120 protein-coding genes, 1 pseudogene, 2 riboswitches and 1 other annotated feature (1 of these 124 running past the window's edge) are annotated in these 115,343 nt (G+C 41.1%); of the genes and pseudogenes, 93 read left to right on the top strand and 28 right to left on the bottom strand.

What is annotated here, in order from left to right; genetic code table 11:
• The 4 genes from FKZ59_RS00575 to FKZ59_RS00560 form a co-directional block, all read left to right on the top strand.
• Nucleotides 1–449, top strand: the 3' end of a protein-coding gene (locus FKZ59_RS00575) for a SpoIVB peptidase S55 domain-containing protein (protein WP_141600788.1). The gene continues 502 nt to the left of window position 1, outside the view; only the last 449 of its 951 coding nucleotides appear in the window; its start codon lies off the left edge, out of view; the stop codon is at nt 447–449.
• 236 nt (nt 450–685) lie between these two features.
• Nucleotides 686–1,477, top strand: coding sequence for a sporulation transcription factor Spo0A (gene spo0A / locus FKZ59_RS00570; RefSeq protein ID WP_141600787.1), 792 nt, complete (start codon nt 686–688; stop codon nt 1,475–1,477).
• 347 nt (nt 1,478–1,824) lie between these two features.
• Nucleotides 1,825–2,232: a DUF3908 family protein gene (locus FKZ59_RS00565; RefSeq protein ID WP_141600786.1), complete on the top strand. Its 408-nt coding sequence runs from the start codon at nt 1,825–1,827 to the stop codon at nt 2,230–2,232.
• 188 nt (nt 2,233–2,420) lie between these two features.
• Complete coding sequence (locus FKZ59_RS00560; protein WP_141600785.1) at nt 2,421–3,986, top strand: DUF342 domain-containing protein; 1,566 nt, start codon at nt 2,421–2,423, stop codon at nt 3,984–3,986.
• A gap of 44 nt (nt 3,987–4,030) precedes the next feature.
• Here the strand turns inward: FKZ59_RS00560 and FKZ59_RS00555 are convergent, their stop codons facing one another.
• Nucleotides 4,031–4,294, bottom strand: a complete 264-nt coding sequence (locus FKZ59_RS00555) for a DUF2627 domain-containing protein (protein WP_141600784.1) — start codon at nt 4,292–4,294, stop codon at nt 4,031–4,033.
• 280 nt (nt 4,295–4,574) lie between these two features.
• On the opposite strand from FKZ59_RS00555, the gene FKZ59_RS00550 reads away from it, so the two are divergent.
• From FKZ59_RS00550 to FKZ59_RS00510, 9 genes are all read left to right on the top strand, one after another.
• On the top strand, nt 4,575–5,681 hold the full coding sequence (locus FKZ59_RS00550) for a Glu/Leu/Phe/Val dehydrogenase dimerization domain-containing protein (RefSeq protein WP_141600783.1): 1,107 nt from the start codon (nt 4,575–4,577) through the stop codon (nt 5,679–5,681).
• Nucleotides 5,682–5,714: 33 nt separating this feature from the next.
• Nucleotides 5,715–7,142, top strand: a complete 1,428-nt coding sequence (gene lpdA / locus FKZ59_RS00545; protein ID WP_141600782.1) for a dihydrolipoyl dehydrogenase — start codon at nt 5,715–5,717, stop codon at nt 7,140–7,142.
• Between the two features lie 30 nt (nt 7,143–7,172).
• A complete protein-coding gene (locus tag FKZ59_RS00540) occupies nt 7,173–8,168 on the top strand; it encodes a thiamine pyrophosphate-dependent dehydrogenase E1 component subunit alpha (protein ID WP_141600781.1) in 996 nt (331 codons plus the stop codon).
• 1 nt (nt 8,169) lies between these two features.
• Nucleotides 8,170–9,153, top strand: a complete 984-nt coding sequence (locus tag FKZ59_RS00535; RefSeq protein WP_141600780.1) for an alpha-ketoacid dehydrogenase subunit beta — start codon at nt 8,170–8,172, stop codon at nt 9,151–9,153.
• 11 nt (nt 9,154–9,164) lie between these two features.
• Complete coding sequence (locus FKZ59_RS00530) at nt 9,165–10,448, top strand: dihydrolipoamide acetyltransferase family protein (protein ID WP_141600779.1); 1,284 nt, start codon at nt 9,165–9,167, stop codon at nt 10,446–10,448.
• Between the two features lie 128 nt (nt 10,449–10,576).
• Nucleotides 10,577–12,268, top strand: a complete 1,692-nt coding sequence (locus FKZ59_RS00525) for a methylmalonyl-CoA mutase family protein (protein ID WP_141600778.1) — start codon at nt 10,577–10,579, stop codon at nt 12,266–12,268.
• Nucleotides 12,265–14,412, top strand: a complete 2,148-nt coding sequence (gene scpA / locus FKZ59_RS00520; RefSeq protein ID WP_141600777.1) for a methylmalonyl-CoA mutase — start codon at nt 12,265–12,267, stop codon at nt 14,410–14,412. The genes FKZ59_RS00525 and scpA overlap by 4 nt, the downstream gene beginning before the upstream one ends.
• Entirely contained in the window at nt 14,409–15,500 is a 1,092-nt protein-coding gene (gene meaB, locus FKZ59_RS00515) for a methylmalonyl Co-A mutase-associated GTPase MeaB (protein WP_141600776.1), read from the top strand. Before scpA ends, meaB begins: the two co-directional genes overlap by 4 nt.
• 195 nt (nt 15,501–15,695) lie before the next feature.
• Nucleotides 15,696–16,133: a BrxA/BrxB family bacilliredoxin gene (locus tag FKZ59_RS00510; RefSeq protein ID WP_141600775.1), complete on the top strand. Its 438-nt coding sequence runs from the start codon at nt 15,696–15,698 to the stop codon at nt 16,131–16,133.
• A 224-nt stretch (nt 16,134–16,357) separates the two neighbouring features.
• On the opposite strand, the gene prli42 is transcribed toward FKZ59_RS00510, so the two are convergent.
• Nucleotides 16,358–16,450, bottom strand: a complete 93-nt coding sequence (gene prli42 / locus FKZ59_RS14575; RefSeq protein ID WP_181733116.1) for a stressosome-associated protein Prli42 — start codon at nt 16,448–16,450, stop codon at nt 16,358–16,360.
• Between the two features lie 125 nt (nt 16,451–16,575).
• On the opposite strand from prli42, the gene mce reads away from it, so the two are divergent.
• The 23 genes from mce (at nt 16,576) to FKZ59_RS00395 (ending at nt 38,097) form a co-directional block, all read left to right on the top strand.
• The gene (gene mce, locus FKZ59_RS00505) at nt 16,576–16,992 is read left to right on the top strand and encodes a methylmalonyl-CoA epimerase (RefSeq protein WP_141600774.1); all 417 of its coding nucleotides are present in this window, start codon (nt 16,576–16,578) and stop codon (nt 16,990–16,992) included.
• Nucleotides 16,992–18,539, top strand: coding sequence for an acyl-CoA carboxylase subunit beta (locus FKZ59_RS00500; protein ID WP_141600773.1), 1,548 nt, complete (start codon nt 16,992–16,994; stop codon nt 18,537–18,539). Before mce ends, FKZ59_RS00500 begins: the two co-directional genes overlap by 1 nt.
• Nucleotides 18,540–18,686: 147 nt before the next feature.
• A riboswitch (cobalamin riboswitch) is annotated at nt 18,687–18,866 on the top strand.
• A gap of 129 nt (nt 18,867–18,995) precedes the next feature.
• Nucleotides 18,996–19,745, top strand: a complete 750-nt coding sequence (locus FKZ59_RS00495) for an energy-coupling factor ABC transporter permease (RefSeq protein WP_141600772.1) — start codon at nt 18,996–18,998, stop codon at nt 19,743–19,745.
• On the top strand, nt 19,746–20,039 hold the full coding sequence (locus FKZ59_RS00490; protein ID WP_141600771.1) for an energy-coupling factor ABC transporter substrate-binding protein: 294 nt from the start codon (nt 19,746–19,748) through the stop codon (nt 20,037–20,039).
• On the top strand, nt 20,036–20,818 hold the full coding sequence (gene cbiQ / locus FKZ59_RS00485) for a cobalt ECF transporter T component CbiQ (RefSeq protein ID WP_141600770.1): 783 nt from the start codon (nt 20,036–20,038) through the stop codon (nt 20,816–20,818). The genes FKZ59_RS00490 and cbiQ overlap by 4 nt, the downstream gene beginning before the upstream one ends.
• The gene (locus FKZ59_RS00480) at nt 20,819–21,673 is read left to right on the top strand and encodes an energy-coupling factor ABC transporter ATP-binding protein (RefSeq protein ID WP_141600769.1); all 855 of its coding nucleotides are present in this window, start codon (nt 20,819–20,821) and stop codon (nt 21,671–21,673) included. It abuts the gene before it with no gap.
• Between the two features lie 8 nt (nt 21,674–21,681).
• Complete coding sequence (cobJ, locus tag FKZ59_RS00475) at nt 21,682–23,277, top strand: precorrin-3B C(17)-methyltransferase (protein ID WP_141600768.1); 1,596 nt, start codon at nt 21,682–21,684, stop codon at nt 23,275–23,277.
• A gap of 9 nt (nt 23,278–23,286) precedes the next feature.
• Nucleotides 23,287–24,219, top strand: a complete 933-nt coding sequence (locus tag FKZ59_RS00470) for a sirohydrochlorin chelatase (RefSeq protein WP_141600767.1) — start codon at nt 23,287–23,289, stop codon at nt 24,217–24,219.
• The gene (cobK, locus tag FKZ59_RS00465; RefSeq protein ID WP_141600766.1) at nt 24,216–24,992 is read left to right on the top strand and encodes a precorrin-6A reductase; all 777 of its coding nucleotides are present in this window, start codon (nt 24,216–24,218) and stop codon (nt 24,990–24,992) included. Before FKZ59_RS00470 ends, cobK begins: the two co-directional genes overlap by 4 nt.
• Nucleotides 24,989–25,627, top strand: a complete 639-nt coding sequence (locus FKZ59_RS00460) for a precorrin-8X methylmutase (RefSeq protein WP_141600765.1) — start codon at nt 24,989–24,991, stop codon at nt 25,625–25,627. The genes cobK and FKZ59_RS00460 overlap by 4 nt, the downstream gene beginning before the upstream one ends.
• Before the next feature lie 5 nt (nt 25,628–25,632).
• Nucleotides 25,633–26,742, top strand: a complete 1,110-nt coding sequence (locus tag FKZ59_RS00455) for a cobalt-precorrin-5B (C(1))-methyltransferase (protein WP_141600764.1) — start codon at nt 25,633–25,635, stop codon at nt 26,740–26,742.
• Nucleotides 26,732–27,940, top strand: a complete 1,209-nt coding sequence (gene cbiE / locus FKZ59_RS00450; RefSeq protein WP_141600763.1) for a precorrin-6y C5,15-methyltransferase (decarboxylating) subunit CbiE — start codon at nt 26,732–26,734, stop codon at nt 27,938–27,940. Before FKZ59_RS00455 ends, cbiE begins: the two co-directional genes overlap by 11 nt.
• Nucleotides 27,933–28,637 carry a precorrin-2 C(20)-methyltransferase gene (gene cobI / locus FKZ59_RS00445; protein ID WP_141600762.1) on the top strand — a complete coding sequence of 235 codons (705 nt, stop codon included), beginning with the start codon at nt 27,933–27,935 and terminating at the stop codon, nt 28,635–28,637. Before cbiE ends, cobI begins: the two co-directional genes overlap by 8 nt.
• Nucleotides 28,634–29,413, top strand: coding sequence for a precorrin-4 C(11)-methyltransferase (cobM, locus tag FKZ59_RS00440; RefSeq protein ID WP_141600761.1), 780 nt, complete (start codon nt 28,634–28,636; stop codon nt 29,411–29,413). Before cobI ends, cobM begins: the two co-directional genes overlap by 4 nt.
• Nucleotides 29,410–30,558: a cobalt-precorrin 5A hydrolase gene (locus FKZ59_RS00435; protein ID WP_141600760.1), complete on the top strand. Its 1,149-nt coding sequence runs from the start codon at nt 29,410–29,412 to the stop codon at nt 30,556–30,558. Before cobM ends, FKZ59_RS00435 begins: the two co-directional genes overlap by 4 nt.
• Nucleotides 30,558–31,919, top strand: a complete 1,362-nt coding sequence (locus FKZ59_RS00430; RefSeq protein WP_141601060.1) for a cobyrinate a,c-diamide synthase — start codon at nt 30,558–30,560, stop codon at nt 31,917–31,919. Before FKZ59_RS00435 ends, FKZ59_RS00430 begins: the two co-directional genes overlap by 1 nt.
• 68 nt (nt 31,920–31,987) lie before the next feature.
• Complete coding sequence (gene cobA / locus FKZ59_RS00425) at nt 31,988–32,770, top strand: uroporphyrinogen-III C-methyltransferase (RefSeq protein WP_141600759.1); 783 nt, start codon at nt 31,988–31,990, stop codon at nt 32,768–32,770.
• Nucleotides 32,771–32,789: 19 nt separating this feature from the next.
• A complete protein-coding gene (locus tag FKZ59_RS00420) occupies nt 32,790–33,386 on the top strand; it encodes a cob(I)yrinic acid a,c-diamide adenosyltransferase (RefSeq protein WP_141600758.1) in 597 nt (198 codons plus the stop codon).
• Between the two features lie 14 nt (nt 33,387–33,400).
• Nucleotides 33,401–34,924: a cobyric acid synthase gene (locus FKZ59_RS00415; protein WP_141600757.1), complete on the top strand. Its 1,524-nt coding sequence runs from the start codon at nt 33,401–33,403 to the stop codon at nt 34,922–34,924.
• Nucleotides 34,925–35,204: 280 nt separating this feature from the next.
• The gene (locus FKZ59_RS00410; protein ID WP_141600756.1) at nt 35,205–36,323 is read left to right on the top strand and encodes a M20/M25/M40 family metallo-hydrolase; all 1,119 of its coding nucleotides are present in this window, start codon (nt 35,205–35,207) and stop codon (nt 36,321–36,323) included.
• A gap of 21 nt (nt 36,324–36,344) precedes the next feature.
• Nucleotides 36,345–36,827 (top strand): chemotaxis protein CheW, encoded by a 483-nt coding sequence (locus tag FKZ59_RS00405; RefSeq protein ID WP_141600755.1) that lies wholly within the window; start codon nt 36,345–36,347, stop codon nt 36,825–36,827.
• A 65-nt stretch (nt 36,828–36,892) separates the two neighbouring features.
• The gene (locus FKZ59_RS00400) at nt 36,893–37,396 is read left to right on the top strand and encodes a DUF1648 domain-containing protein (RefSeq protein ID WP_141600754.1); all 504 of its coding nucleotides are present in this window, start codon (nt 36,893–36,895) and stop codon (nt 37,394–37,396) included.
• Between the two features lie 17 nt (nt 37,397–37,413).
• Nucleotides 37,414–38,097, top strand: a complete 684-nt coding sequence (locus tag FKZ59_RS00395; protein WP_141600753.1) for a DNA alkylation repair protein — start codon at nt 37,414–37,416, stop codon at nt 38,095–38,097.
• On the opposite strand, the gene FKZ59_RS00390 is transcribed toward FKZ59_RS00395, so the two are convergent.
• Nucleotides 38,094–38,606 carry a methylated-DNA--[protein]-cysteine S-methyltransferase gene (locus FKZ59_RS00390; RefSeq protein WP_141600752.1) on the bottom strand — a complete coding sequence of 171 codons (513 nt, stop codon included), beginning with the start codon at nt 38,604–38,606 and terminating at the stop codon, nt 38,094–38,096. The genes FKZ59_RS00395 and FKZ59_RS00390 overlap by 4 nt on opposite strands.
• A gap of 258 nt (nt 38,607–38,864) precedes the next feature.
• On the opposite strand from FKZ59_RS00390, the gene FKZ59_RS00385 reads away from it, so the two are divergent.
• The 10 genes from FKZ59_RS00385 to FKZ59_RS00345 all read left to right on the top strand — a co-directional run bounded on the left by FKZ59_RS00385 (nt 38,865) and on the right by FKZ59_RS00345 (nt 46,175).
• Nucleotides 38,865–39,635: an ABC transporter ATP-binding protein gene (locus tag FKZ59_RS00385; RefSeq protein WP_141600751.1), complete on the top strand. Its 771-nt coding sequence runs from the start codon at nt 38,865–38,867 to the stop codon at nt 39,633–39,635.
• Nucleotides 39,636–39,659: 24 nt separating this feature from the next.
• Nucleotides 39,660–40,220: a signal peptidase I gene (gene lepB / locus FKZ59_RS00380; RefSeq protein WP_141600750.1), complete on the top strand. Its 561-nt coding sequence runs from the start codon at nt 39,660–39,662 to the stop codon at nt 40,218–40,220.
• Between the two features lie 114 nt (nt 40,221–40,334).
• The gene (locus FKZ59_RS00375) at nt 40,335–40,964 is read left to right on the top strand and encodes a precorrin-2 dehydrogenase/sirohydrochlorin ferrochelatase family protein (RefSeq protein ID WP_181733115.1); all 630 of its coding nucleotides are present in this window, start codon (nt 40,335–40,337) and stop codon (nt 40,962–40,964) included.
• Between the two features lie 147 nt (nt 40,965–41,111).
• A complete protein-coding gene (locus FKZ59_RS00370) occupies nt 41,112–41,327 on the top strand; it encodes a hypothetical protein (RefSeq protein WP_141600748.1) in 216 nt (71 codons plus the stop codon).
• A gap of 234 nt (nt 41,328–41,561) precedes the next feature.
• Complete coding sequence (locus FKZ59_RS00365) at nt 41,562–42,338, top strand: 3D domain-containing protein (RefSeq protein WP_141600747.1); 777 nt, start codon at nt 41,562–41,564, stop codon at nt 42,336–42,338.
• Nucleotides 42,339–42,641: 303 nt separating this feature from the next.
• Nucleotides 42,642–43,385 (top strand): GTP cyclohydrolase II, encoded by a 744-nt coding sequence (locus FKZ59_RS00360; protein ID WP_141600746.1) that lies wholly within the window; start codon nt 42,642–42,644, stop codon nt 43,383–43,385.
• A gap of 11 nt (nt 43,386–43,396) precedes the next feature.
• Entirely contained in the window at nt 43,397–44,506 is a 1,110-nt protein-coding gene (ribD, locus tag FKZ59_RS00355; protein ID WP_141600745.1) for a bifunctional diaminohydroxyphosphoribosylaminopyrimidine deaminase/5-amino-6-(5-phosphoribosylamino)uracil reductase RibD, read from the top strand.
• A complete protein-coding gene (locus tag FKZ59_RS15165; RefSeq protein WP_328219696.1) occupies nt 44,499–44,726 on the top strand; it encodes an FAD-dependent oxidoreductase in 228 nt (75 codons plus the stop codon). Before ribD ends, FKZ59_RS15165 begins: the two co-directional genes overlap by 8 nt.
• On the top strand, nt 44,713–45,579 hold the full coding sequence (locus FKZ59_RS00350) for an FAD-dependent monooxygenase (protein WP_342777673.1): 867 nt from the start codon (nt 44,713–44,715) through the stop codon (nt 45,577–45,579). Before FKZ59_RS15165 ends, FKZ59_RS00350 begins: the two co-directional genes overlap by 14 nt.
• 20 nt (nt 45,580–45,599) lie before the next feature.
• Complete coding sequence (locus FKZ59_RS00345; RefSeq protein WP_141600744.1) at nt 45,600–46,175, top strand: 5' nucleotidase, NT5C type; 576 nt, start codon at nt 45,600–45,602, stop codon at nt 46,173–46,175.
• A 72-nt stretch (nt 46,176–46,247) separates the two neighbouring features.
• On the opposite strand, the gene FKZ59_RS00340 is transcribed toward FKZ59_RS00345, so the two are convergent.
• Nucleotides 46,248–46,799: a biotin transporter BioY gene (locus FKZ59_RS00340; protein WP_141600743.1), complete on the bottom strand. Its 552-nt coding sequence runs from the start codon at nt 46,797–46,799 to the stop codon at nt 46,248–46,250.
• 163 nt (nt 46,800–46,962) lie between these two features.
• Between FKZ59_RS00340 and FKZ59_RS00335 the strand changes: the two genes are divergently transcribed.
• Complete coding sequence (locus FKZ59_RS00335) at nt 46,963–48,213, top strand: DNA polymerase IV (protein WP_141600742.1); 1,251 nt, start codon at nt 46,963–46,965, stop codon at nt 48,211–48,213.
• Between the two features lie 15 nt (nt 48,214–48,228).
• On the top strand, nt 48,229–49,188 hold the full coding sequence (gene rnz, locus FKZ59_RS00330) for a ribonuclease Z (protein WP_141600741.1): 960 nt from the start codon (nt 48,229–48,231) through the stop codon (nt 49,186–49,188).
• Nucleotides 49,189–49,553: 365 nt separating this feature from the next.
• Here rnz and proC read toward each other — a convergent pair whose 3' ends face one another.
• A complete protein-coding gene (gene proC, locus FKZ59_RS00325; protein ID WP_141600740.1) occupies nt 49,554–50,360 on the bottom strand; it encodes a pyrroline-5-carboxylate reductase in 807 nt (268 codons plus the stop codon).
• A 62-nt stretch (nt 50,361–50,422) separates the two neighbouring features.
• Nucleotides 50,423–50,639: a binding site (T-box leader), on the bottom strand.
• 142 nt (nt 50,640–50,781) lie between these two features.
• Here proC and FKZ59_RS00320 point away from each other — a divergent pair.
• Nucleotides 50,782–51,723: an MBL fold metallo-hydrolase gene (locus tag FKZ59_RS00320; protein WP_141600739.1), complete on the top strand. Its 942-nt coding sequence runs from the start codon at nt 50,782–50,784 to the stop codon at nt 51,721–51,723.
• 322 nt (nt 51,724–52,045) lie between these two features.
• On the opposite strand, the gene FKZ59_RS00315 is transcribed toward FKZ59_RS00320, so the two are convergent.
• Nucleotides 52,046–52,264 carry a hypothetical protein gene (locus tag FKZ59_RS00315; protein ID WP_141600738.1) on the bottom strand — a complete coding sequence of 73 codons (219 nt, stop codon included), beginning with the start codon at nt 52,262–52,264 and terminating at the stop codon, nt 52,046–52,048.
• 51 nt (nt 52,265–52,315) lie between these two features.
• Complete coding sequence (gene hmpA, locus FKZ59_RS00310; RefSeq protein WP_141600737.1) at nt 52,316–53,473, bottom strand: NO-inducible flavohemoprotein; 1,158 nt, start codon at nt 53,471–53,473, stop codon at nt 52,316–52,318.
• Nucleotides 53,474–53,676: 203 nt separating this feature from the next.
• On the opposite strand from hmpA, the gene FKZ59_RS00305 reads away from it, so the two are divergent.
• From FKZ59_RS00305 to FKZ59_RS00285, 5 genes are all read left to right on the top strand, one after another.
• Nucleotides 53,677–54,114: an RrF2 family transcriptional regulator gene (locus FKZ59_RS00305; RefSeq protein WP_141600736.1), complete on the top strand. Its 438-nt coding sequence runs from the start codon at nt 53,677–53,679 to the stop codon at nt 54,112–54,114.
• Between the two features lie 96 nt (nt 54,115–54,210).
• Entirely contained in the window at nt 54,211–54,954 is a 744-nt protein-coding gene (locus FKZ59_RS00300) for an SDR family NAD(P)-dependent oxidoreductase (protein WP_141600735.1), read from the top strand.
• A gap of 161 nt (nt 54,955–55,115) precedes the next feature.
• Complete coding sequence (locus FKZ59_RS00295) at nt 55,116–56,324, top strand: argininosuccinate synthase (protein WP_141600734.1); 1,209 nt, start codon at nt 55,116–55,118, stop codon at nt 56,322–56,324.
• 169 nt (nt 56,325–56,493) lie between these two features.
• Entirely contained in the window at nt 56,494–57,867 is a 1,374-nt protein-coding gene (argH, locus tag FKZ59_RS00290; protein ID WP_141600733.1) for an argininosuccinate lyase, read from the top strand.
• Between the two features lie 185 nt (nt 57,868–58,052).
• The gene (locus tag FKZ59_RS00285) at nt 58,053–58,328 is read left to right on the top strand and encodes a DUF3889 domain-containing protein (protein ID WP_408057415.1); all 276 of its coding nucleotides are present in this window, start codon (nt 58,053–58,055) and stop codon (nt 58,326–58,328) included.
• A 67-nt stretch (nt 58,329–58,395) separates the two neighbouring features.
• Here FKZ59_RS00285 and FKZ59_RS00280 read toward each other — a convergent pair whose 3' ends face one another.
• Nucleotides 58,396–59,661, bottom strand: coding sequence for a glutamate-5-semialdehyde dehydrogenase (locus FKZ59_RS00280; RefSeq protein WP_141600731.1), 1,266 nt, complete (start codon nt 59,659–59,661; stop codon nt 58,396–58,398).
• A gap of 23 nt (nt 59,662–59,684) precedes the next feature.
• A complete protein-coding gene (gene proB, locus FKZ59_RS00275; RefSeq protein WP_141600730.1) occupies nt 59,685–60,770 on the bottom strand; it encodes a glutamate 5-kinase in 1,086 nt (361 codons plus the stop codon).
• A 431-nt stretch (nt 60,771–61,201) separates the two neighbouring features.
• Between proB and FKZ59_RS00270 the strand changes: the two genes are divergently transcribed.
• Nucleotides 61,202–61,987, top strand: a complete 786-nt coding sequence (locus FKZ59_RS00270) for a metallophosphoesterase (RefSeq protein WP_141600729.1) — start codon at nt 61,202–61,204, stop codon at nt 61,985–61,987.
• Between the two features lie 79 nt (nt 61,988–62,066).
• Here FKZ59_RS00270 and FKZ59_RS00265 read toward each other — a convergent pair whose 3' ends face one another.
• The 6 genes from FKZ59_RS00265 to FKZ59_RS00255 form a co-directional block, all read right to left on the bottom strand.
• Complete coding sequence (locus FKZ59_RS00265) at nt 62,067–62,231, bottom strand: aspartyl-phosphate phosphatase Spo0E family protein (RefSeq protein ID WP_141600728.1); 165 nt, start codon at nt 62,229–62,231, stop codon at nt 62,067–62,069.
• A 353-nt stretch (nt 62,232–62,584) separates the two neighbouring features.
• Nucleotides 62,585–62,707, bottom strand: a complete 123-nt coding sequence (locus FKZ59_RS15060; RefSeq protein ID WP_281279172.1) for a hypothetical protein — start codon at nt 62,705–62,707, stop codon at nt 62,585–62,587.
• A gap of 450 nt (nt 62,708–63,157) precedes the next feature.
• Nucleotides 63,158–63,772 carry a hypothetical protein gene (locus FKZ59_RS00260; RefSeq protein WP_141600727.1) on the bottom strand — a complete coding sequence of 205 codons (615 nt, stop codon included), beginning with the start codon at nt 63,770–63,772 and terminating at the stop codon, nt 63,158–63,160.
• 163 nt (nt 63,773–63,935) lie between these two features.
• On the bottom strand, nt 63,936–64,073 hold the full coding sequence (locus FKZ59_RS14570; protein ID WP_181733114.1) for a hypothetical protein: 138 nt from the start codon (nt 64,071–64,073) through the stop codon (nt 63,936–63,938).
• A 187-nt stretch (nt 64,074–64,260) separates the two neighbouring features.
• A complete protein-coding gene (locus FKZ59_RS14565; RefSeq protein ID WP_181733113.1) occupies nt 64,261–64,410 on the bottom strand; it encodes a hypothetical protein in 150 nt (49 codons plus the stop codon).
• 26 nt (nt 64,411–64,436) lie between these two features.
• Nucleotides 64,437–64,643, bottom strand: coding sequence for a hypothetical protein (locus FKZ59_RS00255; protein ID WP_141600726.1), 207 nt, complete (start codon nt 64,641–64,643; stop codon nt 64,437–64,439).
• A gap of 297 nt (nt 64,644–64,940) precedes the next feature.
• On the opposite strand from FKZ59_RS00255, the gene FKZ59_RS00250 reads away from it, so the two are divergent.
• The 3 genes from FKZ59_RS00250 to FKZ59_RS00240 all read left to right on the top strand — a co-directional run bounded on the left by FKZ59_RS00250 (nt 64,941) and on the right by FKZ59_RS00240 (nt 68,211).
• Nucleotides 64,941–66,557 (top strand): DEAD/DEAH box helicase, encoded by a 1,617-nt coding sequence (locus FKZ59_RS00250; RefSeq protein ID WP_141600725.1) that lies wholly within the window; start codon nt 64,941–64,943, stop codon nt 66,555–66,557.
• Between the two features lie 28 nt (nt 66,558–66,585).
• A complete protein-coding gene (locus FKZ59_RS00245) occupies nt 66,586–67,350 on the top strand; it encodes a YqhG family protein (protein WP_141600724.1) in 765 nt (254 codons plus the stop codon).
• A 93-nt stretch (nt 67,351–67,443) separates the two neighbouring features.
• Entirely contained in the window at nt 67,444–68,211 is a 768-nt protein-coding gene (locus FKZ59_RS00240) for a carbonic anhydrase (RefSeq protein ID WP_181733112.1), read from the top strand.
• Nucleotides 68,212–68,254: 43 nt separating this feature from the next.
• Here the strand turns inward: FKZ59_RS00240 and FKZ59_RS00235 are convergent, their stop codons facing one another.
• From FKZ59_RS00235 to FKZ59_RS00225, 3 genes are all read right to left on the bottom strand, one after another.
• Entirely contained in the window at nt 68,255–68,485 is a 231-nt protein-coding gene (locus FKZ59_RS00235; RefSeq protein ID WP_141600722.1) for a hypothetical protein, read from the bottom strand.
• Nucleotides 68,486–68,579: 94 nt separating this feature from the next.
• On the bottom strand, nt 68,580–70,190 hold the full coding sequence (locus tag FKZ59_RS00230) for a polysaccharide deacetylase family protein (protein WP_141600721.1): 1,611 nt from the start codon (nt 70,188–70,190) through the stop codon (nt 68,580–68,582).
• 39 nt (nt 70,191–70,229) lie between these two features.
• Nucleotides 70,230–70,970: a hypothetical protein gene (locus FKZ59_RS00225; protein ID WP_141600720.1), complete on the bottom strand. Its 741-nt coding sequence runs from the start codon at nt 70,968–70,970 to the stop codon at nt 70,230–70,232.
• A 220-nt stretch (nt 70,971–71,190) separates the two neighbouring features.
• On the opposite strand from FKZ59_RS00225, the gene FKZ59_RS00220 reads away from it, so the two are divergent.
• From FKZ59_RS00220 to FKZ59_RS00200, 5 genes are all read left to right on the top strand, one after another.
• Nucleotides 71,191–71,844 carry a reverse transcriptase-like protein gene (locus FKZ59_RS00220; RefSeq protein ID WP_141600719.1) on the top strand — a complete coding sequence of 218 codons (654 nt, stop codon included), beginning with the start codon at nt 71,191–71,193 and terminating at the stop codon, nt 71,842–71,844.
• A gap of 112 nt (nt 71,845–71,956) precedes the next feature.
• Nucleotides 71,957–72,060: riboswitch (TPP riboswitch) on the top strand.
• A gap of 91 nt (nt 72,061–72,151) precedes the next feature.
• Nucleotides 72,152–72,898, top strand: a complete 747-nt coding sequence (gene thiM / locus FKZ59_RS00215) for a hydroxyethylthiazole kinase (protein ID WP_141600718.1) — start codon at nt 72,152–72,154, stop codon at nt 72,896–72,898.
• Between the two features lie 2 nt (nt 72,899–72,900).
• Nucleotides 72,901–73,716, top strand: a complete 816-nt coding sequence (thiD, locus tag FKZ59_RS00210; RefSeq protein ID WP_141600717.1) for a bifunctional hydroxymethylpyrimidine kinase/phosphomethylpyrimidine kinase — start codon at nt 72,901–72,903, stop codon at nt 73,714–73,716.
• Nucleotides 73,709–74,338, top strand: a complete 630-nt coding sequence (gene thiE / locus FKZ59_RS00205; RefSeq protein WP_181733111.1) for a thiamine phosphate synthase — start codon at nt 73,709–73,711, stop codon at nt 74,336–74,338. Before thiD ends, thiE begins: the two co-directional genes overlap by 8 nt.
• Before the next feature lie 156 nt (nt 74,339–74,494).
• Nucleotides 74,495–75,655, top strand: a complete 1,161-nt coding sequence (locus FKZ59_RS00200; protein WP_141600716.1) for a cation:proton antiporter — start codon at nt 74,495–74,497, stop codon at nt 75,653–75,655.
• A gap of 32 nt (nt 75,656–75,687) precedes the next feature.
• On the opposite strand, the gene FKZ59_RS00195 is transcribed toward FKZ59_RS00200, so the two are convergent.
• Nucleotides 75,688–76,452: a methyl-accepting chemotaxis protein gene (locus FKZ59_RS00195; protein ID WP_141600715.1), complete on the bottom strand. Its 765-nt coding sequence runs from the start codon at nt 76,450–76,452 to the stop codon at nt 75,688–75,690.
• Nucleotides 76,453–76,505: 53 nt separating this feature from the next.
• On the bottom strand, nt 76,506–76,724 hold the full coding sequence (locus FKZ59_RS00190; protein WP_141600714.1) for a hypothetical protein: 219 nt from the start codon (nt 76,722–76,724) through the stop codon (nt 76,506–76,508).
• 505 nt (nt 76,725–77,229) lie between these two features.
• Between FKZ59_RS00190 and proS the strand changes: the two genes are divergently transcribed.
• Nucleotides 77,230–78,666, top strand: coding sequence for a proline--tRNA ligase (gene proS, locus FKZ59_RS00185; protein ID WP_141600713.1), 1,437 nt, complete (start codon nt 77,230–77,232; stop codon nt 78,664–78,666).
• A gap of 212 nt (nt 78,667–78,878) precedes the next feature.
• Nucleotides 78,879–79,247 carry a helix-turn-helix domain-containing protein gene (locus FKZ59_RS00180; RefSeq protein ID WP_141600712.1) on the top strand — a complete coding sequence of 123 codons (369 nt, stop codon included), beginning with the start codon at nt 78,879–78,881 and terminating at the stop codon, nt 79,245–79,247.
• Between the two features lie 121 nt (nt 79,248–79,368).
• Here FKZ59_RS00180 and serC read toward each other — a convergent pair whose 3' ends face one another.
• Nucleotides 79,369–80,463, bottom strand: coding sequence for a 3-phosphoserine/phosphohydroxythreonine transaminase (gene serC, locus FKZ59_RS00175; protein ID WP_141600711.1), 1,095 nt, complete (start codon nt 80,461–80,463; stop codon nt 79,369–79,371).
• A gap of 199 nt (nt 80,464–80,662) precedes the next feature.
• On the opposite strand from serC, the gene FKZ59_RS00170 reads away from it, so the two are divergent.
• The 6 genes from FKZ59_RS00170 to FKZ59_RS00150 all read left to right on the top strand — a co-directional run bounded on the left by FKZ59_RS00170 (nt 80,663) and on the right by FKZ59_RS00150 (nt 84,942).
• Nucleotides 80,663–81,262, top strand: coding sequence for a carboxymuconolactone decarboxylase family protein (locus FKZ59_RS00170; protein ID WP_181733110.1), 600 nt, complete (start codon nt 80,663–80,665; stop codon nt 81,260–81,262).
• Between the two features lie 258 nt (nt 81,263–81,520).
• Nucleotides 81,521–81,661, top strand: a complete 141-nt coding sequence (locus FKZ59_RS14560; RefSeq protein ID WP_181733109.1) for a hypothetical protein — start codon at nt 81,521–81,523, stop codon at nt 81,659–81,661.
• Nucleotides 81,662–81,754: 93 nt separating this feature from the next.
• A complete protein-coding gene (locus tag FKZ59_RS00165; protein ID WP_141600709.1) occupies nt 81,755–82,522 on the top strand; it encodes an NRDE family protein in 768 nt (255 codons plus the stop codon).
• Between the two features lie 99 nt (nt 82,523–82,621).
• On the top strand, nt 82,622–82,744 hold the full coding sequence (locus FKZ59_RS00160) for a YjcZ family sporulation protein (protein WP_141600708.1): 123 nt from the start codon (nt 82,622–82,624) through the stop codon (nt 82,742–82,744).
• Between the two features lie 149 nt (nt 82,745–82,893).
• Entirely contained in the window at nt 82,894–83,673 is a 780-nt protein-coding gene (locus tag FKZ59_RS00155; protein ID WP_141600707.1) for an SDR family NAD(P)-dependent oxidoreductase, read from the top strand.
• Nucleotides 83,674–83,799: 126 nt separating this feature from the next.
• Nucleotides 83,800–84,942, top strand: a complete 1,143-nt coding sequence (locus tag FKZ59_RS00150; RefSeq protein WP_141600706.1) for a toxic anion resistance protein — start codon at nt 83,800–83,802, stop codon at nt 84,940–84,942.
• Nucleotides 84,943–84,984: 42 nt separating this feature from the next.
• On the opposite strand, the gene FKZ59_RS00145 is transcribed toward FKZ59_RS00150, so the two are convergent.
• Nucleotides 84,985–85,293 carry a CotD family spore coat protein gene (locus FKZ59_RS00145; protein WP_141600705.1) on the bottom strand — a complete coding sequence of 103 codons (309 nt, stop codon included), beginning with the start codon at nt 85,291–85,293 and terminating at the stop codon, nt 84,985–84,987.
• A gap of 328 nt (nt 85,294–85,621) precedes the next feature.
• Between FKZ59_RS00145 and FKZ59_RS00140 the strand changes: the two genes are divergently transcribed.
• From FKZ59_RS00140 to FKZ59_RS00115, 6 genes are all read left to right on the top strand, one after another.
• A complete protein-coding gene (locus FKZ59_RS00140) occupies nt 85,622–86,578 on the top strand; it encodes an alpha/beta hydrolase (protein WP_141600704.1) in 957 nt (318 codons plus the stop codon).
• Nucleotides 86,579–86,767: 189 nt separating this feature from the next.
• Nucleotides 86,768–87,601, top strand: coding sequence for an N-acetylmuramoyl-L-alanine amidase (locus tag FKZ59_RS00135; protein ID WP_141600703.1), 834 nt, complete (start codon nt 86,768–86,770; stop codon nt 87,599–87,601).
• 184 nt (nt 87,602–87,785) lie between these two features.
• Complete coding sequence (rarD, locus tag FKZ59_RS00130) at nt 87,786–88,667, top strand: EamA family transporter RarD (RefSeq protein WP_141600702.1); 882 nt, start codon at nt 87,786–87,788, stop codon at nt 88,665–88,667.
• A 115-nt stretch (nt 88,668–88,782) separates the two neighbouring features.
• Complete coding sequence (locus FKZ59_RS00125; RefSeq protein WP_141600701.1) at nt 88,783–89,409, top strand: GIY-YIG nuclease family protein; 627 nt, start codon at nt 88,783–88,785, stop codon at nt 89,407–89,409.
• A 109-nt stretch (nt 89,410–89,518) separates the two neighbouring features.
• A complete protein-coding gene (locus FKZ59_RS00120) occupies nt 89,519–90,235 on the top strand; it encodes a cytochrome c biogenesis CcdA family protein (protein ID WP_141600700.1) in 717 nt (238 codons plus the stop codon).
• 169 nt (nt 90,236–90,404) lie between these two features.
• Nucleotides 90,405–90,905, top strand: a complete 501-nt coding sequence (locus tag FKZ59_RS00115; protein ID WP_141600699.1) for a CcdC family protein — start codon at nt 90,405–90,407, stop codon at nt 90,903–90,905.
• 62 nt (nt 90,906–90,967) lie between these two features.
• On the opposite strand, the gene FKZ59_RS00110 is transcribed toward FKZ59_RS00115, so the two are convergent.
• A complete protein-coding gene (locus tag FKZ59_RS00110) occupies nt 90,968–91,390 on the bottom strand; it encodes a DUF2621 domain-containing protein (protein WP_141601058.1) in 423 nt (140 codons plus the stop codon).
• Nucleotides 91,391–91,523: 133 nt separating this feature from the next.
• Between FKZ59_RS00110 and FKZ59_RS00105 the strand changes: the two genes are divergently transcribed.
• The 4 genes from FKZ59_RS00105 (at nt 91,524) to FKZ59_RS00090 (ending at nt 92,954) form a co-directional block, all read left to right on the top strand.
• A complete protein-coding gene (locus FKZ59_RS00105; protein ID WP_141600698.1) occupies nt 91,524–91,742 on the top strand; it encodes a DUF1659 domain-containing protein in 219 nt (72 codons plus the stop codon).
• Between the two features lie 21 nt (nt 91,743–91,763).
• Nucleotides 91,764–91,976: a DUF2922 domain-containing protein gene (locus FKZ59_RS00100; RefSeq protein WP_141600697.1), complete on the top strand. Its 213-nt coding sequence runs from the start codon at nt 91,764–91,766 to the stop codon at nt 91,974–91,976.
• A gap of 81 nt (nt 91,977–92,057) precedes the next feature.
• Entirely contained in the window at nt 92,058–92,204 is a 147-nt protein-coding gene (locus FKZ59_RS00095; protein WP_141600696.1) for a YvrJ family protein, read from the top strand.
• A 120-nt stretch (nt 92,205–92,324) separates the two neighbouring features.
• Entirely contained in the window at nt 92,325–92,954 is a 630-nt protein-coding gene (locus tag FKZ59_RS00090; RefSeq protein WP_141600695.1) for an SCO family protein, read from the top strand.
• A gap of 31 nt (nt 92,955–92,985) precedes the next feature.
• On the opposite strand, the gene FKZ59_RS00085 is transcribed toward FKZ59_RS00090, so the two are convergent.
• Nucleotides 92,986–94,089, bottom strand: coding sequence for a methionine biosynthesis PLP-dependent protein (locus tag FKZ59_RS00085; RefSeq protein WP_141600694.1), 1,104 nt, complete (start codon nt 94,087–94,089; stop codon nt 92,986–92,988).
• A 234-nt stretch (nt 94,090–94,323) separates the two neighbouring features.
• Between FKZ59_RS00085 and FKZ59_RS00080 the strand changes: the two genes are divergently transcribed.
• Nucleotides 94,324–94,995 carry a lytic transglycosylase domain-containing protein gene (locus tag FKZ59_RS00080; protein WP_141600693.1) on the top strand — a complete coding sequence of 224 codons (672 nt, stop codon included), beginning with the start codon at nt 94,324–94,326 and terminating at the stop codon, nt 94,993–94,995.
• An 85-nt stretch (nt 94,996–95,080) separates the two neighbouring features.
• Here the strand turns inward: FKZ59_RS00080 and FKZ59_RS00075 are convergent, their stop codons facing one another.
• On the bottom strand, nt 95,081–95,338 hold the full coding sequence (locus tag FKZ59_RS00075) for a GlsB/YeaQ/YmgE family stress response membrane protein (protein ID WP_141600692.1): 258 nt from the start codon (nt 95,336–95,338) through the stop codon (nt 95,081–95,083).
• Between the two features lie 719 nt (nt 95,339–96,057).
• Here FKZ59_RS00075 and ilvD point away from each other — a divergent pair.
• The 8 genes from ilvD to leuD all read left to right on the top strand — a co-directional run bounded on the left by ilvD (nt 96,058) and on the right by leuD (nt 106,354).
• Entirely contained in the window at nt 96,058–97,728 is a 1,671-nt protein-coding gene (gene ilvD, locus FKZ59_RS00070; RefSeq protein WP_141600691.1) for a dihydroxy-acid dehydratase, read from the top strand.
• Between the two features lie 421 nt (nt 97,729–98,149).
• The gene (gene ilvB / locus FKZ59_RS00065; RefSeq protein WP_141600690.1) at nt 98,150–99,907 is read left to right on the top strand and encodes a biosynthetic-type acetolactate synthase large subunit; all 1,758 of its coding nucleotides are present in this window, start codon (nt 98,150–98,152) and stop codon (nt 99,905–99,907) included.
• Nucleotides 99,904–100,425, top strand: a complete 522-nt coding sequence (gene ilvN / locus FKZ59_RS00060) for an acetolactate synthase small subunit (RefSeq protein ID WP_141600689.1) — start codon at nt 99,904–99,906, stop codon at nt 100,423–100,425. The genes ilvB and ilvN overlap by 4 nt, the downstream gene beginning before the upstream one ends.
• A gap of 120 nt (nt 100,426–100,545) precedes the next feature.
• Nucleotides 100,546–101,559: a ketol-acid reductoisomerase gene (gene ilvC, locus FKZ59_RS00055; RefSeq protein WP_141600688.1), complete on the top strand. Its 1,014-nt coding sequence runs from the start codon at nt 100,546–100,548 to the stop codon at nt 101,557–101,559.
• Entirely contained in the window at nt 101,559–103,103 is a 1,545-nt protein-coding gene (locus FKZ59_RS00050) for a 2-isopropylmalate synthase (RefSeq protein WP_141600687.1), read from the top strand. The genes ilvC and FKZ59_RS00050 overlap by 1 nt, the downstream gene beginning before the upstream one ends.
• A 114-nt stretch (nt 103,104–103,217) precedes the next feature.
• The gene (leuB, locus tag FKZ59_RS00045) at nt 103,218–104,315 is read left to right on the top strand and encodes a 3-isopropylmalate dehydrogenase (protein WP_141600686.1); all 1,098 of its coding nucleotides are present in this window, start codon (nt 103,218–103,220) and stop codon (nt 104,313–104,315) included.
• 15 nt (nt 104,316–104,330) lie between these two features.
• A complete protein-coding gene (gene leuC, locus FKZ59_RS00040; RefSeq protein ID WP_141600685.1) occupies nt 104,331–105,743 on the top strand; it encodes a 3-isopropylmalate dehydratase large subunit in 1,413 nt (470 codons plus the stop codon).
• Between the two features lie 17 nt (nt 105,744–105,760).
• The gene (leuD, locus tag FKZ59_RS00035) at nt 105,761–106,354 is read left to right on the top strand and encodes a 3-isopropylmalate dehydratase small subunit (protein WP_141600684.1); all 594 of its coding nucleotides are present in this window, start codon (nt 105,761–105,763) and stop codon (nt 106,352–106,354) included.
• A gap of 102 nt (nt 106,355–106,456) precedes the next feature.
• Here the strand turns inward: leuD and FKZ59_RS00030 are convergent, their stop codons facing one another.
• From FKZ59_RS00030 to FKZ59_RS00020, 3 genes are all read right to left on the bottom strand, one after another.
• Nucleotides 106,457–107,473 (bottom strand): C39 family peptidase, encoded by a 1,017-nt coding sequence (locus FKZ59_RS00030; protein WP_141600683.1) that lies wholly within the window; start codon nt 107,471–107,473, stop codon nt 106,457–106,459.
• A 486-nt stretch (nt 107,474–107,959) separates the two neighbouring features.
• Entirely contained in the window at nt 107,960–109,075 is a 1,116-nt protein-coding gene (yfkAB, locus tag FKZ59_RS00025; protein WP_141600682.1) for a radical SAM/CxCxxxxC motif protein YfkAB, read from the bottom strand.
• Nucleotides 109,076–109,202: 127 nt separating this feature from the next.
• Nucleotides 109,203–111,116, bottom strand: coding sequence for a right-handed parallel beta-helix repeat-containing protein (locus FKZ59_RS00020; protein ID WP_181733108.1), 1,914 nt, complete (start codon nt 111,114–111,116; stop codon nt 109,203–109,205).
• Nucleotides 111,117–111,393: 277 nt separating this feature from the next.
• Here FKZ59_RS00020 and FKZ59_RS00015 point away from each other — a divergent pair, with 277 nt between their 5' ends.
• The 3 genes and pseudogenes from FKZ59_RS00015 to FKZ59_RS00005 form a co-directional block, all read left to right on the top strand.
• The gene (locus FKZ59_RS00015) at nt 111,394–111,948 is read left to right on the top strand and encodes a hypothetical protein (protein ID WP_141600680.1); all 555 of its coding nucleotides are present in this window, start codon (nt 111,394–111,396) and stop codon (nt 111,946–111,948) included.
• 304 nt (nt 111,949–112,252) lie between these two features.
• A complete protein-coding gene (acnA, locus tag FKZ59_RS00010; protein WP_141600679.1) occupies nt 112,253–114,964 on the top strand; it encodes an aconitate hydratase AcnA in 2,712 nt (903 codons plus the stop codon).
• 234 nt (nt 114,965–115,198) lie between these two features.
• Nucleotides 115,199–115,343: pseudogene (locus FKZ59_RS00005) on the top strand (IS5/IS1182 family transposase); the annotation flags it as partial.

Raw genomic sequence — 115,343 nt, 5'->3', positions numbered from 1 at the left:
TTAAAAAATCCAGTCCCGGGAACCCTGGTTATAAAATTTCTGTGATCAATTCGGATGATATCCGTTTGGGGAATATTTCCTCCAATGATATTTACGGCATTTTTGGGAATTGGGAATCTGACATAAATCAGATTATGCGTAAACCGATTGAGATTATGCATGATGATGAAATACAATTGGGCAAGGCAGAGCTTTTGACAGCCATCGAAGGTTCAAAAGTCGAAAGTTTTATCATCGAAATCGTGAAAATTGAAGATAATTTTTTACAATTCGAAATAACAGATAAAAAATTGTTATCCAAAACCGGCGGCATTTTACAAGGAATGAGCGGAAGCCCTATTTTGCAAAACGGGAAATTTGTCGGAGCAGTCACCCATATGTTTGTCGAACAACCTGCCCGTGGTGCGGCCATAACCCTATCGGAAATGCTAAAAAAGAAACCGGATTAATACAAAAAGACTACATCGAGCATTCGGTGTGGTCTTTTTTTGATAATTGAATTAAAAAATTGTATTAAAATAATTTTTTGCAAAACAAATTTTGTCAAATAATACAGAAACTTTCCGACTACATTCTTATTTTTAAAATTAGAAAGGTATTTCTAAAAAAATGTCGAAAACTATATTGTCAAGTAAACCGAAACTATGACATATTTATGAGGGAGAAGGTTAAAGGGGGAATTGATGTGACGAAAATCAAAGTTGCAATTGCTGACGATAATCGGGATTTAGTGAAAACAATGGAACAATATTTCGAAAATCATCCGGACATCGAAATAGTCGCTACGGCTTCCAACGGGAAATTGTGTCTAAATATGCTTGAAGAATATAAACCGGATATTTTGTTATTGGATATCATCATGCCTCATTTGGATGGGATGGGCGTTCTTCAGGAGATCTATAACGATGAACGTTTCCGTGATATTCAGGTAATCATGTTGACCGCTTTTGGACAAGAGGATGTAATGAAACAGGCCGTTACATACGGGGCTTCCTATTTTATGTTAAAGCCGTTCGAGTTCGATCAGCTTGTTCAGAAAATTATGCATTGTGCAGGACAAAAACGGGAAACATTTAAACGTAACAGTATCCTGCAGCCTGAATCGACAGGAAAAGTGAACCAGAGACAACTTGATACAACGATAACATCCATTATCAAAGAAATCGGCGTACCTGCCCATATCAAAGGCTACGCTTATTTGAGAGAAGCGATCCTAATGGTTTACCATGATATTGATTTACTGGGTTCCGTAACGAAAATATTGTATCCGGAAATCGCGAAAAAATTTGGTACAACTCCTTCCCGTGTCGAACGCGCGATCCGTCACGCCATCGAAGTCGCATGGAATCGAGGCAATTACGAATCCATTTCCCAAATGTTCGGTTACACAGTACATCATCTGAAATCAAAGCCTACAAACTCCGAATTCATCGCCATGATCGCGGACAAAATCCGCTTAGAACTGGTTGCTTCATAATAAAATGAAATCTGGATGTATCATGGACTTTCTGCATTTGTAAATATTTTGTATTTGGAAGCATTGGTTTTCCAAATGGATGATGCGCACCATTTATTGGGTCGGTCCTGATAAATGGGTGCGCTTTTTTGCGTTCAGCAAGGATGTAAGTGGGAAAAAGATGCTCATGGAATATGGAAATAATGAAGCGGAACAAGGAAAATCTGTTCCCAACCAAACGGTTTCATTGTAGCTGCAGAAAAGCGGCAGGCTTTGTACATAAGTTTGTAAATTTCATGCGGAAAAACCTCATTCTCCTGACTTTAGCACCATTGTATAATGATGGTAGATAGGAGGGAGATGTGTGTATGGACCAACTGCAATTCGAGGACTTATTATTTAAAAAATCGTATCCATATGTCTTTAAAGAAGCACATCAGACCATCAAGGAGTTCTATACAGATTTTAAAGGCTTTTATGCCAAGAATTTCTTTAATAATAAAGAAACGGAGCTGTATTATTTTTTAGCGGATTCGGTTGTCAAAGTGGAATTTAACTATGATCCGAAACTAGAAACTTATAAATTCCCATACAAGATCAGACAATATAAAAGCAAGATCAATAGAAAAGATTTGACATATGCTGATTCAGAGGTTGAATTAACGTTGGAATTGGAAGACAATACAATCTTTTATTTCAACAGCAAAGATGACAGCAATGAAAAATGGCAAGAAAGCTATGCTGAAAATATTATTTCAATATTCAAAGTTATTTAATGTTCCAAACCACATCGGCATGATGTGGTTTTTCTTTTCCTTTGATTGAAACATGAAGTGGATGTTCCCAAGGGAAATAAGTTGGATATTTTTTCTCGCATATCAAATTTTTTTCTTTTTTTATTAAACAAAAAACGAAAAATTTATATTATACTCATCTTATCTGATAGATAAAGAGGTGAGACCGGGTGCGCATTTTTGGAAATGAATTTTTTGAGATTGTGGAAGAAAACGGAAAAGTTTTCATCAACACTTTCAAAAAAGGATTTTCAATCAGGCAGATGGATGACATTTTTCGGAAGTTTCCCCGGATCAAAGTGACAAATTTTTTAAATTTAAAAATTGCTTTGCAGGAAGCAGCAGGACAGCCGGAAGAAATTGGATATTGGCTGCCGCCGATGAAAATTGAAGTATCCAAAGACCGGATGACGGCCCAACTATTTGTATATGAGCCGAACGTGCTGGAAGATGAGAAGGCATTTCGGGAAGCTCTGGAAGATTTATTAGAACAAGAGAAGATTATTTTTGGAATAAAAGAAATTGATGTTCATTCAATTATGATTGCCAAACCCGTCGTCGTCGCCGAGGGAACCAAACCGGTTAAAGGCGAGGATGCCAAAATTACCTATCTGAAAATTCCGGAAAGAAAACCGGTTATAAGGGAAGACGGCAAAGCGGATTATTTTGATATGAACTTCATTTTTGAAATTAATCAGAATGATTGGTTGGGGGAAAAAATTCCACCGAAACCGGGAATCAATGGGAAAAATGTCTTTGGAGAAGAGATTCCAGCTCCTCCCGGTAAAGACAAGCCGCTGAAATACGACCGGAAGTCCGCTTATGAATCGGTAGAAGACGGGAAAATCGTGCTTCGCGCTTTGACAAAAGGTGTCGTGGAGGAACGGCATGGTTTTTTGACGGTGAGCCGACATTTGCCAATTAATGGCGATGTAGGGGTTGAGACAGGGAACATCGATTTTGATGGGTCCATCACCATCCGGGGAACGGTGCAGAAAGGTTTCAGCGTCATTGCGACCGGGGATATTTCCATTGAAGGATTGGAAGGCGTCACAGGAGCAAAAACCATCGAATCCAGGGAAGGGGACATCTACATAAAAGGCGGGGTGTTCGGATTAGGCCAAACGGACATAAAGGCGGGCGGCAGCATTTATGTAAAACACGTGAATGAAGCGAATTTATTTGCAAAGAAAAATATTGTCGTCGGCTTCTACTCTTTCAACTCTTTCCTGCAAGCGGATTCCATACTGTTGGACGAAGAAAATGGGAAAATCATCGGGGGAAAGGCGATTGCGAAAAATACAATCGTCACGGCTGTTTCGGGAAACCGCATGGAAAGACGGACGGACTTGATCATTCGATCCTTAGATCGCCAAGAAGGATATCAAATCATTCAAAGAAAAGCGGCGTTATTAAAATCCCTGCAGGAAGAAATTTTGCGATTAAACAATAATATTGAAAAGTTATCGTCATTCAAAGAAAATCTGCGCCAGGCGCAGTTGAAGACGTTAAAGCAAATGCAGGAAATGCTGGAAAACAAAAAGCAGCAGATGCTCCAATTGGATTTTGAAATCCAGGAATTGATGAGAGACATAAAATCGGCAGGGCAAGGCGAAATCATCGTCAAAAAAGAAGCTTATCCGGGAACATTGATTCAAATCGGAAATAAAGGGTCTTTGTTATCGAGTTTGACGAAAGGAAGATTTTCGAGGGAACTTGGGGAATTAAATGCATAAAAATGCGTTCAATGAAAGGGCAACTCCTTCATTGAACGCATTTTTTATTTTATTTTCATTTCTCTTGTTTCATCTTTCTTTTGAAATCTTGGCGCTACCCGTCCCCTTTTGCGGTCTCTGTGCAATAAGTAGCCGGCAAAAAAGCCGATTCCGGCAACTGCAAAGATCAGGCCCACAAGAAATTGCAGCCATAACCAAGGAAATGGGGAAATTAAAATGCCATATAGCGTGTCTCTCATAAATTTGATTCCAGCCCCGGCGATCAGAGCGGGAATTAATAAGACGATAAATGCAATCAAACGGGCCATGAAATAACCTCCTTTACAATTACTTCAATTTTACATTGTAGAAAAGCGGTGTCAAGATTCGACAAATAAATGCCAATATTTTATAAGGAATCTTCATATAAATTATACCAGTAATATAATACACGAAAAGAGCGAATAATCTGAAAATTAGGAAAAGAAGGATTTCCGGTGTTTCTAGTTGATTATTGGGTAAATAAAAAGTATTGTAAAGTAAAAAATGTTATGAAATAGAAAATTTATAAATTAAATAGCGGATTCATTCATTTCTTAACAGGAGGGAATAACATTGGAAATCTTTAAGTATATGGAGAAATATGATTATGAACAATTGATTTTTTGCCATGACCAAAATTCCGGATTAAAGGCGATTATCGCCATTCACGATACAACCCTTGGACCTGCCTTGGGCGGGGCCCGCATGTGGCCGTACAAGTCGGAAGAGGAAGCCATAGAGGATGCATTGAGGCTTGCCCGGGGCATGACTTATAAAAACGCCATCAGCGGCTTAAATCTGGGAGGAGGAAAAACGGTCATTATCGGCGATCCGTCGAAAGATAAAAATGAAGAAATGTTCCGGGCGTTGGGACGGTATATCCAAAGTTTAAACGGGCGTTATATTACGGCGGAAGACGTCGGTACAACAGAGGAAGACATGAACCTTATTTATGAAGAAACGGATTATGTAACAGGGGTATCGCCGAGTTTCGGTTCATCCGGAAACCCTTCTCCTGTAACTGCTTACGGCGTATATTTGGGCATGAAGGCGAGCGCCAAGGAAGCTTTTGGGGATGACAGTCTGAAAGGAAAGCGGATTGCCGTTCAAGGATTGGGCAATGTTGCGTATCATTTGTGCAAATATTTGCATGAAGAAGGAGCCCAACTGATTGTGGCGGATATCAATGAAGCCAAAGTGAAAAAGGCGGTGAAAGAATTCGGGGCAGAAGCGGTAGAACCGAATGACATTTATAGGCAGGAAGCGGATATTTTCTCTCCATGTGCGCTTGGTGCCATCATCAACGACGAAACGATTCCGCAATTGAGAGCGAAAGTCATTGCCGGTTCGGCAAACAACCAGCTAAAAGAATCACGGCATGGCCAAATACTCCATGAAATGGGAATCATCTATGCTCCGGATTATGTCATCAATGCCGGCGGAGTAATCAACGTAGCCGACGAGTTATACGGTTACAACAGAGAACGGGCAATGAAGCGGGTTGAAACGATTTACGATACGTTAACAAAAATCTTTAAAACATCAAAAGAAGAAAACATACCGACCTATTTGGCCGCCAACCGGCTGGCTGAAGAGCGGATCAACAGCGTTTTAAAATCTAGGAAGCAATTCTTGCGGAAAGAGAAAAATATTTTAAGCAGAAAACTATTATAGTTGATATTTGAATTTTATTCGGGAGGGATGGCTTTGGCTCGTGAATATGATGTAGTTGTGATTGGCGGAGGTACCGGAGGATATGTCGCAGCAATCCGTGCCGCACAGCTTGGCATGAAAACAGCCGTTGTTGAAAAAGAACATTTGGGAGGGACTTGCCTTCACAAAGGCTGCATCCCGACAAAAACATTTTTAAGGAGCGCAGAAATTTACCGCGATGCAAAAAAAGCGAAACATTTTGGCGTGCAAATTTCAAAGATCGGTTTGAATTTGCCGCAATTGCAGCAGCGGAAACAGAACGTGATAGAACAATTGCATCAGGGTATCCGGGGATTAATGAAGAAAGGAAAAATTGACTGCTATTACGGAACAGGAAGGCTATTAGGACCATCCATTTTTTCTCCAATGGCCGGTGGGACGGTTTCCGTTGAAATGAATGATGGCTCAGAGAATGTAATGCTGCTTCCGAAACACGTCATACTTGCAACAGGAGCCAAGCCACGTCCTTTAAAAGGTATTGAATTTGATGGCAAAACGGTTTTAAATTCCGACCATTTGCTGGAATTAAAGGAGCTTCCAAAATCGATCATCATTGTTGGAGGCGGCGTCATCGGAATTGAATGGGCCTCTTGTTTAAACGATTTTGGTGTCCAAGTGACCGTATTGGAATACGGGGAACGGATTTTGCCTCAAGAAGATGCTTCCATCTCAAAGGAAATGGAAAAACAATTAATAAAACGAGGAATCGAAATCGTAACGAATGCGGAAGTGTCCCCCGAGGCGATCGAAAAAAGCGAAAATGCCGTAACTTTGAACGTTAAAGTAAAGGGCGACGACAAACAATTTATTGCAGAGAAAATGTTGATTTCAATCGGCCGGATTGGAAATGTTGAAAATATAGGCCTTGAAAACACGGAAATCGAAACCGAATCGTCTTTCATCAAAGTCAATGATGTTTACCAAACAAAAGAAAAACATATTTACGCCATCGGGGACTGCATCGGCGGGGCCCAACTGGCACACGTTGCCGCAAGCGAAGCGATTGCGGCGGTGGAACATATCGCTTCGGGAAAAAGAAAAACGGTGAATTACCGCCAAATTCCCCGCTGTGTTTATTCGTTTCCGGAGGTTGCAAGCATCGGGCTGACCGAAGAAGAGGCAAAATCGTTGAACTATGATGTAAAAATCGGTTCCTTTCCATTTAAGGGCGTTGGAAAAGCGGTAGTTCAGGGGGATGCGGAAGGGTTTGTAAAAATTATTGCGGACAAAGCAACCGATGATCTGCTGGGAGTGCACATGATTGGCCCCCATGTGACGAATTTGATCTCGGAAGCCTCCTTGGCGCTTCTCTTAGATGCCACACCTTGGGAGATTGGAGAAGCGATTCATCCTCATCCGTCATTGAGCGAGGTTTTTTACGAAGCAGCGTTGGCGGTGGACGGGAAAGCGATTCATTTTTAATTTCGTGTTCCGCGAAAGGGGAGTATGTGAATGACCAATTTACATCATGTTGAGTTGGGTTTGACTGACCAAGACGTGTTAAAAATGTACGAAACCATGCTTTTGGCCCGAAGATTGGACGAACGGATGTGGCTGTTAAACCGGGCCGGAAAAATTCCATTTGTCATTTCCTGCCAGGGGCATGAAGCAGCCCAGGTCGGAGCCGCCTTCGCCCTGGACCCAGGAAGGGATTATATCGCCCCTTATTACCGGGATATGGGCGTTGTGCTGCATTTCGGGATGACACCTCGGGAGTTAATGTTATCGGCATTTGCAAAAGCGGAAGATCCAAATTCGGGAGGAAGGCAAATGCCGGGGCATTTCGGATATAAAAAGAAACGGATTTTGACCGGATCATCGCCTGTGGCAACACAAGTTCCCCATGCCGTCGGGGTAGCGTTGGCAGGAAAAATGCAAAATAAGGATTATGTTTCTTTCGTTACACTGGGGGAGGGTTCGACCAACCAAGGCGATTTCCACGAAGGTGCCAATTTTGCGGGAGTGCATAAACTGCCTGTCATTATAATGGTAGAAAATAATCAGTACGCGATTTCGGTGCCGGTTGATAAACAGTTGGGAGGAAGAGTGGCCGACAGGGCGCTTGGATACGGAATGCATGGGGTCTCCGTTGACGGGAAAAATCCTTTGGCCGTTTATCAAGTGATGAAAGAAGCGGTGGAACGTGCCCGTCGCGGCGAAGGACCGAGCTTGATTGAAGCGGTCACTTACCGCTTGACAAGCCATTCTTCCGATGATGACGACAAGTATCGTTCATTGGAGGAAATAGCGAAAGAAAAAGCGAACGATCCGTTGCTGCTGTTTGAAAAATATTTAATGGATGCGAATGTGGCGACAAAAGAATACCTCGAGGAAATGAATGATAAAATCATGGAAATCGTTGATGATGCAACGGATTATGCTGAAAAAGCTCCTTATGCTCCCCCTGAACATGCGTTGAAATTTGTCTATTGGGAAGGGGATGAATAAGATGGCGGTTCTATCTTTTATTGAAGCGATTCATTTGGCAATGAAAGAGGAAATGGAAAGGGACGAAAAAGTATTCATTTTAGGGGAGGATGTCGGTAAAAAAGGGGGGGTTTTTAAAGCTACCCAGGGCCTGTATGAACAATTTGGGGAATGGCGAGTGTTGGATACCCCTCTTTCTGAAAGCGCCATTGCAGGTGTGGCGATCGGAGCTGCAATGGTAGGGATGCGCCCCATAGCGGAAATGCAATTTGCCGATTTCATTTTGCCCGCTGTCAATCAAATTGTATCGGAAGCTGCCAAAATCCGTTACCGTTCAAACAATGATTGGAATTGTCCGATTGTCATCCGGGCGCCGTATGGAGGCGGAATCCATGGTGCGTTGTATCATTCTCAGTCGGTCGAGGCACTGTTTGCGAACACGCCGGGACTGAAAATTGTCATCCCTTCGAATCCTTATGATGCAAAAGGGTTGTTAAAAGCGAGCATCCGCGATGAAGATCCCGTTCTATTTTTCGAACATAAAAAAGCTTATCGGTTAATCAAAGGGGAAGTGCCTTCGGATGATTATGTGATTCCAATAGGAAAAGCGGATGTGAAACGGGAAGGGAATGATCTCACCGTGATTACCTACGGCCTATGCGTCCATTATGCCCTCCAAGCGGCGGATCGCCTTGCCGAGGATGGAATCGATGTGCATATATTGGATTTGCGGACAGTCTATCCTCTGGATAAAGAGGCCATCATTGAAGCGGCCAGCCGGACCGGAAAGGTGCTGCTTGTGACGGAGGATAACAAGGAAGGCAGCGTGATGAGCGAGGTTGCGGCAATCATTGCGGAATACTGCTTGTTCGAATTGGATGCACCAATCATGAGATTGGCGGGGCCGGATGTTCCGGCAATGCCTTATGCGCCGACAATGGAAAGATTTTTCATGATCAGTCCTGAAAAAATTGAACGGGCAATACGGGAATTGGCTGCCTTTTAAGGGGGATGTGTATGACAATAGAAAAAGTGATTATGCCTCAACTGGGAGAAAGCGTGACAGAAGGAACAATAGAAAAATGGCTTGTGAAACCCGGGGACTTTGTCAAAAAATACGATCCTATCGCGGAGATCATTTCGGATAAAGTGAATGCGGAAGTCCCTTCTTCGCATACAGGCATCGTAAAAGAAATCATCGGAAAAGAAGGGGAAACCTATCCTGTCGGCACGGTCATTTGTACGATTGAAATCTCCGAAGAAAAGGAATCCAATATAAGCGAAGCGATCCGGAATGCGACAAAATCCGATTTGAAAGTAAAAATCAATGAACCGGACTACGGTCAGTTGATTCCAAAACAAAAAAGCCGATATTCTCCGGCGGTATTGAAACTTGCCAGTGAACACAAAATTGATTTGGAGAAAATAACAGGAACCGGATTGAATGGCCGCATTACAAGAAAAGATGTGCTGCAATACATTGAATCGCAAAAAGACATGAGCCCGGTTTCCGCTGGGACAACTTCAAAAGAGATTGTCCAAACTCAAAAAGAAATCGTATCGTCCCAGCCGTCAACGCCGATTCAGATTGAAAAAAGCGCGGGAGATGCGGAAATCCCAATCACTGCCATTCGACGCGCCATAGCGAATAATATGGTGAGAAGCAAGCAGGAAATTCCGCATGCCTGGATGATGATGGAAGTGGATGTGACCAACTTGGTCGCATATCGGGATTCCATTAAGAAACAATTCAAGGAACAGGAAGGGTTCAACATCACGTATTTTGCATTTTTTGTCAAGGCGGTTGCCCAGGCATTAAAAGAATTCCCGATGTTGAATTCCGTTTGGGCAGGGGACAAAATCATACAAAAAAAGGATATCAATATATCCATTGCAGTAGCCACAGATGATGCCCTGTATGTGCCGGTAATCAAGCATGCGGATGAAAAATCCGTTAAAGGCATAGCAAGGGAAATTCATGAACTTTCCCAAAGAGTCCGAAATGGAACGTTGAAGAGCGAACATACCCAGGGCGGAACTTTCACCGTGAACAATACCGGAACATTCGGTTCGGTACAATCGATGGGCATTATTAATTATCCGCAAGCTGCCATTTTACAAGTGGAAGCAATTGTAAAACGTCCTGTCATCATCGATAACATGATTGCCATCAGGGATATGGTGAATTTATGTTTGTCCATAGATCATCGGATTTTAGACGGATTCATTTGCGGAAAATTTCTTAAAAGAGTAAAAGATATTCTCGAAAATACGAATTATTATGAAAAAACGGTTTATTAATAAATCCAGAAAGCCTTGTAATTCAAGGCTTTCTTTAATTTTTAGACTTTATTGCATTGGTTTTCTAATGTATTATAAGAATTATGAAAATTATAATAACAAAAGGGGGAAGCTGTATAGCGACAACTATGTCAATCAACATGAATGAAATTGATTTTCCTGCGGTTAGTTATGAACAGTGGAAAGAAGCAGCAATCAAGTCATTAAAGGGGAAGCCGTTTGAATCGCTTTTCACGAAAACGATTGAAGGCGTTACTTTACAACCGTTATATACTCAAGAAATGTTAATTGAAAAATTAGGGGATCAATTAGAAAAACAAGTTTCGACTATACGTGCATTGCAATACTCCAATTCTGTACAAGCTGCCCAAATCATTTACGGGGATAATGAACAAGAATTCTTTGAACGGTTAAAAGACAGCGTTGAAAGAGGAAACGGCATTATCAGCATCGACAGCCGGGTTCTTGAATGGAACGACAATAATTTAACGGAATTGGCAACATACTTGGTGAAATATCCGTTTAAATTGTACGTCTACGATAAAAGCATTTTAGATGTATTTGACAAAATTCCGGAATCCGATCGCGCCAATGTAAAAGGATATATTGTTTCAAATGAACCGGTTGAACTTCAAGATTATCCGAATGTCCGCACAAATGGCGCAAATACCGTTCCATATCACAATGAAGGCGCACATGTTGTGCAAGAATTGGCTCTTACACTGGCTTTGGCCGCAAAATATGCGGAGAAGTCTGAATCCTTCGAATCCTTTGCCAATAAATTTTTCGTAAATTTTGCGATTGATACACATTTCTTCCAAGAAATTTCAAAATTAAGAGCATTTAAAGTGTTATGGAAAGCTTTTGCAAAAGCTTACGATGCCAAAGCCGTTCCGGTTCCTGTGCTTGCCGAAACATCCTTGCGCAGTTTCTCTAAATATGATATCTATGTCAACTTATTGCGCGCAGGAAATGAAGCGTTTTCAGCATTGATTGGCGGAGCAGATGCTATTACTGTATACCCATATGATGTGCTGACTAAACCTACGGATCAATCAATCCGTATTGCACGCAATGTCGTATTGGTATTAAAAGAAGAATCCTTTGTGGATGATGTGCTTGATCCTGCAGGCGGATCTTACTTCATCGAAACATTGACGAGAGAATATGTGGAAAAAGCCTGGAAACTATTCCTTAAAATTCAAGAAGCTGGTGGTATTGACGAATACGAAAATTCCGGAAAACTGAAAGCGGCGTTGGAAGAAGTATACAATGAGCGCATCAAACAAGTGGAAACACGGAAACATTCATTGATTGGAACAAACATTTACGCAAATCCGGCGGACGAATTACAAACAGAAACAAATCCGCTTTATGCAGATATCAAACGTTTGGCGATTCCGTTTGAAAAACTTCGCGAACAATATGGCCAGGCAAAACCAAAAGTCAGCATCTTGACTTACGGTAAATTAAAAGAATTCAAACCTCGCGCCGATTTTGTGAAAGGTTTCTTTGCAACAGCCGGAATCGTGCCTGAACAATCCGGAGAAATCGAATCCATCGAAGAAGCAAAAAATTGGTTGGCGCAGACAGATGCTGATTATGTGGTGATTGCAGCAACAAATGAACAAACAAAAGAAATCGTTCCTGCATTATTGGAAGCGAAAAAAGAAAATGTCATTTTGGACGTGGCAGGCAAATACCCAGAAGAAGAGGCAGAATGGCTGTCCAAAGGAGTAAACGGTTTCATTTATCTCGGTCAAAACATCGTGGAAAAGCTCACTGGACTTCTTGAAAGCTTGAAGGAGGTACAACGATGAAAGGGAACTTTCAATCAGTAAACATACAAGAAATATTGGACAACGAACAAATCCAGCCTTCTCATACATTTACAACAAATGAAGGAATTGAAGTAAAAGAATTTTATTCGGATGAAGACATCAAAGATGCCAAACATTTAAAAGACTATCCTGGTATCGCTCCGAACACTCGCGGACCATATCCAACAATGTATGTGGGACGGCCATGGACAATCCGCCAATATGCCGGATTCTCGACAGCGGAAGAATCCAACGCTTTCTACCGCAGAAATTTGGCAATGGGGCAAAAAGGGTTGTCCGTCGCTTTTGACTTGCCTACACACCGCGGATATGACTCCGACCATCCTCGCGTAAAAGGGGACGTAGGGAAAGCCGGCGTTGCGATTGACTCTGTAGAAGATATGAAAATTTTGTTTGACGGCATTCCTCTTGATCAAATGTCCGTTTCCATGACGATGAACGGTGCCGTTATTCCGATCATGGCCTTTTACATCATTGCGGCAGAAGAGCAGGGCGTAACACCGGAAAAACTTTCAGGTACAATCCAAAACGACATTTTGAAAGAGTATATGGTGCGGAATACGTACATATACCCTCCTGAAATGTCGATGAAAATCATTGCGGATATTTTTGAGTACACAAGTAAAAATATGCCGAAATTCAACTCCATATCCATCTCCGGTTATCATATCCAAGAAGCCGGCGCTACAGCCGATATTGAGCTTGCCTACACATTGGCGGACGGCTTGGAATATGTGCGGACAGGATTAAAAGCTGGCATTGATATCGATTCTTTCGCTCCTAGATTATCCTTCTTCTGGGGCATCGGTATGAACTACTTCATGGAAGTAGCGAAAATGCGCGCTGCCCGCAGAATCTGGGCACAAATGATGAGCACGTTCAATCCGAAAAATCCAAAAAGTTTGGCATTGCGTACTCACTCCCAAACATCCGGATGGTCTCTGACAGAACAAGATCCTTTCAACAACGTAACACGTACATTGATCGAAGCAAACGCTGCGGCAATGGGTCATACGCAAAGTTTGCACACAAACTCCTTGGACGAAGCGATTGCGCTGCCAACGGACTTCTCAGCCCGCATTGCGCGTAATACTCAGCTATTCTTGCAAGAAGAAACGTTGATGACGAAAGTCATCGATCCTTGGGGCGGTTCGTACTATGTTGAAAAATTGACGGACGAATTGACAAAACGCGCCTGGGAATTGATTAAAGAAATCGAAGAGCTTGGCGGAATGGCAAAAGCCATCGAAACAGGTCTTCCAAAAATGAAGGTTGAAGAATCCGCGGCAAGACGCCAAGCTAAAATCGACTCCAAAGTTGAGACAATTGTCGGCGTAAACAAATATACATTAGACCATGAAGAACCAATCGATATTTTGGATATTGACAATACGCTTGTACGTCAAAAACAAATCGAACGAATCAACAAAATTAAGGCAGAACGCAATGAAGAAGAGGTGCAAAAACATCTTGAACGTTTGACGAAAGCGGCTGCCACTGGAGAAGAAAATATGCTTGCGGTTGCAGTTGATGCAGCGCGCGCCCGCGCAACGCTTGGAGAAATTTCTGACGCCATCGAAAAAGTTTGCGGACGCCATCAAGCAGTGATCCGTTCTATTTCCGGCGTATACTCATCCAACTTCTCCGATAATGAATTGATTGAAGAAGTAAAACAAATGACGGAAGAATTCTTGGAAAACGAAGGCCGTCGTCCACGTATTTTGATTGCCAAAATGGGACAAGACGGACATGACCGCGGTGCGAAAGTGGTTGCCACAGGATATGCCGACCTCGGCTTTGATGTGGATATTTCGCCATTGTTCCTGACTCCGCAAGAAGCAGCTCAAATGGCGGTTGAAAACGATGTTCACTGCGTGGGAGTTTCTTCATTGGCGGCAGGCCATAAAACATTGGTGCCTGAACTCATCGAAGAATTGAAAAAATTAGGAAGAGAAGATATTGTGGTTGTTGTTGGAGGAGTAATCCCGCCACAAGATTATCAATTCTTATACGACAAAGGAGTGGCCGCCATCTTCGGTCCTGGTACGGTCATCCCTGTAGCTGCCATCAAGATCATCGAAGAAATTTATCGTCGACTTGGCTATGAGGAAGTGACGGTATGATGGAGGAAAAGAGCTCTGAAGAAACAGCTTTGAATGTCATGAAAGGCATTGAAAGCAAACATGATGGAATGACGTATGTCGCTCCAAAAAAATTCCGCAAAAAACAAAAACAACAAATTGATATACGCCAATTGGCAAGTGAAGTGCGCGAAGGAAAGCGCACTTCACTTTCAAAAGCCATTACATTGATTGAAAGCTCCAATGCCGAACATAAAGTGTTGGCCCAAAACCTATTGCAAGAATTGTTGCCATACACCGGAAACAGCGTCCGGATCGGAATTACGGGCGTTCCAGGCGCCGGAAAAAGTACCTTTATTGAGGCTTTTGGCACAATGTTGTGCAATATGGGGAAGAAAGTTGCAGTACTGGCAATCGACCCTAGCTCAACCATTTCCGGAGGCAGCGTTTTGGGCGATAAAACGCGGATGGAAAACTTGAGCAGGCATGAAAACGCCTTTGTCCGTCCTTCTCCAAGCGCAGGTACTCTGGGGGGCGTGCACAAGAAAACAAGGGAAACGATGCTTCTTTGTGAGGCGGCAGGATATGAAGTCATCCTGATCGAAACGGTAGGTGTAGGCCAAAGCGAAACATATGTGCGGGGAATGGTCGACTTTTTCCTACTCCTCGTTTTGACGGGGGCAGGAGATGAGCTGCAAGGAATGAAAAAAGGCATAATGGAGCTTGCGGATGGCATTGTTGTCCATAAAGCCGACGGAGATAACGTCGAAAAGGCAAAGAATACGGTCCGGGAATACCAGAAAATATTGCATTTCTTGCAGCCTTCCACTCCTGGATGGCAATCGAAGGCCCTGGCGGTATCGTCCTATGAAAAAACCGGCTTGGAAGATGTATGGGAAATGATTTGTTCCTTTGAAAAGCAAATGAAAGATTCCGGTTATTGGTATACGAGAAGACAAGAACAAACGAGCGATTGGTTCCATTCCATGATTTACGACCATTTGATCGATTCATTCTTCGGCAAGAAAGAGAACAAAGACCTGGTGAAACAATTGGAAGAGAAAATATTGCAGGGCAAATTAACCGTAACGCAAGGAATTCAGGAATTGTTCAAGGATTATGATTCCTAAAGATCATCAGTTTCGTTGAAAGTCGGACTTAAAATATTCTTTGACAATCGTATAACGAATTCCTAAAGATCATCAGTTTCGTTGAAAGGGTGTAATCCATAGAAATTTCATTTCATTTCTTCCTTTTACCGCATTTGCAATTAACTTTTCAATCCACTATGCTAAAATTAATAATTGAAAGGAGTTTGAAATGAAATGATGGATTACGATTTATTTATGCAAGAAATTATCAGAACAGCCCGTGCCGAAATGGAGAATGCGGGATACGAGCAGCTGAGAACGCCTGAAGAGGTGGAAAAGGCCTTTGCACGTCCCGGAACAACCCTTGTCATGATCAATTCTGTTTGCGGTTGCGCCGGCGGAATTGCGCGCCCTGCGGCTGCAAATGCAATCCATTATGATAAGCGGCCAGATCATTTGGTAACGGTTTTTGCCGGACAGGATAAAGAAGCGACTGCGGCTGCCCGTGCACACTTCGGCGAAGATCATATTCCTTCATCTCCGGCATTTGTCTTATTGAAAGACGGCAAAGTGGTTGCCGACATTGGACGCCATGAGATTGAAGGGCATGATGTGATGTCTGTTATTACGAATTTACAAGCGTATTTTGAGGAATATTGTGATGAAGTTTGATTAAAAATGATGAGAATCCGCATACGGAGTGGTACAGAAGTATTGCGGATTCTACATTATTTTTTCAGTGCAACTTGTATTTTCAAAAATCAGGAAATTTTATTTTTATAATGAAAATTGCCAATTGTATCTGTTGTGATACAGAAAATAACGAGAAAAGTTTTTTGAAAAAACTTTTGTGGAAATAAAAATAGCGATTACTGAAAAGTAACCGCCAGTCCATTTTAGAAAAACGACAATCCAAAAGCCAATGTCGATAGCACCATAATTGCAATCATGGCATATACGACAACTTTTTGAAATTTTTTGTTGCTCATTTTCTCGCTCTCTCCTTTTTTTCATAAGTTTAGTTTATCAAATTTGAAAAATTTCTCAAGTACGTAGCGCAATTTTCGTAAATTCGTTACAATAGGATATGTACTATAACAGAAGGGGTGTCATCATGGAAAAAATCGATCACATTGGGATCGCGGTAAAAAACCTGGATGAAACAGTAAAATACTACACAGAAGTTTTAGGTTTAAAATTAGAGAGAATCGAAGAGGTTCCAACTCAAAATGTGCGTGTCGCATTTATCGATGCCGGCAATGTGCACATTGAATTGCTAGAACCTTTAAGCGAAGAAGGAGCAATTTACAATCATATTCAAAAACGCGGGGAAGGAATCCAGCACGTTTGCTTCAGCGTCGACAATATTCGGGAAACAATGGCGGAATTAAAAGAAAAAGGAGTCCGTCTTCTTTCCGATGAGCCGATTCCTGCCGCTGGTGGTGCACAAGCTTGCTTTATTCATCCAAAAAATAGTTTTGGAGTTTTATATGAACTATATGAAAAAAGTGGAAAAGGGGTTAATGAATAATGGACATGCTAGATAAAATCAATGAGATGTATGACAGAAAGAGAGAAATTTATTTAGGCGGTGGGGACAAACGTATCGCAAAACAGCACGAAAAAGGAAAACTCACTGCCCGCGAACGCATCGATCTGCTATTGGATGAAGGCACTTTCGTAGAAATTAACCCATTCATCAAACACCGTGTAACCGATTTCGGCATGGGCGAACAAAAGGGCCCTGGTGATGGTGTAGTAACAGGATACGGTAAAGTCAATGGCCGTCCTGTTTACTTGTTTGCTCAGGACTTCACAGTGTTCGGTGGAGCTTTGGGTGAAATGCATGCGAAAAAAATCGCGGCGGTAATGGATTTGGCTGCGAAAAACGGCGCTCCGTTCATCGGAATTAACGATTCCGGCGGTGCCCGCATTCAGGAAGGGGTACTATCATTAGACGGCTATGGCCACATCTTCTACCGCAACTCCATCTATTCCGGAGTAATTCCTCAAATCTCTGTGATCATGGGTCCATGCGCCGGTGGGGCAGTATATTCCCCTGCAATCACGGACTTTATTTTAATGGTTGATAAAACATCTCAAATGTTCATTACTGGTCCAAAAGTAATCGAAGTGGTAACAGGAGAAAAAATTTCTTCCGAAGACTTGGGTGGTTCCAAAGTTCATAACTCCATCAGCGGGAACGCACACTTCCGCGCGCCAAACGAGGAAGAAGCGATTAAACAAATCCGAAGACTATTAAGCTATTTGCCGCAAAGCTACAAAGAAAAACCGCCACGCATGCCTCGTCCGGAAGGAGACGATTGGCGTCCGGAATTGATTGACGTTGTGCCAATCGAGCCAACACGTCCATACGATGTTCGAAAAGTGATTGAACAAGTGGTGGACGAAGGTTCCTTCATGGAAGTGCATTCTGAATTTGCGAAAAACATCGTGGTCGGATTTGCACGCATCGCCGGACAATCTGTCGGACTTGTATGTAACCAGCCAAAAGCTTTAGCGGGCGGTCTCGATATCGACTCATCCGATAAAGCATCAAGATTTATCCGCACATGTGATGCATTCAATATTCCGATCATCACATTCGAAGACGTATCCGGATTCTTCCCGGGCGTTAAACAGGAGCACGGGGGCATCATCCGTCACGGTGCGAAAATCTTGTATGCTTATTCTGAAGCGACAGTGCCAAAAATTACAGTCATCCTGCGTAAAGCATACGGTGGCGCATACGTGGCATTGAACTCCAAATCCATCGGCGCCGACCTTGTATTCGCATGGCCAAACGCAGAAATCGCCGTAATGGGTGCAGCTGGTGCCGCGAACATCATCTTTGCGAATGAAATCGCAAACTCTCCGGATCCGGAAAAAACTCGTCAAGAAAAAATTGAAGAATATAAAGAAAAATTCGCAAATCCATATGTTGCTGCTTCCCTTGGAATGGTGGACGATGTCATCGATCCGAGAGAAACGCGCATTAAATTGATCCAGGCATTGGAAATGCTTGAAAATAAAGAGGAATCAAGACCTAGCAAAAAACACGGAAATATCCCTCTATAATTTTCAAAATAGTAGTACAAGCCAGAATTTGGTTTGTACTACTTTTTATTATGACAATTATTTGGAAATTAGAACGAAAAAGTTTTTATTTTTTAGAATGATATAGAAATTTTAAAAACATTGTGTTAAAATGCAAATTACTTACAACAAATGAATAGTCTATACGGTGCTAATGGACATTAGCTTAAAAGGGAAACTAGTGAGAATCTAGTGCGGTCCCGCCACTGTGATGAGGAGCTCAAAATCACAAAGGCCACTGTGAAAACGGGAAGGCGATTTTGAGCGATGACTCTAAGCCAGGAGACCTGCCGTATAGAGCGGATGGTAGTGTCCTACGAGGATAGGTACACGAATAGGCATCATACTAGCATTATGCGTATCGTTATGCCTTATTGTGGGACACTGCTATTTTAGCAGTGTTTTTTTATTATTCATATATTTTTTAGGAGGGTTTTTATGAACATTTCGTTTAAAAAGCCAATTTATTTTTTAGCATTATTGTTGTTGGTTCCTAAGCCTGCCTTTGCTATGCACATCATGGAAGGTTTTTTGCCGGCAGAATGGGCTGTCTTTTGGTGGCTCGTAACATTACCTTTTCTAATAATAGGGTTAAAGAATATAAGCAATCTTATAAAGGTTCATTCTGAGACAAAATTATTGCTGGGTTTATCCGGAGCATTTGCATTCGTTTTATCCGCTTTAAAAATTCCTTCCGTTACAGGGAGTTGTTCTCATCCTACCGGGGTGGGTTTAGGAACGATTTTATTTGGACCTTTTGTAATGAGTGTTCTAGGTAGTATTGTTTTGCTTTTTCAATCATTGCTATTGGCGCATGGGGGGTTAACGACGCTTGGTGCCAATGCATTTTCTATGGCTGTTGCCGGTCCTTTTATTGCATATGGAGTATTTAAGGGGGCGCAAAAGATCGGTCTAACGTTTACATTTGCAGTCTTTTTGGCTGCCTCATTAGCTGATTTAGGCACTTACGTTATTACATCTATTCAACTTGCACTTGCTTTTCCCTCTGAAGTGGGTGGTATATTTGCTTCATTTGTCAAATTCGCTAGCGTCTTTGCGATTACTCAAATTCCTTTAGCGATTGTAGAAGGGTTGCTTTCAGTCATGGTGATGAATTTCTTGGTGAAATATAACGTAAATGAATTAAAGTTGCTTCAAGTGTTAAACAAAACTCAGGAGGCGAAATAGATGTTAAAAAATAACGCATTTATCTTATTTATTACGATCGCTTTGATTTGTATTCCGCTGATTTTCAATGGAAATGCAGAATACGGCGGTGCAGACGGGGAAGCGGAAGAATTGATCACAGAGCTGAACGAATCCTATAAACCTTGGTTTTCTAGTATATGGGAACCTCCTAGTGGTGAAATCGAAAGTTTATTATTCGTCTTGCAAGGAGCTGCCGGTGCTGGGTTTATCGGTTATTTTATAGGATATATGAGAGGCCGGAATAGGGGCGGAAATGCTGAGATACCGAAATGAGAATGCTGGAATTTTACGCTTATCATTCACCATTAAGAAACATACATCCGATTGAAAAAATCGTATTTGCATTGATTCCTTTAATACTTAATATCCTGTTTCAAAATATATACACGTCTTTATTCATATTTTTCATCATGGTTGTGATTACCATAATTTTTGGCAAAATTCCTGTTCGTATATATTGGAAGTTATTGTTAATTCCGGTCACTTTTTTATTATCAAGTGTACTGGTCATTTTACTCAGCTTTACCGAAAGCCCTTTAGAAGGAGCAATTTTTCAATCCATCATTGGTCCCGTTGTTATTTCAATCATGAAGGAAAGTATTGAAAAGGCCTTGACTCTATTTTCTGTTTCCTTATCGAGTATCAGTTGCTTGTACTTCTTAATCTTAACGACAACCATTCAGGATGTTCTGTTTGGTTTACAGTGCTTGAAAGTTCCGCAGGTTTTGTTGGATTTAATCGCATTAATCTATCGATTTATATTTTTATTTCTGGATTCAAGCAGGACAATATTTCTTGCACAAAAAGCAAGGTTGGGACATGGTTCATCTATCAAAACGATCAAGTCGATTGGACTTATTATTAGTGCTTTATTTGTTAAGGTATTCCATGAAATGAAAGATTTAAACAACGCAGTCAATGCAAGAAGTTTAAATGGTTATATAGCTGTAATTGCAAGAACAATTCGATTTTCAAGAAGCCGTTGGATATTCATTATGTTAATCAGTATATTGATTATCGCTTTTAATTTCACCGTTGGGAGAGCTGGTTGAATGAGTACTACTATTTTCGAACTGAGCGAAGTGTACTACCGTTATGAAGATGGGACTGAGGCTTTAAAAAATATCAATCTACGAATTGAACGAGGAAAAAAAATTGCTCTTTTAGGCAGCAATGGTGCAGGAAAGTCCACATTATTATTGCATTTAAATGGGTTGTTAAAACCAACATCCGGTACAATTTGCATCGATGGACAACCATTAACCTATTCGAGGAAAGAGTTGATCAATTTAAGACGTCGGGTAGGAATCGTTTTTCAAAATCCTGAAACCCAGTTGTTTAATGGGACGGTTCGAGATGACATATGTTATGGACCATATAATTTAAAGTTGCCGGAACGGGAACGAAAGACGTTAATTGAGAAAGCAATTATTCTGACAGACGTAGGTGAGTTGTTAGATAAACCGATTCATTTTTTAAGCGGTGGACAAAAAAAGCGGGTTTCCATCGCAGGTGTGCTTGCTATGGATCCTGAAGTCATCCTTTTTGATGAACCAACTGCATCTTTGGATATTTATTACACAAAGAAAATAAGGAAACTATTAGATGAACTTCATCGTGATGGGAGAACACTTATTCTTTCTACTCACGATATTGATTTTGCCTATGAATGGGCTGACGAAGTAATTGTGATGCATCAAAGTGAAGTGTTATTTCAAGGTAATTTCTCTCAACTGTTTGAAGAACACAAAGATATTATTACTAAAGCGAATCTGGAAACATCAATAATATTCGAAATAGCGCAAATATTGAAAAATGGAGGGGTGAATTTAAATACAATTGATTACCGTTCAAAAGAACAATTATTGGAAATTCTTAAAGATTATTTATTGAAGGTAACAATATAAATGGGGTGATGTCTTTGAGAGGAAAGCTATACATTGTCGGTTTTGGTCCAGGGGACGCCAATCACATTACATATCGGGCAGTGGAAGCGATAAAAGCAAGTGATTATATCATTGGATACAAAACTTATGTGGAATTAATAAAAAATTTATTAAACGTCAAACAAAAAATTATAAGTACTGGGATGACGGAAGAAGTTTCACGTGCACAGGCTGCGGTAAAACTTGCGGAAGAAGGGCACCAGGTAGCGGTCATTTCTAGTGGAGATTCCGGTGTATATGGCATGGCCGGTCTCATTTATGAAGTACTCGTTGAACAAGGTTGGCATAAAGAGTCAGGGGTTGAAGTGGAAGTCATTCCTGGAATTTCTGCCATCAATTCTTGTAGTTCCCTACTCGGTGCCCCGATTATGCATGATTCATGCACAATCAGCTTAAGTGATCATTTAACACCATGGACAATTATCGAAAAAAGGCTTGAAGCAGCGGCAGCAGCTGATTTTGTGATTGCTCTATACAATCCGAAAAGCGGAAGAAGAACAAAACAAATCGTGGAAGCAAGACGGATATTACTAAAATATCGGTCACCGAATACACCGGTTGGACTTGTAAAAAGTGCTTATCGCGAAAGACAATCGATTGTGATTACGACGTTGGATAATATGCTGGAACACGAGATTGGTATGCTCACAACAGTGATTATTGGAAACACCTCCACATTTGTATATGATGACTTAATGATTACGCCGAGGGGGTATCAACGAAAATATACGCTTGATCGCGAGGTACAACCATTGAAACCTCATGAACGATTGAAAAAAGAAGCAGAACCTTGGTCTTTGGAAAATTTGGAATCGAAGAAAAGAGAGTCAAAAAAAACCCCTTTTCAACTAGCATGCGAAGCAATTGCAATGCTGGACCGAAAGCCAAATTTCGTTGTTGAAAAAACAGACTATAAACCAGTTTTTGAGTTTGCCATAAGTCCTGGGGTGGCAAATAAACGATTCACCCCTGAGCAATTTAAGCTATTGGCTGAAGTTGTTGGTCATGAGGGAAGGATGGACTATTCAAGGGATCATCAGTTGCGGATAAGTATTCCAACTAATCATCCAGAACAAATTGTAGAACAATTATCAAATGTTGGTTTGCTGGTGATGCCTGTAGGAGATGTCATTACGGTGAAGGCTTGTGATTTTTGTGATGGTGAAAAAAAGGATTCGATACCGTACGCTGAAAAGCTGCAACAGAGATTTGGAGGAAAAGCTGTGCCGAAAGAATTAAAAATCGGCATTAATGGATGTGGGATGGCATGTTACAACGCCGTTATGGAAGATATCGGAATCGTATATCGAAAAGGAAAATTTGATGTGTTTTTAGGTGCAAAACCGGTAGGACGCACCGCACATCCGGGTCAATTGATTGAAGAGGGGTTGGAAGCTGAAAAATTAGTCGAATTAATCGAAAAACTGATTGTTGAATATAAAGAAAATGCTCATCCAAATGAACGATTATTTAAATATTTTAAACGGAAAAAAGTGCTGGCTGGGTACAAATATCAAGATAATGAGCCAAAGCTCAATTTGCAGCCAATCCCTTGTGCAGATTAGGAGGATAACATGACGAAAGCTATTTTATTTGTAGGACATGGAAGTAAGCTTGAAGCAGGAAATGAAGAAGTAAGAGAATTTGTAAAGCAAACAAGAGAATTAATTGATTCAAGTCTACTAGTAGAAACATGTTTTTTAGAATTTGCTGAACCAACGATTTCTCAAGGTATTAAGATTTGCATCGAAAAAGGTGCCAGTGAAATCTATGTAATGCCAATCATCTTGCTCCATGCAGGACATTCTAAAATTCATATTCCCGCAGAAATTGTAGAGGCGCAAGAAAAATATCCCCATGTGAAATTCACTTATGGTGAAGTTGTGGGAATTCATGAAGATATTTTTCAAATTTTACTGGAACGTCTACAAGAAATCGGTTTTGATACCCAGGCAAAACATGAAGATACAGCCATTTTATTAATTGCCCGGGGAGGAAGCGATGAATATGCCAATGGTGATTTTTTCAAGATTACAAGACTGTTATGGGAGAAGTTAAATGTTCAAGTAGTGGAAGGAGCTTTTATGGGAGTGACAAAACCATTGGTTGAAGAAGGGATTGAACGATGTATAAAGCTTGGTGCTAAAAAAATCATCATGCTTCCATATTTTCTATTTACGGGCATATTAATGGAGCGGATGAAATCCTATTGTGAACGCTTCAAAGAACAATATCCCGAAATAAACATTGAAATTGCCCATTATTTTGGATACCATCCCCGATTAAAATCTGTCATTATTGAACGAATGGTACAAGCATTATCCGGGCATTCGAACGGTGATAAAGATATACAAAATGTTCAAAAGTTAATGGAAAAGGGGCTCATTTCCCACCATCACCATCACCATGAGCATGAACATGAACATCACCATGGTCATAAACATCATCATCATGATTACAAAGGTTGTAACGTCCAACTTGATGAAAAAATGGAAGTGAAACCATGATTTTATTTCTTGCTGGGACAAGTGATGCACGTGAATTGGCTGTTTTGTTAAAAAAGGAAGGCTTCCCCCTAATGGCTACCGTAGTAACAGAATCTGCAGCCAAAAGTCTTGTTGATAAAGGCATAGAAGTAAAAGTTGGTAGATTAAATTATGAAAAAATGTACGAATTTTCAAGGGAAATCGGGGTGACAATGATTGTAGATGCCAGTCATCCCTTTGCCGAAGAAGCACATAAAACGGCAAAATGGGTTGCCGAACAATTAAATATCCCCTATATCCGCTATGAGAGGGAAAAATTGCAGCTTGAACAGGATTTTATCAAATTTGTTTCATCCTATGAAGAGGCAGCGGAACTTGCAGCAAAGAAAAAAGGAGTTGTCATGCTCACAACAGGCAGTAAAACGCTGGAAATCTTCGCAAATAAATTATTGCCGCTGAATGATGTTCGCGTGATTTGCAGAATGCTTCCCCGAATCGATAATATGCAAAAATGCGAGCAGCTCGGCTTCCCCCAAAAAAATATAGTGGCAATGCAAGGCCCTTTTTCAAAAGAGTTGAATATTGCCTTATTTAAGCATTTCGGTGTGACACTCATGATTACAAAAGAAAGCGGCAAAATTGGTGCGGTCGATGAAAAAATAGAAGCTGCAAAGGAACTTGGGATTGAAACGATTGTCATTAAAAGACCAATTATAGAATTTGGTCATGTATTTAGTGAAATGGAGGAAATTGTAAATTGGATAAAAAATCAAAGAAATGAGGGTGCATTATGAATTTTAAACCGATTACGGTAGATCCGGATAAGATTTATGATTATAGTTTTGCCATTATCGAAGAAGAAATGGGAGAACATCACTTTTCAGACATGGAATGGCAAGTTGTTCGCCGAATCATCCATGCTTCGGCTGACTTTGAATTAGGAAGAAGTGTTGTATTTTCACATGGTGCTGTTGAAGCGGGCATTAAAGCAATCCGGGAAGGAAAACATGTAATTGCCGATGTCCAAATGATTGTCAGCGGCTCAGGACGGAAACGATTCCAAAAATATGGCGGAGATCTGCATTGTTATATCAGTGATGAAGATGTGTCACAAGAAGCGAAAGAAGAGGGAGTTACTCGGGCTATTATGTCAATGAGAAAAGCCGCTCGTGAACATGAAGGAGGTATATATGCAATAGGCAATGCACCGACTGCATTGTTGGAATTAATTCGTCTTGTTAAGGAAGGCATTGCAAAACCTGACTTAATCATCGGGATGCCTGTTGGCTTTGTTTCAGCAGCTGAGTCGAAGGAGGAGCTGTTGAAACTCGAAGGGATTCCATATATTACGAATATCGGCCGTAAAGGCGGCAGCACTGTAACCGTAGCTGCTTTAAATGCTATTTCAATATTAGCTGATCAGGTGTAAGGGAAATGCAGAAAACAAAGAGAAAGAGTACATCTGAACTACGGGAAGGTTATACAACGGGTTCTTGTGCAACAGCTTGTGCAAAAGCGGCACTAATCGCTTTAATCACAAAACAAGTACAAAAGAGGGTAACGATACATCTGCCAATTGGAAAAGATGTTGAATTTCTAATAGAAGATTGCAACATGGGAGACTTTGAAGTGACGTGTTCAACAATTAAAGACGGCGGGGACGATCCTGATGCAACCCATGGCGCTATTATTCAAGCAACAGTTTCTTGGAGAGAGGACGGGGAAATTTTTATCGATGGCGGCAAAGGAGTAGGCAGGGTCACAAAACCCGGATTGCCGATTGAAGTGGGACTTGCAGCCATTAATCCCGTTCCACGGAAAATGATTCAAACGGAAATTGAAAACGTATTAAAACATTTTGAGATTGAAAAAGGGGTAAATATTATCATTTCTGTTCCCGATGGTGAAGAAATTGCCAAAAAAACATTAAATAGCCGTCTCGGAATCATTGGAGGAATTTCAATATTGGGAACAAGAGGAACAGTTGTTCCTTTTTCTAATGCTGCTTATATGGCAAGTATTGTACAAGCTATATCAGTGGCCAAAGCATCCGGTTGTGAGCATCTTGTTTTTACAACAGGTGGACGAAGCGAAAAATTTGCTATGAGCATGTTTTCCGATCTTCCTGAAGTTGCTTTTATTGAAATGGGCGATTTTGTGGGTTTTGCAATGAAACATTGCAAAAAAATCGGCATTCCAAAAGTTTCTTTGGTTGGAATGATGGGAAAATTTTCAAAACTTGCCCGAGGTTCGATGATGCTCCACTCAAAAGGTTCTCAAGTAAGTTTTGAATTTCTTGCTTCCATTGCTAAAGAATGTGGAGCTGCAAATGAAAGCATCGTAAAAATTCTTCAAGCGAACACAGCGAATGAAGTTGGGGAAATCATGAGAGAACTAGGATGCAAGACCTTTTTTGACAAAATATCGGAACATTGCTGTAAAGAAGTAATTAAACATGTGGAAGGCGGATTGATTGTTTCGACTGCGATTTATTCAATGAATGGAGAATTATTAGGAAAGGCGGAAAATATTGATGCCTATTAAATTGATTGGAATTGGAGACAACGGTGTACATGGACTTCATCCCCAATTAATTGAGTGGATTGAAAATGCGGAAGTTCTTGTTGGAGGAGAAAGACTCTTATCATTTTTCCCAAATTTTAAAGGTGAAAAAATCGTATTAAAAACAAAAATAATGAGGATAGTTGAACAACTTGGAAAAAGGAATCAGAACATTGTGATTCTAGCTTCCGGAGATCCCTTGTTTTATGGTATAGGCGGACTTTTATCAAAAAAAATCCCGGTTGAAATCTATCCCTATATCAGTTCAATACAACTTGCAGCGGCAAAATTTGGAATCAGTTGGCAAGATGCCTATTTTGTCAGCATACATGGACGCCCAATAAAAGGCCTTGCTCAAAAAATCGATGGAAAAAAGAAAGTGTTTATATTAACAGATGAAAATAATTCCCCAAATACTCTAGCAAAATATTTGCTAGAGTTTGGTATGACTGAGTATGAAGCTTATATTGCTGAAAACTTGCAAGGGGAAGAGGAGCGTTGCAGAAAAATGACGTTGGAAGAAATGGAGAAATCCAGTTTCTCTCCATTAAATGTTGTGATTTTAGTTCAAACTCAAGAAGCAAAAAAATGGCCGCTTGGCATTGAAGATGAAGAGTTTTATCAACGAAAGCCGGAAAAAGGATTAATAACGAAAAAGGAAGTTCGTGTATTATCCATTAGCGCTTTGAATATAAACGCACAAAGCGTTGTGTGGGATATCGGGACATGCACCGGTTCTGTCGCGATTGAAGCTGGGAAAATTGCAAAAGAAGGAAAGATATATGCCATTGAAAAAAATGAAGAAGACATCGCAAACTGTCTCCGTAATCAAAAAAAATTTCGGGTGGATTTCACGGTAGTACACGGAAAAGCGCCGGGAGGCCTTGATGAGTTTCCCGATCCGGATGCCATTTTCATTGGTGGTACAGGCGGCAACATGGAGGAATTATTAACTGTATGTTGTCAAAGGTTGAAAAATGATGGACGCATCGTGTTAAATCTAGCAACAATCGAAAACTTATATGAATCAATCAAGATATTGAACAGATTAGGATTCCATACAGAAGTTACCCAAGTACAAATCGCAAGAAGTAAACCGATCTTATCATTGACCCGGTTAGCTCCATTAAATCCCGTGTTTATTGTAAGTGCAAAACGAAAGGAAGATGGAAATGAATAAAGGGACTCTATACGGAATAGGTGTTGGACCTGGAGATCCTGAATTAATTACTTTAAAAGCTTTTCGCACACTTCAAGAATGTCCAGTCATTGCTTATCCAAAAAAAATGCGAGGTTCAAAAAGTTATGCATACAAAATTGCAGAAGTTTTTATACGGCCTGAAGAAAAGGAAATGTTGGGCCTAATATTTCCAATGACGAAAGATGAAGAAGTATTAAAAAGGGAATGGAATAAAGCCGTTGATGAAATCTATGGGAAAATTGCCAATGGAAAAGATGTGGCGTTTGTTACGGAAGGGGATCCGCTATTATATAGCACTTTTATTCATTTAATGAAGTTAATGAGCGAAAAATATCCAGATGTCAAAATTCAAGCAGTTCCTGGCATTTCCTCTATTAACGGTGCAGCTTCCTGTCTAAACATTCCTCTGGCTGATGGTGATGAACAAGTCGCGATTATACCTGCAAATGATGATGTCGATAAAATGAGAAAAGCGATTGAAACCCATGATGCTGTTGTATTTATTAAAGTTGCAAAGGTCATAGATTTGATGCTGGAAATTCTTCGGGATTTGGGCTTGGAAAACAAAGCACACGTAGTGACAAAAGTAACATCTGAAGAAGAAATAATCTGGAGCATCGATGAATTGGACGGTGCGGATTTAAATTATTTAACGTTAATGGTGGTGCGAAAATGAAAAAAATATGGATTATTGGAGCTGGTCCGGGCGATCCCGATTTAATCACGGTGAAGGGTTTACATATTTTGCAACAATCAGATTGTATTCTCTATACAGACTCTCTTGTGAATGAAGAGTTAATTGCCAAAGCAAAGAAAGAAGCAGAAATAATAAAAACGAGCGGAATGAATTTGGAAGAAATTGTATCAATCATTGTAGATCGGGTGGACCGTGGGAAAAAAGTTGCACGTGTTCATACCGGTGATCCATCGTTGTATGGTGCTATTGCAGAACAAATCGCATTACTAAAAAAAGAAGGCATTGAAGTTGAAATCATTCCGGGTGTGAGTTCAGTTTTTGCTTCAGCAGCAGCAGTACAAGCAGAACTGACAATTCCCGAATTAACTCAAACTCTGATTTTAACCCGAGCAGAAGGACGAACGCCTGTACCGGAAAAAGAAAAATTAAAAGATTTGGCAAGCCATCATTGTACAATCGCTCTTTTCCTCAGTGCCACTTTAACGAAAAAAATCATGAAGGAATTGAAAGAAGCAGGCTGGCAAGATGATACGCCTGTAGCTGTTATTCAAAAAGCTACTTGGCCAGATCAAAAAATCGTTCGAACGACACTTGCTCAACTTGATGAAGCAATGAAAGAAAATGGGATTCGCAAACATGCCATGATATTGGCTGGATGGGCACTTGATCCAAACATTTATGAAAAGAATTCTTATCGTTCGAAACTTTACGATGCCGAGTTTACCCACGGCTATAGGAAAGGAGTTTCAAAGTGATTCAACTAGCGGAGGAGGAAATTCCGAAAATCAATCAAAAAAATGATTATGCGATTGTAGCGATTACAAAACATAGCGCAGAAATTGCGAGAAAATTAAGAGGACTTTTTCCAAATGGCGACTTGTATTATCCGCATAAGTTTGCCAAAGGTGATGAAGAGGGTCTGGGAATTCAGTTATATGATGGCAATGTTCGGATTCTGCTTTCAGCCATTTTTTATAAATATAAAGGTCTCATTTTGTTTATTTCTCTTGGTGCAGTTGTTCGCATGATTGCACCACTATTAAAAGATAAAAAAATCGATCCGGCAGTCGTTGTCATCGATGATCGGGGTAAAAATGTAATCAGTGTGCTTTCAGGCCATTTAGGAGGTGCGAATGAATTAACGAGAGAAATCGCCGCATTGCTTCACGCAAATCCCGTTATTACCACAGCATCTGATGTTCAACAAACCATCGCCGTAGATTTATTTGGCTCCAGATTCGGATGGGTTTGGGATTCCGAAGAGCATTTGACCAAGGTAAGTGCGGCTGTCGTCAACGAAGAACCAGTTGCCATAGTGCAGGAAAGCGGAGAGCGTTCTTGGTGGTTATATGATCATCCATTACCGAAAAATATCATGTTATATCCGACAATTTTGGACGCAATCGATGCGAAGCCAAGCGGTGCTTTAATAATCACGCATCGCTTACTTGCCCCGGAAGAAAAATCAATATTGCAATGCGGTATTATTTTTAGACCAAAAGTGATCGTAATAGGCATCGGTTGTAATCGCGGAACAAGCGGGGAGGAGATTCAGTCAGTCATTGAAGAGACGTTGCTTGAGTTGGGATTTTCTTCAAAAAGTATAAAAGCGATATGCACCATTGACTTAAAGAAAGATGAAGAAGGTTTATTAAAAGTGGTGGAAGAACGAAAAGTGGAATTTTGTACGTATACCGCCAAGGAACTTAATGAAATGCATATCGAAGAACCATCAGAAACGGTTTATAAATATACAGGGGCATATTCCGTGAGTGAAGCAGCAGCGAAACGGTATTTACAATCGGATTCCCTTGTCCTTGTCAAAAAGAAAAGCGGCAATGTAACGATTTCTGTAGGGGTTCTAGAACATAAGGAGGATTATCCGTGGCAAAAAGAGTAATGATTGCAGGTACATCGAGCGGTGTTGGAAAAACAACTTTAACAATCGGAATTATGGCTGCACTGAAAAAGAGAAATTTAGTCGTCCAAGGCTTTAAATGCGGTCCTGATTATATCGATCCATCTTATCATACTGCCGTTACAAAACGAATTTCTCGAAATATCGATAGCTGGATGTTAAGCCGCGAAGTAATCCGTGATATTGTAGAACGGTCTGGCCGCGATGCAGATATTTCAATTATCGAAGGGGTGATGGGGTATTTTGATGGCAAAAGTCCATTGGAAAATACCGGATCCGCTGCTGAAATCGCTGTCATTACTGAAAGTCCAGTTCTGCTGGTGGTGGATTGCTCAAGCATGGCAAGAAGTGCAGCAGCAATTGTCAAAGGTTTTCAAACTCTGCATGAACCATCGCGAATCGTTGGTGTAATTGCCAACAGAGTTGGAAGCGAGGGCCATTTTAACATTGTAAAAACAGCCATTGAACAAGAATGTAAAATTCCGGTAATCGGCTATATGAAGAAAAACAATGATCTCCATTTGCCAAGCAGGCATCTCGGATTAATTCCGGCTATTGAAAGGGGAGAATTGGATTCTTATTTTGATTCGCTGGCACAAGAAGTAGAAAAAACCATTGATCTCAACCGGCTATTAAGCATTTCTGAAACGAACAATTTACAAGAAGTTGAAAATTCTATTTTTCACGAAGATCCAAAGGTAAATGTAATAATCGCCGTTGCAAAGGATGCGGCCTTTAATTTTTATTACGAAGAAAATATTCAATTACTTAAATCGCGCGGGGCTGAAATTCAATATTTTTCCCCATTAGCGAACGAACCGGTACCTGAAGATGCAGATGGATTATATATTGGCGGGGGCTTTCCGGAAGAATTCGCAGAACAGCTTGCAAATAATGAAGTTTCAAAACAATCCATTAAAGAACTGATTGAAAATGGGCTTCCAACAGTGGCTGAATGTGGAGGGTTCATGTACTTGACAAAATCCATCCAGTCAACTGAAGGTATAAGCTATCCAATGGTTGGGATCATTGATGGAAACGTTATGATGCAACCTAAACTTGCAGCTCTTGGTTACCGGGAAATTGTTGGAGTAAACAACAATTTCCTCATGGGAGAAGGAGAGACGGCAAAAGGCCATGAATTCCATTATTCCACTTTTATACCAAATACAGAGCAGGTGCCGGCTTATGCATTGAAAAGTCGATTTGGACAAAAACAGGATGGTTGTGTTGTCCATTCATTAATTGCAGGATATGTCCATTTCCATTTCGCATCCAATCCGAAGCTAATCGATAACTGGTTGAATGCTTGTTTAAAATATCAACAACAGAAACGGAAATAAAACTATTATACTATTAAATAATTTTCAATTCAGTAAACAACAATGCAACTTTCTTCCGGGAGGGAAATATGAGCAAAGGAAAAGTATATTTAGTAGGAGCTGGACCTGGAGATGAAAAATTGATCACAGTCAAGGGGCTCGAATGCATACAGCAATCAGACTGCATTGTGTATGATCGGCTTATAAATCCATCATTGCTAGAGTATGCTCCCAAAAATGCAGAACGCATTTATTGCGGTAAATTGCCTGGAAAACATATGCTCATTCAAGAGGAAATTCATGAAATTCTTGTACAAAAAGCATTGGAAGGAAAGATTGTTACGAGATTAAAGGGAGGGGATCCCGGTATTTTTGGAAGAGTAGGAGAAGAAGCCAGTGTCCTCAAGCAGCATGGGATTCCCTTTGAAATTGTGCCTGGCGTTACTGCAAGTGTTGCAGCAGCCGAGTATGCCGGGATTCCATTAACCCATCGCGAATATGCATCCAGTGTTGCCCTTGTTACAGGACACGGATGTAAAGAAAATGGTTCTGATTATTTAAATTGGAGAGCACTCTCTGGAATCGATACGATTGCTTTTTATATGGGAGTTGGGAATTTACAGAATATTTGCCGTCAATTAATGCAAAATGGCAAAGCCCCCGGTACTCCGGTCGCGATTATCGAAAATGGTACGACGAAGGTACAACGAACCATTTCTGGAACATTAGATACGATTTCCCAATTGGCTGCGAGCGAAAAGATTACAAATCCTGCCATGATTATTGTGGGTGAAGTTGTAAAGGTAAGAGAACAAGCAATGTGGTTTGAAGATACCTTATATAAAACAAAAAACAATACCAATACACAATAATGGAAGGAGGAGAATGACAATGAAACATAAAGGACTCACTTTAATATATACTGGTGATGGTAAAGGGAAAACGACTGCAGCGTTGGGACTGACATTGCGTGCAATTGGCCGTGGAATGAATGTCTGTTTTTTACAGTTCATTAAATCGAAACAACGTATTTACGGTGAAGCCATTGCCTTAAAAAAATTAGGAGTTGCAATGGAACAATTAGGCCTCGGTTGCATTAGCCAAGGCGAAGAAGGGAAAGGCTCCGTTAAGGTTGAACAATTAGGAATCGGATTTACATGGACGAAGACACCGGAAGAGCATCGGGAAGCTTTGAAAAAAGGGTGGGAAATTGCAAAACAAGCCCTCCAAGATCCAACCATTGATTTATTAGTGTTGGATGAACTAAACAATGCTCTCAGTATTACAAACTTTCCGGTTGATGACGTAATTCCTCTTGATGAAGTGATCACAGCACTTCAAAATCGTCCAACACATATGAATGTCGTGATTACAGGCCGTAATGCGAAACAAGAATTGATCGACATTGCAGATTTGGTTTCGACTATCGATTGTACGAAACATTATTATAATGAAGGAATTTCGGCGGTAAAAGGCCTGGAATTTTAAAGGAGAGAAAATATTTGCGTGCAAGTTCAATTATGATACAAGGAACGTCTTCTGATGTGGGGAAAAGTGTTCTTTGTACGGCACTTTGCCGCATCTTCTCCAATGCAGGATACAAAGTTGCCCCTTTTAAGTCTCAAAATATGGCATTGAATTCCTATGTTACCCAGAATGGGGAAGAAATCGGCCGAGCTCAAGGGGTGCAGGCAGAAGCTGCCAGGATAATCCCTAATTCAAAAATGAATCCGATTTTGCTCAAACCGAAACAAGATATGGTTTCGGAAGTCATCGTTCATGGGAAGCATTTTATGGATATGGGTGCAACAAATTATCGAGAGAACTTTACGCTGCAAGCAATACCAATTGTGGAAAAAGCCATCCATGACTTGGAACAATCCTACGATATTATTGTGGCAGAAGGTGCCGGCAGCCCTGCGGAGATTAATTTAAAAGATCGCGACATTGCGAATATGCGGGTAGCAAAAATGCTGGATGCCGATGTGTTCCTCGTTGCAGACATCGACCGGGGCGGAGTTTTTGCTTCAATTGTCGGCACGCTTGCATTGTTGGATGAAGAAGAACGGAAACTTGTAAAAGGTATCATCATTAATAAATTTAGAGGGATGATTGAATTACTTCAGGATGGCATACAATGGCTTGAAAACTATACCGGAATTCCCGTTATTGGGGTTATCCCTTATTTAGACTGCCAGATTGAAGCTGAAGATTCTTTAGCCCTCGATACTTTAAAACTAAAAAACCCTAAAAAGAAATGCCCTATTGATGTGGCTTGTATTCAATTGCCGAGAATATCTAATTTTACAGACTTCGATCCGTTGTTTGAGGAGCCTGACGTAGGGGTACGCTTAGTTAGAGATGTGAAGGAGTTAGGAAATCCAGATTGCATCATCATACCTGGTACAAAAAATACAACGGGCGACTTAATGTGGTTAAAAGAAACGAAATTATTTGAAGCTATTCAACAATGTTATTCAAAGGGCAGCAGAGTTTTCGGAATTTGTGGCGGTTATCAAATATTAGGCGAGAAACTTCTCGATCCTGATGGTGTAGAAGGAAATTTGAAGGAAGTCTCAGGCCTTTCTCTACTGCCGATACAAACGATCTTTGAAAAAAATAAAAGAACGACCCAAACAAAAGGCAAAATTCATCCAACGCTTTTCCAAAAAGAAATTGAAGTGGAAGGATACGAGATTCATTTAGGCCAAACAAAGGTAAAGGAAAATGCATTGCCTTTTTTACAATTAAATGATGGAACAACGGATGGTATTATTGTCCATAATGGGAAAGCCATTGGCACATATTTACATGGCATCTTCCAAAATCGCTATTTTACAAGGGCGTATTTTAATGAAATAAGAAAAAGTAAGGGGTTGAATCCATTACCAATGGAAGTACAAACGGATAAAGAACGCCGTGAACAGGCATATGAAATACTGGCAGAACAAGTGCAAAGCTGTTTAAATATGGAATATATATATGCTTTATTAGAAAAACAAAAATTAATGAAAAATGGGAAGTAAATGTCGAATTACAAATAGCCTTCAATCCAAAGTATTTTTCGGATTGGGGGCAATTTTGCATTGCTTAGGATCCACCAATTTATGCTAGACTCCGCACTTATTTTCCTATCTGTGCTATAGAAACATCCCCTAACGCCATAATCAACAACACCCTTTCTGCTGGAAAATTAATAAGTTGAAAAGAAGAATTAACCTTTCAAACAATAAAACCTTTGTAATTGTATTCTGAAACAGTAAAGCGTAGAATGAGGATGAATAGTGGAAAAAAGGGGTTTTGAACATGGAAAATAGTCGTTTAGTGAATGAATTTATCGAGTTAGTCCAAATTGATTCAGAAACAAAACATGAGGAAAAAATAGCACCAATTCTTGTAAATAAATTGGAAGATTTAGGTTTTTCCGTTTATCAAGATGATGCTCATACACGCAATGGTCATGCGGCGGGAAATATTATCGCCACTTTGGAAGGATCATTGGATGTTGAACCGATTTATTTTACCGTACATATGGATACGGTTGTTCCTGGGAAGGGCATTAAACCACAAATAAAAGAAGATGGCTATATATATTCTGACGGCACAACCATTTTAGGCGCCGATGATAAAGCTGGAATTGCTGCACTTTTGGAAATGGTTCGCCGTCTTAAAGAACAGTCCATTGAACACGGTACAATACAATTCATTATTACAGCAGGCGAAGAAGATGGTCTTGCCGGCTCTAAGGAGTTGGATCGGGATAAAATTATTGCCAAGTACGGCTATGCGGTTGACAGCGATGGAAAAGTGGGAGGAATCGTTGTTGCGGCTCCTTATCAAGCAAAATTAAATGTAAAAATCTTTGGAAAAACAGCCCATGCAGGAGTGGAACCGGAAAAAGGGATTTCTGCTATTACATTGGCAGCGAAAGCCATTGCGGAAATGAAATTAGGGCGCATCGACCATGAAACAACAGCGAATATTGGGCGTTTTGAAGGCGGCAAAGCGACAAATATCGTTTGTGATGAAGTATTCATCCTAGCAGAAGCCCGCTCCATCCAAAAAGAGAAATTAGATAAGCAAACAGCTCATATGAAAGAAACTTTTGAAAAAGTGGCTGAAAAATTTGGAGGCCGCGCTGAAGTGGATGTACAGTTGATGTATCCGGGATTTTCAGTAGGTGAAACGGATAAAGTAGTACAAGTGGCAGTGGAAGCAGTAAAAAATGTTGGCAGAACACCTCAAATTGGGGTCTCTGGTGGGGGAAGCGACGCCAATGTCATTTCAAGTTTTGGCATTCCCACAGTCAACTTGTCGGTAGGCTATGAAAATATCCATACAACGAAAGAACGGATGCCTATTGAAGAACTGGAGAAATTGGCCGATTTATTAGTAGAAATCGTAAAATGCTCCGGCAAGAAATAGTTCAATTTGAGGTGATTTTATATGAAATCCATTGTCTTTCGGTGCGGCAAAGAAGAGTATGCGATTTCCATCGACCAGGTGGTTTCCATTGAAAGGATTGAAAATATTGCGCCCATTCCTCATTTGCCCGGCTATTTAATCGGGTTTGCAAAGGTCCGTGGCGAGCTGATTCCGGTGCTTGATTTTAATATCATTCTATACAATCAGCCTACCCCTGAATCTTCGGGCAGAATGATTGTATTGAATATGGATATTGTGCGTTTTGGTTTGGCAGTATCCGAAGCGAAAGAAATCATGGATATAAGCGAAGAGGATATACAACAGGTCGGTCTTGTGAACTACACCCATACAAAATACTTTACAGCAGTCGCCAACCTGGAAGACCGGATCATGACCATTGTAAATCCGAAAGTACTGGTGAATTCGTTGGAAGGAATCCGCGAAATTATTGATTATCTGCATCAATTGGTGAGGGAAGAGAAAAATGAAACCGCAACAGAATAATAAATGGCTGGAGGAGGGCTTTTATACCTTCTCTGGATTTTTTTCACGAAAAGTGAGGTGGCCATGTGAAATATCCTTATCGCCCCATTTTAAAAATTCCCAAGACGAGAAATGAAATCATTTTTGATATCATCGGGATCGGATTTTTCGTTATTTCCATTTTATATATCATCGTCCAATGGAAACATCTCCCCGATCAAATCCCGGGGCATTTTAATGCAAAAGGGGAAGTGGATCGGTGGGGTTCGAAATATGAATTATTGATAGTGCCCATTATCGGTTTATTTATTTTTTTGTTGTCGACCCTTTTCGAAAAAGCTCCCCATATGCACAATTACCCGAACCGCCTCAATGAATCAAATGCAGAGCAGTTTTATTTGAACAGCCGGAAAATGCTCAATGCAACGAAAAATGTATGCATGCTGTTTTTTGCAGTGTTGAATTTTCAAATGGTCCGGATCGGATTGGATAAACAGGATTCCCTGGGAGGTTGGTTTTTGCCCGTTCTCATAATTTCCTTCTTCATTCCGTTGGCGGTTGGCATCTATAAACAAACCAAAATCAAGTAGTGTTTGGGGTTGATTCTATGGAGATCCGAAATAAACTGCTCGAATTGTCGGAGGAAAAATACCGGCTTTTTCAAAAATCCCTCATCCCCAATCAGGAAAATATTCTCGGAGTGCGTCTCCCGAAGTTAAGGGCAATGGCCAAAGAGATTGCAATGGGAGACTGGGAAGGTTTTTTAATGGATGGGAAAGAGGAGTATTTTGAGGAAATCATGTTAAAAGGGATGGTCATCGGCCAGGCGAAAATGTCTCTTGAGGAGAGGTTGAGATGGATCCGATGGTTTGTGCCGAAAATTGACAATTGGTCTGTATGCGACAGTTTTTGCGCGGGCCTGAAATTTGCAAAAAAGCATCAAGATGAAGTGTGGAGATGGATTCAGCCTTATTTCCGGTCGAAAGAAGAATTTGAAGTCCGATTTGCCGTTGTCATGCTGCTGACTTATTTTTTGGAAGAAGCCTATCTGCAGGCTATTTTTTCCATATTGGACGGTATCCGTCATGACGGCTATTATGCCAAAATGGCCGTCGCATGGGCAATTTCTTTCGCATATTTGAAGTTTCCGGAAGAAACATCCAAATTTTTGCAATCCAATTCTTTGGATATTTTCACTTATAATAAAGCCCTTCAAAAAATAATGGAGTCGAACCGGATCGGCAAAGAAGAGAAAGAACGAATGCGAAAAATGAAAAAATCACCGGTTTAATAAGGGATGCCTTCCAATTCCAGCAACTTTTTTTTCACATCCAATCCTCCGCTGTATCCGGTGAGGCTGCCGTCTTTTCCGATGACGCGATGGCACGGGATTATAATGGATAAGGGATTCTTTCCGACCGCTCCTCCCACAGCCCGGACAGCTTTTGGCTTTTTGATGCGCTCAGCCACCTCCGAATAGGTCATCGTTTTTCCATAAGGAATGTCGCATAATACCTTCCAAACTTCCCGTTGGAAAGGGGTGCCCTGGATGTCAAAGGGCAGGGTGAATTCTTTGCGGCGGCCATCCAAATATTCAATGAATTGGGATATATATGGATCCTTGAATTGTCCATCTTCATAAATTTCGCATTGGGGAAATTGTTTATGGCATTCCCCCATCATTTCTTGCAAAGTAGCATGATCTGTCCCGACAAAGACAAGCCCTCTGTCAGATGCCGCTATTATTAGTTTCATATACGGATGGTTAAGTTGTGAATAGTAAATCATTTTCTTCTCCATCACTGTCGCCCCATTGTTTCCGGATCTTTCATATTGCATATAGCCATAAAAGAAACGGCTGGTTTTGCAAAAATACTAGCATATTTTTCATTTCATTACCATAAACAGCCGTCAACGAAGGGATATCATGATTTCCAAATTTTCTTGAAAACGTATCCGCCTATCATGGGATGATCATCTGATTGTGTAAATATTAACATCATAATAGTATAATATTAATTAAATTGTTAGAATACATGCACAGATGGGGGAAGAACATTGATCAGATTCGAAAATGTCACCGTGATACGGAACGGAAAAACCATTTTGAAAGAAATCGACTGGAATGTCAATAAAAATGAACATTGGGCGATTCTCGGTCTGAACGGATCGGGCAAAACTTCGCTATTAAACGTCATTTGCGGCTACCTATACCCTACTTCGGGAAAAGTGCAAGTATTGGGACAGGAGTTTGGAAAAACCAATATTCCGGAATTGAGAAAAGACATCGGATTTATCAGCTCTTCGTTAAAGGGGCAATTAAAAAATTTTGATACGGTGTTAAGCATCGTCCTCAGCGGCAAATTCGCATCGATCGGGCTTTATGAAGCGGTTGAGAAAAAGGATGTGCAGGAAGCGCGGCGATTAATGGAACAATTGGGCATAGAACATTTAGAAGATTCTGCATATGGGGTATTATCGGAAGGGGAGAAGCAGCGGGTATTGATTGCCAGAGCGCTGATGGCCCACCCGAAAATTTTGATTTTGGACGAGCCTTGCAATGGTTTGGACGTCATTGCCCGTGAAGAATTTTTGGAGTTCATCGAAAAGCTTGCCCAACAGGAATTTTGTCCGACATTGATTTATGTCACTCATCATGTGGAAGAGGTTTTGCCTTGTTTTTCCCATACGTTGTTATTAAAAGACGGTGAAGTGTACGCACAAGGATTTTCGCGTGAGTTATTGAAGGAAAATACCTTATCCGAATTTTTTGGCAGGGAAGTTACGGTTCAAGAGCAGCAAAATCGTACATGGATCGCAATCAAATAATTTAATAATAGGGAGCCTGGATGAATGAAAGGGAAAAATACTCAAAAAAATGAATTGTTATCATGGATTGTCGTTCTTTTTTTAGGTTTGATGATCGCTTTCATCTGCAAGGAATATGTCTTTTCGCCTGTCGTAGTGAACGGGGCGTCAATGTCTCCTACCTATGAAGATGAAGATGTTATTATTGTAAGCAAAATAAGCAAAATCCAACGCTTTGATCATATTGTTTTTCGTGCTCCAGACGAAGAAGACAATTACATCAAGAGGGTCATCGGTTTACCTGGGGATACGATTGAAATGAAGGATGACGTGTTAATCGTCAACGGAAAAAAATATGATGAGCCATATGTCAAACGGGATTCCGATTCAGAAAAGCGCGTAACAGAAAACTTCACGTTGGAGCAATTGACGGGAGAAAAAACGGTTCCGGATGGGTATGTTTTTGTAATGGGGGATAACCGGCTGAAAAGCTACGACAGCCGCCATTTCGGCTTTATTCCGATTGATGATATCTACGGAGAATCGAAAGTGCGAATATATCCGTTAAACAGCATAAAAATCATTTTGAATCCATATGAACAATAAACTTTCCCCGCAAATTGGAAGCACCATTTTTCGCCCGGGAAAAATGGTGTATTTCTTTTATTTGGAACGTTTTTGATGGAAAATATTCAAAATACAAAGAAAGGTGTATTCTCCATGTATTATCCAATGATGCTCAATATAGAAGGCAAAAATGTCGCATTCATTGGCGGAGGCCGTGTTGCTTATCAAAAACTGAAAGGGCTGGAAAATACAAAAGCAAATATCACGATCATCAGCCCAAGCATTATTCCGGAAATTGAAGAATGGATGAAGCGGCACCGTGCAAAATGGATTCAAAAAGAGTTTGAGCCTTCCGACATCGAACAGGCGCATATCATATTTGCCGCGACAAGTCATGCGGAAGTGAACCGCGAAGTCAAATTGCACAAAAAAGAACATCAATTGCTGCTTCTTTCTGATAACCCGAAGGAAAGCGATTTTTTGACCCCTGCAGTTGTCCGGCGCGGGAAGCTTGCATTGGCAATTTCCACAAACGGGGCAAGCCCCGCTTTGGCAAAAAAAATAAAGCGGGATTTGGAGCAGCAATTTGCGGAAAATTTCGGCGATTATGTTCAATTTTTGGAAGAGGCAAGAAAAATGGTTATCAATAAAATCGATGATGCCGAAAAGAAAAAGGGAATATTGGTCCGATTATTGGATCCGATTTTTTGCGAGCTGACGATTAATGGGAATATTGAAAAAAGAGATCAGTTATTTATGAAGTTATTTGCAGAATTAAGATGATTTATCAACTATAAAATTATTATGTCAACTAAAAACGCGGTTTTCGGGAAGCAAACGAATACTTGCCATGGGTTTTGCCTGTTTGTTGCCCACACAGCCAATTAGACGCACCGGTGCATAGAATGCAGTAAGGAAGGGGGCAACTTTATGTATGAAAAGATCAAATACTTGATCGGCAAGCCCATAGGTGTTTATTTAAAAAACGGTCTAAGTGTTTCCGGCGTTTTATGCGATGCTAATGATCATGAAATTCTCATCATGGAATATTTATATCAGGAAAAATTTATCCAGCGTCAATACGATTTTCGGATGATTCAAGGAATCTACATGTTTCCGAGCTGTTCGGACGAATATTTGAACTGAGTCCTCTAGATATAATTCTAGAGGATTTATTTTTTGCCTGATCAGCGTTCATTTGGTTCGTACTACTTGCTGAAAGACAGCGGCGCGCAAGGCGTCGCTATTATTTTTCAACTCTAGTTTGGAAGTTGAATTAATAAATTTTATTAAAATATGAATAATTATTTAACTAATTGGACAATACTTATTACGATTTGACAAAATGCTTGCAAGTTTGCTTGTTAAGGAGGTCTTAGTATGATCAGGAACATTTTGTGTTTAGTATTATTTTTGACATTGTTCGCTCCATCGTTAACATATGCGAAAGAATTGGCTCCTGAAGAAGAAAACGACTTTGTCGTGAAAGTATTGGGAAGAGAAGTGGTTGAAGACGCGATTACCCGCAGATTGGCTTTTGAAAAAGCTCCTTCTGTTACCACTTACACTGTGAAAGAAGGGGACAACTTATTCAGAATTGCAGTCAACCATAGTGTACCGGTCCATTTGTTAATGGAATGGAACGGCTTGGAGAATACTTTAATCCATCCTGGAAAAGAATTGATCATTTATAATGATGAAAAGTACAAAAAAGTGTACAAACCGATTTCGGTCGTAGCGGACGTAAGCGGACAGGCGCTTCCGAAGACAGAAAAGAACGAAACAAAGATCGCAAATAGCAACAATATTGACGAATCAGCCCGGGCGGTTTCCGCCGCAAGCAATGACGAACCCCCTTCATCAGCCAAAGAATTGGTTGTTACTGCAACGGCTTATACGGCTTATTGCGAAGGATGTTCCGGGACGACGGCATATGGGATCAACTTACGGGCAAATCCCCATTTAAAAGTCATCGCTGTTGATCCGAATGTGATTCCGCTTGGCACGAAAGTTTGGGTGGAAGGATATGGATACGCTATTGCCGGCGATACTGGCGGGGCAATCAAAGGAAACAAAATTGATGTGTTCATCCCTTCTTATGATGAAGCAATGAAATGGGGAGTAAAGAAAGTAAAAGTCAAAATTTTGGATGAATAATAGTCGGCTTGGATGAAGAAAAATACACTTCACTTTCAACATAGAAAATGAAGTGTATTTTTTATTTTGGAAAAATATTATATAATCAATAGTGAAATACTTGGAATTTTTCCTGCTTTGAACCGGGCCAAGAGGTTGAATGCTCGAAATATAATACAAATTTATTAATTATTAACCAATCCTTTGGAAAACACTTCTTTTGATTTTTCCACCTATTTCAGCTATATTTAATTAAGCAAACATTAATTCCTAGAAAAAACATAGGAATTTTTCCGATAGATTTAGTTGATATAGGTGATGCTAATGAAGAATTTATTGATTAATAAAAATGAAGTGTTGTTGAAAAAAATGCAATTAATTCCATATAGAGAAAATGAGCAAATCTGCCTTGTCGGCCCAGTTAAACTTCCCGTCAAACGCAGTGATTTTGAGGCGACATTCCAATGGTATACATGGTTGAGGCTGGAGGAACCGATTAACTCGAAAGAAGCGGTTCTTGATTATATTTTAAGCGCCAACCTGCAAGAAACCCAGCAGTCTTCCGTATTGGTATACGGTGATTTTCAAAACGGAGACGAAGCCCTTATCCGCATGCACAGCATCTGCCATACAGGGGACATTTTCGGCAGCCAGCGCTGCGATTGCGGATATCAATTGCATCAATCCATGAAAATGATTGTTGAACATGGATGCGGAGCCATTTTTTATATTGCAAACCATGAAGGGCGGGGGATTGGTTTATTTTCAAAATCTCTTGCTTATCTGTTGCAGGAAGAAGGGTATGATACAGTGGAAGCCAATCATGCCCTCGGGTTTGAAGACGACTCGAGATCCTATGAAGAAGCAATTAGAGTTTTAGAAACCCTTCGCAAAAAACCTGTCACATTGATTACAAATAACCCGAAAAAATTGGAAGCATTAAAAAAACATGGCTTGCTGGCGGACAAGCATATACCGATATGGGGAGGATTAACGGAAACGAACCGAAGATATTTGGAAACTAAAATTAAGAAAGCAGGACATATACCGGAAAATCAAGTGATTTAGGAGGGGGAAACGTGTACACAGATCGCGAATACATGGAGTTGGCCTTGAATCTGGCCAAAACTGCAAAGGGCAAAACCAATCCCAATCCTCTTGTCGGCGCGGTTTTAGTAAAAGACGGGGTGATCGTCGGGACGGGTTTGCATCGCAAAGCCGGTGAACCCCATGCGGAAGTCCATGCTTTTAATATGGCAGGAGACTATGCAAAAGGAGCGACATTATATGTAACCCTTGAGCCATGTTCCCATTACGGGAAAACCCCTCCTTGCGTGGATTTGGTAAAAAATTCTGGTGTAGAAAGGGTAGTGGTGGCAACCCTCGACCCTAATCCAAAGGTTTCCGGACGGGGTGTCCAAATCCTCAGAGACGCCGGAATTGAAGTGGAAGTGGGATTGTTGGAAAAAGAAGCTCGCAAGTTGAATGAGCGTTTTTTTCACAATATGCTCACCAATCGCCCTTTTGTGACTTTAAAATATGCCATGACATTGGACGGGAAAATTGCCACTTATACCGGCCATTCGAAATGGATTTCCGGAGAGAATTCGCGCCTTCAAGTCCATCAGCTTCGCGATGAAATGGACGCCATATTAGTAGGTATTGGCACTGTATTAAAAGATAATCCGTTTTTGACGACAAGACTTCCGGACCGGCAAGGGAAAAACCCGGTGCGCGTCATTTTGGACAGCCGTTTGCAAATTCCGCTGGATGCCAATGTTTTGAATGATGAAGCGAAAACCATCATCGTCACGACAACGGAAGCTGATCCAAAAAAGATTGTCGAATTGGAAAAGAATAATGTTACTTTAATTTACTGTTCAAAAAATGAACAGGGAATCTGTCTGGAGGAAATGCTTGATCAATTATATAAATTCGGCATTACAGACATTTTGGTGGAAGGCGGAGGAGAGGTCAACGCCTCCTTTATCCGGGCAGGGCTTGTAAATAAATTCATTATTTACATTGCACCGAAATTATTGGGCGGACGCCGCTCAATCTCGCCGGTTGCCGGAGAAGATCTGGAAACAATGGATTTGGCCGCGAAAGTGGAATTTGATTCATTTGAAAGAATCGGAGAAGATCTATGTATTATCGCTTATCCAAAGCAAGGTGAACATCATGGTTAACACCGATATTGTCATCGTAGGGGCAGGCCCTGCAGGCGCATTATTGGGCTTGCTATTGGCAAAAAAAGGATTTCGTGTGGCCCTTGTTGAACAACATAGCGATGTTGCCAGGGAATTCCGGGGGGAACACTTGAATGAAGAGGGAGAAAAAGTTCTAAAAAAAACATCATCTTTTTTCAAAAATCGAAAAGCTTGGGCTTTTAAAGATGGAAGTCATTGAATATTGGAAAGACGGTAAATTATTCAAATCGATTCAACCCGAAAAGGAGAATGGTCATCTCGGCATCCATGTCCCTCAGGCCCATCTTTTGTCGGTGATCATCGAAGAAGCGAAGAAATACGACAACTTTTCCCTGTTAACAAGCACAAAAGTTGTGGATCTGTTGGAAGACGAAAATGGACAGTTCATCGGAATCAAAGGCAAAAAGCATGGAAAAGAGATTGTGATTTATAGCTCATACATTATCGGGGCCGATGGAAGATATTCGATCGTCCGCAAAAAAGCGGGCATTGAAACGTCAATACGGAAGCACGGTTATGATTTGCTTTGGGCGAAAGTTCCGGCACCCGAAGGCTGGCAGCCCTCCATCAAAATGGCTGATGTGGACGGCTATCAATTGGCTCTTTTTACACAGACAAATGGCTATGTCCAAATCGGTTGGAACATTGAACAAGGTTCTTTTTCAAAAATACGGAAATCGCCTTTCCAAATCTTCGTGCAAAAATTGGTTCAAGCTTTTCCGGAATTGGAAGAGACAGTAAAAAAACATATCACTTCCTGGGACGATTTCGTGTTGCTTGATGTACATAGCAATTTTACAGAAGTTTGGAAAAAGAATAATGTATTATTGATCGGCGATGCCTGCCATACGATGACGCCTACGGGGGCATTCGGTTTAAACAGCGCCCTTGTTGACGCGGACCGGCTAGCTGAGTGTTTTGAACAAGGCGATATTAATGAATTGAAGTTAATACAATGCGAACAGAAAAGAAAGGAAGAAGTGAAAAAACTTCTCCGTTTGCAAATCGAGAAGGAAAAAAACTTCTCTGAACAGTTTATTATACTAAACTAGGCAAGAAAGCGGGATGAAAGTTGAAATTTGGGTTTGATATTGATGATACGTTAATTAATTTAAGAGAACACGCTTTCCATTTGTATAACCGGAAACTGGGGAAACAGGTGGATATTGCGCTTTTCAGGGAATTGAAAAGGCTTGAAATCCATGAACTGTTCGGCCTGACCGATGAACAGGGCCATCAGCTGTGGAATTCTTTGATGGAGGAAATTTATTTCACTGATTGTCCCGCTTTTGAAGGGGCGGTTGATTTTGTCAATCAGTTGGCAAAAGATGGACATTCCATTTTCTATATAACATCCAGACCGAAGCAATATTGCCTCAAAACGAGATGGTGGCTAAAGGAACGGGGTTTTCCGGTCATCGATCATCAATTCTATTGCGGAATGAAGGACCGGGAGAAAGCGGAAATCATACGGAAACTGGAATTGGACGTTTATTTTGATGACAAGCCCGCCGTTTTGGAAACCCTTAAAGGCGCAAATACAAAAGTCTACATGAAAGATCAGTCGTACAACAAACAGCTCCATTTTCCCCGTGTCTATAATTGGAAAGCATTTCAATTGGAAAAATGGAATCTTCAACAAAACTAAAAAACGAATGGCCGAAAAACAGCCATTCGTTTTTTTATATTGAAAGGGAGGATCTATTTGTTTAAAGTACAATTAAAATACCTGCTTTAGTACATTGGCGTCCATCAGGCGGTTTCTGACAAGAATGCCGACCCAAGCCGCGATGCATCCTTTCACCGCTTCCAATAAAATGAATGGAGCGGCTCCTGCCATAAATGCGGCAAGGAAGGACATATCGGCAACAAATTTCAGCCAGATGGTTCCAAAGGCAAGGGTCAACATCATGCCAAGGACGTTTGCGATGAGACCATGAACATAAGTATAACCGAATTTATTCAAATACCAGCTCATGAACAAAGCGGTCGGAATAAAACCGATGATATATCCGCCTGTTGGTCCCACAAGGGTGGAAAGTCCGCCGGAAAAACCGGTAAATACCGGCAAACCGATCGCGCCAAGCAAACAGTAAACAAGCACGCTAAGGGTACCGTATTTGAATCCCAGAATGGTTACGATCAGACCGATGGCCAATGTTTGTCCCGTAATCGGAACGAGAGGAAGAGGAATGGTAATTTGCGCTAAAACAGAAATGATTGCTGCACCAAATGCTGTCAGCACTAGTCCATATGTTTTTGCAGATTTCACGAATCGTCTCCCCTTTGTTAACCTATAAAAATAGAAAGTTTACAAAAAGGATAACGAAAATTTTTTCGAATGTCAATCTCATTTTTAAAATGATGCAACGGATGACAAAAGTGGAATTCTTCAATTTATGATAAAATAATGCATGAAGAGGCAAGCGAGGTGAATGAAAGTGTCCAGGGTTATTTTTCATGTCGATATGAACAGCTTTTATGCTTCCGTTGAACAAGCCCATCATCCGGAACTTAAAGGAAAGCCGATTGCCATTGCGGGAAATCCGAAAGAGCGGCGCGGCATCATCGTGACAAGCTCCTATGAGGCGAGGGCGAAAGGCATTTATACAACGATGAACGTGACGGAAGCATTGAAAATCTGCCCTGAGTTGATCCTCCTGCCTCCCGATTTTCCAAAATACCGGGAAGCTTCCAAAGCCATGTTTACCATTTTAAGGAGTTATACTCACCTTGTTGAACCGGTTTCAATTGATGAAGGATATATGGATGTGACGGAAATCGCAAAAGAATGCCATCCGTTGGAACTTGCCAAGGAAATTCAGCTGAGAATTTATAACGAACTTGATTTACCTTGTTCCATCGGCATCGCACCCAACAAATTTTTGGCCAAGACCGCATCGGATATGAAAAAACCGATGGGCATTACCGTTTTGAGAAAGAGGGAAGTGCCTGAAAAATTGTGGCCTTTGAATGTGGAAAAAATGTACGGAGTCGGTCAAAGCATGGCAAAGAAATTGAAATCTTTGAACATGTATACGATCGGTGATTTGGCCAATGCCGATGAAGGTTTATTAAAAGAACATTTCGGAAAAATCGGGGTACGGTTAAAAAGAAGGGCCAATGGCATCGATGACAGGGAAGTGGATCCCGAATCCATTTACGAAACAAAAAGCGTAGGAAATTCCACCACTCTCCCGGTGGATATTACGGAAATGGAAGATATCGAAAAAACCTTCCGGCACCTTTCCTCAAAAGTCGCTGAAAGGCTGGAAGCAAAAAATTTATGCGGGTTTACGATTACAATCCAAATCCGGGATTGCCATTGGCATAACCATACGAAAAGCAAAACCCTTCAAAACCCCATTTATTTGAAAACGGATATTTATCAAGAAGCCATGCAATTGTTTCCGAAAGCATGGGACGGAACGCCGATCCGGCTTCTCGGCGTGACCGTGTCCAACGTCATCGACAAAAAGCGTTCGGCAGAACAGCTGTCCATCTTCAACTATGAACAATTTGCCAAAGAAGAGCCGATCTATGAAATCATTCATGAAATGGAAAAGAAATTTGGGAAAGGCATTATCCAAAAGGGAATTGATGTGAAGAAAAAAAGCTACGCATCAAAAACAAGTTTCAGCAAAGACTTTTTAGAGGATTTGAAAGATTTCATCGATGAATATTAAGATTGGAGATACGACATGGAATTGCAGTTTTTAGGTACAGGGGCAGGAATGCCTTCGAAAGAGAGGAATACGAGTTCCCTGGCATTGAAGTTATATGAGGAAAGGGGAACGTTATGGCTGTTTGATTGCGGGGAAGCAACCCAGCATCAAATTTTGCATACAACCATTAAACCGAGAAAAATTGAAAAACTGTTCATTACCCATTTGCATGGGGACCATATCTTTGGACTGCCGGGCCTGCTCAGTTCCCGCTCTTTTTTGGGCGGGGAGGAGCCTGCTCCGCTGACCCTTTACGGACCAAAGGGATTGATGAAGTGGATTCAATTTACGTTGGAATTGACCAAAACCCATTTAAATTATCCAATCCATTTTGTAGAAATTGAAGAAGGCGTAATTTTCGAGGATGAACATTTCATCGTCACGGCGAAAGAACTTGAACATGTCATCCCTTGCTTCGGTTTTCGGATTGAACAAAAACCTCTTCCCGGGGAACTTTATATCGATAAAGCGCTGGAACTTGGTATTCCAAAAGGGCCGTTATTAGGAAAATTGAAAAGCGGGGAAGATGTGGAACTGGAAGATGGTACAATCGTCCGCAGCAAAGACGTCACCGGGCCTCCAAAAAAAGGATTTGTCGTGGCAATTTTAGGGGACACCATCTATTGCAAACAGTCCGTCGAATTAAGCAGGGACGCGGACATTGTCGTTCATGAGGCGACTTTTGACCATGCGACCGCAAAGCTTGCAAAAGATTATGGCCATTCAACAAATGTGGATGCTGCAAAGGTTGCGAAAGAGGCAAATGCAAAATATTTAATCCTGAACCATATCAGCTCCAGATTCTTGCCCCGCGATTTGGAAAATTTGTTGAAGGAAGCAAAAAAAGTTTTCCCTCACGTATTTGTTGCAAAGGATTTTTCCAGTTATCAATGGAAAAATGGTCAATTAATTGATCTTTCCGCCAAGAACCTTTGAATAATCCTGAATAAATGGCGTTTTTGGATGCTGCCGGGGACGTATTTCCGGCAGCTTTTTTATTGCCTTATTTCCCGTTTTGTTTCGGGCAATAAACTTGCAAAAGACGAACAAAAAAAGAAAAAGAGAAAAAAAGACTACATATTTCGGAATGAATGGTCAAAAAATCCGATTTTCGACAACAAAATATAGCAAAAAATTACATTTCCTAGGAAATAATTGAAATAATGATTATTTCAAATTTTCGGACAAAAGATGGAACGCCGTTTTATGGAGCAAAAGAAATAGAATGGTATTCTTTTGTACCAATCAGCCAGAAATTGATAATAATCCTTTCAGAAAAAATGAAAGGGGGCTTGCCGAGTTCATTCTCCTTTGGCAAGCTCCCGGGATCTTGCTTCCGCGCTTTTAATGCAAGCAAAAATGGCTTCGGTGAAATGATAATTTTCCAATGCTTTAATTCCGGCTTCCGTTGTTCCGCCCGGACTTGTGACTTTTTTCCGGAGCACTTCAGGCTCTTCTTTGATTTGCTGAAGCATCATCGCGGAACCGGCAATGGTTTGCACCATTAATTTTCTTACCACTTCTTTCGATAAGCCAAATTCCGTCCCAATTTTTTCCCATGCTTCAAGCAGATAATACAGATATGCAGGACCGCTTCCGGAAAGCGCCGTAATGGCATGAAGCTGATCTTCTTCCACCTCGATGACAATGCCGATCGCTTCTAACAATTGCAAAAACATCGCCTTCTGGCTTTCTGAAACATGTTCATTGAAAGAAATGCCGCTTGCCGCCATGCCGATGGCCGCCGAAGTATTCGGCATCACTCTTGCAATTGGGCGGGCACCTAAAAATGTTTCAATCGTGTCCATGCTGATGCCGGCCAAAACGGAAAGAATTGCCGTGTTTTCGGAAAGATAAGGGGCTATCGTTTTGAATGCTTCTTTCGCATCTTTCGGTTTCATTGCCAAAATGACTAAATCCGCATCTCTCAAATCTTCTAAAGTTTCTAAAATATGAACGCCGAAACGTTCATTCAATTCTTGCAATCTTTGAATATTGGAACGGTTTTTCACGTAAATATGGTCTGCAGGAACAACTTCATTTTTGATCCATCCATGAATCAAAGCTTCTGCCATGGAACCTGCTCCGATAAAGACTAGTTTTTTCATCCTTTTCCCTCCATTTATATAAATACATGAATCGTCAATAAAAAATGCGTTTCCATCCTTATCAAAAGGACGAAAACGCATTGTTTCCGCGGTACCACCTTCATTTGCTTACAAAAGTAAGCACGGCTCTGGCCCTTATTATCGCTAAGGGGAACGGTCATGTTTGCATGACTGCTCGGAAGTAGGTTCAATGAATTGAGAGGACTATGCTGCTCCCACCGAAATGCAGCACTCTCTGAAGTCATCAATTCATCTACTTGGCTTCGTCATCGCTTTTTGTCATGTTCAATTATTACAGAAATTATATTCATTTCAGAAAAATATGTCAACTCAGAGACGTGACGAATGGCCAAAAAAACAGTAAAATAAAATGAATGAGTATTCACTAGGCGCAGATACAGAAAACAAGGGGGAACGAAATATGGAAATCACCAAAATAGTGATCCCTACACCTTATGATGTGGGAGATGTCAATGCGTTTTTAGTAAAAGGGGATGCGCTGTCCATTGTTGATGCCGGTCCGAAGACGCAAGAGGCTTACGAGGCCCTCGAATATGGCATTAAAAACGCAGGGTACCGTTTTGATGATATTGAGCAAGTGATTTTGACCCACCATCATCCGGATCATGCGGGATGGGTGGATGCCTTCCCAAGGGCGGAAATTCTCGGGCATGAGTATATCGATCATTGGATGAAGAAGAACGAAGAATTTTTGCGTTACCGGGAAGCGTTTTATGAAATGTATTTGAGAAAACAGGCCGTTCCTGAAGAAAATATCCAGGAGATTCTCAGCATCCGAAGAAATTTGGAGTTATATGGAAACACTCCGCTGACGAAATATATCCAAGATGGCGACGAAGTGCCGGGTCATCCCGGATTGATCGCCTATTATACTCCCGGTCATGCGCAAAGCCATTTGATTTTTCATGATCAAAAAACAAAGGAAGTCATAGGAGGCGATTTGCTGTTGGAGAAAATCGCCTCGAACCCGCTCATTGAACCGCCGGTGGATTTGTCCTTCGATCGTCCGAGAAGCCTTGTTCAATATCAAGCGTCATTGCGTTTTTTGGCGACGTTGGATGTGGCCAAATTGTATGCGGGGCATGGGAATGAAATTGTGGATGTAAAGGGATTGGTAAAGGAAAGACTTCAAAAAGATGCCCACCGGACAAATCAAGTTTATGAAATCTTATCAGAACCTAAAACGGTATATGAAGTGACGAAAGCGTTATATCCGGCCGTTTATGAAAGCCAATTGGGCTTGACATTATCCAAAACCCAAGGGTATTTGGACGTATTGGTGAAAGAAGAGCGGGTCCGATGCGAACAAATGGGGGACCAAGAATTCTATTCAAGAATTTGACAAGGTCTGCCGGGGAAATGGGAGAAGTGGAATTGATCTGTTCAATTTCGCCTCTCCCATTTGTACTAGTTGCAAAAATAACTGATTTAATTGGTGTTGGGAGAAATTAGAAGCATTGATTGTATTAAGCTATGATTAAATATTTGGTCCAATTTCTCCTCCTGTAAATACAGCCTTTTCAACCCTTGCATCAGTTACGCTAGGATCTTGACCCACAATACGTGCAGTCAAATAATAAGTGTTTGGACCTGGATCCGGTGAAGTGTCTACAAAATTAATTGTAGTTATATTTCTATTAACAAATCCACTATTTACAATAGTATCAAAAAAGGTAAACAAAGGCGTAGTAAAACCAGGATCGTTTATAAATGCTCAGCGCTATTTGGACGAATGCTGGTCCAGAAAATGTACCTACAATCGATTCTACTGTTGCGGTCAACCATACGCGATTGCTTACATCATCAATGTTCAACGTAATCGTTAAGAATAAATGCCTAGCATGATGATAAATGACGAAATGCGAAGATATAAAAACCCGCATTTCAGGAATTCCCCCTGAGCTGCGGGTTGGTTTTTATAAAGAATGCATATGTTAAGCTTTGAATGAAAGTCCCGGTCCGAAAAATTCAAAATGGATGCGTTCATCCGGAACGCCGAGCTCTCTCATCATCGGAATCAGGGCTTCCATAAATTTTTCAGGGCCGCAAATATACACTTCCGAATGATCTTTGATGAATCGGTCCAAATCCTCTTTTGTGATATAGCCGTCTGTATCCGAATATTTCACAAAATATGTTCCGCCCAATTCATTAAGTTTGTTTTGAATCCGTTCTTGGAATACGGCCAATTTTTCATTGCGGACGGATTGGACAAAGGAAACGTCGCGCCCTTTTTCCATGGAATCCAGCATGGCGTATTGCGGTGTCACACCAATTCCCCCCGCTACAAACAATACCGGGTTGCCGTTTTCCGTTAAAGTGAAGAGGCCTGCAGGAGCGCTGATTTCCAGCGTGTCTCCTTCCTGTACATGATCATGCAAGTAATTGGATACGACGCCTTTTGGATGGTTTTCCGCCTCGCGTTTCACTGTAATCCGATAAACATTTCCGTTTGGCGCCTGGGATACCGTGTAGTGACGAAGCGCCGTATATTCTTCCCCGGGAGCTTTCACTTTGACCGTGATATATTGGCCGGGCCGGTATGGAGGAAGCGCTTTCCCGTCTTCCGGCGTCAAATAGAAGGAAGCGATCAAATCATTTTCCTGTTCCTTTTTCACCACTTTGAACGGCTTGAATAGGCGCCATCCTCCATTGGCTTCCGCCTGTTGATACAGCTCTTCTTCCACTTGGATAAAGACATCCGCAATCACGCCGTATGCTTCTGCCCAAGCTTCGATTATTTCATCCGTCGCCGCATCGCCCAATACTTCTTTAATGGCGGCGAGCAGATTCTCTCCAACGATTGGGTAATGTTCAGGCAATATACCGAGCGCCCGATGTTTATGGGCGATTAAATGCACAACCGGCAAAATGGATTCCAAATTGTCGATATTCGCTGCCGCGGCATAGACGGAAGCCGCCAGAGCCTGCGGTTGTCTTCCTTCTCTTTGGTTGGATTGGTTGAATACATTTTTTAGCTCAGGATGGTTCGTAAACATTCTTTTATAGAAATGTTTTGTAATATCCACCCCATGTTTTTCAAGGACCGGTGCGGTCGATTTCACGATGTCGATTGTCTTTTGTGATAGCATTGTTGTGTCACGTCCTTTCTAAAACACTATAAACCGGCGGAAAATTAAAAGCAATATTCCATATACATCTTTAACATTTTTGCCACAATTGATGTATCAAAAATACTGCTTTAAATTGAAATTTTTGTGTAAAAATCTACTTGCATTTTGAAAAATGGTATAATGAATGCAGATTATATAAATTGAAGCGTGGTGGATTTGTTTTGCGTTTAACATTATATACAGACTATTCCTTGCGGGTTTTAATATATTTGGGACTGAAAGGCGACCAGTTGTCGACGATCCAGGAAATCGCAGACCGATATCATATATCCAAAAATCATTTGATGAAGGTGACCTATGATTTGGCGCAAATCGGTCTAATTGAAACGGTACGCGGACGGGGCGGGGGAATACGCCTCAAAGTTGAACCGAAAGATATCAATATTGGCAAGCTGGTAAGACATACAGAGGAAGATTTCCACGTTGTGGAGTGTTTTGAGCGGGAAAATAATCACTGCATCATTTCTCCGGCCTGCCAGCTGAAGCATGCATTGAATGAAGCTTTAAAGGCGTTCCTGCATGAACTGGATCAATACACTTTGGCGGATTTCCTCCAATCAAAGGAGGAATTATCCGATTTGCTTAAAAAGGAAACCTAGACTTAGGGATGGTCCTGCAAAGGATATCCCTTTTTCTTTTGGACTACATATGTAAAAATCTATAAAAATAAAAGATTTGGAAAGGATTAATGGAGGATGAAAAAAATATTTATTACCGGATCCACAAGCGGACTTGGAAAAATCATTGCAGAACGATGTTTGAAAATGAAGTATGAAGTCTATGCGACCGGAAGGAATAGAGAAGCGCTTGATTTTCTTTCCAATCTCGGAGCCAATGTAATCCAGGGAGATTTATGCAGCAAAGAAGATATTCATCGAATATGCAATGAACTGCCCGATATCGATGTGGCCGTCATCAACGCGGGCGTCGGCTTCTTTGAAAACGCCTATGATTTATCTGATGAAGAGATTGATTTGATGGTGGACGTGAATATCAGGGCCCCGATTTATTTGGCCAGAAACCTGGCGAAAAAAATGATTCCAAGGCACTCCGGCCATTTCATCTTTATCGGCTCACAGGCGGGGAAAGTGGCGACGAAAAAGGCCAGTGTCTATGCCGCCTCGAAGCATGCAATCACCGGCTTCGCAAACGGCTTGAGGCTGGAACTGGCTCCATTCAACATCAAAGTGTCTGCCGTGTTTCCGGGACCCATCGATACCCCATTTTTGGACAAAGCGGATTCGACATCCACTTATCGGAGTTCTGTCAAAGGTGTTTTATTGAATCCTCAAACGGTTGCCAAAGAGGTCGTCAATTTAATTGAACATCCTGCCAGGGAAATTAATTTGCCCCGCATCATGGGCCTGACGAGCAAGCTATATGCGGTTGCCCCCGGAATTGTCGAAAAAGTGGGGAAACGTTTTTTTACAATAAAATAATGGAAGTGCATAAGAAAACATTATTTTGCTCTCTTAAAAAAATCTTTCGTCTACTTACAAACATACACTTGTATTTATTTTTATAATCTGTTAAGATTCATGTATAAACTTTTAATAGATTGTATAAAAATACATCTCAGGAGTCGAAGGAGTACAGGTTTATGGCAAACAAAAAAGTAGTTCTAGCTTATTCAGGCGGTCTTGATACATCTGTTGCTATTCCTTGGCTAAAAGAACAAGGGTATGATGTAGTGGCAGTTTGTTTGGACGTCGGTGAAGGAAAAGATCATGAATTTATTCAAAAGAAAGCTCTTCAAGTGGGAGCTGTTGAATCATATATCATTGATGCGAAAGATGAATTTGCGGAAGAATATGCGCTGGTGGCTCTTCAGGCGCATACATGGTATGAGCAGAAATATCCGTTGGTTTCCGCGTTATCGCGTCCATTGATTGCGAAAAAATTGGTGGAAATCGCGAACAAGACAAATGCGGATGCAGTGGCGCACGGATGCACAGGTAAAGGAAACGACCAAGTTCGTTTCGAAGTTTCTATCAAAGCGCTTAATCCGGAGCTTGAAGTATTGGCGCCTGTACGCGAATGGGCTTGGAGCCGCGACGAAGAGATCGAATATGCGAAAAAACATAATGTTCCGGTTCCCGCAACAATCGATTCCCCGTTCTCGATCGACCAAAACCTTTGGGGACGCGCCAATGAAGCGGGTGTCATGGAAGATCCGTGGGCGGCTCCTCCAGAAGAAGCTTACGGATTGACTGTATCCATTGAAAATGCGCCGGATACGCCGGAATATGTAGAGATTGAATTTGTGGAAGGAAAACCGGTGGCATTAAACGGCAAGGAGATGAAATTGGCCGATTTGATTCTTGAATTAAATAAAATTGCCGGCCGCCACGGTGTAGGACGCATCGACCACGTGGAAAACCGCCTTGTCGGCATCAAATCCCGCGAAGTATATGAAATTCCGGGAGCAAAAGTTCTTTTAACTGCCCACAAAGAACTTGAAGACATTACGCTTGTGAAAGAATTGGCGCACTTCAAGCCAATCGTTGAACAAAAACTGTCCGAAGTGATTTATGACGGTTTATGGTTCAACCCTATTCGCGAAGCGCTTTATGCCTTCATTAAAGAAACACAAAAATATGTAAACGGAACAGTTCGCGTTAAATTGTTCAAAGGCCATGCCATCGTAGAAGGACGCAAATCTCCAAATTCTTTATATAGCGAAAAATTGGCCACTTACTCCAAAGAAGATGCGTTCAACCATCAATCAGCGGTCGGATTCATCGAACTATGGGGTCTTCCGACAGTAGTGGCTTCACAAGTCAACAATAAAACATTAAAAACGAAATAATGAATTTTTGCGCGAAGAGGTCTAGGGGAAATTATTTTAAGACAGGCCGGGGAGGAAAATGCTTGTCCTTAAAATAATGAGCCTGGGAAGGGGAGTTTCCCGGGCACTTAGGCTGCTTCGCTATTCTTATGCATGGAAAACAAATTTGGATAAGGACAGGTGGAAACAAATGACAAAACTTTGGGGAGGGCGTTTCCAAAAATCAGCGGAGAGCTGGGTGGATGAATTTGGAGCGTCCATCGGTTTCGACCAGCAATTGGTAATGGAAGATATCGAAGGCAGCCTTGCCCATGTCACGATGCTTGGGGCACAAGGCATTTTGCCTCAAGAAGATGTGGAAAAAATCAAATGGGGGCTCAATGAATTAAGAAAGAAAGCCGAAAAAGGCGAACTGGAATACAAGGTTGAAAATGAAGATATTCATTTAAACATCGAGAAAATGCTCATCGATTTGATCGGCCCGGTCGGCGGAAAATTGCATACGGGGCGCAGCCGCAACGACCAAGTGGCGACAGACATGCATTTGTTTTTGAAGAAACGGGTCAAAGAAGTTGTCGAATTGATCGAAGCTTTCCAAAAAACGATTTTGGAGAAAGCTGAACAGCACATCGAAACAATCGCTCCCGGTTATACACACATGCAAAGGGCGCAGCCGATCAGTTTCGCTCATCATTTGATGGCCTATTTTTGGATGCTTGAACGGGACAAAGAACGTTTCAATCAGTCCTTGGAACGCATTGATATTTCGCCATTGGGTGCCGGGGCCATGGCCGGCACGACATTCCCGATCGATCGGGAAATGACTGCCGGATTGTTGGGATTTTCCAAGATTTATGAAAATTCCATGGACGCTGTGAGCGATCGGGACTTTATTGTGGAATTTTTGGCAAATTCCGCTTTACTTATGACCCATTTATCACGGTTTGCAGAAGAAATCATTATTTGGTCCACGGACGAATTTAAATTCATTGAGCTTGACGATTCCTTCTCGACGGGTTCATCCATCATGCCGCAAAAGAAAAATCCGGATATGGCGGAATTGATTCGCGGCAAAACCGGGCGGGTTTATGGCAATCTGATCGGTTTGCTGACTGTTTTGAAGGGGACGCCGCTTACCTATAATAAAGACATGCAGGAAGACAAGGAAGGCATGTTCGACACCCTTCAAACAATCTTAGGCTCCCTCAAGATTTTTGAAGGGATGGTCCGGACGATGACAGTCAATACAAAGCGTTTGAATGAGGCGGTTCACAGTGATTTCTCCAACGCAACCGAGCTGGCGGACTATTTGGCAACAAAAGGAATGCCATTCCGGAAAGCCCATGAAGTGACGGGGAAATTGGTGTTCAAATGCATTCAAAAAGGAATTTACCTGAAAGATCTGACATTGGAAGAAATGAAAGAAGAAAGTGAATTGATTGATGAAGATGTTTACGAAGTGCTGAAACCTGAAGCGGCGGTCGCCCGGCGTCTGTCCCAAGGCGGAACGGGATTTGAACAAGTGCGGAAACAAATTGAAAAAGCGAAAGAATGTTTAAAATAATCCTTTTGGTGCCGGTTTTACCGGCACCATTTTTATTTGGGAGAGAAGCGGTACCGGCAATTGATTTTGCGGATGAATAGCCTCCCTCGAATAGTAGAAAATAAGGTAAAGGAGAGGAGGTTGGCGCTTTGAGATTACTGATATCACTTGTATTGGTTGCTTCAACGATTTTGATCGGAAATATCATGTCCGACCCTTCGGAAACACGGACCCAGCAAACATCCCCCGCTTATGCGAAATGGGGAAGAATCGCCATGGAAAAGGTGAAAGAGAAATACCGCCATGCGGAAATCATTGATTATTTGCATATTGGAAAAGTGACGGGAGATAAAACTTCCACGGAAAAATTCAAGCTGTGGCTCAGGGAAAGGAACCGCGAATTTGGCGTCTTTGTCGATATCACATTTGATAATGAAACGGAAGAAATCATCAATGTGGAATTCCAAGAAACCGACCGGTAATAACAGAAAAATCTCCTTTGCGCGGTTTTGGCGTCTGCAAAGGAGATTTTGTGTGAATCTGGGGGATTTATACCCGGATTTGTCCATTTCCTCGGATATAATATTTGGTTGATGTCAAAGCAGGCAGCCCCATTGGGCCTCTTGCATGCAATTTTTGCGTGCTGATGCCGATTTCCGCGCCGTAGCCAAATTCAAAGCCGTCGGTGAAACGGGTGGAAGCATTGACATAGACGCTTGTTGCATCTACGCGGTTCAAGAATTTTTCCGCGTTCTGTTCATCATTTGTAATGATCGCTTCCGAATGTTTTGTACCGTAATGATTGATGTGATCGATTGCTTCATCCACATCTTTTACGACTTTCACGCTGATTGTCAAACTTAAAAATTCCGTAGCATAATCTTCTTCCGTTGCAAGGGCGGCTCCTGGAAGCACCTCGCATACTTTTTCGTCCCCGAGAATTTCCACCCCGGCATTTTGGAGGCTTTCCAATAGCGGTTTTCCATGTTCTTTGAACCAATCTTCCTGAATCAATAAGCTTTCCGCCGCGTTGCAAACAGACGGTCTTTGGGTTTTGGCGTTGATGACCACTTTTTCCGCAATTTCATAATCTGCAGATTGGTCAATGTAAACATGGCAATTGCCGGCTCCCGTTTCCAGCACCGGAACGGAAGCTTCCCTTACGACAAGATCAATTAATTTTTTGCCTCCCCGCGGAATTAGGACATCAATATACTCTTTTAGGTGGAATAATTCGGAAGCCGTTTCGTGGCTCGTATCTTCAATTAACTGAACCGCATCCACAGGCAAGGCGGATTTTTCCAATGCCCTGTGAATGCATGATACAAGGGCGATGTTGGAGTGTTTTGCCGACGAGCTTCCGCGCAAAATCACGGCGTTTCCGGTTTTTAAGCATAGGGTCGCCGCATCTACGGTTACATTGGGACGTGCTTCGTAAATCATGCTGACAACTCCGAGCGGAACCCGGCGTTTTTCGATTTTTAAGCCGTTTTCTTTTGTAAAGCTTTCCAATACTTCTCCAACCGGATCCGGCAATTCGATCAATTGCCGGATGGATTCCACCATGCCTTGAATGCGCTGTTCATTCAACAGGATGCGGTCGAGAATTGCATCCGACAGGCCATTTTGTTTTCCATTTTCCAAATCTTTTTGATTGGCTTCCAGGATGGCATCCTTTTCCATTAGCAGCTGATCGGCAATTTTGCCAAGCGCATCATTTTTTTCTTCTGTCGTTTTGACATTCATGATATAGCTGGCCATTTTGGCTAATTTTCCTTTTCGTCTTACTTCGCTTTCTGTTATGGACTGTGTCATGGAAATACCTCCTTTGATGAAATTTATAATGTAACCCATTTATCCCGATGGATCACTTCGATGAATCCGTCGTGAAGCTCATCGGTTTTTTTTCCGCAGGCAAATTCGATTTCTTCGCTGGAATAGAGGACTTCTCCCCGTCCAATGAGACCGGATTCCCCATATACTTCTACGACATCTCCACGGTCAAAGTCGCCTTCCACTTTATAAATGCCTGCGGGCAGCAAACTTTTGCCTCTCAAAAGCAGCGCTTCCTCTGCGCCTTTATCGATAAACAATTTTCCCTTAGGTTCCGTAAAGGCGATCCATTGTTTTTGGCTCGGCAGGACTGGCAGCTCATCCCGTTCAATATACGTTCCATCCCCCCGGCCTTCCAGTATTTCGATAAGTTTATCCGGACCGCTTCCGGTTCCAATAAAAACTTTCACCCCGGCTTTGAGGGCGGTGCGTGCAGCCAGCAATTTCGACTGCATGCCGCCGGTGCCGACCTTGGATCCCGCCCCTTTTGCCATTTCCAGCATTTCGTCGGTGATTTCCGTTAACCTGCCGATTCGTTTGGCGTTCGGGTTTTTTTGCGGATTGTCATCGTAAAATCCGTTGATATCCGTCAAAATAATCAGTTGATCGGCATGAACCAATCCGCTGACAAGGGCGGAAAGCATATCGTTGTCCCCAAAAGTAAGTTCGGTCACAGAAACGGTGTCATTTTCGTTGATAATCGGCAGGATGGAGCGTTCCAAAAGTTCGCTGAAGGTGGCAAAGGCGTTTTTGTAGCGCTCTTTGTTGGAAAAATCGGTACGGGTTAACAGCACCTGGGCGGTGGTGATGCCGTATTTCGCAAATTGTTCCGCATATAACTGGATCAGCAGGCTTTGTCCGACGGCGGCCGCCGCCTGTTTTCCTTTCAGCGTGACAGGGCGGGTCGGATAGCCCAGTTTCCGAAATCCCGCCGCCACAGCTCCCGAAGACACAAGCAGGACTTCATGGCCCTGTTTTACGATTTTTGCAATCGCTTCGACATGTTCCTGTATTTTTTCGTAATCAATTTCGCCTTTTGAATTCGTCAGTGAACTTGAACCGATTTTAACGACAATTCTTTTCTTTTCCATAGATAACCATCCTCGAATATTCATCGTATAAATAAAAAACCTTTTCCGCCCCAGCTTTTAGGGCGGAAAAGGGTTTCCGCGGTACCACCTAAATTGGATTATAAAATAATCCCACTTTACCTCAGATAACGCCTGAGCGTACGTCCAGTTTTGGCTGGAAGCTGACGAAGCAGGTTCAGCAGCTCTTGTTTGTACGATGTCTTTCAGCCCATGGACACCGCTCTCTTTCCAACAGTGTGCTGCCTACTGGTCTTCGCTGCGCTTTTTCCTTATGTGTTCCGGTTCGTATATTTCCATTTTAAATATGCATTATATTTAGAAAAGTGTCAACAATTTCAACACAAAAATTATCCCGGGAACTTTCCGTTAAAAAGGGTTTTGATCGGATTTATAATTTAAGTAGCGGAATTAAAGCAAAGGAGAATATCGCCATGTTATTTATAGAAATTGACAACGGAGTGGACATTGTAGGAGATATCCATGCATGTTTTGATGAATGGATGGAAATGCTGGACAAGTTGGGGTACAGAAAAAATGAACAGGGGCTGTTCATTCATCCGGAAGGGAGAAAAATCGTCTCCCTTGGGGATGTGATGAGCAGGGGCCCAAGATCCATTGAGACGATGCAATTTTTTTTAAAACATTGCGGAAAAAATATGTATATGGTGGACAGTAATCACGGCTGGAAAATCGCCCGTTGGCTGGACGGAAGAAAGGTGCAGCTCAAACATGGGGATGAAAAAGTGGCGGAAGAGTTTATAGAATTTGAAAAGAAGTACGGGAAGGAGAGAACTGTCCGGTTGAAGAGGCAATTAAGGGATTTATTCATGAATTTGCCTTCCCATATCATTTTAAGGGATCATGGACAGCCGAAAGTCGTATGTGTCCATGCAGGAATCCGGGAAGACTTCATAGGAAAAGAATCGGAAAGAATCAAAAATTTTTGCCGCTATGGAGATGTGGCGGGGATGGACCGGCACGGGAAACCGATCCGCCGGGAATGGTATAAACAATATAAGGGAGAATTGATGGTTGTGTGGGGGCATGATCCAAAACCGGAACCTCTCGTGATCAATAATACAATCAATATTGACCAGGGAGTCGTCTTTGGAGGAAAACTGACGGCTTTCCGTTATCCGGAGAAGGAATTTGTCTTTGTTCCGGGAAAGAAAGATTATGCCGGTTCAAATGACAATCCATTTACAGGAAACAACTAAAAAAACCCCTCAAACCCAATGAAGGATTTGAAGGGTTTTCTTAGTTTTCAACCATTATGATGGTGGCCTTTCATCGGTGTCAGGCTGCTTGTTTTATATATTTATTAAGCAAGTGGTCTAGTTGCTGGCTGCAATTTACTACTTCCGGATGTGTGAAACCTAGTTCTTGTGCTTTTCGATACATATTTTTTCTTTTGATTTCTATCACAACTTTTAACACTTTTTTATAGAGCGTGTTAAACATCTTTACTCCTCCAGTAAAAATTTGTTTCTTATTTTTTATTTTTGTTTCTTGCTGTAGAAGCTATTTCATTGTATATCATTTATTTCGAAAAAAATGTCGGATTGTGGTGGAAACTATACATTTTCATAAATTTGTCACAATTTAATAGGGTTAAAAAGTAGAAAAGTGGGTATATATTTTTATTGGCTTTTTGTTAGCTGCGTAAAACTGGTCATATAAAATGGAAAAACAATAAATTTCGAGAAGAATAAAAAATTGAGGAAACAGTATTGTCAGAAACGGAAGGAATGATGAGGGCAAAAAAAATCATCCAACAAAATTGGATGAAGATTTTCAATAAACTTGCTTTTGAATTAATTTGTGAAAGAAAGAATAGCGTTGTTTTTGAAAGCTTTCAAAGTGCGGATCGCTTCTTCTTTTGTATCGTATTCAAAGCAACGGAAAGTGTCTGTTTCAAAAACTGTTACAACCCACATCAAAAATCCTCCTCTCAAAAATTTCGCTGAACCCTTTTGATTTATTTCCACCAAACTTTTTCCGGCAGTTGTCATTTCGTAAAGGACAAGATTGCTGACTTACCAAATTTTTGAAGTGCCAAAGCCGCTTCTCTTTTATCCGCAAATTCAAAGATCCGATAAGAATTATTTTCAAACACGGTAAGTACCCACATCTTGGGATCAAACTCCTTTAGAATAATTTTGTTATATAACAATTTTTAGGTTCGGAAAAATTGTTATATATCAAATTTCAATTTCATTGTACAACGGAAAAGTGAAAAAGAAAACAGTTAGTGAAAGTTTTCACATTTTGTTCAATTTGATGGCGCTTTCATTTTTCAAGGAAAATTCACAAACAAATTGTTTTATTGGCAAAGTATTTTAGGCGGCAAAATCCAGCGAAAATTTTTATTTTCGCTGGATTTTGGGTTATCGGGCCAAGTGTTTGTAGAAATGTTTCGGAAATTCGAGGCCGAGATTTTCGAATTGCTGTTCTGCTTTCTCAATGGCTTCCTTCACTTTCGCTTTCGTCTCTTCATCCAATTCCTGTTTCTTCGGCATTTCAATTCCTAATTCCTGAAACCGTTTTTCAGCTTCTTCCCGTGTAATGGAACCGCTTTTCAATTCTTTCCAGATTTCTTTTGCTTTTTGCTTTGTTTCTTCATCAAGATTTTCGAAGGCCTGGCAGTGTCCGTTTTTCGGGATGACGCCAAGTTGTTCGAGTTTTTTATTTGCTTCTTCGGAAGAGATTTTCTCTTCATCCAATTCTTTAATGATGGCCAGAATTTGTTGTTTCTTTTGATCATCTAATTGAGAAAGAATTTGATGGGGGTTCGGATGATCAGTTTTTACTCCCAATTTTTCAAGCTCTTGATGCAATTGATTCAAAATTTGGTCCACCTGCTGTTTTTTTGCATCATCCAGCTGTTCATATTGTTTCAGGAAATTTAAGTGATGATGATCTTCTGCGGCATCTGCGCCAACAGGCAAAAAGAATAGTCCGAAGATGAAAAGGAAAGTTAAAAAGGGAAGGATTTTTTTCATGTACAATCACCTCTTTATAGAATTTTCACTAGTATTTATCCTTCCCAAAACTTTCGAAGTAACAAGCGGTGATTATTGGCAGATGCGTCAGAAAATGAACAATAAAAAAAGGAGCATACAAATGCTCCTGAAACTTTGCGCCTATTGTCTTTCTCAATAGGGCTTAGGCTACCAATGTTAAGTTTGTGTAAGAAAGAATCGCTGGGAGATCGATTTCTTCCATCATTTTAACTGCTTCTTCTTTTGTTTCAAACTCAAAAATCCGGAAAGTTTCGCCGTCAAATACAGTGAGCACCCACATCGTTTTTCTCCTCCTGAAAAAATTTAATTTTGTTATATAACAACCGAAACGGTTTTTTCTTTTGTTATATATCAACTTTCACTATCATTGTACGACTTATTTAGAAAAAAAGAAAGGATTCGTGAAAGTATTCACATTTTGTTCATAAATTATATTTACAAAATGTTTAAAGAAATGTCATGAAAAATTATTTTTTTAAATAGTCGTCAATCGGAATGATTTTTTCTGGAACATTCTGATCCGGTTCTTTATAGGATTCCATTTTATTCTTGTTCCCGATATACATATTAAAATTGCGGTGGGTGCCCTTCATGTAAATAATCCGGTTTTTCTTCATCCGATAACCTCCAAAACAGCGGGAGCTTATATGTTTTTGTTCGATTTTTGGTTTCGATCATGGTTGGTTTTATTGTTTTTATTTTTAACCTTCGCATCAAATTCCTCTGAAATTTCGGCGGTATTGTCCAATGGATTGTCCTTGTTGCTCGTTGTATTTTTGTGCAAATGTTTATAAGTTTCAAATGGGTTATGAGTCCGCTCATTCAAAACTTTCGGATTATTTTTGCTCAATTGTTTTCACCTCCCGGCATGCATTTTCACTTATTATTCGCAAAAGGCCGGCTGCTATTCCACCGTCTTTCAAAATCACCGGGAATATATTATTTATGGCTTTTTCCACTGTCGGTTCCCGATTCAAATTTTTATGATGCAAAGAGAAAAAAAGAGAATAAAAATAGAGAAAAAGCAAATACCAATGAGCGAAAAACTATTTTCGTTTATTAATTTTTCGAGAACATGCGGAATATTACTCAAATGGGGCATTATAGTGAATTCCATTTTGGACAATCTAATGGAAAAGGGAGGTGAATGAACATGATGATAGAAAAATCCTCCTATTGGAAGGAAGAATTCGCCCGTCGTCTTGAGGGCAACGGACCATGGGATGACTGGACGTTGTACAAAATGGCATATGAAGTGGAGAAAGATCAATTGATTACCGATTTTTCAGGATTGCAAGCCCCAAAATTTTTAACTAACATAAAGTTTCTTGACCATCAAATCGAGGCGGCAAGAACGGTGATCGAAAAGATGAACGGAAAGGCGATTCTGGCGGATGAAGTCGGGCTCGGAAAAACGATTGAGGCCGGTTTGATTTTGAAGGAATACATTTTAAGAGGTTTAGTAAAGAAGGCACTGATTTTGGTTCCTGCTTCATTGCTTACCCAATGGGTGGATGAATTGAACGGCAAGTTTTTTATTCCCGCCATCGGTTGCAAAAAGAAAAATGTCCCTTTTGAACATTATGATTTTGTCGTGATGAGCATGGATATGGCCAAACGCAGCCCTTATCGCGAAAAAATTTACGGGCAGGATTATGACATGATCATTATTGATGAAGCCCACAAGCTGAAAAACCACAAAACCCAATCCTATCAATTTGTACAAGGATTAAAGAAGAAATTTTGCCTGTTATTGACCGCCACCCCAATCCAAAATAATATATTTGAAATTTTTTATCTTGTATCATTATTGAAACCGGGCCATTTAGGAAATGTCGAAAGTTTCCAGACTTATTTCAATAATGGCAAGAACGGCCTGAAGGAAGATGATTATTTAAAAGAACTGGTGAACCAGGTGATGATCCGAAACCGCAGACAGGATACCGGCATCGAATGGGTCGGCAGGCATGTACAGACGATTCCGATCCGTTTTACAAAAGAAGAGCAGGAAGTTTATCAAATGATTCAACGTTTAAAAGAGCGCACAACGGTTTTCAACAATTCCTTTGCCTTAACAACAGTATTAAAAGAAATGTGCTCCAGCAAAGAAGCGGCCTACCTGACTTTGGAAAAAATGAAGGAAAAAGCGCGGTCGCAGGCGGAAATCGATTATATCGAAGAAATCATCGGGAAATTGGCCAATTTGGAAGTGAATTCAAAAGCGGAAAAAGCTTATGAAATCATCCGAAAGGCCAAAGAGAAGGTCATCATTTTTACCGAATATCGGGCGACGCAGCTGTATTTGCAATGGTATTTATATCAAAAGGGAATCAAAAGCGTGTTGTTCAACGGAAAGTTCAGCAAAAATAAGCGGGATTGGATGAGGAGATTGTTCCAGGATGTTGCGGATGTTTTGATTGCCACGGAATCCGGAGGGGAAGGCATCAACCTGCAATTTTGCCATCATGTGATCAATTTCGATTTGCCTTGGAATCCGATGAAAATTGAACAGCGGATCGGCCGTGTCCACCGGTTCGGGCAAGAGTCCGATGTATATATTTACAATCTGGCCGTTCAAGATACGATTGAAGACCGGATCATTGATTTATTGGGCAATAAAATCGATGTTTTTGAAAAAGTTGTCGGCGAGCTGGACGATATTTTAACGAACAAAATGGAGGAACGAATATACCGTTCCCCATCCTTTGTATCCAATTTTCATTTTGAAGATTTCGGTTTGGAAGATCAGCTCGGTTTCACATAATACTTCTCGCATGGAAGGGGGAAGGGCAATGTTGGCAGAACAGATTCACGGATTTTTAAAAACTTTTTTTAAAGTCACCAATTGCGAGATTACGGAAGAGGGTCCCCATTATTTGACGGTCCAGTTGACGGCGGACATTGATAAACGCATCATGAACCGCCCCTTTTACTGGCAGTTTATTGAAAGTACAAAAGCCGAACCTAATCCGCTGAAGGTCACATTTATTACGAAAAAGAGCGAAGAACAGGAGATCCGGGGGGAATATATTCATTACGGCTCGATGCGGATGCATCAAATTTTCCAGGCGACAAAGGAATTGGGATCTTTTGTCCGGATGTACCAAAATGAAGAAGGGGCCAGTTTATTTCCGTGGATCGGCGCAAATTTCAAAGTTTCCTATCATGCGGACCAGACGAAAGAAATGCTTTTTTCGTTGGGAATCAATTTAATCCATGGCAGCGTCAAAAGCAATTTTCAAGATATATTGAATGAACTGGATTTGACAAATGAAATGCCAAAAAACGCCTACTGCCTCCCTTATATTGTTTCGCCGATCAGGGCCATTGAACGGCTGGAAACTGCCGTTGAAAATTATATTGCCAATGATGACATGACATGGGCGGAGGAAGCAAGAAAACGATGGAAAAGGGAGCAGGAGATTTTGGATCATTTTTATCTGGGAGTGGAAGAGAAGCCCGAAATTTATGAAACCGAGAAGAAGGCCCTTGAAGAACGGTTTCGGCCGCGAATCAAAATGGAAATCGTAAGCGGAGGGCTGTTTTATTTAAAATAGGGGAGATTTTCGACATGATTTTGTCATCGGCTGTACAAGTATAAAACGGCAAAATGTATGGCCATGTTAAATAAAAAAAGAAAGGAATGGAAAATGAGAGGAAGAGTGTTTTTTGCTCTTATACTGGCCATGTGTCTGAGTGTCGCCGGCTATTCCCTGTACGAAAAGGAACAAAATCAACATGATGAAGAAAGGATCGAAGATGTTTACTATTCTTACGATGAACATGGACCGGATGCCGCTAATGTTTGCGAAAGGGGAATGATGCAATCCCCGGTTCAAATAACCCGGAAAGATGCATTGCAAAATCAGTCGCCTGAAATAGAAATTCATTATGGAGAAGGACGATTTGAAATAATCAAAAAAGCCCATACGGCAGAAGCCGTTTCGAAATCCGGCCAAAACTATATTTTGATTGATCATCAGCAATACAAGTTGGAATCATTCCATTTCCATCTGCCAAGCGAACATCAAGTAGAGGGGCAAAGCTATGAAATGGAATTGCATTTCGTGCACGAAAATAAAAATGGGGAACAAGCCGTCATGGCCGTTTTTATCCAGGAAGGGCAAGCCAATGAAATGGTGAAAGAAATATGGAGCCGATTGCAGGACGGATTTTCGAAAAAAGATAATGTGTCAATCCGATTGCCGGAATTCATTCCAAAGGAAAGAAGGGCATTTTATTATACCGGTTCTTTGACGACTCCGCCATGTACGGAAGGGGTAAAATGGATTGTGTTTGAAATGCCGGTTGAATTTTCGGAGGAGCAAATCGGGACATTCCATCGGCTTTTCGGAAACAACAGCAGGCAAGTCCAGCCGCTTAACGGAAGAAAGATTTATCAATTGACAGTCCGGTAGTGATGTAATAGCAATGGAAAAAAAGCTTGAGCCTTTTACAGGCTCAAGCTTTTTTATTTTTTTCCTTGCCTTTCATTAGTGTTTGGAACCGCTCCAATTCCGAATCTTTCTTCGGCTTCAGATCATATGGATTTTTTTCCGATGAAAATTCTTCGTTTACATGCACTCCTATATCCGCAGCTTTGTCGGATGTCGGATCGTTGATAATCCGATCCATCGTCCCGTCAAAATGCGGAGTGGCCTCTGAGTGCTGATGATCGCTTCTTTTTGGCAATTTCCTCATCTCTTTTTTGTTAATATGGCATTTCATCAATTTTTTATGAATGGAAGGGAAGAAGAGGGCAAAACAAAAAGGAGCATTACGCTCCTTATTGCAAACTGACAATTTTTAAATTTTGCTCTTTCAAATAATCGATAATTTTAGGCAGAGCCTTCACCAATTGGGGTGATTCATGAAGGGTTATGATGGCGGCGGAAACCGGTTCGTTTTTGATGTTTTTGATAATTTCATCAGCCGTTTCCGCTTCCCAGTCTTTAGGATCCAGATTCCATAAAATGATCTGGCATTGTTCATTTTGCGCGGCAGCCTGCGTATTTTCATCGATCAAACCGTTGGGAGGCCTGAAAAATTTTACGGGCTGACCGGTAATGTTTTCGATGATTTTTTTCGATTCGCTGATTTCATATTGTTGTTCATCCAATGTTTGTTCAGTCATCGAGTCATGGGTCATTGAATGGCTTCCGATTGTATAACCATTAGAATGAACATATTTTACAATATCCGGGTGTTTTTGGACGTTGTATCCGATAAAGAAAAACGTTCCGCCAACCTCTTTTTCTTTCAGAATATCAACGATTGCTTCCGTATATTTGGATGGACCGTCATTGAAGGTTAAAGCCGCATAACCTTCGGGAATGCTGAACGTCAAAAAATCATTGATTTGCAGGGAAGGAATTTCCGGCTTCTCATTGGCGGTTTCTGAAATTTGTTCGGCATTCTGCTGCTTTGAAGCTCCGATATTTTCCGTCGAATTGAAAATGGATGTAGAAAGTATGTCAAAAATGATTATGCATAGGATAATCACAACGGCGACTATTAACGAAGCGGTCAAAATTGATTGGGGAAATCCTTTGATGGAACGGATTCTTTTTTTCAATTGCAGCTTCGATAACAAGTATGTATATGGTTTCGGTTTGGCTTCTTGTTTTTGTTCTATGGAGGCAGCAGATGCCGTTTCGTCAACTGCGTGACGAATTTCATCATTCATTTCATCCGAAACAGCCGGGTTTTCGCTTTGTCCTTCTGCTTGTCCTTCCAGTTCTTCCGCCCCTTCTTGGATTTCGGAATCTTCGTCATTCCGGCTTACGAAGCTTTCCTTTGCATCGGCTTTTTCGTCAGATGTATCCGTTTCCTTCTCTTCACGGGGAGGGTTGATTTCACGAATCTCTTTCGCTTCAGCATGGATTTCTGCAGCGTTTGGATCCTCAAAAGCTGAATCGGTTTCTTTCCCGTTCGGCTCCTCATCGTTTTGGGGAGGAATCGCCCGAATAGGCTTCTCAATGACCTCTTCGGCATTTTTCAAAACGCTGAGAGTATCTTCTTTTGGCAGATTAGGGAAAATAAAATCATAGGACAGTAAATCTGCGATACGATAACAATTTTTTATTTTTTCCAACTGCTGATGGAATTTGAATGAGCAGCGGAAGTTCATTTTCCGGCTCGCATCCCGATACGTTCCCGTAACGGAACTGGAGCATTGTCCATTTTGAGGATCGACGGCAGTTTGAAGCGACAAACGGTAACGTTCAACGCCTTGGAATTTGCAAATTTCTTTCAATGATTTCGCCGTTTCATTGTCAATGAGCCAGTATAGTTCAGATTGATCGTTGGTAGCAAAAATCCTCAATTTTAATAAGTGAAATCCGCTGACTTCGTGGATCGACAACAGTTCAAGTATTTTTACATTATGGACAGACATTCCTTACTCCTTTCTCCCGTGAAAAGATCAACTCCGCATTTATTCTTCGTTCGGTTTTTGCAGGAAGGAGAAAGACATTCTTTCTGTGAAGTCGGAAATTGTTTTCATTAATTGCGCCTTTTCTTCAACGATTTTTTCATATTGTTCCTTATATTTTTGATTTTCGATTTCCAGATTGCGGATCCGCTCTTCTAGTTCACTGATTTTCTGCATTTGTTGCGTCTGGATTTTGGAAGATTCTTCATACAATTTGTTATATTTCGCTTTTTCAGTTTCCAATTGGTTGACTAATTTGTCATACTCCAAATTATGGGTTAACTGATATTCCTTGTAATCTTCAAGCAATTGATCATAGCTCATTTGTTTGTTTGTCAAGCTGATTTCCAAATCACGGATTTCTTTTGTTTTTTCCTGGATGATTTGATCTTTTTTCAGCGAATCACGTTTTAAACGGTTGATCGTTTGATTGGCATTTTCCAGCTGCTCCACCAAAGCATTGTATTTATAGGAAAGCAATTGGCGGTCCTTGATCATATTCTCAATGGACACGATCACATCCATCGCAATTTTGTCCTGCTGATCCCGAGAAAAAATAATCGATTCATTCGAATCAATTTGCTGAACATTTTCCTTCTCCGGCTGTTCTTCTTTTTCGCTCTCTTTCGGCAATTCTTCGACAACCGGTTCGGAAGGCTCATCTTGGGATTGTTCTACCTCATGTTGATTCGATAACGGGTTTTTAAACCATCCAAGCCGCTTCTTTTCCATTTCATTAGCCAAAATATCATCTCCTAAAACCTGATAAAAAAATAAACAAAATTTCCCATTTAAATAGAAAAAGGTTACAATTATATACAAATTCCTACTTTCATTTTATATGTAAGTCGAAGAATGTCAACTGTTCGTTGAACTGATATGGGTGAAGGGAGCGGATTTTTGAAGTATCTTTGACCGCCGATTGAAAATACTAAATTTAATTAGGTAAAAGGGAGGAAGTTTTTTGAAAATCGTTGTTGTATGGACCTATCATTATAAAGGTGTCGAAACGACATTCCGCTCGGATGAAATGGCGCCTGCCCAGGCACTTTCCGTTGCAGAAGAAATTTCGAAAACGGGCAGGGCAAAAGCCATCACGTTTCTCGATGAACAGGGTGGGACATGGACCGCCAAGGAGCTGAAAAAATATTTAAAAGAAATGGAAACGGAACCTGCAAATGTCGTTGTTTATTTTGACGGCGGATTCGATCTTGGCCGTCGCGCTGCCGGCGTAGGCTGTGCCATTTATTTTGAACAGAACAACAAACGCTACCGGATCAGAAAGAATCTGAAAATGGATAGTATAAAATCCAATAATGAAGCGGAATACGCCGCCCTTTATTTCAGCATCCAGGAGCTGGAATCAATGGGCGTCCGGCACCAGACCGTCCGTTTCATCGGCGATTCACAGGTGGTCATCAATCAAATGAGCGGAGAATGGCCGCTTTACGAAAAGGATTTAAGCTATTGGGCGGATAAAATTGACGAAAAACTGAATCAGCTGGGCATCCAACCGCAATATGAATTAGTAGGCCGGAAATCGAATGAAGAAGCGGACCGTTTGGCAACCCAGGCCCTGAATGAAATTGAAATCGACGGAAAAATTGAATTGCAATAATGATTTGGAAATAAAGTTTTGACTTTTCTCCTTCTTTTTATTCAGTCCGGCTTAAAACAAAGTTACAATGAAGAGCCGTTATGTTATAATTACATAAACAACTGAAAATTCCGTATTTTTGCAGGGGTGGCCGAATCGGCCTGAGAAGGTGGAATCACCTAACCCTTCGAACCTGATGCAGTTAGTACTGCCGTAGGGAGCAAAAATACCTTATGAATATTATCGGCTGATATTGGGTATTTTTTGCTCTCCGGGCAGGGGAGCTTTTATTTTTTTTCGGAAATAAGGAAAAAATGGGGGTTATCGTATGAGTCTATACAGAATCCGGAAAAAAAGCCCGTTGATCCACTGTATCACCAATTCGGTGGTGACCAATTTTACGGCCAATGGGTTGCTTGCCATCGGGGCATCACCTGTGATGTCCGATGAGCCCTTAGACGTGGAGGATATGGTGTCCATTGCAAATGGTTTATTGATCAATATCGGAACGTTGAATAAACATTCCGTCGAAGCGATGTTTCTGGCCGGCAAAAAAGCAAATGGGCTGGACATTCCGGTTGTGTTGGATCCGGTCGGGGCAGGCGCCACAAAATATCGAAAAGAGGTAACGGACAACTTGTTAAAAGAGATTCGTTTCCAACTGATCCGCTGCAATGCAGGGGAATTGGCGGCCATTGCAGGAGTCGAGTGGCAGGCCAAGGGAGTGGACAGCGGAGAAGGGGAGATGGACATTCTGCAAGTTGCCATGGAAGTGGCAAAAGGATATCAAACGATTGTCGCGGTATCCGGAAAAGACGATATCGTAACCGATGGCAATACCCATTACATCGTCAGCGGCGGCCATGAGCTGATGACTCAGGTGACGGGCACGGGCTGCCTGTTAAGCGCCATTTGCGCGGCGGCATTCAGTTTGGAAGGCAATCCGCTTGAAAACGTCCGGGACGTGTTGGCGGATTATAAAAAAGTGGCGGAACGCGCTTCAAAAGAAAAAAATCTTGGTTCCTTCCAAGTGGAAGTATTAAATGCTTTGCATCAAATTTCAAGAGGTGAATGAAAATGAATATCGTGTTGACCATTGCAGGATCAGACAGCGGAGGAGGAGCGGGCATTCAGGCGGATTTAAAGACCTTCCAGGAGCTGAATGTTTTTGGAACTACGGTGATTACCGCACTGACGGCGCAAAATACATTGGGGGTAAACGGCATCTATCCCGCGACACCCGAGTTCGTGGAATTGCAGCTGAATGCAATTTTTGATGATTTCGATGTGAGAGCTTTAAAAACCGGGATGTTATTTTCTGCGGAGATTATTCAAACCGTTGCGAGAAACTTAAAAGACCGGAACCTTCGAATCGTTGTCGATCCGGTCATGATCGCAAAAGGCGGACAAGCGCTCCTCAAGGATGATGCGGTGCAGGCGCTGATCCGCGTTTTGCTGCCGATTGCCACGGTGCTTACCCCCAATATCCCGGAAGCGGAAACCATAACCGGCATGAAAATACAAACCGGGGAAGAAATCCGGAAAGCGGCCCAAAAGATTTTGGAGTTTGGGGTTGAATGCGTTGTCATGAAAGGGGGCCATTTGGAAGATCCAATGGCTGTTGATACGGTGTTTTTCCAAGATGGTTCCTCTTTCCAAATGAAGTCTCCGAAAATTGATACGAGACATACCCATGGAACAGGCTGCACATTTTCCGCCGCCATTACGGCTTATTTGGGCAGAGGCTTATCCATCAAAGAATCGATCATTGAAGCGAAAAAATTTGTTCAGGCTGCTATCGAAAACCCGCTGAATATCGGCCATGGCCATGGTCCGACCAATCACTTCGCCCATCGACTCGGAGCAAAGGCGGAGGTGGAAATCATTGAATAGAAAAGATTTGGCCGTGTACTTCATCATGGGAACGGAAAATTGCAGAGGCGAAGAGCCGCTCAAAGTGTTGGAAGAAGCCCTGCAGGCGGGAATCACCTTTTTTCAGCTGAGGGAGAAAGGGGAACGGCCGTTAAAAGGGGAGGAATTGGAACGATTCGCCCGGGAATGCCAATCCCTGTGCAAACGGTATCATGTGCCGTTCATTGTGAATGACGATGTGGAACTTGCTTTAAAAATTGACGCGGATGGCATACATGTGGGGCAGGACGATACCCCTATCGAAGAAATCCGGGGACGATTTCAAAACAAAATCATCGGAGTTTCCGTCCATAACGAGGAAGAAATGGCCAAGGCGGTGGAAGGCGGGGCGGATTATGTCGGGATTGGTCCCATTTATGAAACGAAATCAAAGCGCGATGCCAAAAAACCGGCAGGGGTTACTTTCTTAAAGAAAGCGCGTGAGATGTATCCCGGCATTCCGATTGTTGCAATCGGCGGCATTACCCCGATGAATGCCCGGGAAGTGATTGAAGCGGGGGCCGATGGGGTGGCGGTCATTTCCGCCATTTGCGAAAGCGGAAATCGCCAACAAACGGTGCGGCTTCTAAAGGGAAAACAATGACCCTATCGAAAAAAAGATTTACAAATAAAAATATTTCAATTATAATAACTTGCGTAGATAAATACGGGAAAAGACATGGTGGAGTCTGTCAAAAGGGCTCCACCATGTCTTTTTTTGGACTCCATTCAGAAAAATAAAGAATAGGGGGTTACAAAAATGGATGTTTTTGATTTTATTTTACAAATTGTACTCGTGCTGTTCGTTGCCAAAATCGCGGGGCAAATCAGTCTTCGTTTGGGACAGCCGTCCGTATTGGGAAAAATCATTGCGGGTATTGTCCTTGGCCCCGCTGTGCTCGGATGGATCGAACAAACCGAAATCATCCATGTCTTCAGTGAAATCGGGGTATTGTTGTTGATGTTCCTTGCCGGAATGGAAACGGATTTGGAAAGTTTGAACAAAAATGTAAAAGCGGCAACCCTTGTAGCCGTTTTAGGTGTTATAGTGCCCATTCTGATGGGGTGGGGGGCTGCTCCACTATTTGGTCTTCCAACGTCCGAAGGCGTCTTTTTGGGATTGTTGCTTGCGGCGACGAGTGTAAGCATTTCCGTGCAGACGTTGCGCGAAATCGGTTGGCTGAACAGCAAGGAAGGGGCGACATTGCTTGGGGCGGCGGTGCTGGATGACGTCGTTGTCGTCATTCTTATTGCTGTGGCTATCGGTTTCTTTATGGGAACCGACACAAACATCGCGTGGGTCATTGCCCAACAAATCATTTTCTTCATCGTCATTTACATTGTCGGAAAATATATTGTGCCAAAATTCATGAAACTGTTTGGCGGGATGTTGGTGACCGAGCCGATCATTGCCGGCGCATTGATTTTATTATTTGCCGCCGCGTATTTCGCCGATTTTCTCGGGGTATCCGGAATCATTGGTACTTACTTCATGGGGGTTGCCCTCAGCAAAACGAAATACGCCCAACAAATCGAACACGGAATTTCCCCGATTGCCTACGGTATCTTTGTTCCGTTCTTTTTCATCAATATCGGTTTGCCGATGAGCTTTGACGGCATAGGGGATCAGATTATATTCATCCTCGTCTTCTCGGTGATTGCGGTTCTTTCCAAATTCATCGGCTGCGGTCTTGGAGCGAAAGTTTGCGGTTTCAGCTGGAAATCCTCCGCCGGCATTGGGGCAGGGATGATTTCCCGGGGGGAAGTGGCATTGATTTTGGCTTCCATCGGCCTATCGGGCGGCATTTTGTCCGAAAAGATTTATGGGGCCATGATTGTCGTAATTGTCGTGACGACATTGGTGACGCCGCCTCTGTTAAAATTCATCTTCGGAAAACGGCTGGAAGCTGAAGAAGTGTAAAAAAGGCTAACCATTTTAGGTTAGCCCTTTTTTTATTGCAGCTTGAATTTGCTGATCGTCTGCGACAATTCTTTGCTTAATTCGTTTAATTCTTCCGAAGCTTCAGCGACGGATTGGATGGCTGTTAATTGTTCGTCGCTTGCGGCGCTCACTTCTTCACAGGCTGCCGCAGTCGTTTGGGCTGTCATGGACATCTCTTCGATGGTTTCCATCACCCGATCTTTATAGGCATCGATGCTTTCAATATCTTCCGATACGGTTTTGAATGTGTTTTCCAGGTTTTGGATTAACAATGATAAGTTCCGGAACAGATTTCCCGTATCTTCCACAACGATTTCTTGTTGTTTGAAGGTTTGTTGCATTTCGTTCATTTGTTTTACGACCTTCAATGCTTCCTGCTGCAATTGATGGATGGTCGATTTGACGTGTTCTGTCGCCTTTGCCGACTGTTCCGCGAGTTTCCGGACTTCTTCGGTGACAACGGCAAAGCCTTTGCCGTGCTCTCCCGCCCGGGCGGCTTCAATGCTTGCATTTAGCGCAATCAGATTGGTTTGCTTCGAGATTTTAGAAATGGAATCCATCACCGAATCAATGGCTTGAATTTTCTCTTCCAATGCCGATACGGACAAGGACATGTTCTCCAATTCTTCTTTGGAATTGCCGAAGGAGTCCAACAAATGATTCATTCTTTGATGGCCTTCATCATTCAAATCGTTTGCTTCCTCCGTTATTTGTTTAAGCGCCGTTGATTGCCCGGCCATTTGATTGATTTTTTCTCCCAATTCCGCAGATGACATGGTAACTTGGTCCGCATTTTCACTGGACAGGGCAGCTCCAGCCGCAATATCCCTTACCGCTTTCGTAACCTCCGCATGCTTTGTTCATATCCATCAATAAAGGTGGAGATGGAGTTGGCCATTTCATCGACAAGGACCTCACTCTGGTCAATGACCGCTTCTTCTGTTTTGGATGAAATGAAGATGGAACTGGAGGTCGCCAGGGTTCCCAGGCCGATGACAATAATAAGGAGCACTGCGCCAATTATTTTCCATCGTATGGAAAGTTTCATTATTTTTCCTCCTTTTAATTTTTGCAACATTTTTAATAATAGTAAAAAAAGAATAGGTTGTCTATCTGACTAGTTCTTTATTAATCAGATTTCACAAGATCAATAAACCCGCTGCTTATAGGATGATAGTCATGATTTTGTTATAAATATTGTAATTTTTAAGAAGATGAGATAAAAAATCAACGTACGGCGGGAATCTGGGCTTCCTTTTCTCTTTGAAAAATCTTATTTTTGGAATATATCGGCTTCCCGGCGCAACAATTAACTGCAAAATTTTAGATAGGAATTGTATTTATTGCTTGAATTTGGTACATTATATTAGAAAAAACTAAAATTCGTTTACTGAAAATTTAGCATTCGCTGAGAGCTATATCGCCACCCGAAGCCTGGAAAAAGAGCGGATACGGCTCGATATATGCCATGCATTGGCGGTAACAGGACTATTCAGCGTAAAGGCGTCCAAAAGGGGACATCTTTACGCTATTTTGTTGCGAGGAGGATGACGATGTCACAACAGACGAACGATTTTACAAAATGGTATATCGAAACCATTCAAAAAGCGGATTTGATGGACTATACGCCGGTGCGCGGATGCATTGCGTTTAAACCGGACGGATATGAGATATGGGAACATATTCAGGAGGAAATGGATCGGCGCTTTAAAGAAACGGGGCATCGAAATGCCTATTTTCCAATGTTGATTCCTGAATCTTTCTTCCAAAAAGAAAAAGAACATGTGGAAGGATTTTCGCCTGAACTTCCATGGGTGACGGAAGCTGCGGGTGAGAAACTGGAAGAACGCTTGGCGCTCAGACCGACTTCCGAAACAATGATCGGATATTTGTATTCCCATTGGATTAAATCCTACCGCGACTTGCCGGTGCTTATCAACCAATGGGCAAACGTATTCCGCTGGGAAAAGAAAACATTGCCATTCATCCGGACTTCCGAATTCCTTTGGCAAGAAGGGCATACGGCGCATGAAAACGAAGAAGATGCGCGCAAAGAAACAATGCAGATGCTCAATATTTACAAAGATGTAGTGGAAAATGTATTGGCCATACCTGTATATGACGGACAAAAAACTCCTTCAGAGCGCTTTGCGGGGGCAGTCGATACGTATTCCATCGAAGCGATGATGAAAGATGGAAAAGCGGTGCAAGCCGGTACAAGCCACTATTTGGGAACAAAATTTGCCGAAGCGTTCAACATTAAATATTTGAACAGGGAAAATAAACATGTTTATGTTCATACGACTTCATGGGGTACTTCAACCCGTTTGATCGGTTCGGTGATTATGGTGCATGGGGATGAAAAAGGATTGGTTCTTCCTCCAAAAATTGCACCAACTCAGGTAATCTTGATTCCTGTCGGTCCATGGAAGAAAACACCTGCCATCATTGAAAAATTGGAAGAAATCCGAAAAGCTTTAAAAGAAAAGGGGATCCGTGTACGTCTTGACGATTCAGACCAATCTCCGGGATTTAAATTTAATGAATGGGAGTTAAAAGGAGTGCCGGTCCGAATTGAACTTGGACCTCGTGATTTGGAAAACAATCAAGTCATCTTGAAAGCCCGCGATGAAGATGAAAAAATCACTGTTTCCATTGAATCCGTCGTGGAAGCGGTGGTAAATGAATTGGAAACAATGCAAAAACGTCTCTATGAAAAAGCGAAAGCATTCCGCGATGCGAACTCCCATACTCATATTGATACACTGGATCAATTAAAAGAACATATTGCAACTTGCGAGAAGGAAGGCAAAATCGCAGGATGGGTTCTTGGCGGCTGGTGTGGCGACGATGCTTGCGAAGCGAAAGTGAAAGAAGAAACGAAATTCACATCCCGTAATATTCCATTCAATCCGCCAATGAAAAAACACACTTGCATTACTTGCGGAAAAGAAGCGAAATATACCGTGTGGTTTGCAAGAGCATATTAACCGGTGAAAACAGGGCTGTTGAGAAGAACGAATCTCGACAGCCTTTTTTATGAGAAAAATTTTGACGTATTCAAAAAGCCTGGCAACGGATATCTGGTTTCCAATTAAACACGGTTCTAAATAATCCATTTATATTTTAAAACTTCCTCGCGCCACATTTTCTAGTAAAATATAGTTACACACACGAAGCTAAACCAATAAGGTGATGAAATATGGGCAGAAGCACATTTGTCATTAAGCAAAGGGCATTTTTGAAACTTTATATGATTCACGAGGCCGAGAAAGGGAGACTATACGGTCTTCAAATCTTGGAAAACTTGCAGGATTACTTCAAAGATCTCGGTTATCGTCCGACGAAATCCGAAGTCTATAAATCCCTGCATGAATTACTGAAAGACGGCTATTTGACAAGAGAACCAATCATCAAAGAGGGAACGGAAATGCAGACGCTGTATATATACCGAATCGGGGACAAGGAAAAAGTGAAAGCGTATAAAGATACAATAAAAGCGGATCTTGACCGTTCGATTGCCCTCCTGAAAAGAGCGTTGAAAGACAATTATTCCCAAAAGAGAGGGTAGAAGAGGGTGATTCAAAAAACTGGAAATTGAACCGATATTTGGTTTTTGCCGGTTCTCAAATCAATCATAAAAGAGCGAATGGGACATTAAGTTCCATTCGCTCTTGGTCATCTTTTTTCTGTTATTGATGTTTCTTTTGGAATTCATACATGAAATCTCTCAACGCGATGCAAGCTTCAACAGGCACTGCGTTGTAAGTTGAAGCACGGCATCCTCCGACAGAACGGTGGCCGTTTAGTCCTACGAAACCGGCCGCTTTGGCTTCGGCCAAGAATTGTTTTTCCAATTCTTCATCCGCCAAACGGAATGTGATATTCATTAAAGAACGGCTGCCAGGTTCTGCATGTCCTCTGTAGAATCCGTTGCTTTCATCAATTACATCATAGATATATTTCGCTTTTTCTTCGTTGCGTTTTTGGATTGCTTCAAGGCCTCCTTGTTCTTCAACCCAGCGCAACACTTCTCCCAGCATATAGATGCCGAATGTCGGAGGAGTATTATATAAGGAGTTTTTATCGGCATGAGTTTTATATTTTAACATTGTTGGAAGCTCTGTATTGGCTTTTTCGATCAAGTCTTTGCGGATGATGACAATCGTCACCCCGGATGGTCCCAAGTTCTTTTGCGCGCCTGCGTAAATAATTCCAAATTGGCTTACATCAAATGGACGGGACATGATGTCACTGGACATATCCGCAACTAAAGGCACGTTCCCTGTATTAGGGAATTGTTTCCATTGAGTACCGTAGATTGTGTTGTTGGAAGTGATATGAACATAAGCGTCGTTTTCATTGAATTGAATTTCGTCAAGTTTAGGAATATTACGGTAGCCGTTTTCTTTTGTGCTTGCAGCGACTACGGCATTACCGAAAAGTTTTGCTTCTTTATATGCTTTTTCAGACCAGGAACCAGTCAAAACATAGCTTGCCGTTTGATCTTTTGTTAGGAAATTCATCGGCACCATCGTAAATTGAAGGCTTGCGCCGCCTTGCAAAAAGAGCACATCATAGTTATCAGGAACAGATAAGATTTTTTTCAATCGGTTGATGGCATTATTATGAACTTCATCGTATTCTTTGCTGCGATGGCTCATTTCCATGATGGACATGCCAGTGCCGTTATAGTTGACCAATTCTTTTTGGGCTCTTTCCAGCACTTCTAATGGTAACGCGGATGGTCCTGCGTTGAAATTGTATGCTCGTTTGTTTGTACTCACTGTTTAACACTCCTTGAATATTTCAATATATTTTGATTATATACTCTTTTTTACAAAATCGAACAATATTTTTGCAAGAATTAGTGAAATTTTCCGAAATACAGAGAATAGCTGTCAAATTGTTAAAAATTTATGCGAATTCGAATTTTTAATAGTTACCGCAGTTTTTTCGCCAGAACAAATGCGGAGGAGGAAAAATATGCCGAGCTATTATGAAAAGCATAAAGATCATCTTATGAAAAAAGTGAAAGAAGTCTCGCCGGAATCATTCAAGGCATTTTTGAAATTTGAAAGGGAGATTTTTAGGCCCGGGGCGCTCACAAAAAAAGAAAAGGAGCTGATTGCCGTTGCCATTGCCCATGTAATAAAATGCCCCTATTGCATTGATGTTCACACAAAAAAAGCGAAATTTTCGGGCGCAAGCATGAAAGAGCTGGCGGAAGCTGTATTTGTTGTATCTGCGATGGAAGCGGGTGCAGCGGCGCAATATAGCAGCTATTTTAATCGGGAAAAAAGTTCACATCAAGAACATCATTCTAAACCATTTGAGGCTTATGCCGATTTTGTCCGGGCTGTCATGGAAGAAGGAAGTTTGACCGAAGAGTTCAAAACGCTGCTTGCATTGACTGTATCTTACGTGATTCAATGTCCCCAATTAATAAATTTTCATACCAAACGCTCAAAGGATTTGGGGGTATCGGGGGAAAGGATTGAAGAAGCCATTTTCGTCGCGGCTGCATTAAAGGCGGGTGGCGCATATGCGCATTTGATCCATTTATATGAAAGTTATTTTGAGTGATAAATGGGGTCTATCTTTTATTGAACATGAATCCGCATTTTTAAGAATTTTAATAACTTTATTGTAATTTGGTTTAAGAGATTATTCTTTTGCATATAAACAAATAAAATAGAAAGAAATGAAAATGGACATGCAGATTGACGGGCTGATCTGGAACGCCAATGTAAGTTGCGTAAAAATATTTTTTATAGGGAGAATCAATTTGATTTCTAAATGAATGTTTTATTCATCTTAACCGAAAGGAATGGAGGAATAGTTTTGGAAATTATTGCATCGGTGCTTTTTTATGTGATACCGGCATCCTTTATTATCTGGTTCATGGTCAATATCGTTTCGTCTTTAAGACGGAATAATAAAATATTGGAAGCCATCTTGGAAGAATTAAAAAAGGGGAATTAGTATGACAAAAAATTCCCTTATATAAAAATATTGGGGATTAACCGCTTTCAATGATAAACTATTCGTAGAAAAATTTATAAAAGGGTTGGGAGTATGTGTTTAATTCATCTTCACTTTAAAAATCATCCAATGTACCAATTAATCATCGCAGCCAACCGGGATGAGGTTTATGACCGGCCGACGGAACCCGCCCATTTTTGGGAAGATGAACCCGGAATTTTGGCGGGCAGAGATCTTCTGGAAATGGGCACATGGATGGGCGTTTCGAAAAACGGACGGTTTGCCGCGATTACTAATTTCCGGGATCCTTCATTGCCGAAAAAGCCCCGATCCCGAGGTGAGATTGTACGGAATTTTTTAAAGAGCAGCGTCCATCCAAAAGAATTTATTGATGAGCTGGCAAAAGAGAAGGATTCCTACGGTGGGTTTAACGTAATCGTTGGCGATCCGGAACAATTATTTCATTACAACAATATTTTGGATGAGAAAAATGAAATTAAGCCGGGTACCCATAGCATCAGCAACCATACATTAAATACCCCTTGGCCGAAGGTAGTGAAAGGGAAAGCGAGATTTGCCGATTATATTCAGCGCAATCTAGGAAAATTGGACATTGAGAAATTGTTTGAAATTATGATGGACCGCGAAATCGCACCGGATGAACAGCTTCCGGATACAGGGGTCGGGTTGGAAATGGAAAGAAAATTATCGCCGGCCTTTATTCAATTGCCTCATTACGGTACCCGTTGTTCAACGGTATTGCTGATCGACCATGAACAAAATGTCACTTTTGTAGAAAGAACTTTTAATAGCGGTAATCTGAAATTCGAGAAGAGGTTTCATTTTAAAATAGAAGAATAATATAAAATGAATTTTTTATTTTTGAATTATGCTATTGTCCCTGCATCCCCCATATTGCAAACATACACTGGAGTAGGCAATGATGAGGGAGGGAAATATATGGGATATCAATATGGTTATAGCGGAGGCTATGGCTATGGATATGGTGTCCATGGCTTTGCTTTAATCGTTGTATTGTTCATCTTGCTTATTATTGTAGGTACACACTATAAACAATTCTGATCATATAAAGAATCAAAATAAAAGACGGATCCTAAAGAATTTCTTCAGGATCCGTCTTTTATTTTGAGGAACTCTTGGATTTTAAAAGGATATCATGGCGATACATAGAAAATATAAATATTAATATAGTGATAAAGGAGATGTAAAAAATGGACTTGGGATTGGAAAATAAAGTGGCCGTCATTACCGGGGCGAGTAAAGGAATTGGTTTACATACAGCCTTGCAACTTGTAAAAGAAGGGGCAAAGGTCGCCATCTGCGCAAGAAAACCGGAAGGATTGAAAGAAGCAAAGGAATGGATTAAAGGGCAAACAGGAAAAGAGGTTTTTACCATTGCCGCCGATGTAACAAAAGAAGAGGATTGCAGACGATTGATCGAAGAAACCGTTGCCCATTATGGAAAGTTGGACATATTAATAAACAATGCCGGAACTTCTGCAGCTTATTCTTTTGAAGAAGTGGATGCGCCATTATGGCAGGCTGATCTGAATTTGAAGTTGTTCGGCGCCATTTATTGTTCGAAATATGCGCTCCCTTATTTAAAAGAAAAAGGGGGATCCATCGTGAATGTTACGGCTTCCATTGCAAAGACTCCCGGAGAAAAAAGCCTTCCGACAACGGTAAGCCGTTCCGCCGGAATGGCGCTTACAAAAGCGATGAGCAAAGATCTCGGAAAATATAATATTCGCGTGAATACCGTATGCATCGGCCTGATCCGAAGCAGGCAAATCGAAGAAAAATGGAAGCGGGAAATGCCGGATGCCGCTTGGGAAGAGTATTCAAAAACAATGGGAAAAGCGATTCCCCTTGGCAGAATTGGAGAAACGGAGGAAGCGGCCAAAGTCATCACATTTCTTGTGTCAGATGCGGCTTCCTATGTGACAGGCACTTCCGTAAATATCGATGGCGGTTCTGCCGGAACATTGTGACCCTCCCAAAAAAGCTTCTTGAAAGAATTGAAACTTTCCGGTTCCTTCAATCGTATGTTTAATCGTAAAGTTTGTGTAAACTAAAAGTACAAGTATGACGGATTTAAATGAGAACGGAGGATCGCCATGTCAGAAATGAAAAATCCATTGTTTGAAGATTTGGATGCGAAAATTAAACAAGAAAAACAAGAAATCGTCGAAGCGCCTCCCCAACTTGTAACGGATGAAGAGATGTCCCAGCTGCGCAAGCGGCAAATCGAACTGAAAACAGATCCGGCAGTTCTTGCCCTTGCCGAAAAAATAGACGTACGGAATCAAATTGCGGTGCTGGAGTTTGGAAAGGAAACGGCCAATGCCATTTCAAAATTTTCGGATCGGATGCTTGCTTCCATCAAACAAAGCAAATTGGAAAAATCAAGCGAACTGATCAATCATTTAAATAAAATCATGTCCCGTTTTGATCCGGAAGATTTTAAAGAAGAAAAGCAGGGATTCTTTGCCCGTCTTTTCGGCAAAGGGAAGGAACAGCTGCAAAAAATTCTATCCAAATACGAAACGATGAATAAAGAAATCGATGCCATTTATCACGAAATTACAAAATACGAACAAGAAATGAAAAAGAATACCATTGAATTGGAACAAATGTACGAACAAAATCTTGAATATTTTAAGAGCTTAAGCGAACATATCGCAGCCATCGAAGTGAAATTGGAAACATTGAAGCCGGAAGTGGAAAGATTGCAGGCCCTCGCCAATGAAGGGGATCAGGAAGCCGTGATAGAGCTGGAAACGCTTGGCCGTGCGATTGAACTGTTGGAACAGCGCCGTTACGATTTGGAAATGGCCCAGCAAGTAGCATTCCAGGCTGCACCGCAAATCCGACTGATGCAACAAGGCAACAATCATTTGATTGCCAAAATCAATTCCGCTTTTGTAACGACGATTCCAATTTTTAAACAGGGGCTAATACATGCGGTAACAATTAAGCGCCAAAAATTGGTATCGGATTCCATGCAGGAATTGGATAAACGCACAAATGAAATGTTGATGAGGAATTCGGAAAACATCCGCCGAAACAGTGTGGAAATTGCTCGTACGGCAGGACAGCCAAGCATCAAAATTGAAACGATTGAACAAACTTGGAGGACGATTTTGGCTGGTATTGAAGAAACAAAACAAATCCAGGAAGAAACGGTCCACAATCGCGAAGAAGGCAGAAAACGGCTTGAGCAGCTTCAATTGGAATATGAAAAGTTAAAAAGATTATAAAGAAAATGCTGCACCCCTTGCCGGGTGCAGCAAATTTTTATTTTAAAATCCAAATCTTCTTGGAATAGGGAAGCAATTTGGATTAGGATTTCGAGGATCGCCGCATTGTCTTGAAGTTTGATAATATTCATTCACTTGGGAATATGTTTGCGGATAATAATGTCGGTGATGAAAAACATGACGGTTTACAGTTGTTGTATGCACCGGATGGATATGCGGAACGATTGTATTAAAAATATTTGTTCTTACCACTTCTTGTGTTGGTGAAATTTGTGCCGGGGCAACCTGTGTCGGCATTACATGGGGAGGGCAGCAAATCGGTCTCATGTGAGAATGTCTTCTTCTGAACATTTACGTTCACCTCCTAATAAATCTAGATTCATCAATAGCATATGGAAGATAAAAAAAATAGATTAGATAAACACCCAGAAAGCATAAAATATAAGAGGAGGAGAGAATGTTGATGATTGATTAGATAGAGATTGGGTGAATGATTGTATGAAAATGATAGAATATCGCATTCCGATAATAAAAAATTGTATAAAATTTATATTATTCATAGTATATAAATAAATTTTATCAATAATTAAGGGTATTTTTGTTGAAAGCGGAAGGGATTCGTTATACAATTAAAACATAGTAAATTAATAAGAATTATAAGAAAAAAGGATGATCCTCTATGTCCTTCTTATTGAAGAGCACCGTCAAATATTTAAAAGAAGCGAATCAACAAACGCCGTTATACAAAATGGATCCAATTGCTGAGAGAAAAAGAAGAGAAATTTTATTGCAATCCAAAAGCAAGCGTTCATCCAATGCCGTAAAGAAGGAAGACCGTTTTATTACAGTAAGGGATGGCAATTCCATAAAAGTACGCATTTATACGCCGAAAGGAAAAGGCCCATTTCCGATAATCATTTATTACCATGGAGGAGGATGGGTGTTAAATAGCATTGAAACAAGCGACGAATCTTGTGAATTGTTATCAGAAATTACCCGGTCCGTCGTGGTGTCCGTCAATTACCGTTTAGCTCCCGAATACAAATTCCCGACTCCAGTATATGATGCATATGACGCTTTTCTATGGGTGTCGGAAAATAGTCAACATTTGAACGGCAACAATCAAATCAGTGTGGCAGGGGACAGTGCAGGAGGAAATTTATCGGCCGTAGTTTCGTTATTGAACCGGGACTTGCAAGGTCCTCCAATTCATGCACAAATATTGCTTTACCCTGTTACCGACTTGACTTTCAGCACGCCATCCTATGAAGAATTTGCAACCGGGTTTGGCCTTTTAAAGAAAGATATGGCATGGTTCAAAAAACATTATTTAAACAATGAAAATGAGATATACAATCAGTATGTTTCTCCTTTATTGGCTGACAATTTGTCCCTCTTGCCGCCCGCATTTGTAGTAGTTGCAGAAAATGATGTATTGCGGGATGAGGGGATTGAGTACGCAAAAAAATTAATTGATTTTGGCGGAAAAGTCGAATTAAAAATCGCCCGTGGCCTTGTGCACAGCTACTTTACAAAAAATGAATATTTTCAAACTCAAATAAAAGATACAATTTTCCAAATCCGTTCTTTTTTGTCATCTTTGAACACCAGAAAGGAATTTAATCTTTCTTCATAAGGGCTAACTTTATAGTTAGTCTTTTTTTTTGTCCCTTTTTCACTCTTTGGCCCAAATCTATTAAATTAGAAAGAAAAAGCGAATTATTAAATAATAAGCCCTGCTTCTTTTCAATAAGGTACGTATTATAAAATATAAGAATTTTAATATTAAGCATCTTAAATCAAATAAGTTGTTGGGGGTGAATTTATGAGCTACATTGCAATCAGTTCAGGACATTTCGGACCCGGCACTGGTGCAAGAGACATTATTGATGAGGTGACCGAAGCGAGAAAAGTGGTTGACCGGGTTTCCTATTTATTGCGGAATGCAGGGATTACAGTTCACAAAATCGTTGATAATCAATCAAAGACGCAAAGTCAAAATTTGAATTATTTAATTGCCCAGCATAATGCAAAAAAACGGGATTTGGATGTCAGCATTCATTTTAATGCTTCCGGGAAGAGAACCGATTTGCCGATTGGGACGGAAGTGTTATACCGAAGCGATTCGATGAGGGCCTTTGCCGCAAAAGTGAGCCAATCCATTGCCGCGGCCAGCGGTTTGAAAAACCGTGGGGCCAAAAAAAGAGCCGAGCTTGCTTTTTTAAGGGGGACAAACAAACCGGCGATCCTTATTGAGGTATGTTTTGTGAACTCAACAGAAGATGTAAGGATTTATCGGGCAAAATTTAATGATATTTGCGAGGCGATTGCGAAAGAGTGCGTGGAATTTGTGGCGCCCAATCTATCAAAAGGAAAAATTGATTTGGAACAAATAGAAAAAGCGGTTCAAAACACATTACCGTCCATTCAACAAAATGCTTCAAAAACCATCTTTACAAGCCCTGCTTTGAAAGAACGTCTCAAAGCAATTCTTAACGATCAAAAAATGATTGAAGCGATCGTCCAAAAAGGCATCAACGAAAGAGCAATTCATATGAACTGGGCGGCAAAATTGCAAACCGGCACTTTGACTTCCGCGGATTTGCTGGGTTTAAGCGCATTAATCGTCGAACACCAAATAAAAAGCATGAAAAAGTAATGGGCAGCAATTTGCTGCTTTTTTTATGGGCCCCTTCATCAGGCTGTCCAAAGGGACATATATAAATGACAAGGACAGCCACTCTTTTTGAAAAATTTTTTTACATTTACTTCATAATTTTCCGCCTATATAATTTTTTTAGGCATTTTCGATTACAAAAACATTGAAAGGTTTGGGGCATCTTATGACGGAAGAGAGAAAAGGCATGTTCAATGCCATTTTTGCGTATGCAATTTGGGGAGTGTTTCCGGTTTATTGGAAGTTGTTGGAACATGTAAATAGTTTGGAAATTTTATTAAACCGGATTATTTGGTCATTTGTTTTTACGTGTATGTTCATTTTCATAATTAGCCAGAAAAAAGAATTCTTTCAGGATTTGAAATCATTATGGCTTAACAAAAAGATGTTTTTCGGATTGATGGCAGCTTCCTTTGTCATCTCTTGCAACTGGTTTCTGTATATTTGGGCGGTCACCCACGAACATGTGGTGGAGACAAGCCTTGGATATTATATTAATCCTTTAATTACCGTGTTATTTGGAGTTGTATTTTTTAAAGAACATTTGTCAAAGGGGCAAATAGCCGCAGTATTTATTGCCTTTACAGGCGTGGCAATCATGGCGGTCCGCTACGGCAAAATTCCTTGGGTCGCATTAGGGATTGCTTTCTCTTTCGCAATTTATGGGGCGTTGAAGAAAAAAATTCAGCTGGATGCCAAAAGGGGATTGGCCATCGAAACAATGTTTATTTTGCCGTTCGCGTTAGTTTTATATATTTATCTTATGTCAACTAATAACACTTCATTTTTGCAGTTGGACTGGAAAACGGATCTTTTGCTTATTTTCGGAGGGGTAGTGACTGCCTATCCACTAATTTTATTTGCAAAGGGAGCGAAAGCTTTGCCTCAATCCGTTCTTGGATTCATTCAATATTTGGCACCAACCCTCATTTTAATTTTAGGGGCCGCTGTTTATGGCGAACCGTTTACAACTGTAGAGTTGATTTCTTTCGGTTTTATATGGGTTGCCATCGTTGTATTCAGTTTATCGACAATGATAAAAAATTGAAAAAAACGTGCCCTTGTATAAAGGAATTCAATAATTTTTATCGAAATATTATAAGAAATTGAAATTTTTTCAAATTTTCCTTTTTATTTCGATAGGAAAACGGAGGGAAGTGTCAATGCATGTAAAAATTGGTGGTAAAGAGTTTTATTTCCATCGTGTTCGGATTGAACTGTTGGAAACGGGGATAAGGGAACCGTTTCGCTTTTTTGATAAAAAAACGATCCGCGACCTTCTTCAGCACCGCCGCTATCAACACCTGAAAGATAAAGTATTCAACGATTACTGTGACATATTGGATATGCCTGCAGGACCAGCCTTGTATTCCATGAAACAAAACAATGATTTGTTCTACAAAGAATTTTTGAATAATTACGGGGATTTGGATTATTGCCAATTTGTCGTCAAAGGCAATGAATCGGTATTAAATAAAAAGGGCGTATATACGGTCATCATGAATGATAAAATTGTTTTTGCAGGAATCTGCAACAATAAGTTTAAATTACGTTTCAACCAGCACATCGGAAATGTCTCTCCGAAATCTTGTTTCCGTGATGGCACAGCCACCCATTGTCATATCAATGCCAAAATAGCTCAACATATAACGGACAATAATATTCATTTCCAAGTTTGCCCTTTATCCGACGTCGGGGAAATGAAACTGGTAAAAAATTGGATTATCGACCGATTTGAACCTTTATGGAATTTAAGATTTGGAAGCGATATTATTTATTCATATAGTTAATCCTTTATTTATGATGAATTTGTTGCCAATTCTTCAATTTTTCATGGCAACATTCCGGAGATTCTTTGTTATCATATAATTGACACATCATCTTAAAGGAGAGACAGGAATGTCAGCTAATATCAACGTACTATTCGCTTTCGGGGCGGGGTTCCTGAGCTTCATATCCCCATGTACATTGCCGCTTTATCCCGCTTTTCTTTCCTACATTACCGGGATGAGCTATGATGAAATAAAAAACGATAAAGCGATGCTGCAAAAAAGGGCGATTTTGCACACCCTCTTTTTCCTGATCGGATTTTCGATTATTTTTATTATTTTAGGTTTTGGCGCCCGTCTATTATCATTGGAAGATTTCTTTTTGAATTATCAAGATTTAATCCGTCAAATTGGTTCAATTTTAATTGTGTTTTTCGGCTTAATGATTGTTGGGTGGTTAAAAATCGATTTTTTAATGAAAGATCATAAATTTGAATTTAAAAATAGACCATCCGGTTATTTGGGTTCATCTTTGATTGGTCTAGCCTTTGCCGCCGGATGGACGCCATGTACCGGGCCGATTTTGGCAGCTATCGTTGCGCTGGCCATGACGAATCCAAATTCCGCCATGGGGTATATGGTTGCCTACGTATTGGGGTTCTCCATTCCGTTTTTTATCTTGTCATTCTTTATTTCAAGAATGAATTGGCTCCGGAAATACAGCCACAGGATTGTAAAAATCGGCGGTTATGTGATGATTGCCATGGGAATCTTATTATTCTTCGACGGCATGACTTATATCATTCGCGTGTTAACTCCTATATTTGGCGGTTTCCAAGGGTTTTAATGGTCCCGGGAACGGCCGTTGAAACGGCCATCTGTTGAAAAGGATTGTTCCATAAGGTTTATAGATACATATGAAGAGCCCGTTGTGGTATATTATTAAAAAGCACTGCCTGTAATCAAGGCAGTTTTTTTAAGCCGCGAAATTGTTTTTTCCTTCGAGGAGGGGGTTTATGTTTGGAGTTATACCTTCTCGCTATGTCATCATTGCGAGTACTTTAATGGCCATATTGATGGGGACTTTCATCATGATGATGAGATTGCGTTCCCAAAAGAAACCGGTCAATGCCAGGAAAATACTTATTCCTCCCATTGCCATGTCTACGGGGGCATTGATGTTTATATTTGAAGAGTTTCGGGTATCTCCGCTTCAAATTTTGGAAGCTGTCGTGGTCGGCGTTATTTTTTCTTTTGTATTAATCGCCACTTCCAAGTTTGAAATCCGCGACAACGAAATTTATATGAAGCGGTCAAAAGCGTTTTTTATTATCTTGATCAGTTTGTTGGTAATCAGGACGATCGGTAAAGTCGTTCTCACCGATTCCTTTGATCCGGGGGAATTGGCCGGCATGTTCTGGATATTGGCTTTTGCAATGCTTTGGCCATGGCGGATTGCCATGTTGATTCAATATAAAAAGATCGAAAAATCCCATTTATTTGATAAAGCCTTATGAAAGGCAATGAGGATGAAGGCAATAAAAAATGATCATCCAATCAAGCGATTGGATGATCATTTTTATTTTTTGCTTTCGGCGAAATATTTTTCATATGGAGTTACATCGATGTTCATTTCGGCTAATTTTTTCCGCAGAAATTTGTGGTCCCTTTTAGGTGTTGCGATAATGTATCCTCTGATGATCAATTCCTGGTTGATTGTTTTCGCCCTTTCTTTTAAGGCGAGTTCCCCGATTTTTCCGGCTATGGATTCTTTCGCCTGCTGTCTGAAAAGTTCCGGTACCGGGCTCACAAGTTCATTCAAGAGCTGTTTTGCCTCATCATTCCACAAATGCAAAGTCTTATTAATATAGTAATCTTGCCAATCCAAATCCGATTTCCCATCTTTTTTTGGCAATGATTTTAAAAACTTCCGGAACATGAAAAATCCGCCGATGCCCATCAAAATCACCATGATAAAGCTCCAGGCAACAATCAGCCACATAATCCAGTCTTCCAACTTGTTCACCTCTTTCACTTCTCTAACCCATTATATCAAGGCAGAAAAATTTTTCATTAAGGTTGTCCCCATTTTTTTAAGAAATTGATATTTAAGTTAGTGAAAAGGGGGTGAGAGAATGGCGAACTTAACGTTTGAACAAGGAGCATTAAAGGTGGTTTTTGAAACAGGGATTGATGAATTCGGGGACTCCATTTTCACATCCAAAACTTATAAGAATGTACGCTCCAACGTTACGGCCGACCGGTTGGCAGGAGTTGTACAAGCTTTCATTCAGCTTTCCAAACATCCTTTAGTACAGGCTTCCATTTCTCGAACTGAAAAAATCGAACTGTAATCATTCGGGAGGGAATAGGAGATGTCTCAAGTGCTGGAAATGAAATTTGAAGCTGCGAACGGCAAGATATTTACCCTTTCATTGAACGATCCAAAACCCGGTTTAACGCCAACAGAAATTTTAAATGCAATGCAAAACATTATAAATCAAGATGTATTCCATGTAGATGGTTCAGCTCTCGTAGCCATTAAACAAGCGCGTTTAATCGATAAAACCATTACGAATGTAATTTAAGGTTTGCGTTCGGCAAAATCCCTCATCGGATTTTGCCGATTTTCTGATTCTTCATGGAATGCCAAAGGAGTGGCGGTCATAATGGAACAATGGATCACCCTTATTCAGGAGATTGGTTTTCCGGTCATAATTTCTTTTTATTTATTGCACCGGATCGAAACGAAGCTTGAAGCCATATATTCAGCGCTCGTGTCTCTGAAAAATGCGGGCAGGGAAAAAATATTTTAACGATGGAAAAAGTGAAAAATTTTTCACATTTTTGTAACGAACCTTTCATGAGTAAAAGGTTTTACTTCAATACTACTTTCATTTATGATAAACATAGTATTCCAAGGGAGTTGAGGCAGAATGAAGAAAAGACGTTTCATCATCTTTACCATGCTGTTGATTGTCGGAGTTCTTTTATCTTCTTGCAGCAATTATGATTTTAAACCGACAATCGAGTATAAAATACAGGATTTCGAAATGATCGATCATCGTGGAGAAAAAGTCACATTAGACGATTTAAAAGGTCAACCTTGGATTGCTATGTTTATCTTTACGAATTGTAATACGATTTGTCAACCGATGACATTGAATATGTCCATCGTGCAAGAAAAATTGAAAGAAAGAGGCGTGGAAGATTACAAGATCGTCGGATTCTCGGTGGATCCGGAAAGAGATACGCCGGAAGCTTTGGCAAAATATTTAGACTACTTTGATGTACCTGATGAATCAAAATGGCATCTGCTTACAGGGTATGATCAAAAATTCATCGAACAATTCGCATTGCAATCCTTTAAAGCTCTTGTCAAAAAACCTGAAAATGATGATCAAGTAGTTCACAGCTCCACATTTTATTTGGTTGATGAAAACGGTGTGGCCGTAAAATATTATACGGGATATTCCGAAGAAAAAAATTCCGGCAATGCCGTGCCATATGATGAAATTGCGATCGATGTAGAAACGTTGATTAAAAACATGAAAAAAAATAAATAAAAAATGCTTGGGATTTCCCAAGCATTTTTTATTATAAATCTCTTAACTGTTCGAAGACCTGTTTTAAATCGGCAATCAAATCTTCCGCATTTTCCAATCCTACGGAAAATCTCAACAGACAATCATCTACGCCGCGGGCAATCCGTTCTTCATACGGGATGTCTGCGTGCGTTTGGGTAGCAGGATATGTAATAAAGCTTTCGGGTCCTCCCAAACTTTCGGCAAAAGTGATCAGCTTCATGTTCTTTAAGAATGGGTTGACCAATTCCGGCTTCTTCAATCTAAAGGAAAGCATTCCGCCTTTTCCTGTATAAAGAACATCGGTAACCAACGGCTCTTCTTTTAAATAGGCGGCTATTCTTTTGGCATTTTCATCATGTTGTTTCATTCTCACATGCAAAGTTTTTAATCCGCGAATGACAAGCCAGCTGTCGAAAGGCGATAAAACGAGGCCCATACTGTTTTGATTGAATGCAAATTTTTCGCATAATTCTTGCCCTTTTGCAACGACAAGGCCTGCCAATGTATCGTTGTGGCCGGCGATATATTTTGTTGCGCTATGGACGACGATATCCGCTCCATGCTCCATCGGACGTTGGAAATAAGGGGTGTAGAAGGTATTATCCACAATGAATAGGAGGTTGTGTTTTTTGCAAATGTCATTGAAATAATCCAGATCAAATTCAATCATCAATGGATTTGACGGTGTTTCCAGGAAAATGGCTTTTGTTCGTCCGTTGATTAACCCTTCCACTTCTTCCGCCTTCGAGAAATAGACAGGCCGGATCTGATACATTTCATTAAAAGTTTTCAGCAGACGGTAAGTGCCTCCATAAACATCTTCCGGCAATAAAATTTCGTCGCCGGGTTTGAAAATGGAAAGCACTAATTGAATCGCCGCCATTCCTGAACTGCAGGCAAATCCTGCATCGCCGCCCTCCAGCTCGGCAATGCCTTTTTCGAGAATTTCGCGAGTTGGATTTTTTGTCCGAATATAATCATATCCTGTAGACTCCCCGATGCCGGTATGTCTGTATGCAGTGGACATATAAATCGGGGGATTTACAGCACCTGTTCTGCTATCGCTTTGGTTTCCTAATTGTACCAATTTGGTTTCGATCCAATTTTTTGTCATGACTGTCACTCTTTCCTCGCAAATACTTTATTGAATCAGTTATTTATCAATTTAACATAGGTTTAAATTTAAAAACAATAGTTTCAAGAATTAATAAAATATTTCTTATTTTTTTAATAGAATTAATAAAAAAATGACCAGTTTTATACACTTTTTTGTAATTTTAGTAATGGTGATTTTTCGATATAATCATTCATTGGGAAACTTCTTAAAGTATTTGCTCAGGGGGATATTATGGCAAAAAAGAAAAAAACGAAAAAACTTATGATGACCCCGGGAATGAAATTATTGCTGATTATTTTGCTCATTCCGGCATCAGTGATGATTTATTCCGCTTTTTTGAAATCGTGGTTCTATCATAAAGAAATATCAGAAATCGAAAAAATTCAAGAGGGATTTGATATAAAAATACCTGCGGAATATATTCCGATATACATAGCGGCAGGGAAGAAGTACGATGTGCCGTGGACTTTGCTTGCCGCCCACCATAGAGTGGAGACGAAATTTTCAACGACGGACACGTTGATATCACCAGTGGGGGCGGAAGGGCACATGCAATTCATGCCATGTACATTTGTCGGCTGGAATCATCCATCCTGCAACGGATTAGGGAAGGGGAATATTCCGGAATCCGAAAAAACCGATCCAAAAGTGATTGAAAAATATGGGGGCTATGGTGTAGATGCAAACGGAGACGGCAAGGCGGATCCCTTCGACCTCGAAGATGCCATTTTCAGTGCTGCAAATTTCCTTTCCAGATCCGGAGCGAAGGAAGGGAACATTGAGAAAGCGGTTTTTCAATATAATCACAGCAAAGAATACGTCAATAAAGTCCTATATTATTATAAACAATATGAACGGATCAGCCCTCTTTTGGAAAAAGAAGTCCTGGCGTGGTTTGAATAGAATGGCGTCATTGAAAAGCGGATAGGTGATTTAAAATGCAAAATGATCATCCATTTTAAGGATGATCATTTTTTGCATGGATATTTTAGTCGGTTGCTTTTCTAAACCCTTTCATGATTAAACTTACGACAAACACTAAAATAACTGCTCCGATTAGTGCCGGGAATACATAAAAATTCGAGATTTCCCAACCCCAGTTGCCCAATAGGGCGCTGCCGATCCAGGAACCGATAATTCCTGCGACGATATTGCCAATGATGCCTCCGGGAATATCTTTTCCCACAATGACACCCGCAAGCCATCCAATCACTCCGCCAATGACTAAATACCAAATGAAATTCATGATGATTCCACTCCTTTGCATAAACATCTGTTGTTGTGTTAGTGTGTTTCAAATGCGTTGAAGATATGCAGATAAAACGGTTCGTTAAAAAAAATAAAAAGATTTTTCAAAATATTTTGCAAAATGATGAAAAATGTCATATAATGTTCACAAAGAAGACAAATTTACGGGGATGGGGTGGATCAAATATGAATACTAATGTTGTGGAAAAATTGAATCGTCAAGGGATTATATTTGCTTTAATTCACACAATTGTATTATTCAATTTGGCCATCGATTTTACAATTGTGCCGATCGGCTGATCAAAAAATCTAACCCAATTTAAAGGGTTAGATTTTTTTTCGTTTCTATACACAAAAATTTAGGTCGCCCAATCGTTTTCATATCCATCCATTATAACCAGAAATAACCAATATACTGATAGAAAATTTTTATTATGATGAAAAATAGAAAAAAATAAAAAATTCGTGGAAAGTACCTGATTAATATAGAAAGAAAGCGTTTTCAGCTTAATTTAAAAATTTAAAATTTTATAAAAAATTTTTAAAATACTGTTGACGGAATGTGCAATTTTGTACTATTATGACAACAATTTCACCGACACTTTTTAAGAAATGTTAAATGAAAATTTACTATTAAACATTGTCGGAAAATTTTCAATAAACCTAAAATAAGTTTAAATATCGGAAATATCAGTAATTGCGAGGGGCGTTTGAAGTATGAGAAGTGATATGATCAAAGTAGGAGTTGACCGTGCTCCTCACCGTAGTTTGCTTTATGCTACGGGAAAGGTAAAACCAACGGACTTGGATAAACCTTTTATCGGTGTCTGCAACTCTTATATCGATATTATTCCAGGTCACGTTCATTTGCGAGAATTTGCTGAAGAGGTAAAAGAAGCGATTCGTGAAGCAGGCGGTATTCCATTTGAATTCAACACGATCGGTGTTGATGACGGAATCGCCATGGGTCACATCGGGATGAGGTATTCTTTGCCAAGCCGCGAATTGATCGCAGATTCCGCCGAAACCGTGATTAATGCTCACTGGTTTGATGGCGTATTCTTCATTCCAAACTGTGACAAAATTACACCTGGAATGTTGATGGCTGCTGTTCGCACAAACGTTCCTTCCATCTTTGTTTCCGGCGGACCGATGGAAGCCGGAAGAAGTTCTACAGGAAGACAATTATCTCTGACTTCAGTATTCGAAGGTATTGGCGCATATAAAACAGGCCAAATAACTGAAGAAGAATTTAAAGATATTGAAATGCATGCATGCCCTACATGCGGATCTTGTTCCGGAATGTTTACGGCTAACTCAATGAACTGCTTAATGGAAATGCTGGGCATTGCGCTTCCTGGAAACGGGACAATCGTCGCTACCAGCGAAAAAAGAAAAGAATTGATCCGTGAAGCTGCAAAACACTTGATTCGCATGATCAAAGAAGATATTCGTCCTCGCGACATCATTACAAAAGAAGCGATTGACGATGCCTTTGCTTTGGATATGGCGATGGGAGGTTCAACGAATACCGTATTGCATACGTTGGCCATCGCCCATGAAGCGGGAATCGATTACGATTTGGAGGATATTAATAAAGTCGCAGAACGGGTGCCGTATATCGCGAAAATCATGCCAGCTTCCGATATCTCGATTGATGATGTCCATAAAGCGGGCGGCGTGAGTGCCATCATTAATGAGTTGGCAAAAATTCCGGGCTGCATTCATCCTGATCGTATCACAGTGACTGGCAAAACGATCGGAGAACTTGTCAAAGGTCACGAAATTACAAATACAGATGTCATCCGCACAAAAGACAATCCATATAGCCCTGTCGGCGGATTATCCATCCTGTTTGGCAATCTCGCGCCTGAAGGATCTGTTATTAAAGTGGGTGCTGTTGATCCTTCCATTAAAACATTTACTGGGGAAGCGATTGTATTCGATTCCCAAGATGAATGTCTTGCCGCCATTGACGCAGGCGAGGTAAGGGAAGGCCATGTTGTGGTCATCCGCTATGAAGGTCCAAAAGGCGGTCCAGGAATGCCTGAAATGCTTGCGCCGACATCCGCCATCGTAGGACGCGGTCTTGGGGCCAAGGTAGCACTTATTACTGATGGCCGTTTCAGCGGCGCATCAAGGGGAATTTCGATTGGACATATTTCTCCTGAAGCTGCTGAGGGCGGACCTATTGCATTAGTCGAAAATGGTGATATAATTGAAATCGATTTACCAAATCGGACGATCACTTTAAAAGTTTCCGATGAAGAATTGGAAGAACGCCGCAAAAAACTTAAATCATTCGAACCAAAAATTAAAACCGGATGGTTGGCAAGATATTCAAAACTCGTGACAAACGCTTCAAAAGGCGGTATTATGAAAATATAATTTTCATAAAATTGTGATGAATTTTGAACTTTAAAATATTATAATAAAAATCAAAAATAAAAAGCTTAACTCAATGATGAGGTAAAAGGATATAGAGCATTGTATCTGCCAGAGAGTCGGGATTGGTGGAAACCGATGATACAACTATATCCGACATCCCCTCGGAGTGAGCTATTGAACGCGTCAAGCCTTTAGATAGCTCCGGGCACTATTTTCGTGTGCACCGTTACCAATGAATAGCTATTCCATCTATGTTGCCGTGGGTGGAATGTGTACAGCTATTCGCAGAGGTAGCGTTTTTTGCTACGAAAAAGGGTGGTACCATGAAAAGTCTTTTTCATCCCTTCGCAAAAGGTCTTCTTTTGCGGTGGAGAAAAAGGCTTTTTTATTTTAGAGATTTTAGAAGGAGGATGTATACGAAATGACTGCTAATGCGTCGACAAACGCAAAAATCGATGCCTCACCATCAGGGATGCAAGAAGTTGAAAAAAGACCGAAAAATGGCGCTGAAATATTGATACAAGCATTGCACGATCAAGGTGTTGATATTGTCTTCGGTTATCCGGGCGGTGCTGTACTTCATGTCTATGACGCGATGTATAAAAATCCGATCCGCCACATTTTGACTCGTCATGAACAAGGAGCTATCCACGCTGCAGAAGGTTATGCGCGTGTTTCAAATAAACCGGGGGTTGTCATTGCGACAAGCGGTCCTGGAGCGACAAACTTAGTAACAGGTATTACTGATGCAATGATCGATTCGATTCCGTTGGTGATTTTTACAGGCCAGGTTGCAACGAATGTTATCGGTTCTGATGCATTCCAGGAAGCGGATATTATCGGGATTACAACTCCTATCACAAAACACAATTATCAAGTCCAAGATGTAAATGACATTCCACGGATTGTAAAGGAAGCATTCCATATCGCCAACACCGGAAGAAAAGGCCCGGTATTGATCGATTTGCCTAAAAACATTTCAACGGCTATCTTTGATGAAACGAAAGCAAATGTTCCGGACGAAGTATATTTGCCAGGTTATCAACCAAATTACAAGCCGAATTATCTGCAAATTCAGAAAGCTATCCAGGCAATCAGCGAAGCGAAGAAACCGGTTGTGCTTGTAGGAGCAGGGGTATTATTTGCGGATGCATGCGATGAACTTGTTGAATTTGTAGAAAAATACAGACTTCCGGTCGTAACAACGTTGCTTGGTTTAGGAAGCATTCCCGGCACACACGAATTGAACTACGGAATGGCCGGCATGCATGGAGCGGTGGTCGCAAACGACGCCATTACAAAATCCGATTTGATTATCAACATCGGCTCCCGTTTCGATGACCGTTTGACTGGCGATACTTCCCGTTTTGCACCGGAAGCAAAAATCATCCATATCGATATCGATCCTGCGGAAATCGGCAAAAATATCCGTACGGACATCCCGATCGTTGCAGATGCAAAAGAAGCGTTGAAAGCCTTGTTGAAAAATGATTTCAAAGCTCCGGATACGGCTGAATGGATCGACTATCTGAACAAAGTTAGAGAAGAGTATCCGTTCTGGTATGAAGCGGATGACAAAGAAGTATTGCCGCAGCAAATTATCGAATTGATCCACAAAATTACAAACGGCGATGCAATTGTTACTACTGACGTGGGCCAACATCAAATGTGGGCTGCCCAATATTATCTTCAAAACCACAGCCACCAATGGGTTACATCCGGCGGCCTTGGAACGATGGGATTCGGTTTGCCTGCTGCAATCGGGGCGCAATTTGCCAAACCTGATAAAAAAGTCATCTCCATTTTAGGCGATGCAGGATTCCAAATGACATTGCAAGAGCTTGCATTATTAAAAGAATTCAACCTACCAGTAAAAGTCATCATCATCAACAATGCAGCGCTCGGCATGGTGCGTCAATGGCAAGAATTATTCTATGACGGCCGATACTCACAAAGCTTAATGCCGGTTCAGCCGGATTTCGTCAAACTTGCAGAATCTTACGGCATCAAAGGATATCGCATCCAAACAATCGATGAAGCCGAAAAAATCTTGACGGAAGCGATCAATTCCGATGAACCGGTACTGGTGGATTGCCGAGTAAAACAGTTAGAAAATGTATATCCAATGGTTCCTGCTGGTAAGGCACTTTTCGAAATGGTAGGGGTGAAAAAGTTTTGAAACGAGTAATTACGGTAACAGTCATCAATCAAAGCGGAGTATTGAACCGGGTTACGGGATTATTAATGAAAAGACAATTCAATATTGAATCCATTACGGTTGGGCACACAGAACAACCAAATATCTCCAAAATGACCCTGGTGGTAAATATTGAAGATGATGTAAAACTGGAACAGTTAATTAAGCAATTGTCGAAACAAATCGATGTATTAAAAGTGAATGATATTACGGATAAATCCATTGTTCTTCGCGAACTCGCTCTGGTGAAAGTGGTATCTCCGCCTAACTTGAGATTGGAGATGAATGCCATTGTTGAACCGTTTAGACCGCAGATAGTGGACACCTCAAAAAACGTTGTCACATATCAGGTAGTCGGACATCCGGATAAAATCGATGCATTCATCGAACTGGTGCGTCCATACGGCATTAAAGAATTGACGCGGACAGGTGTGACAGCAACGGTTCGCGAAGTGCAACAAAGTTTCTATGAAAGCGCGCCGCTTTCATTATTGAAATAATGGTTGTTCGAAAAATAAATGGTTGGTACATTCAATGCAAAGATAGTTTTCTGAACTGTCTTTGTCATTGAAATTATATAAATTATATGAAAAGATAAAAAATTTAGGGGGAAACGAAAGATGACAAAAATGTATTATCATAACGAAATCAATGAAACAGTATTAAAAGAGAAAAAAATCGCAGTTATTGGATATGGTTCACAAGGGCATGCCCACGCTCAAAACCTTAAAGAATCCGGTTTTGATGTACGTGTAGGTATCCGCCCAGGTAAATCAGCAGAGCAAGCAAAACAAGATGGACTAGATGTGAAATCTGTAGCTGAAGCATCCAAAGAAGCGGATGTCATCATGATTCTGCTTCCCGACGAAGTACAAAAAGCGGTGTATGAAGCGGAAATCGCACCAAACTTGGAACCAGGCAATGCATTGGTATTCGCTCACGGATTCAACATTCATTATAAACAGATCGTACCGCCGGAAGATGTAGACGTAATATTGGTAGCGCCTAAAGGTCCTGGCCATTTGGTTCGCCGCACATATGTAGAAGGTGCAGGGGTACCGGCATTAATCGGCGTTTATCAAGACGCGACTGGCAAAGCAAAAGATCTTGCGCTTGCTTGGGCTAAAGGAATCGGTTCTGCCCGTGCAGGGGTTCTTGAAACAACATTCAAAGAAGAAACTGAAACTGACTTATTCGGTGAACAGGCAGTACTTTGCGGTGGACTTACTCATCTAATCAAAGCCGGTTTTGAAACATTGGTAGAAGCAGGATATCAGCCTGAAAGCGCATATTTCGAATGCTTGCATGAAATGAAATTGATCGTGGACCTAATCTACGAAGGCGGATTCTCCAACATGCGCTACTCCATTTCAGATACTGCCGAATGGGGAGATTATGTATCCGGTCCGCGTGTAATCACTGATGAAGTGAAAGCCAACATGAAAAAAGTGCTTGAAGATATCCAAAACGGTAAATTTGCAAAAGAATGGCTTGAAGAAAACGCGAATGGACGTCCACGCTTCAATGAATACAAAAAACGCGAACAAGAGCATCAAATCGAAAAAGTGGGTGCGGAATTGCGTAAAATGATGCCTTTCATCAATGAAGGAAATCGGAAGGTTGTGATTAAATAGTGCGTAAGATTGATATTTTTGATACGACTCTACGTGATGGTGAACAGTCGCCAGGCATTAATCTAAATACTGCAGAAAAGATTGAGATTGCAAAACAACTTGAACGTCTGGGGGTAACGATTATAGAAGCAGGATTCCCTGCTTCCAGCCCCGGCGACTTTGATGCGGTAAATAAGATTGCAGGAACTGTAAAAAATTCCATTGTTACAGGTCTTGCGCGCTGCGTAAAAAACGACATCGACCGCGCATGGGAAGCATTGAAAGTGGCCGAACAGCCGCATGTCCATGTATTCCTGGCGACAAGCCCGATTCATATGGAATACAAATTGAAAAAGACGCCTGATCAGGTCGTCGAGCAAGCGGTTGAAGCGGTTAAATATGCAAAAAAATTCTTCCCTCTTGTTGAATGGTCTGCTGAGGACGGATTCCGTTCCGATCGCGAATTCTTGGTTCGGATTATCGAAAAAGTAATTGAAGCCGGAGCAACGACAATCAACGTTCCGGATACAGTGGGTTATGCAACACCGCAAGAATATGGAGATCTGTTCAGATATTTAAAAGAAAATGTCCGCGGAGCAGAGAAAGTGAAATTCTCCGCTCACTGCCACGATGATTTAGGAATGGCCGTGGCCAATTCATTGGCTGCAATCGAGAACGGTGCGGACCAAATCGAATGTACCATCAACGGAATTGGTGAACGGGCAGGGAATGCTTCATTAGAAGAAATTGCTGTTGCCCTTCACATCCGAAAAGATTTTTACCAGGCCGAAACTGGAATCAATCTAAAAGAAATCAAGAGAACATCACAACTTGTAAGCCGCTTGACTGGATTCTTAGTACCGCCAAATAAAGCGGTTGTCGGCAAAAACGCCTTTGCCCATGAATCCGGAATCCACCAAGACGGAGTGTTGAAAAATAAACAAACGTACGAAATTATTTCTCCTGAGCTGGTGGGAGAAGGAGAAGTGCCGCTTGTGCTCGGTAAACACTCCGGCCGTGCCGCATTCCGCGATCGTGCACAAAAATTAGGATTTGAATTGTCAGATGAAAAATTGAATAAAGCCTTCGAAGAATTTAAAAAGCTTGCCGATCGCAAAAAAGAAATTACAGAAGAAGATCTAATTACATTATTAACGGAACAGTCTGTATCTATTGAAAACATTCCAAAATTTGAATTAAATAGTGTTCAAGTTTCATATGGTACAGACAATATTCCGACTGCTACCGCTTCTGTTACGACACCGGAGGGAGAAACAAAAGCTCTCGCAGCGACTGGCGCCGGTTCAGTTGAAGCCATTTTCAATACCCTTGAACAATTAGTCGATTCCAAGGTCAATGTTCTGGATTTCCAAGTGACATCCGTAAGCAAAGGCAGAGATGCTTTGGCGGATGCAGTAGTAAAAATTCGCTATAATGACGTGACGACGACTGGACGTGATTCTTCGCAAGACGTACTTGAAGCCACGGCCAAAGCATTTGTCGATGCGATTAACAGATATCTATTCCACGAAAAGTTCGTAAAAAAACATATTGCACAAATTTAATTGTTGTTGATCGATTCAGTTACGCCATCAAATATGCAAATGTTTGATGGCGTTTGTTAAACATTCGGAAGGTTCCTTTTATATTAAAATCTTCAATAGAAAGGTGTTTTTCAAATGGAAAAGAAAATAGCGGTACTTCCTGGTGACGGTATCGGTCCTGAAGTTGTAGCAGCCGCGATTCGGGTGTTGAAAGCTGTCGGCAAACGATTTAAACACGACTTTGAAATAGCATATGCAGCAATCGGAGGAGCTGCCATCGATCAATTTAATACGCCCCTTCCGGAAGAAACGATTGAAATTTGTAAACAAAGCGACGCGATTTTATTGGGAGCTGTAGGCGGGCCAAAATGGGACCATAATCCGCCTGAATTGAGACCTGAAAAAGGATTATTGCAAATCCGCAAAACGTTTGATTTATTTGCAAATCTGCGGCCTGTAAAATCCTTTCCAAGTTTATTAGAATCTTCTCCTTTGAAAAAAGAAGTGGCAGATAATGTGGATCTGTTGATTGTACGTGAGTTGACAGGCGGCATCTACTTCGGGGAGAAGAAACGCACGGAAGACGGCGCAAGCGATTTATGCATCTATAGCCGCAAAGAAATTGAACGGATTGTAGACAATGCTTTCGAACTTGCCAAATTGAGAAGAGGCAAACTTTGCTCTGTAGATAAAGCGAACGTGCTTGAAACTTCACGTCTGTGGCGTGAAATCGTGGATGAGAAAAAAGCGCAATATCCGGAAGTGGAAGTGGAGCATAATTTAGTGGATTCAGTCGCAATGAAGCTCATCACAAATCCAAGCCATTATGATGTCATTGTGACAGATAACATGTTCGGAGATATTTTGAGCGATGAAGCATCCGTCATCACAGGTTCATTAGGCGTATTGCCATCCGCATCCATCCGTGGAGATTCATTCGGTCTATATGAACCGGTACATGGATCTGCTCCTGAGATCGCGGGATTGGGCATTGCGAACCCGGCAGCAACAATCCTTTCCGTCGCGATGATGCTTCAATACTCCTTCGGCATGAAAGAAGAAGCGGCGGAAATCGAACGCGCAGTCAATGCCGTATTTGAAGACGGATACTTTACAAGAGATCTTGCAACAGATAAAGAAAAAGCTTTAACGACAGATGAATGGACTGACAAAGTCATCGCTGAAATCGATACAAGTTTCGTTTCAGACAGCATCATGGAATCATATATTTAAAGGTTGGTGGTAAAGATGGCAAAAAATATTATTGAAAAAATCTGGGAATCACACGTAGTTCATCGGGAAGAAGGAAAACCGGATCTATTATATATCGATCTTCATCTAATTCACGAAGTAACGTCTCCACAAGCCTTTGAAGGATTAAGACTTGCCGGAAGAAAGGTTCGCCGTCCGGATCTTTGCTTTGCAACGATGGACCATAACGTACCGACAAAAGATATTTATACGGTGAATGACCCGATTGCGAAAAAACAAATGAGCACATTGGAGAAAAACTGTGCTGAGTTCGGCATTCAACTTGCAGGCATCGGTCATCCGGACCAAGGAATTGTCCATGTCATCGGACCTGAATTAGGTTTGACACAGCCAGGAAAAACGATCGTTTGCGGTGACTCCCATACGTCCACACACGGCGCGTTTGGAGCATTGGCTTTCGGAATCGGTACTTCCGAAGTGGAACACGTTCTTTCAACTCAAACATTATGGCAAAACAAACCGAAAACAATGGAAATCCGCGTCAACGGCAAACTCGGCTTTGGCGTAACGGCAAAAGACATCATCTTGGCAATCATTGCCAAGTGGGGAGTAGGTTTAGGCACTGGATATATTATTGAATATACCGGTGAAGCGATCCGCAATTTGTCCATGGAAGAACGGATGACAATCTGCAACATGTCCATCGAAGCGGGGGCTAAAGCCGGCCTGATTTCTCCGGACGAAAAAACGGTTGAATTCTTGCGTGGCCGCCGATTTGCTCCGAAAGAAGAATTTGATAAAGCGGCTGAATATTGGTTAAGCCTTGCATCTGATCCGGGATGCACATATGACAAAGTGCTTGAAATCGACGCAAGTGAAATTGAGCCATATGTAACTTGGGGAACAAACCCATCCATGGGTACAGGAATTTCCGGAAGAGTGCCGACTGTTGACGACTATGAATCCGAAACTGATAAGCAGGCATTAAGAAAAGCACTTGAATACATGGGATTGGAAGAAGGTCAGCCAATCACTTCCATTGAAATCCAGCATGTGTTCATCGGATCTTGTACAAACTCCCGTTTATCCGATCTTCGTACAGCAGCCCAAATCGTAAAAGGCAGAAAAGTGGCACCGGGCGTGCGTGCAATTGTTGTTCCTGGATCCTACTCGGTGAAAAAAGCCGCTGAAGAAGAAGGATTGGATAAAATCTTTATCGAAGCCGGTTTCGAATGGCGCAACTCCGGATGCTCTGCCTGCCTTGGCATGAACGAGGACATCATTCCATCAGGCGAACGTTGTGCATCCACTTCCAACCGGAACTTTGAAGGACGTCAAGGAGCTGGAGCTCGCACACACCTCGTAAGCCCGGCAATGGCCGCAGCGGCAGCAATTGAAGGACGCTTCGTCGATGTCCGCAACTATTTGAAACAAGAACAACAAGCTTAATGAAAGGGCGGGTATAAATGGAGCCAATTAATATCGTCAAAAGTGTCATCACACCATTAGATCGCAAAAATGTGGATACAGACCAAATCATTTCAAAAGAATTTTTGAAACGAATTGAACGCACAGGATTCGGCAAATATTTGTTCTACCATTGGCGTTACGACGAAAATGGAAACGAGAATCCGGATTTCGTATTAAACAAACCTGAATATAAAGGTTCACAAATTCTTGTGGCACAGGACAACTTCGGTTGCGGTTCATCCCGCGAGCACGCGCCTTGGGCTATTTTGGATTACGGCTTCCGTGTAATCATTGCTCCAAGCTTTGCGGATATCTTCCATAATAACTGTTTTAAAAACGGGATTTTACCTGTGAAATTAAAAGAAGAAGAAGTGGATGAAATTTTAGCAAAAGGACTGCAAAAACCATACACAGTGGAAGTAAACTTGACAGAGCAGACAGTAACAGGGGAAGATGGTGCCGTTTATCATTTCAACATCGACCCATATTATAAGGAAATGTTGTTGAACGGTTGGGACGAAATCGCCTTAACGTTCAAATATGAAGATAAAATCAAAGCATATGAGGAAAAACGGATTGTATTTAAATAATGGGTTCAAAGGGCGTCTTAGTTATCGCCGTTTGGTTTCAGAATAAAAAAGCGGTCTCTATAAAAAGAGCCGCTTTTTTAGTTTCATACGGAAAGTCCATGGTTACAAAACCACCATAGCGTGGGATCCTAATTGTTCATAGCGGAGGAAAAATGTTTTTTCATCCACCTTTTCGATGCCTTTTAAAGGATTCATGATCGTCACTTTTCCTTTTTGATGGCCGATCAAAACCACCACATGCAAGTTTTTGTATACAACATGTTTTCTATTGGTTCCCTCGATTACCCAAGAAGCGAATTTCTTCGGTTTTTTCCAATCAATGGTCACCCATGTTAAAACAGGCACTCCGGAATGCACATAATCAATGATTTCTTCTTTCGTGGCGTTTGTGATATCCAGAGCCCGAAATCCGACATTCTTCTCGGTTAAAATTTTATTGGCCGCATCAACGAGCGGTGGTGCAAAAACGTAATAGCCATCATCGTGATCTTTCGGATCGCCTGCATAGGCCTGATTAGGGTCGGGACCGTACAACACACCATTTTTTAAATACACTTTGGACTTCGGCAAATATTCATTCAAGTTTAATTTATCCATCTTGATTCCATAATAATTCAAGATGGCAGTTAATGAAGTGATTTCACAACCATTTGGCAATTCAGGGTTTTGAAGGACTACCGGCACTTTTAAATAATCTTTCGGGGAAGCATTGAACGTTTCAATACGTACCGTTGGATGCTCCGGATTAAATACTATGCTTTCCCGGGATTGTTCCATCCATTCCCCTTGTTTTGTGATGCGGTAAATGACAATATCATACAATCCCTGAGGTGAGACTTGTTCAAAATAGGCCATTCCGTTTTTATCGGCGATTCCCCGCTCAATTTCTTGTTGGGTTTCCACATCGAACAATGCAACACCCAGGTTCGGTACGCCTTGTCCGCTGGAAAACTCTACGGTTTGAACCGTCAATACTTCCGAAGGCTTTTCGGTAGAAGTAGACAAGGCGCTAAATTGTTGTTTACCCGTCATTCTAATTTCCTGGCTTTCCATGGAAGTTGAACAACCTGACAGAAACAGAATGGATAAACTAAACAGAATGAATGGATATGTTCTCATTTGGATGCACTCCCTTGAATTGCATCTGTTGTAATATTTCCAACTAAATGGTTCATCGGATGATCCTGAAAAAACTTTATCTTATTATTGCTTTTCCGGATAAAAAAATACTTTCGCCGCAGGAAGAATAATATGATAAACCGGCTAATTTTGCGAAAAATGATTAGAAACTGGTCCAATTATTGATTGAAGCAATTACCAAATTAAAGAAAATTATAATAACTAAATTAAACGTTGATATTAAACGAAAGCAGGGAAGTCAATCGGTCGTTTTCCAACATGATTAAAACAATGCTGAGAGGATGGAAATAATATTTCCTGGATGGATGTTCATCTATTATATCGGCCATTCATCAAATTTTAAAAGCGGATTTGATTCTAAGAAGGGATTTTGTCCAATCTGCTGGATGCTTCATTATAAAGAGGATTTTATGTATACGGTAAAAAATAAAAGGGATGGCATTGACTCCATCCCTTACTCACTTATTAAATTGCTGAACCACTTTCAAATTTCTTTGTTGGATAATACATATTTTTAACGAGCACATTTGGTCCCAAACATTTTACTGCAGGACAATGGCAATTCAAAGATTTTGCCACATCCGTTTCCAGCCATTTTTCAAAAATGTCCGTCAAGGAATCAGTTTGTACATTTCCCAGTGGCGGCATGTCGCCAAAATCCGTCACAATCACATCGCCGGTAAAAATGTTGATATTTAAACGGGAACGGCCGTCCGGGTCATTTCGCACTGTCACATTTTTCGCTTCTTTCAATCGTTTTAACAGCGCTTGATCCTCTTCCTTAGGACTGCAATGGTAAAAAGGCAGGGTACCAAATAACATCCACGTGTTTTCATCACGGATGTCGAGCAGATGATGAATTGTTTCCCTGATTTCATCCAATGAAAGGCTGGAATCAGTCAAGGAGGAAGCGAAGTCCGATGGATACATAGGATGTATTTCGTGGCGTTTGCACTTCATTTCATGTACCACTTGATGATGAATATGGTCGATATAAGGCACCGTTTTTCTGTTCAGCATCGTTTCCGCAGAAACCATGACTCCATGGTCGCTTAACGCACGGGCATTTTCAATCATACGCTCTAACAATTTGGCCCGCTGTTCATAAGTCGGTTTCCGATCCATCATGGCAAAACCGGTTTCCACGAACTCATCAACCGTTCCCCAGTTATGGGAGATATGGAGAACATCGACATATGGAGCGATTTCCAAATAACGGTCCAAATCAAGGGTTAAGTTTGAATTGATTTGCGTGCGAATGCCCCGTTCATGGGCATATTTCAAAATCGGTTTGACGTACCGTTCAACCGATTTTTTGCTCAGCATCGGTTCTCCGCCGGTGATGCTCAAAGACCTGAGCGTCGGAATTTCATCCAATCGCTTTAACAACAAATCAAGAGGCAAAGCATCCGGATCTTTTGTTTGCAATGTATATCCTACTGCGCAATGGGCACAGCGCATATTGCACAAGTAGGTGGTTGTAAATTCAATATTCGATAATACAAGTTTGCCGTATTTCTCAATATCCAAATAACTTTCCCACGGATCATAATGAGGCGTAATTTTTTCTAGAGTCGTCATAGCTTTCGAATCTCTTCCTTTCCAACTATCTATTTTCTCACAGATTCCAAGTTTCGCAAACTAAAATTTCTTTAGTTAGAACATTTTTCACAAAAATGCAATTTACATGAACAAAACAACAGTCCCATCAATAATCGGAGTTATTGATGGAACTGTTGTTTTCGCTGTAATAGACGTCCCCGTATTTGTTCTCGACGATTGTTTTGACGATTTCGATTTTCGAATGATTAAGAGCTTGCACATTATAGCGGCATTTTTCATTTCGGATCATGCTGTTTTCCACATAAATCCTTGATTGATTTTGGGCATGCAAATCCGAATGCTCCCCATCCGTTAACTGTACGCTCAGAAGCTCCAAAGTAGAATCGTTATCGATCCAAATTTGTGTCTGGGCATGTTTGGAAATAAAGCTTTCCTGAATATACACTTCGCTATGGTTTTGGATAAATAACGCATTTCTTTTCCCTTGATAGATTTCGGAATTATTCAAAATCACGGAACTATCATTGACGACTATTTGCGCCAAATCATGCTTGAAAATTTGGCTATGGTAGAAGAAGAAATTGGAATTTTTCAAAACCTTTACTCCATACGATTTTCCATTATATATTTGGCAATGCTCAAATTTTGCGGTGGAATGTTCCGTAATTTCGATTTGGACATTCATGCTGTCGTGGAACCTTGAGTTTACTGCATGCATCTTGCAACGCTGTATAAGAAATATGCTTTTTCCCCGATGGAAATCGGTATTGCAGATATATATTTTCACTTTTGTTTTGCTGGCGATATGCGGCATTTGATTGTGATGGAAGTTGCACCCATCCACTTCCACATGGGAATGGTTGATCGCCAAAATACCGTTTCCGTTGTTATCAGAAACTTCGCAGCGATACAATTTCAAAATCGCCCGGTCGACGTTGAAAGCGGAATTGTTGTTTTGAAGAACATAGCATTCCACGAGCATGCATTCCGATTTTTTTTCCACAAGTATTCCAACATGGCGTCCGCTCACAATAAAACAATCCTTCATGGAACAAATGGATTTTTCCGAAACAACCACTTGGAAGGATAAATGGTTTTTAATAATCGTTTCACTGCAATTGACAATTGAATCTTTGCCGATGAAAATGCCATTTTCATGTCCGGAATGGATTTCGCAACGTTCAAAATGGGCAATTGATTTTTTCTTTGCTTGAACATTCGTTGATTGATGGTTGGAAATTTCGCAGTGGGCAAAAAATCCTTCGCTTTCATGCAACATGACGCCGCATTCTTTCCCATTTTGAATCGTGCAATATTTTCCGGATACTCTGCTGTTTTCAATAAACAATTGTACAGAAGCATTGGAATAGAGAATTGTCGAATGCAACGTCACTTCCGAATCGGCCTTGGCTGCAATTCCCAGGCCATCCCCGCTTTCTATAGTGCTTCCGTCGTCGATATACGTTGCACCTTCCGCCAAAATCTGTGTGTCAATATGATGATGAAAATGGCATTTTTTTGTTTGTACAAAAGATCCGTCCGTAATCCATAAACTTTTTAATGCATTGGAGCCTTCACATGATTCCAGGTAGGCTTTTGACTGCTTGATGAACAGATGTGTGTCCCCGTTAAACCGAAACTTGCAGCCCTTAAATATTCCATTGCTGTTGTTCAATAATGCAATGCCCACTTCTCCGGCTTTTTTAAATTCGCTTTCGACAGCTTTGATATATCCGCCGTTCACGGTAATCAATACATCCGTATTTCCTTTGATGATGCAGCGCTCAAAAATTGCTTCTCCTTCAATATACAATTGGGCATTGGGGGAAAGGGTGATCTGCCGGAAAATCACACGGACGTTTCTCGGAATGATCAGCATGCCTTCGACTACGGTCTGGCCGCTTGGATCCCCTACTAATGTCACATCTTTATCTATTTGAACGGATTCCTTATATTTTTTCGGAAATAGTTGAATGATTTCTCCATCGGCTGTTTTCGTTAAGGTGCTTTTCAGTGTTTTGAATTTTGAGAACATCAAGTTATAGATTGAACGAATCATCTTATAACCCCTCCTAAAAGCTTCCGTACACTTATTCTCACTAAAAAATTGGAATTCTAATCCTTTTTTGTTGAAACTGAGCAAAAAATTTAAGGATTCCGCTAAAATGGTATGTAATGATGTGCAACACGGATCGGAGGGCAAGTGAATCGGCATGGGGAAGCCGCAAAGTATTTACGAGGAAAGTGCTTCAGTTTCTTAGCCGAATATGCTTCATTTTATGTAAAAGGAAAATTTTATATTATAGCTTCTCAAGTCTGAAAGGGAGAGGACATCCTTGAATAACCGGATTGCAAGAATACTGTCGATCGCTCTGCTTTTTATCATTGCCGGATTTTTATACCAGCAATATTCAATCCATTTTTTCGGAGCCGGATATGATACGCCGGCGGAAGCGCTGCCGAAAGATCGGGATTATGTGTGGATAGACGGTCCAATAAATAAGAAAGAACATCGTTACTTCTTTTTGGCTGACGGCAAATATTACGGAACTGTTGTGGTCAAGAAAACCTGGAAAGGTTGGAAAGAGGGGGAAATTGTCCAAGGAAAGTGGCCGGAAGCAATAAAGGAAAACGAAATTTCGGCAGCCTACTCCGATGAAAAAATCCTTTTTGGGGCAATCAAGGGCAGGGGGAATATTCTGGTAGAAATAAATGGAACCAACGCGGAAATTGTGGAACTTAATGATATGCCAAAAATTGCGACGGATTTATATCAGGCAAATGAGTATTCTATTTGGTATGTAGAGCTAAAACAATTGGAAACCCGGGAGCATTTTGATATAAAAGTCAAAAATGAAAAAGGGAAAATAATCAGCGAATTATCTATTTAATCATTCATTTTTTAAAAAGGAATAATTATTCATAAAAAGTCCCTTTAATTTTTTGGAAGGTAAGTATAAACTATAATTGGAATTATCCAAAATATTCATGGATTTCATGAATGGTGCATTTTTTATTATTTCATTGAAATGTTGAATCTTTTGGAATAAAATTGAATTGGCCATCAGGTTCAATAAAAATCTCTAATGACAAAACATAATTTTAATGTAATTTACTTATGAATTTAAGTAAGTTATTATTGGTCATGGAGAAGAGAACTCGATAGCCTTTAAAACTAATATAGGGGGATTACATATGACAAAGAGCAACTTACACAACAGTCGCGCTTCTTTTGAACTGAACGGTAAAACTTACTACTATTACCGTTTAGCGGCATTAAAAGAAGCAGGCATTGCTGACGTATCACGTCTTCCTTATTCCATCAAAGTTCTTTTGGAATCTGTTCTACGTCAATATGACAACTATGTAATCAAAGAAGAACACGTAAACAACCTTGCAAAATGGGCTGAAGGTGCAGATCCAGAAGGTGAAGTTCCTTTCAAACCATCCCGCGTAGTTCTACAAGACTTCACTGGGGTTCCAGTAGTTGTGGACTTGGCATCTTTGCGTTCCGCAATGAAAGAACTTGGTGGAGATCCTGCTAAAATCAACCCTGAAATTCCAGTTGACCTTGTAATCGACCACTCTGTACAAGTAGACAAATATGGTACACCTGACGCATTACAAGTTAACATGGATTTGGAGTTCGAGCGCAATGCTGAACGTTATAAATTCTTAAAATGGGCACAAACTGCATTCGATAATTTCCGTGCGGTTCCTCCAGCTACAGGTATCGTTCACCAAGTAAACTTGGAGTATTTGGCACCTGTAATCCATGTTAAAGAAAATGAAGACGGTACATTTGAAGCATTCCCAGATTCAGTAGTTGGTACTGACTCCCATACAACAATGATCAACGGTCTTGGCGTTCTTGGCTGGGGTGTTGGCGGTATCGAAGCTGAAGCAGGAATGCTTGGACAACCATCATACTTCAGAATCCCAGAAGTTATCGGTGTGAAATTCACTGGTAAGCTTCCAGACGGCGCTACTGCCACTGACTTGGCATTGAAAGTAACTCAAGTATTGCGCCAAAAAGGTGTAGTTGGTAAATTCGTTGAGTTCTTCGGTCCAGGTGTTGCAACATTGCCGCTTGCTGACCGCGCGACAATCTCCAACATGGCTCCTGAATATGGTGCTACTTGCGGTTACTTCGCAATCGACAATGAAACACTTAACTACTTGCGCTTAACTGGCCGTGACGAAGAACATGTTCAAGTAATCGAAAAATACTTGAAAGAAAACGATATGTTCTTTGATCCAAACTTCGAACCGGTTTACACTGATGTGTTGGAAATCAACTTGAGCGAAATCGAAGCGAACCTTTCCGGTCCTAAACGCCCTCAAGACTTGATTCCATTATCTCAAATGAAAAAACGCTATCGCGAAGCTGTTGTTGCACCATCTGGCGTACAAGGCTTCGGTTTAACAGAAGATGAATTCAGCAAAACTTCCACAATCAAATTCGCTGACGGCGAAGAAGTGGAAATGCCTGCGGGTGCAGTTGCAATCGCTGCGATTACATCTTGTACAAACACATCCAACCCATATGTATTGATCGCTGCAGGTCTTGTTGCGAAAAAAGCGGTTGAACGCGGAATTAAACCGCCTCGTTGGGTAAAAACTTCTTTAGCACCAGGTTCTAAAGTTGTTACTGGTTACTTAAAACAATCCGGTTTGCAAGATTACTTGGATCAAATCGGCTTCAACACTGTAGGTTACGGTTGTACAACATGTATCGGTAACTCCGGTCCATTGCTTCCTGAAATCGAAGAAGCAATCAAAGCGAAAGATTTGTTCGTAACTTCCGTTCTTTCCGGTAACCGTAACTTCGAAGGCCGTATCCATCCATTAGTAAAAGCCAACTACCTAGCATCACCACCATTAGTGGTAACATATGCGTTAGCTGGTACAGTGGATATCGACCTTCTCAACGATCCAATCGCAAAAGACAAAGACGGCAACGACGTATACTTCAAAGATTTATGGCCATCTTCTGAAGAAGTATACAGCATCCTAAATCAAGTGGTTACGCCTGAACTGTTCAGAAAAGAATACGAAACAGTATTCACAGCAAACGAAAAATGGAATGCAATTGAAACATCAACTGAGTCTTTATACACATTTGATGAAAATTCAACATACATTCAAAATCCGCCATTCTTCCAAGGATTATCTAAAGAGCCTGAACCAATCAAAGAACTTAAAGGCTTGCGCGTAATCGCAAAATTGGGCGACTCTGTAACAACTGACCACATTTCACCAGCTGGTGCAATCGGTAAAGATACTCCTGCAGGTAAATATTTGATTTCTAAAGGTGTAGCAATCCGTGACTTCAACTCTTACGGTTCCCGCCGTGGTAACCATGAAGTCATGATGCGTGGTACTTTCGCAAACATCCGTATCCGCAACCAAATCGCACCTGGTACAGAAGGCGGATTCACAACTTACTGGCCAACTGGCGAAGTAATGTACATTTACGATGCTTGCATGAAATACCAAGAACAAGGCACTGGCCTTGTAGTACTTGCCGGCAAAGATTACGGCATGGGATCCAGCCGTGACTGGGCAGCAAAAGGTACTTACCTATTGGGAATCAAAACAGTTATCGCCCAAAGCTTCGAACGTATCCACCGTTCTAACTTGGTAATGATGGGCGTATTGCCGCTACAATTCTTGGAAGGCGAAAGCGCAGATTCTCTCGGCTTAACTGGTAAAGAAGAAATTTCCGTTAATATCACTGACGATGTAAAACCTCGTCAATTATTAACAGTTACTGCGAAATCCGAAGACGGAACTGTGAAAGAATTCCAAGCAATCGCCCGCTTCGATTCTGAAGTGGAAGTAGACTACTACCGTCATGGCGGTATCCTACAAATGGTATTAAGAAACAAATTAGCCGGAAAATAATTTTCCGCTGAAATTGAAAGCAGGTTGACTTGTTCAACCTGCTTTTTTTATGAACTCAGGAATCGGAAGGGAAGACATTTAAAAACGGCAGGGGAGCGGAGGAGAGAGAAAAAAATCATCCATCAAGAGATGGATGATTTCAGCTTGTAGACAAAGTCCCTAACTAGGGGCCAAATCTACAGGCTTTTTTTGTATAATAGGGATAGAATTCTTGGTTAACGGGGGAAATTTAGGATGTTATCGAAGCGTACTGACAATAATCGAAATCAATTGGAAATGGTGGCTCTTGATCAATTGGTTCCAGAAGATCATTTGGTAAGGAAGATTGAACAAGCCATAGACTTTGATTTTATTTACGATCTTGTCAAAGATACCTATT

Source organism: Ureibacillus terrenus, from assembly GCF_006569205.1.
Taxonomy (GTDB): Bacteria; Bacillota; Bacilli; order Bacillales_A; family Planococcaceae; genus Ureibacillus; species Ureibacillus terrenus.
The sequence above is the reverse complement of the archived record's forward strand: the minus strand, read 5'-3'. Positions and strand labels throughout refer to the sequence as shown.

Coding starts and splice junctions, on each gene's coding strand:
- FKZ59_RS00265 (WP_141600728.1), bottom strand. CDS start 62,231: ATGTTTAACACGCTCTATAAAAAAGTGTTAAAAGTTGTGATAGAAATC.
- FKZ59_RS00525 (WP_141600778.1), top strand. CDS start 10,577: ATGTCAATCAACATGAATGAAATTGATTTTCCTGCGGTTAGTTATGAA.
- FKZ59_RS14565 (WP_181733113.1), bottom strand. CDS start 64,410: ATGAAGAAAAACCGGATTATTTACATGAAGGGCACCCACCGCAATTTT.
- rarD (WP_141600702.1), top strand. CDS start 87,786: ATGACGGAAGAGAGAAAAGGCATGTTCAATGCCATTTTTGCGTATGCA.
- FKZ59_RS00200 (WP_141600716.1), top strand. CDS start 74,495: ATGGATGTTTTTGATTTTATTTTACAAATTGTACTCGTGCTGTTCGTT.
- FKZ59_RS00190 (WP_141600714.1), bottom strand. CDS start 76,724: ATGAAACTTTCCATACGATGGAAAATAATTGGCGCAGTGCTCCTTATT.
- FKZ59_RS00320 (WP_141600739.1), top strand. CDS start 50,782: ATGGAAATCACCAAAATAGTGATCCCTACACCTTATGATGTGGGAGAT.
- FKZ59_RS00230 (WP_141600721.1), bottom strand. CDS start 70,190: ATGTCTGTCCATAATGTAAAAATACTTGAACTGTTGTCGATCCACGAA.
- prli42 (WP_181733116.1), bottom strand. CDS start 16,450: ATGAGCAACAAAAAATTTCAAAAAGTTGTCGTATATGCCATGATTGCA.
- FKZ59_RS00085 (WP_141600694.1), bottom strand. CDS start 94,089: ATGACAAAAAATTGGATCGAAACCAAATTGGTACAATTAGGAAACCAA.
- proS (WP_141600713.1), top strand. CDS start 77,230: ATGTCACAACAGACGAACGATTTTACAAAATGGTATATCGAAACCATT.
- FKZ59_RS00530 (WP_141600779.1), top strand. CDS start 9,165: ATGACAATAGAAAAAGTGATTATGCCTCAACTGGGAGAAAGCGTGACA.
- FKZ59_RS00095 (WP_141600696.1), top strand. CDS start 92,058: ATGGAACAATGGATCACCCTTATTCAGGAGATTGGTTTTCCGGTCATA.
- thiD (WP_141600717.1), top strand. CDS start 72,901: ATGAATATCGTGTTGACCATTGCAGGATCAGACAGCGGAGGAGGAGCG.
- FKZ59_RS00245 (WP_141600724.1), top strand. CDS start 66,586: ATGTTGGCAGAACAGATTCACGGATTTTTAAAAACTTTTTTTAAAGTC.
- FKZ59_RS00480 (WP_141600769.1), top strand. CDS start 20,819: ATGAGTACTACTATTTTCGAACTGAGCGAAGTGTACTACCGTTATGAA.
- meaB (WP_141600776.1), top strand. CDS start 14,409: ATGATGGAGGAAAAGAGCTCTGAAGAAACAGCTTTGAATGTCATGAAA.
- FKZ59_RS00180 (WP_141600712.1), top strand. CDS start 78,879: ATGGGCAGAAGCACATTTGTCATTAAGCAAAGGGCATTTTTGAAACTT.
- yfkAB (WP_141600682.1), bottom strand. CDS start 109,075: ATGACGACTCTAGAAAAAATTACGCCTCATTATGATCCGTGGGAAAGT.
- proB (WP_141600730.1), bottom strand. CDS start 60,770: ATGGAAAAGAAAAGAATTGTCGTTAAAATCGGTTCAAGTTCACTGACG.
- FKZ59_RS00155 (WP_141600707.1), top strand. CDS start 82,894: ATGGACTTGGGATTGGAAAATAAAGTGGCCGTCATTACCGGGGCGAGT.
- ilvC (WP_141600688.1), top strand. CDS start 100,546: ATGACAAAAATGTATTATCATAACGAAATCAATGAAACAGTATTAAAA.
- ilvB (WP_141600690.1), top strand. CDS start 98,150: ATGACTGCTAATGCGTCGACAAACGCAAAAATCGATGCCTCACCATCA.
- FKZ59_RS15060 (WP_281279172.1), bottom strand. CDS start 62,707: ATGTGGGTTGTAACAGTTTTTGAAACAGACACTTTCCGTTGCTTTGAA.
- cobJ (WP_141600768.1), top strand. CDS start 21,682: ATGTCTTTGAGAGGAAAGCTATACATTGTCGGTTTTGGTCCAGGGGAC.
- ilvD (WP_141600691.1), top strand. CDS start 96,058: ATGAGAAGTGATATGATCAAAGTAGGAGTTGACCGTGCTCCTCACCGT.
- scpA (WP_141600777.1), top strand. CDS start 12,265: ATGAAAGGGAACTTTCAATCAGTAAACATACAAGAAATATTGGACAAC.
- FKZ59_RS00510 (WP_141600775.1), top strand. CDS start 15,696: ATGATGGATTACGATTTATTTATGCAAGAAATTATCAGAACAGCCCGT.
- FKZ59_RS00145 (WP_141600705.1), bottom strand. CDS start 85,293: ATGTTCAGAAGAAGACATTCTCACATGAGACCGATTTGCTGCCCTCCC.
- FKZ59_RS15165 (WP_328219696.1), top strand. CDS start 44,499: ATGGTTAACACCGATATTGTCATCGTAGGGGCAGGCCCTGCAGGCGCA.
- acnA (WP_141600679.1), top strand. CDS start 112,253: ATGACAAAGAGCAACTTACACAACAGTCGCGCTTCTTTTGAACTGAAC.
- FKZ59_RS00370 (WP_141600748.1), top strand. CDS start 41,112: ATGTATGAAAAGATCAAATACTTGATCGGCAAGCCCATAGGTGTTTAT.
- FKZ59_RS00020 (WP_181733108.1), bottom strand. CDS start 111,116: ATGATTCGTTCAATCTATAACTTGATGTTCTCAAAATTCAAAACACTG.
- FKZ59_RS00110 (WP_141601058.1), bottom strand. CDS start 91,390: ATGTGGCTGATTGTTGCCTGGAGCTTTATCATGGTGATTTTGATGGGC.
- FKZ59_RS00030 (WP_141600683.1), bottom strand. CDS start 107,473: ATGAGAACATATCCATTCATTCTGTTTAGTTTATCCATTCTGTTTCTG.
- FKZ59_RS00555 (WP_141600784.1), bottom strand. CDS start 4,294: ATGGCCCGTTTGATTGCATTTATCGTCTTATTAATTCCCGCTCTGATC.
- FKZ59_RS00540 (WP_141600781.1), top strand. CDS start 7,173: ATGACCAATTTACATCATGTTGAGTTGGGTTTGACTGACCAAGACGTG.
- rnz (WP_141600741.1), top strand. CDS start 48,229: ATGGAATTGCAGTTTTTAGGTACAGGGGCAGGAATGCCTTCGAAAGAG.
- FKZ59_RS00390 (WP_141600752.1), bottom strand. CDS start 38,606: ATGGAGAAGAAAATGATTTACTATTCACAACTTAACCATCCGTATATG.
- cobK (WP_141600766.1), top strand. CDS start 24,216: ATGATTTTATTTCTTGCTGGGACAAGTGATGCACGTGAATTGGCTGTT.
- FKZ59_RS00250 (WP_141600725.1), top strand. CDS start 64,941: ATGAACATGATGATAGAAAAATCCTCCTATTGGAAGGAAGAATTCGCC.
- FKZ59_RS00080 (WP_141600693.1), top strand. CDS start 94,324: ATGGCAAAAAAGAAAAAAACGAAAAAACTTATGATGACCCCGGGAATG.
- FKZ59_RS00470 (WP_141600767.1), top strand. CDS start 23,287: ATGACGAAAGCTATTTTATTTGTAGGACATGGAAGTAAGCTTGAAGCA.
- FKZ59_RS00135 (WP_141600703.1), top strand. CDS start 86,768: ATGAGCTACATTGCAATCAGTTCAGGACATTTCGGACCCGGCACTGGT.
- FKZ59_RS00350 (WP_342777673.1), top strand. CDS start 44,713: ATGGAAGTCATTGAATATTGGAAAGACGGTAAATTATTCAAATCGATT.
- FKZ59_RS00260 (WP_141600727.1), bottom strand. CDS start 63,772: ATGAAAAAAATCCTTCCCTTTTTAACTTTCCTTTTCATCTTCGGACTA.
- FKZ59_RS00115 (WP_141600699.1), top strand. CDS start 90,405: ATGTTTGGAGTTATACCTTCTCGCTATGTCATCATTGCGAGTACTTTA.
- FKZ59_RS00495 (WP_141600772.1), top strand. CDS start 18,996: ATGAACATTTCGTTTAAAAAGCCAATTTATTTTTTAGCATTATTGTTG.
- FKZ59_RS00125 (WP_141600701.1), top strand. CDS start 88,783: ATGCATGTAAAAATTGGTGGTAAAGAGTTTTATTTCCATCGTGTTCGG.
- FKZ59_RS00240 (WP_181733112.1), top strand. CDS start 67,444: ATGAGAGGAAGAGTGTTTTTTGCTCTTATACTGGCCATGTGTCTGAGT.
- FKZ59_RS00365 (WP_141600747.1), top strand. CDS start 41,562: ATGATCAGGAACATTTTGTGTTTAGTATTATTTTTGACATTGTTCGCT.
- FKZ59_RS00500 (WP_141600773.1), top strand. CDS start 16,992: ATGGACATGCTAGATAAAATCAATGAGATGTATGACAGAAAGAGAGAA.
- FKZ59_RS00535 (WP_141600780.1), top strand. CDS start 8,170: ATGGCGGTTCTATCTTTTATTGAAGCGATTCATTTGGCAATGAAAGAG.
- leuD (WP_141600684.1), top strand. CDS start 105,761: ATGGAGCCAATTAATATCGTCAAAAGTGTCATCACACCATTAGATCGC.
- FKZ59_RS00160 (WP_141600708.1), top strand. CDS start 82,622: ATGGGATATCAATATGGTTATAGCGGAGGCTATGGCTATGGATATGGT.
- FKZ59_RS00300 (WP_141600735.1), top strand. CDS start 54,211: ATGAAAAAAATATTTATTACCGGATCCACAAGCGGACTTGGAAAAATC.
- FKZ59_RS00195 (WP_141600715.1), bottom strand. CDS start 76,452: ATGTCATCTGCGGAATTGGGAGAAAAAATCAATCAAATGGCCGGGCAA.
- FKZ59_RS00460 (WP_141600765.1), top strand. CDS start 24,989: ATGAATTTTAAACCGATTACGGTAGATCCGGATAAGATTTATGATTAT.
- FKZ59_RS00150 (WP_141600706.1), top strand. CDS start 83,800: ATGTCAGAAATGAAAAATCCATTGTTTGAAGATTTGGATGCGAAAATT.
- argH (WP_141600733.1), top strand. CDS start 56,494: ATGACAAAACTTTGGGGAGGGCGTTTCCAAAAATCAGCGGAGAGCTGG.
- FKZ59_RS00565 (WP_141600786.1), top strand. CDS start 1,825: ATGGACCAACTGCAATTCGAGGACTTATTATTTAAAAAATCGTATCCA.
- FKZ59_RS00395 (WP_141600753.1), top strand. CDS start 37,414: ATGGAGATCCGAAATAAACTGCTCGAATTGTCGGAGGAAAAATACCGG.
- FKZ59_RS00075 (WP_141600692.1), bottom strand. CDS start 95,338: ATGAATTTCATTTGGTATTTAGTCATTGGCGGAGTGATTGGATGGCTT.
- lepB (WP_141600750.1), top strand. CDS start 39,660: ATGAAAGGGAAAAATACTCAAAAAAATGAATTGTTATCATGGATTGTC.
- FKZ59_RS00270 (WP_141600729.1), top strand. CDS start 61,202: ATGTTATTTATAGAAATTGACAACGGAGTGGACATTGTAGGAGATATC.
- FKZ59_RS00490 (WP_141600771.1), top strand. CDS start 19,746: ATGTTAAAAAATAACGCATTTATCTTATTTATTACGATCGCTTTGATT.
- FKZ59_RS00140 (WP_141600704.1), top strand. CDS start 85,622: ATGTCCTTCTTATTGAAGAGCACCGTCAAATATTTAAAAGAAGCGAAT.
- cobI (WP_141600762.1), top strand. CDS start 27,933: ATGAATAAAGGGACTCTATACGGAATAGGTGTTGGACCTGGAGATCCT.
- FKZ59_RS00105 (WP_141600698.1), top strand. CDS start 91,524: ATGGCGAACTTAACGTTTGAACAAGGAGCATTAAAGGTGGTTTTTGAA.
- FKZ59_RS00405 (WP_141600755.1), top strand. CDS start 36,345: ATGAAATCCATTGTCTTTCGGTGCGGCAAAGAAGAGTATGCGATTTCC.
- FKZ59_RS00100 (WP_141600697.1), top strand. CDS start 91,764: ATGTCTCAAGTGCTGGAAATGAAATTTGAAGCTGCGAACGGCAAGATA.
- hmpA (WP_141600737.1), bottom strand. CDS start 53,473: ATGCTATCACAAAAGACAATCGACATCGTGAAATCGACCGCACCGGTC.
- FKZ59_RS14570 (WP_181733114.1), bottom strand. CDS start 64,073: ATGTGGGTGCTCACTGTATTTGACGGCGAAACTTTCCGGATTTTTGAG.
- FKZ59_RS00280 (WP_141600731.1), bottom strand. CDS start 59,661: ATGACACAGTCCATAACAGAAAGCGAAGTAAGACGAAAAGGAAAATTA.
- FKZ59_RS00375 (WP_181733115.1), top strand. CDS start 40,335: ATGTATTATCCAATGATGCTCAATATAGAAGGCAAAAATGTCGCATTC.
- cbiE (WP_141600763.1), top strand. CDS start 26,732: ATGCCTATTAAATTGATTGGAATTGGAGACAACGGTGTACATGGACTT.
- FKZ59_RS00430 (WP_141601060.1), top strand. CDS start 30,558: ATGATTGCAGGTACATCGAGCGGTGTTGGAAAAACAACTTTAACAATC.
- FKZ59_RS00410 (WP_141600756.1), top strand. CDS start 35,205: ATGGAAAATAGTCGTTTAGTGAATGAATTTATCGAGTTAGTCCAAATT.
- thiM (WP_141600718.1), top strand. CDS start 72,152: ATGAGTCTATACAGAATCCGGAAAAAAAGCCCGTTGATCCACTGTATC.
- FKZ59_RS00285 (WP_408057415.1), top strand. CDS start 58,053: ATGTCCGACCCTTCGGAAACACGGACCCAGCAAACATCCCCCGCTTAT.
- cobA (WP_141600759.1), top strand. CDS start 31,988: ATGAGCAAAGGAAAAGTATATTTAGTAGGAGCTGGACCTGGAGATGAA.
- leuB (WP_141600686.1), top strand. CDS start 103,218: ATGGAAAAGAAAATAGCGGTACTTCCTGGTGACGGTATCGGTCCTGAA.
- cobM (WP_141600761.1), top strand. CDS start 28,634: ATGAAAAAAATATGGATTATTGGAGCTGGTCCGGGCGATCCCGATTTA.
- FKZ59_RS00165 (WP_141600709.1), top strand. CDS start 81,755: ATGTGTTTAATTCATCTTCACTTTAAAAATCATCCAATGTACCAATTA.
- FKZ59_RS00455 (WP_141600764.1), top strand. CDS start 25,633: ATGCAGAAAACAAAGAGAAAGAGTACATCTGAACTACGGGAAGGTTAT.
- FKZ59_RS00360 (WP_141600746.1), top strand. CDS start 42,642: ATGAAGAATTTATTGATTAATAAAAATGAAGTGTTGTTGAAAAAAATG.
- leuC (WP_141600685.1), top strand. CDS start 104,331: ATGGCAAAAAATATTATTGAAAAAATCTGGGAATCACACGTAGTTCAT.
- FKZ59_RS00420 (WP_141600758.1), top strand. CDS start 32,790: ATGAAACATAAAGGACTCACTTTAATATATACTGGTGATGGTAAAGGG.
- FKZ59_RS00315 (WP_141600738.1), bottom strand. CDS start 52,264: ATGCGGGTTTTTATATCTTCGCATTTCGTCATTTATCATCATGCTAGG.
- cbiQ (WP_141600770.1), top strand. CDS start 20,036: ATGAGAATGCTGGAATTTTACGCTTATCATTCACCATTAAGAAACATA.
- FKZ59_RS00295 (WP_141600734.1), top strand. CDS start 55,116: ATGGCAAACAAAAAAGTAGTTCTAGCTTATTCAGGCGGTCTTGATACA.
- FKZ59_RS00170 (WP_181733110.1), top strand. CDS start 80,663: ATGCCGAGCTATTATGAAAAGCATAAAGATCATCTTATGAAAAAAGTG.
- FKZ59_RS00120 (WP_141600700.1), top strand. CDS start 89,519: ATGTCAGCTAATATCAACGTACTATTCGCTTTCGGGGCGGGGTTCCTG.
- mce (WP_141600774.1), top strand. CDS start 16,576: ATGGAAAAAATCGATCACATTGGGATCGCGGTAAAAAACCTGGATGAA.
- proC (WP_141600740.1), bottom strand. CDS start 50,360: ATGAAAAAACTAGTCTTTATCGGAGCAGGTTCCATGGCAGAAGCTTTG.
- FKZ59_RS00090 (WP_141600695.1), top strand. CDS start 92,325: ATGAAGAAAAGACGTTTCATCATCTTTACCATGCTGTTGATTGTCGGA.
- FKZ59_RS00335 (WP_141600742.1), top strand. CDS start 46,963: ATGAAAGTGTCCAGGGTTATTTTTCATGTCGATATGAACAGCTTTTAT.